Annotated in this window: 98 protein-coding genes, 2 tRNA genes and 1 riboswitch (1 of these 101 running past the window's edge); of the genes, 65 read left to right on the forward strand and 35 right to left on the reverse strand. The window is 59.2% G+C overall.

All coding sequences use genetic code 11. The features are described 5' to 3' along the window. From HMPREF0326_RS11360 to HMPREF0326_RS11365, 3 genes are all read left to right on the forward strand, one after another. Positions 1-1,126 (forward strand): DnaA ATPase domain-containing protein (locus HMPREF0326_RS11360; protein ID WP_020990542.1); only part of this gene is annotated, 1,126 nt, incomplete at its 5' end. 185 nt (positions 1,127-1,311) lie between these two features. Next, a complete protein-coding gene (locus HMPREF0326_RS16870) occupies positions 1,312-1,491 on the forward strand; it encodes a hypothetical protein (RefSeq protein ID WP_147568315.1) in 180 nt (59 codons plus the stop codon). Between the two features lie 48 nt (positions 1,492-1,539). Next, the gene (locus HMPREF0326_RS11365) at positions 1,540-3,639 is read left to right on the forward strand and encodes a sensor domain-containing protein (protein ID WP_008685158.1); all 2,100 of its coding nucleotides are present in this window, start codon (positions 1,540-1,542) and stop codon (positions 3,637-3,639) included. A 165-nt stretch (positions 3,640-3,804) separates the two neighbouring features. Here HMPREF0326_RS11365 and HMPREF0326_RS11370 read toward each other — a convergent pair whose 3' ends face one another. Beyond that, entirely contained in the window at positions 3,805-5,868 is a 2,064-nt protein-coding gene (locus HMPREF0326_RS11370) for an elongation factor G (protein ID WP_008685157.1), read from the reverse strand. 675 nt (positions 5,869-6,543) lie between these two features. On the opposite strand from HMPREF0326_RS11370, the gene HMPREF0326_RS11380 reads away from it, so the two are divergent. Next, complete coding sequence (locus tag HMPREF0326_RS11380; RefSeq protein WP_147568316.1) at positions 6,544-7,053, forward strand: translation initiation factor IF-2; 510 nt, start codon at positions 6,544-6,546, stop codon at positions 7,051-7,053. 234 nt (positions 7,054-7,287) lie between these two features. Here HMPREF0326_RS11380 and HMPREF0326_RS11385 read toward each other — a convergent pair whose 3' ends face one another. After that, positions 7,288-8,514, reverse strand: coding sequence for an NAD(P)-dependent oxidoreductase (locus tag HMPREF0326_RS11385; RefSeq protein WP_008685155.1), 1,227 nt, complete (start codon positions 8,512-8,514; stop codon positions 7,288-7,290). Between the two features lie 224 nt (positions 8,515-8,738). Beyond that, on the reverse strand, positions 8,739-9,161 hold the full coding sequence (locus tag HMPREF0326_RS11390) for an acyl-CoA thioesterase (protein ID WP_035073551.1): 423 nt from the start codon (positions 9,159-9,161) through the stop codon (positions 8,739-8,741). Between HMPREF0326_RS11390 and HMPREF0326_RS11395 the strand changes: the two genes are divergently transcribed. The 3 genes from HMPREF0326_RS11395 (at position 9,156) to HMPREF0326_RS11405 (ending at position 12,733) form a co-directional block, all read left to right on the forward strand. Further along, positions 9,156-10,337, forward strand: a complete 1,182-nt coding sequence (locus HMPREF0326_RS11395; RefSeq protein ID WP_232224946.1) for an MltA domain-containing protein — start codon at positions 9,156-9,158, stop codon at positions 10,335-10,337. The genes HMPREF0326_RS11390 and HMPREF0326_RS11395 overlap by 6 nt on opposite strands. 52 nt (positions 10,338-10,389) lie before the next feature. Then, on the forward strand, positions 10,390-11,937 hold the full coding sequence (locus HMPREF0326_RS11400; protein WP_008685152.1) for a helicase HerA-like domain-containing protein: 1,548 nt from the start codon (positions 10,390-10,392) through the stop codon (positions 11,935-11,937). Positions 11,938-12,058: 121 nt separating this feature from the next. Beyond that, a complete protein-coding gene (locus HMPREF0326_RS11405; RefSeq protein WP_020990544.1) occupies positions 12,059-12,733 on the forward strand; it encodes a TetR/AcrR family transcriptional regulator in 675 nt (224 codons plus the stop codon). Here the strand turns inward: HMPREF0326_RS11405 and HMPREF0326_RS11410 are convergent. After that, positions 12,701-14,209, reverse strand: coding sequence for a DHA2 family efflux MFS transporter permease subunit (locus HMPREF0326_RS11410; protein WP_008685150.1), 1,509 nt, complete (start codon positions 14,207-14,209; stop codon positions 12,701-12,703). The genes HMPREF0326_RS11405 and HMPREF0326_RS11410 overlap by 33 nt on opposite strands. Further along, positions 14,206-15,450, reverse strand: coding sequence for an HlyD family secretion protein (locus HMPREF0326_RS11415; RefSeq protein ID WP_008685149.1), 1,245 nt, complete (start codon positions 15,448-15,450; stop codon positions 14,206-14,208). The genes HMPREF0326_RS11410 and HMPREF0326_RS11415 overlap by 4 nt, the downstream gene beginning before the upstream one ends. Before the next feature lie 780 nt (positions 15,451-16,230). Between HMPREF0326_RS11415 and HMPREF0326_RS16195 the strand changes: the two genes are divergently transcribed. The 17 genes from HMPREF0326_RS16195 (at position 16,231) to HMPREF0326_RS11490 (ending at position 36,627) form a co-directional block, all read left to right on the forward strand. Further along, the gene (locus HMPREF0326_RS16195; RefSeq protein ID WP_008685147.1) at positions 16,231-17,067 is read left to right on the forward strand and encodes a glycosyltransferase family 2 protein; all 837 of its coding nucleotides are present in this window, start codon (positions 16,231-16,233) and stop codon (positions 17,065-17,067) included. After that, positions 17,064-18,278 carry a glycosyltransferase family 4 protein gene (locus HMPREF0326_RS11430; protein WP_008685146.1) on the forward strand — a complete coding sequence of 405 codons (1,215 nt, stop codon included), beginning with the start codon at positions 17,064-17,066 and terminating at the stop codon, positions 18,276-18,278. The genes HMPREF0326_RS16195 and HMPREF0326_RS11430 overlap by 4 nt, the downstream gene beginning before the upstream one ends. 10 nt (positions 18,279-18,288) lie before the next feature. Next, on the forward strand, positions 18,289-19,410 hold the full coding sequence (locus HMPREF0326_RS11435) for a nucleotidyltransferase family protein (RefSeq protein ID WP_020990546.1): 1,122 nt from the start codon (positions 18,289-18,291) through the stop codon (positions 19,408-19,410). Then, positions 19,400-20,515 (forward strand): hypothetical protein, encoded by a 1,116-nt coding sequence (locus tag HMPREF0326_RS11440; RefSeq protein ID WP_020990547.1) that lies wholly within the window; start codon positions 19,400-19,402, stop codon positions 20,513-20,515. The genes HMPREF0326_RS11435 and HMPREF0326_RS11440 overlap by 11 nt, the downstream gene beginning before the upstream one ends. 43 nt (positions 20,516-20,558) lie before the next feature. Further along, positions 20,559-21,032, forward strand: coding sequence for a PqqD family protein (locus HMPREF0326_RS11445; RefSeq protein WP_008685143.1), 474 nt, complete (start codon positions 20,559-20,561; stop codon positions 21,030-21,032). Positions 21,033-21,135: 103 nt separating this feature from the next. Then, complete coding sequence (locus HMPREF0326_RS16200; RefSeq protein WP_020990548.1) at positions 21,136-23,343, forward strand: glycosyltransferase; 2,208 nt, start codon at positions 21,136-21,138, stop codon at positions 23,341-23,343. After that, positions 23,343-25,139 carry an asparagine synthase (glutamine-hydrolyzing) gene (gene asnB / locus HMPREF0326_RS16205; protein ID WP_008685141.1) on the forward strand — a complete coding sequence of 599 codons (1,797 nt, stop codon included), beginning with the start codon at positions 23,343-23,345 and terminating at the stop codon, positions 25,137-25,139. The genes HMPREF0326_RS16200 and asnB overlap by 1 nt, the downstream gene beginning before the upstream one ends. A gap of 1 nt (position 25,140) precedes the next feature. After that, on the forward strand, positions 25,141-25,929 hold the full coding sequence (locus tag HMPREF0326_RS16210) for a class I SAM-dependent methyltransferase (protein WP_008685140.1): 789 nt from the start codon (positions 25,141-25,143) through the stop codon (positions 25,927-25,929). 180 nt (positions 25,930-26,109) lie between these two features. Beyond that, positions 26,110-27,381, forward strand: coding sequence for a glycosyltransferase (locus HMPREF0326_RS16215; RefSeq protein WP_084493637.1), 1,272 nt, complete (start codon positions 26,110-26,112; stop codon positions 27,379-27,381). Positions 27,382-27,411: 30 nt separating this feature from the next. Continuing rightward, on the forward strand, positions 27,412-29,202 hold the full coding sequence (locus tag HMPREF0326_RS16220; RefSeq protein WP_008685138.1) for a B12-binding domain-containing radical SAM protein: 1,791 nt from the start codon (positions 27,412-27,414) through the stop codon (positions 29,200-29,202). A gap of 41 nt (positions 29,203-29,243) precedes the next feature. Then, entirely contained in the window at positions 29,244-29,990 is a 747-nt protein-coding gene (locus HMPREF0326_RS16225) for a glycosyltransferase (protein ID WP_008685137.1), read from the forward strand. Next, positions 29,990-30,976: a glycosyltransferase family 2 protein gene (locus HMPREF0326_RS15605; RefSeq protein WP_020990550.1), complete on the forward strand. Its 987-nt coding sequence runs from the start codon at positions 29,990-29,992 to the stop codon at positions 30,974-30,976. Before HMPREF0326_RS16225 ends, HMPREF0326_RS15605 begins: the two co-directional genes overlap by 1 nt. Further along, positions 30,976-31,959 (forward strand): radical SAM protein, encoded by a 984-nt coding sequence (locus tag HMPREF0326_RS11470; protein ID WP_008685135.1) that lies wholly within the window; start codon positions 30,976-30,978, stop codon positions 31,957-31,959. The genes HMPREF0326_RS15605 and HMPREF0326_RS11470 overlap by 1 nt, the downstream gene beginning before the upstream one ends. Next, positions 31,959-32,651 carry a glycosyltransferase family 2 protein gene (locus HMPREF0326_RS15610; RefSeq protein ID WP_008685134.1) on the forward strand — a complete coding sequence of 231 codons (693 nt, stop codon included), beginning with the start codon at positions 31,959-31,961 and terminating at the stop codon, positions 32,649-32,651. Before HMPREF0326_RS11470 ends, HMPREF0326_RS15610 begins: the two co-directional genes overlap by 1 nt. Continuing rightward, on the forward strand, positions 32,644-33,639 hold the full coding sequence (locus HMPREF0326_RS11480) for a radical SAM protein (protein WP_008685133.1): 996 nt from the start codon (positions 32,644-32,646) through the stop codon (positions 33,637-33,639). The genes HMPREF0326_RS15610 and HMPREF0326_RS11480 overlap by 8 nt, the downstream gene beginning before the upstream one ends. Before the next feature lie 12 nt (positions 33,640-33,651). Beyond that, positions 33,652-34,773 (forward strand): aldo/keto reductase, encoded by a 1,122-nt coding sequence (locus tag HMPREF0326_RS11485; protein ID WP_020990551.1) that lies wholly within the window; start codon positions 33,652-33,654, stop codon positions 34,771-34,773. 21 nt (positions 34,774-34,794) lie between these two features. Next, positions 34,795-36,627: an ATP-binding cassette domain-containing protein gene (locus HMPREF0326_RS11490; RefSeq protein WP_008685131.1), complete on the forward strand. Its 1,833-nt coding sequence runs from the start codon at positions 34,795-34,797 to the stop codon at positions 36,625-36,627. 86 nt (positions 36,628-36,713) lie between these two features. Here the strand turns inward: HMPREF0326_RS11490 and HMPREF0326_RS11495 are convergent, their stop codons facing one another. From HMPREF0326_RS11495 to HMPREF0326_RS11510, 4 genes are read right to left on the reverse strand one after another with little or no spacing between them, the layout of a single operon-like run. Then, entirely contained in the window at positions 36,714-38,096 is a 1,383-nt protein-coding gene (locus tag HMPREF0326_RS11495) for an aminopeptidase (RefSeq protein ID WP_008685130.1), read from the reverse strand. A 2-nt stretch (positions 38,097-38,098) separates the two neighbouring features. Next, positions 38,099-39,529, reverse strand: coding sequence for an L-seryl-tRNA(Sec) selenium transferase (gene selA / locus HMPREF0326_RS11500; protein ID WP_008685129.1), 1,431 nt, complete (start codon positions 39,527-39,529; stop codon positions 38,099-38,101). Further along, positions 39,526-40,812 carry a bifunctional folylpolyglutamate synthase/dihydrofolate synthase gene (locus HMPREF0326_RS11505; RefSeq protein WP_020990552.1) on the reverse strand — a complete coding sequence of 429 codons (1,287 nt, stop codon included), beginning with the start codon at positions 40,810-40,812 and terminating at the stop codon, positions 39,526-39,528. The genes selA and HMPREF0326_RS11505 overlap by 4 nt, the downstream gene beginning before the upstream one ends. Before the next feature lie 32 nt (positions 40,813-40,844). Further along, on the reverse strand, positions 40,845-42,269 hold the full coding sequence (locus HMPREF0326_RS11510; RefSeq protein ID WP_020990553.1) for an amino acid permease: 1,425 nt from the start codon (positions 42,267-42,269) through the stop codon (positions 40,845-40,847). A 157-nt stretch (positions 42,270-42,426) separates the two neighbouring features. Between HMPREF0326_RS11510 and HMPREF0326_RS11515 the strand changes: the two genes are divergently transcribed. The 3 genes from HMPREF0326_RS11515 to HMPREF0326_RS11525 all read left to right on the forward strand — a co-directional run bounded on the left by HMPREF0326_RS11515 (position 42,427) and on the right by HMPREF0326_RS11525 (position 44,614). Then, positions 42,427-42,503, forward strand: a tRNA-Arg gene (locus tag HMPREF0326_RS11515). Positions 42,504-43,149: 646 nt separating this feature from the next. Further along, entirely contained in the window at positions 43,150-43,341 is a 192-nt protein-coding gene (locus HMPREF0326_RS16230) for a sunset domain-containing protein (protein ID WP_223300013.1), read from the forward strand. Positions 43,342-43,597: 256 nt separating this feature from the next. Further along, positions 43,598-44,614 carry an alpha-hydroxy-acid oxidizing protein gene (locus HMPREF0326_RS11525; RefSeq protein ID WP_008685125.1) on the forward strand — a complete coding sequence of 339 codons (1,017 nt, stop codon included), beginning with the start codon at positions 43,598-43,600 and terminating at the stop codon, positions 44,612-44,614. Positions 44,615-44,703: 89 nt separating this feature from the next. Here HMPREF0326_RS11525 and HMPREF0326_RS11530 read toward each other — a convergent pair whose 3' ends face one another. From HMPREF0326_RS11530 to HMPREF0326_RS17225, 3 genes are all read right to left on the reverse strand, one after another. Beyond that, positions 44,704-45,816 (reverse strand): pyridoxal-phosphate-dependent aminotransferase family protein, encoded by a 1,113-nt coding sequence (locus tag HMPREF0326_RS11530; protein ID WP_008685124.1) that lies wholly within the window; start codon positions 45,814-45,816, stop codon positions 44,704-44,706. A 515-nt stretch (positions 45,817-46,331) separates the two neighbouring features. Next, complete coding sequence (locus tag HMPREF0326_RS11535) at positions 46,332-47,762, reverse strand: histidine-type phosphatase (RefSeq protein ID WP_009302211.1); 1,431 nt, start codon at positions 47,760-47,762, stop codon at positions 46,332-46,334. A gap of 129 nt (positions 47,763-47,891) precedes the next feature. After that, positions 47,892-48,092, reverse strand: coding sequence for a hypothetical protein (locus HMPREF0326_RS17225; RefSeq protein WP_008685122.1), 201 nt, complete (start codon positions 48,090-48,092; stop codon positions 47,892-47,894). 468 nt (positions 48,093-48,560) lie between these two features. Here HMPREF0326_RS17225 and HMPREF0326_RS11545 point away from each other — a divergent pair, with 468 nt between their 5' ends. The 11 genes from HMPREF0326_RS11545 to HMPREF0326_RS16240 all read left to right on the forward strand — a co-directional run bounded on the left by HMPREF0326_RS11545 (position 48,561) and on the right by HMPREF0326_RS16240 (position 61,795). Further along, positions 48,561-50,828, forward strand: a complete 2,268-nt coding sequence (locus HMPREF0326_RS11545) for a bifunctional diguanylate cyclase/phosphodiesterase (RefSeq protein ID WP_008685121.1) — start codon at positions 48,561-48,563, stop codon at positions 50,826-50,828. Between the two features lie 259 nt (positions 50,829-51,087). Then, positions 51,088-51,636, forward strand: a complete 549-nt coding sequence (locus HMPREF0326_RS11550) for an N-acetyltransferase (protein WP_008685120.1) — start codon at positions 51,088-51,090, stop codon at positions 51,634-51,636. Between the two features lie 113 nt (positions 51,637-51,749). Beyond that, on the forward strand, positions 51,750-52,772 hold the full coding sequence (gene argF / locus HMPREF0326_RS11555; protein WP_008685119.1) for an ornithine carbamoyltransferase: 1,023 nt from the start codon (positions 51,750-51,752) through the stop codon (positions 52,770-52,772). A 93-nt stretch (positions 52,773-52,865) separates the two neighbouring features. Beyond that, on the forward strand, positions 52,866-55,175 hold the full coding sequence (locus tag HMPREF0326_RS11560) for a PAS domain-containing hybrid sensor histidine kinase/response regulator (protein ID WP_035073566.1): 2,310 nt from the start codon (positions 52,866-52,868) through the stop codon (positions 55,173-55,175). Positions 55,176-55,853: 678 nt separating this feature from the next. Continuing rightward, positions 55,854-57,806 (forward strand): NADH-quinone oxidoreductase subunit 5 family protein, encoded by a 1,953-nt coding sequence (locus tag HMPREF0326_RS11565; protein ID WP_009302214.1) that lies wholly within the window; start codon positions 55,854-55,856, stop codon positions 57,804-57,806. Next, positions 57,806-58,657, forward strand: a complete 852-nt coding sequence (locus HMPREF0326_RS11570; RefSeq protein WP_009302215.1) for a respiratory chain complex I subunit 1 family protein — start codon at positions 57,806-57,808, stop codon at positions 58,655-58,657. The genes HMPREF0326_RS11565 and HMPREF0326_RS11570 overlap by 1 nt, the downstream gene beginning before the upstream one ends. A gap of 12 nt (positions 58,658-58,669) precedes the next feature. Further along, positions 58,670-59,233: an NADH-quinone oxidoreductase subunit B family protein gene (locus HMPREF0326_RS11575; RefSeq protein ID WP_008685115.1), complete on the forward strand. Its 564-nt coding sequence runs from the start codon at positions 58,670-58,672 to the stop codon at positions 59,231-59,233. Positions 59,234-59,254: 21 nt separating this feature from the next. Further along, complete coding sequence (locus HMPREF0326_RS11580; protein ID WP_008685114.1) at positions 59,255-59,743, forward strand: NADH-quinone oxidoreductase subunit C; 489 nt, start codon at positions 59,255-59,257, stop codon at positions 59,741-59,743. Then, positions 59,740-60,822 carry a hydrogenase large subunit gene (locus HMPREF0326_RS11585; protein ID WP_008685113.1) on the forward strand — a complete coding sequence of 361 codons (1,083 nt, stop codon included), beginning with the start codon at positions 59,740-59,742 and terminating at the stop codon, positions 60,820-60,822. The genes HMPREF0326_RS11580 and HMPREF0326_RS11585 overlap by 4 nt, the downstream gene beginning before the upstream one ends. A 3-nt stretch (positions 60,823-60,825) precedes the next feature. Further along, the gene (locus tag HMPREF0326_RS11590; RefSeq protein WP_008685112.1) at positions 60,826-61,245 is read left to right on the forward strand and encodes a 4Fe-4S binding protein; all 420 of its coding nucleotides are present in this window, start codon (positions 60,826-60,828) and stop codon (positions 61,243-61,245) included. 301 nt (positions 61,246-61,546) lie between these two features. Beyond that, the gene (locus tag HMPREF0326_RS16240) at positions 61,547-61,795 is read left to right on the forward strand and encodes a helix-turn-helix domain-containing protein (RefSeq protein WP_008685110.1); all 249 of its coding nucleotides are present in this window, start codon (positions 61,547-61,549) and stop codon (positions 61,793-61,795) included. 117 nt (positions 61,796-61,912) lie between these two features. Here the strand turns inward: HMPREF0326_RS16240 and HMPREF0326_RS11595 are convergent, their stop codons facing one another. Continuing rightward, positions 61,913-62,503, reverse strand: a complete 591-nt coding sequence (locus HMPREF0326_RS11595; RefSeq protein ID WP_009302218.1) for a lysozyme inhibitor LprI family protein — start codon at positions 62,501-62,503, stop codon at positions 61,913-61,915. Positions 62,504-62,712: 209 nt separating this feature from the next. Further along, a complete protein-coding gene (locus HMPREF0326_RS11600) occupies positions 62,713-63,405 on the reverse strand; it encodes a LexA family transcriptional regulator (RefSeq protein ID WP_008685108.1) in 693 nt (230 codons plus the stop codon). Positions 63,406-63,835: 430 nt separating this feature from the next. On the opposite strand from HMPREF0326_RS11600, the gene HMPREF0326_RS11605 reads away from it, so the two are divergent. Beyond that, positions 63,836-64,069, forward strand: a complete 234-nt coding sequence (locus tag HMPREF0326_RS11605) for a molecular chaperone DnaJ (protein WP_008685107.1) — start codon at positions 63,836-63,838, stop codon at positions 64,067-64,069. Between the two features lie 10 nt (positions 64,070-64,079). Continuing rightward, a complete protein-coding gene (locus HMPREF0326_RS11610; RefSeq protein ID WP_008685106.1) occupies positions 64,080-64,502 on the forward strand; it encodes an FCD domain-containing protein in 423 nt (140 codons plus the stop codon). 77 nt (positions 64,503-64,579) lie between these two features. Here the strand turns inward: HMPREF0326_RS11610 and HMPREF0326_RS11615 are convergent, their stop codons facing one another. Beyond that, the gene (locus tag HMPREF0326_RS11615; protein ID WP_008685105.1) at positions 64,580-65,599 is read right to left on the reverse strand and encodes an FUSC family protein; all 1,020 of its coding nucleotides are present in this window, start codon (positions 65,597-65,599) and stop codon (positions 64,580-64,582) included. A 184-nt stretch (positions 65,600-65,783) separates the two neighbouring features. Here HMPREF0326_RS11615 and HMPREF0326_RS11620 point away from each other — a divergent pair, with 184 nt between their 5' ends. The 7 genes from HMPREF0326_RS11620 to HMPREF0326_RS11645 all read left to right on the forward strand — a co-directional run bounded on the left by HMPREF0326_RS11620 (position 65,784) and on the right by HMPREF0326_RS11645 (position 71,763). After that, positions 65,784-66,266 (forward strand): LexA family protein, encoded by a 483-nt coding sequence (locus HMPREF0326_RS11620; RefSeq protein ID WP_008685104.1) that lies wholly within the window; start codon positions 65,784-65,786, stop codon positions 66,264-66,266. Next, positions 66,247-67,548 carry a Y-family DNA polymerase gene (locus HMPREF0326_RS11625; protein WP_008685103.1) on the forward strand — a complete coding sequence of 434 codons (1,302 nt, stop codon included), beginning with the start codon at positions 66,247-66,249 and terminating at the stop codon, positions 67,546-67,548. Before HMPREF0326_RS11620 ends, HMPREF0326_RS11625 begins: the two co-directional genes overlap by 20 nt. A 110-nt stretch (positions 67,549-67,658) precedes the next feature. Continuing rightward, a complete protein-coding gene (locus HMPREF0326_RS11630; protein WP_020990555.1) occupies positions 67,659-68,426 on the forward strand; it encodes a GntR family transcriptional regulator in 768 nt (255 codons plus the stop codon). A gap of 48 nt (positions 68,427-68,474) precedes the next feature. Continuing rightward, positions 68,475-68,630 (forward strand): hypothetical protein, encoded by a 156-nt coding sequence (locus HMPREF0326_RS16875; RefSeq protein WP_008685101.1) that lies wholly within the window; start codon positions 68,475-68,477, stop codon positions 68,628-68,630. A gap of 92 nt (positions 68,631-68,722) precedes the next feature. Next, positions 68,723-69,979 carry an aconitase X gene (locus HMPREF0326_RS16245; protein ID WP_020990556.1) on the forward strand — a complete coding sequence of 419 codons (1,257 nt, stop codon included), beginning with the start codon at positions 68,723-68,725 and terminating at the stop codon, positions 69,977-69,979. Then, on the forward strand, positions 69,976-70,383 hold the full coding sequence (locus HMPREF0326_RS11640) for an aconitase X swivel domain-containing protein (protein WP_008685099.1): 408 nt from the start codon (positions 69,976-69,978) through the stop codon (positions 70,381-70,383). The genes HMPREF0326_RS16245 and HMPREF0326_RS11640 overlap by 4 nt, the downstream gene beginning before the upstream one ends. A gap of 96 nt (positions 70,384-70,479) precedes the next feature. Continuing rightward, positions 70,480-71,763 (forward strand): SLC13 family permease, encoded by a 1,284-nt coding sequence (locus HMPREF0326_RS11645; RefSeq protein ID WP_008685098.1) that lies wholly within the window; start codon positions 70,480-70,482, stop codon positions 71,761-71,763. Between the two features lie 119 nt (positions 71,764-71,882). Here HMPREF0326_RS11645 and HMPREF0326_RS11650 read toward each other — a convergent pair whose 3' ends face one another. Then, the gene (locus HMPREF0326_RS11650) at positions 71,883-72,755 is read right to left on the reverse strand and encodes an Lcl C-terminal domain-containing protein (protein ID WP_232224947.1); all 873 of its coding nucleotides are present in this window, start codon (positions 72,753-72,755) and stop codon (positions 71,883-71,885) included. Positions 72,756-73,369: 614 nt separating this feature from the next. Between HMPREF0326_RS11650 and trpS the strand changes: the two genes are divergently transcribed. Next, entirely contained in the window at positions 73,370-74,503 is a 1,134-nt protein-coding gene (gene trpS / locus HMPREF0326_RS11655; protein WP_008685096.1) for a tryptophan--tRNA ligase, read from the forward strand. Positions 74,504-74,883: 380 nt separating this feature from the next. Here the strand turns inward: trpS and HMPREF0326_RS11660 are convergent. The 4 genes from HMPREF0326_RS11660 to HMPREF0326_RS11675 all read right to left on the reverse strand — a co-directional run bounded on the left by HMPREF0326_RS11660 (position 74,884) and on the right by HMPREF0326_RS11675 (position 79,480). After that, a tRNA-Asn gene (locus tag HMPREF0326_RS11660) sits at positions 74,884-74,959 on the reverse strand. 92 nt (positions 74,960-75,051) lie between these two features. Further along, entirely contained in the window at positions 75,052-75,663 is a 612-nt protein-coding gene (locus HMPREF0326_RS11665) for an epoxyqueuosine reductase QueH (RefSeq protein ID WP_009302228.1), read from the reverse strand. Between the two features lie 172 nt (positions 75,664-75,835). Further along, entirely contained in the window at positions 75,836-78,187 is a 2,352-nt protein-coding gene (locus HMPREF0326_RS17435) for an Rne/Rng family ribonuclease (RefSeq protein WP_232224948.1), read from the reverse strand. A 603-nt stretch (positions 78,188-78,790) separates the two neighbouring features. Continuing rightward, complete coding sequence (locus tag HMPREF0326_RS11675) at positions 78,791-79,480, reverse strand: metallophosphoesterase (RefSeq protein WP_008685093.1); 690 nt, start codon at positions 79,478-79,480, stop codon at positions 78,791-78,793. 72 nt (positions 79,481-79,552) lie between these two features. On the opposite strand from HMPREF0326_RS11675, the gene HMPREF0326_RS11680 reads away from it, so the two are divergent. The 7 genes from HMPREF0326_RS11680 to HMPREF0326_RS11710 all read left to right on the forward strand — a co-directional run bounded on the left by HMPREF0326_RS11680 (position 79,553) and on the right by HMPREF0326_RS11710 (position 86,989). Next, positions 79,553-80,182: a 5-formyltetrahydrofolate cyclo-ligase gene (locus tag HMPREF0326_RS11680; RefSeq protein WP_008685092.1), complete on the forward strand. Its 630-nt coding sequence runs from the start codon at positions 79,553-79,555 to the stop codon at positions 80,180-80,182. Next, positions 80,173-80,937, forward strand: coding sequence for a polyphenol oxidase family protein (locus tag HMPREF0326_RS11685; RefSeq protein ID WP_008685091.1), 765 nt, complete (start codon positions 80,173-80,175; stop codon positions 80,935-80,937). Before HMPREF0326_RS11680 ends, HMPREF0326_RS11685 begins: the two co-directional genes overlap by 10 nt. Positions 80,938-81,560: 623 nt before the next feature. Beyond that, positions 81,561-81,753: riboswitch (cobalamin riboswitch) on the forward strand. Between the two features lie 144 nt (positions 81,754-81,897). Continuing rightward, on the forward strand, positions 81,898-82,983 hold the full coding sequence (locus HMPREF0326_RS11690; RefSeq protein ID WP_035073669.1) for a FecCD family ABC transporter permease: 1,086 nt from the start codon (positions 81,898-81,900) through the stop codon (positions 82,981-82,983). 53 nt (positions 82,984-83,036) lie between these two features. Next, positions 83,037-83,897 carry an ABC transporter ATP-binding protein gene (locus HMPREF0326_RS11695; protein WP_020990561.1) on the forward strand — a complete coding sequence of 287 codons (861 nt, stop codon included), beginning with the start codon at positions 83,037-83,039 and terminating at the stop codon, positions 83,895-83,897. Then, positions 83,836-84,696 carry an ABC transporter substrate-binding protein gene (locus HMPREF0326_RS11700; protein ID WP_020990562.1) on the forward strand — a complete coding sequence of 287 codons (861 nt, stop codon included), beginning with the start codon at positions 83,836-83,838 and terminating at the stop codon, positions 84,694-84,696. Before HMPREF0326_RS11695 ends, HMPREF0326_RS11700 begins: the two co-directional genes overlap by 62 nt. A gap of 174 nt (positions 84,697-84,870) precedes the next feature. After that, positions 84,871-85,599 carry a precorrin-2 C(20)-methyltransferase gene (gene cobI, locus HMPREF0326_RS11705; protein WP_008685085.1) on the forward strand — a complete coding sequence of 243 codons (729 nt, stop codon included), beginning with the start codon at positions 84,871-84,873 and terminating at the stop codon, positions 85,597-85,599. Between the two features lie 61 nt (positions 85,600-85,660). Further along, on the forward strand, positions 85,661-86,989 hold the full coding sequence (locus HMPREF0326_RS11710; RefSeq protein ID WP_008685084.1) for a GGDEF domain-containing protein: 1,329 nt from the start codon (positions 85,661-85,663) through the stop codon (positions 86,987-86,989). Positions 86,990-87,100: 111 nt separating this feature from the next. Here the strand turns inward: HMPREF0326_RS11710 and hypE are convergent, their stop codons facing one another. From hypE to nadC, 11 genes are all read right to left on the reverse strand, one after another. Further along, positions 87,101-88,108 (reverse strand): hydrogenase expression/formation protein HypE, encoded by a 1,008-nt coding sequence (gene hypE / locus HMPREF0326_RS11715; RefSeq protein WP_008685083.1) that lies wholly within the window; start codon positions 88,106-88,108, stop codon positions 87,101-87,103. A 3-nt stretch (positions 88,109-88,111) separates the two neighbouring features. Then, on the reverse strand, positions 88,112-89,203 hold the full coding sequence (gene hypD / locus HMPREF0326_RS11720) for a hydrogenase formation protein HypD (protein ID WP_008685082.1): 1,092 nt from the start codon (positions 89,201-89,203) through the stop codon (positions 88,112-88,114). Between the two features lie 297 nt (positions 89,204-89,500). Beyond that, a complete protein-coding gene (gene argC / locus HMPREF0326_RS11725; protein ID WP_008685080.1) occupies positions 89,501-90,556 on the reverse strand; it encodes an N-acetyl-gamma-glutamyl-phosphate reductase in 1,056 nt (351 codons plus the stop codon). Positions 90,557-90,739: 183 nt separating this feature from the next. Continuing rightward, positions 90,740-91,072, reverse strand: a complete 333-nt coding sequence (locus HMPREF0326_RS11730) for a DUF1844 domain-containing protein (RefSeq protein WP_008685079.1) — start codon at positions 91,070-91,072, stop codon at positions 90,740-90,742. 122 nt (positions 91,073-91,194) lie between these two features. Beyond that, positions 91,195-92,385, reverse strand: coding sequence for a pyridoxal-phosphate-dependent aminotransferase family protein (locus HMPREF0326_RS11735; RefSeq protein WP_008685078.1), 1,191 nt, complete (start codon positions 92,383-92,385; stop codon positions 91,195-91,197). 18 nt (positions 92,386-92,403) lie between these two features. After that, positions 92,404-93,594 carry a class I SAM-dependent rRNA methyltransferase gene (locus HMPREF0326_RS11740; protein WP_008685077.1) on the reverse strand — a complete coding sequence of 397 codons (1,191 nt, stop codon included), beginning with the start codon at positions 93,592-93,594 and terminating at the stop codon, positions 92,404-92,406. Positions 93,595-93,606: 12 nt separating this feature from the next. Further along, positions 93,607-95,127 (reverse strand): hypothetical protein, encoded by a 1,521-nt coding sequence (locus HMPREF0326_RS11745; protein WP_008685076.1) that lies wholly within the window; start codon positions 95,125-95,127, stop codon positions 93,607-93,609. 6 nt (positions 95,128-95,133) lie between these two features. Continuing rightward, positions 95,134-96,729, reverse strand: a complete 1,596-nt coding sequence (locus HMPREF0326_RS11750) for a hypothetical protein (RefSeq protein ID WP_020990563.1) — start codon at positions 96,727-96,729, stop codon at positions 95,134-95,136. Positions 96,730-96,747: 18 nt separating this feature from the next. Continuing rightward, positions 96,748-98,352, reverse strand: a complete 1,605-nt coding sequence (gene nadB, locus HMPREF0326_RS11755; RefSeq protein WP_008685074.1) for an L-aspartate oxidase — start codon at positions 98,350-98,352, stop codon at positions 96,748-96,750. Between the two features lie 10 nt (positions 98,353-98,362). Continuing rightward, positions 98,363-99,409, reverse strand: coding sequence for a quinolinate synthase NadA (gene nadA, locus HMPREF0326_RS11760; protein ID WP_008685073.1), 1,047 nt, complete (start codon positions 99,407-99,409; stop codon positions 98,363-98,365). A 76-nt stretch (positions 99,410-99,485) separates the two neighbouring features. Then, positions 99,486-100,358 carry a carboxylating nicotinate-nucleotide diphosphorylase gene (gene nadC / locus HMPREF0326_RS11765; RefSeq protein ID WP_008685072.1) on the reverse strand — a complete coding sequence of 291 codons (873 nt, stop codon included), beginning with the start codon at positions 100,356-100,358 and terminating at the stop codon, positions 99,486-99,488. Between the two features lie 348 nt (positions 100,359-100,706). Here nadC and mgtE point away from each other — a divergent pair, with 348 nt between their 5' ends. The 9 genes from mgtE (at position 100,707) to HMPREF0326_RS11810 (ending at position 110,659) form a co-directional block, all read left to right on the forward strand. Next, positions 100,707-102,101: a magnesium transporter gene (mgtE, locus tag HMPREF0326_RS11770; RefSeq protein ID WP_009302243.1), complete on the forward strand. Its 1,395-nt coding sequence runs from the start codon at positions 100,707-100,709 to the stop codon at positions 102,099-102,101. A 540-nt stretch (positions 102,102-102,641) separates the two neighbouring features. Beyond that, the gene (locus HMPREF0326_RS11775; RefSeq protein WP_008685070.1) at positions 102,642-103,322 is read left to right on the forward strand and encodes a response regulator; all 681 of its coding nucleotides are present in this window, start codon (positions 102,642-102,644) and stop codon (positions 103,320-103,322) included. A 151-nt stretch (positions 103,323-103,473) separates the two neighbouring features. After that, on the forward strand, positions 103,474-104,556 hold the full coding sequence (locus HMPREF0326_RS11780) for a sulfite exporter TauE/SafE family protein (RefSeq protein WP_020990564.1): 1,083 nt from the start codon (positions 103,474-103,476) through the stop codon (positions 104,554-104,556). Positions 104,557-104,583: 27 nt separating this feature from the next. Then, positions 104,584-105,015: a hypothetical protein gene (locus HMPREF0326_RS11785; protein WP_008685068.1), complete on the forward strand. Its 432-nt coding sequence runs from the start codon at positions 104,584-104,586 to the stop codon at positions 105,013-105,015. Positions 105,016-105,186: 171 nt separating this feature from the next. Beyond that, on the forward strand, positions 105,187-106,929 hold the full coding sequence (locus HMPREF0326_RS11790) for a sensor histidine kinase (protein ID WP_009302246.1): 1,743 nt from the start codon (positions 105,187-105,189) through the stop codon (positions 106,927-106,929). 1 nt (position 106,930) lies between these two features. Continuing rightward, the gene (locus HMPREF0326_RS11795) at positions 106,931-107,335 is read left to right on the forward strand and encodes a response regulator (RefSeq protein ID WP_008685066.1); all 405 of its coding nucleotides are present in this window, start codon (positions 106,931-106,933) and stop codon (positions 107,333-107,335) included. Further along, positions 107,332-107,988, forward strand: a complete 657-nt coding sequence (locus tag HMPREF0326_RS11800; protein WP_008685064.1) for a hypothetical protein — start codon at positions 107,332-107,334, stop codon at positions 107,986-107,988. The genes HMPREF0326_RS11795 and HMPREF0326_RS11800 overlap by 4 nt, the downstream gene beginning before the upstream one ends. A 711-nt stretch (positions 107,989-108,699) precedes the next feature. Further along, on the forward strand, positions 108,700-109,170 hold the full coding sequence (locus HMPREF0326_RS11805) for a response regulator (RefSeq protein ID WP_008685063.1): 471 nt from the start codon (positions 108,700-108,702) through the stop codon (positions 109,168-109,170). A gap of 307 nt (positions 109,171-109,477) precedes the next feature. Then, positions 109,478-110,659, forward strand: a complete 1,182-nt coding sequence (locus HMPREF0326_RS11810) for a hybrid sensor histidine kinase/response regulator (RefSeq protein ID WP_009302248.1) — start codon at positions 109,478-109,480, stop codon at positions 110,657-110,659. A 199-nt stretch (positions 110,660-110,858) separates the two neighbouring features. Here the strand turns inward: HMPREF0326_RS11810 and HMPREF0326_RS11815 are convergent, their stop codons facing one another. Together HMPREF0326_RS11815 and HMPREF0326_RS11820 are read right to left on the reverse strand one after the other, a co-directional pair. Further along, positions 110,859-111,254: a PaaI family thioesterase gene (locus HMPREF0326_RS11815; RefSeq protein WP_008685060.1), complete on the reverse strand. Its 396-nt coding sequence runs from the start codon at positions 111,252-111,254 to the stop codon at positions 110,859-110,861. A 99-nt stretch (positions 111,255-111,353) separates the two neighbouring features. Further along, positions 111,354-112,319 (reverse strand): Tim44 domain-containing protein, encoded by a 966-nt coding sequence (locus HMPREF0326_RS11820; RefSeq protein ID WP_009302250.1) that lies wholly within the window; start codon positions 112,317-112,319, stop codon positions 111,354-111,356. A gap of 557 nt (positions 112,320-112,876) precedes the next feature. On the opposite strand from HMPREF0326_RS11820, the gene HMPREF0326_RS11825 reads away from it, so the two are divergent. Continuing rightward, positions 112,877-113,548: an NAD(P)H-dependent oxidoreductase gene (locus tag HMPREF0326_RS11825; protein ID WP_008685058.1), complete on the forward strand. Its 672-nt coding sequence runs from the start codon at positions 112,877-112,879 to the stop codon at positions 113,546-113,548. Positions 113,549-113,641: 93 nt separating this feature from the next. On the opposite strand, the gene HMPREF0326_RS11830 is transcribed toward HMPREF0326_RS11825, so the two are convergent. Together HMPREF0326_RS11830 and HMPREF0326_RS11835 are read right to left on the reverse strand one after the other, a co-directional pair. Beyond that, a complete protein-coding gene (locus HMPREF0326_RS11830; protein WP_020990565.1) occupies positions 113,642-114,829 on the reverse strand; it encodes a DUF4198 domain-containing protein in 1,188 nt (395 codons plus the stop codon). Positions 114,830-115,196: 367 nt separating this feature from the next. Next, positions 115,197-115,343, reverse strand: the end of a protein-coding gene (locus tag HMPREF0326_RS11835; protein ID WP_020990566.1) for a ComF family protein. 657 nt of this gene lie beyond the right edge of the window; only the last 147 of its 804 coding nucleotides appear in the window; its start codon lies beyond the right edge, outside the window — the gene reads right to left on this strand; it ends in the stop codon at positions 115,197-115,199.

Below are 115,343 nucleotides of genomic sequence, written 5' to 3' on the forward strand. Positions count from 1 at the left end.
CCCGGAGGCGGCCTCCACAGCGGATCTCGCCGCGCGGGTTCTGCCGCGGCGGCAGGCCAGCCTGCCCATGCCCGCCGTTGCGCCCGCGTTCCGGCGGGAAGCGGCCTGGCGCTATCGTTTCGAGGATTTCGTGGTGGGGCCCAGCAACAGCGTGGCCGTGGCCGCCGCGCAGGACGTCTGCCGCAGCGGCGGCGACGTGCGGACGCTGTTTGTGAACTCCGCCTCGGGCCTCGGCAAGACGCATCTGGCCCAGGCCGTGGGCCAGAGCCTCAGCCGGAACAGCAGCGGCGCGCGCGTGGCCTATCTTACGGCTGAGGAATTCGCCTCGCGCTTTGTGGCCGCCTTGCGCAGCCATGACGTGGAGGCTTTTAAAGGCCGTCTGAGGGAACTGGACGTCCTTCTGCTGGAAGACGTGCATTTTTTCCAGGGCAAGGAGAAAATGCAGGATATGGCCTTGGCCGTGGTTAAAAACCTGCAGGCCAGGGGAGGCCGGGTCATTTTCACCTCCTCGTTTTCGCCGCGCGAGCTCCAGCGCGTGGACAGCCAGCTTGTCTCGCATTTCTGCTCCGGCATTCTGACCAATATGGGACGCCCCGACGAGGAGATGCGCCGCCATATCCTCACCCGCAAGGCCAGGAGCTTTCAGGTACTTTTGCCCGATTCGGTCTGCGATCTGCTGGCGAGCCGCCTGCGCGGCGATGTGCGCCAGATGGAATCCTGCCTGAACAGCCTTATTTTCAAGGCCCGCCTGCTCAATTGCGGCCTGAATCTGGATCTGGCCCTGGAAGTGCTCAACCAGTACGCCGGAGTGGAGTGCGGGCCGGATCTGCCCACCATCATCCGCCTGGTTTGCGAAAGCTACGGCCTGGAAGAACGCCAGCTCTGTTCCCGCTCGCGCCGCCGGGAATGCGTGCTGGGCCGCAACACCGTCTACTATCTGGCGCGCAAGCATACCGAGCTCTCCCTGGAGGAAATCGGCGGAACCTTCAATCGCCGCCATTCCACGGTCATCAAGGGCATTACCTCCGTGGAGCGCGAACTCTCCAAGGAATCGAGCCTGGGCCGCCAGATCGCCAGGGCCGTGGATCTCATTGAGCGCAACGCGGGCCTGGGCGCGGCCCAATAGCGCCTCTCTCTCTCTCTCTCTCTCTCTCTCTCTCTCTCTTGCATAACTACTTATATTTTGTCGTAATATTTTTGATTTTTCTTGACATTCAGACATATTGCGGCGTTTAATTTCGTTGTTATCATAACATGATGAAATGTCGTCTTTTTTTGAGAAAAGACAAGTATCGTTTGGCAGAAAAATATATGCCGGGTGATGTTTGTTTCTTTTTTGTCTTTTTTCGTAAAAAGGAAATTTTTATTGCTCTGAAAGTAAAACAGGGTAAAATAAGTAAAAATATGTGTGAAAAACTACCAATGGCTGAATACGGAAAGCTGTGTCGGCAAAACCGTATCAGCCGCATTGGTATGATTTTTCGCGCATAACTTTCCCTTCGCCCTTGGGGAAGGAGGGCGCATGGGAGCAGGCCCGCCATGGAAAACCAGAAAAAAATCTTCGTTGAAAATTCCGTCAGCCAGAGCAACGAATACAATATGCTGATGAACCTCTCGCGCTTGAGCGTGAGTAAGCATCTGGTGGATGAACATTTTACGCTTGTCTGGGCCAATGCGTATTATTACGAGCTGATCGGCTACCCCAAAGAAGAATACGAACGCCTTTTCGAGAACCGCCCTGACAAATTTTACCAGAACGACCCGGAGAACTGGAAGATTCTGGCCGCAAAAGTGAAGGACGCGATTGCCAAAGGCGGCTACCAGTTTATAGGCCGGATGCGGCACAAAAGCGGCAGGATGATGTGGGTCAGGCTGTCGTCCATCTTCACGGAGGAAATGGTCGACGGTCATCGTGTGTCCTACACGGTAATGGCGGATGTCAGCGAACTGCAGCAGACCCTGCTTGAGCAGAGCATCACCTACAACAATATTCCCGGTTTTATCGCCAAGTTCCGGGTCGTGGAAAACGGCTTCGAGTTCGTGGAGGCCAATGAAAAATTCACGCAACTCTTCGGTCAGTCCGACTATCTTTTGGACAAGCAGGCCCAAAGCAAAAACAGGGCCGTGCTGGCGGAAAACCATGCGGCCATGCGCCGGGGCGAGTCCGTCAACTTCGTGACCCAGGCCAGGGACCGGGACGGCAATAATGCCTGGTTGCAGGTTTCCGGCGAATGCATGGACTGGGAGAATAATAATCCTGTCTATTTATGCGTGTATATTGACATCAGCGAGCTGCTGGAACAGCGGGAGTTGCAGCGGCAGGCCAACCGACAGCTGGAACGTTTGGCTTTTGTGGACCCGGTGACCAGCGGGCGCAACCGCACCAGTTTCGAAATCGACGCGGGCGGCGCTGTGCGCGCCGCCTTGCCCGGTACATATGTGCTGGTCTGGCTGGATATCCAGAAATTCAAGGTGATTAATGACTTTTTCGGCGTTGAAATGGGTGACAGGGTTTTGCGGCATTGCTACGAGACCGTGGAGGCCCATCTTGAGAACGGCGAGTATGTGGCCCGTCTGGCGGCGGACGGTTTCAACCTTCTGCTCCGGACCGCCGGGGAAAAGGAGCTGGAAGCCCGGCTGAACCGCATAGCCGAAGACGCCAACAATTTTGAGCCGTTCCGCGAGCGCAATTACCTGCTTTCTTTCTCCGCCGGTATCTATCCCATTGACGACCCGGTTCTGTCGCTGGTCAAGATCCAGGACAGGGCCAACATCGCCCGCAAAAAGAGCGGCGGCTCGGAAGAGCACTGCCTCTGCACCTGTCTGTTTTACAGTGAGCAGGACCGCTTGCGCTCCCTGCGTGAAAAGGAGATGGAAAACCGGATGCACGATGCCCTGGGGCGGGATGAGTTCGTGGTCTATCTTCAGCCCAAGCAATCCCTGAAAAAAGCCGCCATTGGCGGCGCCGAGGCCCTGGTGCGCTGGCGTGCCCCGGAAGGGCTGATTCCGCCCAATGACTTTATCCCGCTGTTTGAGCAGAACGGCTTTATTGTGGACCTTGATCTCCATGTCTTTGAAAAGGTCTGTGCCATGCTGCGCAAATGGCTGGACAACGGCGTCACGCCGGTGCCGGTTTCAGTGAACATGTCCCGTGTGCATCTGGCGGACCCGCAATTTCTGGAACGCTATGAAACTATCCGCCGCGCCTATGATGTGCCCCCGGAACTGCTGGAGATTGAGCTCACGGAAAGCCTGGTTTTTGAAAATCCGCACCTGCTGGTCCAATTTATTGAGCGGATCCGCGCCCACGGCTACCATTGTTCCATTGACGATTTCGGCAGCGGCTATTCCTCGCTGAATCTTCTCAAGGACATGAACGTCAATGTCCTTAAACTGGACAGGGTCTTTTTCGCCTCGCAGGAGGCGGACAACGCCCGCGAGCGGACCGTGATCGTCTCGGTCATCGACCTGGCCAAGAAGCTCAGCATGGGTACCGTGGCCGAGGGCGTGGAGACGACCCGGCAGGTGGAATTTCTGCAACAGGCTGGCTGCGACATGGTCCAGGGCTATGTTTTTTCCCGGCCCGTGCCCCTGGCGGAATTTGAGCAAATGGCCTTCGGCCGGGAAATCGCCGCCTGAGAACCCCACTGGGGAATCGTGCCGTAATTGGTAAAAGTTTTTGGAGAGACGCGAGAGAGGCCCCTTTTAAAAAAGGGGCCTCTCTCACAAAAATAATCTTCCCAAGAAAAAGACGCCCCGCGCGGGGCGTCTTTTTGTCAGCGTATGTCTTGCGGGCCGCGTGTTTTATTCAGCGGCCTTGGCCGCCTGGTGCTCGGCAATAACTTTTTCAGCCACAGGTTGCGGCGCTTCCTCATAATGGTCGAATTCCATGGTGAAGAAGCCCTGGCCGCCGGTCATGGAGCGCAGGTCCGGCGCGTAGCGCAGCACTTCGCTCATGGGCACATGGGCCTTGATTTCAGTGATGCCCGCCTGGGAGTCCGAGCCCAGCACCTTGCCCCGGCGGGAAGAAAGGTCGCCGATCACGTCGCCCATGCTCTCGTCCGGGATGGACACGGTCAGCAGCACAATGGGTTCCAGCAGCACGGGCTTGAGGCCTTCCATGGCTTTTTTGAAAGCCAGGGAACCGGCCACCTTGAAGGCCATTTCCGAGGAGTCCACAGTGTGGTAGCTGCCGTCGTAGACCTTGACGCGGAAGTCCACCACCTGGCAACCGGCCAGGAAACCGCGCGCCGCCGCTTCCTGAACGCCCTTGTCGATGGCCGGAATGTACTGGCGCGGAATGACGCCGCCCACAATGGCGTCCTCAAAGACATAACCGGAACCGCGCGGCAGGCCTTCCATTTCGATCCAGCAGTCGCCGAACTGGCCGCGCCCGCCGGATTGCTTTTTGTGGCGGCCCTGCACCTGGCATTTGCCGCGCACTGTCTCGCGATAGGGCACTTTGGGCGTCTTGAGCACGATGTCGATCTTGAAGCGGCGCTTGGCCTTTTCCACGGAAAGCTCGATATGCAGCTGGCCCATGCCGGAGAGCAGAATGTCTCCGTTTTCCTCGTCGCGGCCCAGCTTGAGGGTGATGTCCTCGTCCAGCAGGCGCTGGATGGCCGCGTAAACCTTGTCTTCCTCGCCCTTTTCCTTGGGGGCCAGGGCGTAGGTGATCAACTGCGGCGGCAATTCGGGCATGGGCAGGGCAAAGGGCGCTTTTTCGTCGCAGAGGGTGTCGCCGGTGCGCGTGTTTTTGAGTTTTGCCACGGCCACAATGGCGCCTGGTCCCACAGGCTCCTTGCAGGGCGTCTGGTTTTTGCCCACCAGGTAAAGCAGGCTGCCCAGGCGTTCGGTATCCTCGCTGCGCATGTTCTTGAGCGTGGCGTCGCCGTTGATGGTGCCGGAAAGCACCCGCAGAATGGAAAGCTGCCCGGCAAAGGGATCGGCCAGGGTCTTGAACACAAAGCAGGCCACCGGGCCGTCCGGATCAGGCGCGCGTTCGGCCCCGGCTGCGTCCACAAAGGCCGGGCGCTCCAGAGGCGAGGGCAGCAGGGCTTCCACCGCGTCCAGAACAGCTTTGCCGCCCTTGTTTTCCAGGGCGGAGCAGGCCAGCACCGGGGTCAGTTCGCCGCTGAGCACGCCCTTACGCAGGCCAAGTTGCAGATCTTCCAGGGAAAGGCTGCCTTCCTCCAGATATTTTTCCATCAACACTTCATCGCTTTCCGCGATGTTTTCCACGGTCACGTCGCGCAGCAGGCTCACGTCGTCCGTGAGGTCGGCGGGAATTTCAGCCTCGCTGCTGCCGCCGTTTTCGGTGAACATCCGGGCTTTTCCGGTCAACACGTCCACCACGCCCACAAAGGCTTCGCCCTGGCGGATGGGCACCTGCAAGGCCACGGGTTTGACGCCCAGAGCGGCCAGACCGTCAAAGGCCATGTGGAAGTCGGCCCGGTCACGGTCCAGCTTGTTGATGATGATCATGGCGGGCAGATTTTCCGCGCGGACCATGCTCCAGAATTTTTTGCTCAAGGGGCGCACGCCGTCCACGGCGTCCAGTACGAACAGCACGCTGTCCACGCCCTTGAGCAGGCATTCCATATCGCCGGTAAAGTTGCCGTCGCCGGGGATGTCCAGCAGGAAATGGCGGTTCTTGTTCCAGAGGTAGGCAGCGCAGGCGGGCTGCACCGAACCGCGGCGGCGCACTTCCTCGGGTTCGTAGTCCAGACTGGTGGTGCCGTCTTCAATGGCGCCCATACGGGTGACGGCCCCGGCGTTGAACAGCAGCATTTCGGCCAGCGAAGTTTTGCCGCAGCCGCCGGTGCCGACGAGAGCGAAAGTGCGTTGCATTTCCAGAGGGGTTGGCATGGTTTTCTCCCTTAGTAAGCGATATGGCGGCGCGAAACGAGGGCGCGCAAGCCGGGTGAACGAAACCAGGGAAGGCCCGCGCGCGGGCCGCGCGCGTCAATCAGGATAAACGATACAGTCTTGCCGGAAAAAAGGGAAGAGCCCCGCCCTTGGCCGCCAGGGCAGACGCATCTAAAAAAACGCGGCCAGTGTATTTCTAATTTAATTATTTAAAATAGTTAATACACGCTACGGAGTTGGGTAAAGCCACCTTTGCTCCGCCGGAGCGAAGCGTAGGCGGATGGCTGGTGCCGGGAGAATCCTAAAAACTAAGATTTTTCGGCGCTGGCAAGGAAAATGGTGCTTTTTGCGCGGAAACCGACCGGAAGGCGGCCCAAAGGGCCGTGCCCGTTGGCGAGCCGGGCGAGCCTTACGGGCATCGAGAGCAGAGCTGTACTCAAGTACATGAGCAGCAAAAAGCGCCAGATGACGCCGCCAGCGCCAAAAAGGCTGGTTTTGACGGATAATCTCGTCAAACAAGAGGTCAGCAAAAGCTGAAATTAGATGCGTCTGCCCTGCCTTGGCCGCGGAGCCCGTTGTGCAGTGGCGGCGCATGGAGCGGGAGATGCGGGACGGTATGCGTCGCGCTTGACAGAGGCCTGCGCAATGGTGAAATTACCCGTAAAAGCGGAGGCCATGTCGATGATTCTGGAATGGGCCGCCGCCGGGGCGGTAATCCTGGCGGGCCTGATTTTCTGCGTGCGCATCATGCGGCGCGGCATCACCACCCTGGACGAGGACCGGGTCCAGTATCTGGAGCGCATCCATGCCGAAGAGCGGCAACTGGATGAGGACAGGAAAAATATTTCCCTGGACGAGCATCTTCATGTACTGCACGCGGCGGTCGCGGATTTGTTGCGCCTGGCGGGCAATCCGCCCGGTCACGCGCTGACGGGGCATGGTTCGACCCTGGTGCTGCGCACCCCGGAGGGCGAGTGGCGCATTGAGCTGATCATGCGCGAACGTACCCTGCGCCGTACCCACAAGGTGCTGCACGGGCGCAGCCGCTGGCTGCTGAGCGGCTTCGGCCGCAATGAGCATTTTGAAGACCTGGCGGGCCTGATGTGCAACCTCAACGCCTATCTGCACGGCGACAAGCTGGTGCCGCCCGAGCCCGCGCATCTGGCGCGCCGCCTCAGCCAGTAATAATGAAAACGCCGCCTTGTCCTGACCGGACAAGGCGGCGTTTTCGCAACATGTTAATAAGGGCTGAGCCTGGAGCGTTTCAAAGGTAATCCGCGATAGAGCATTTCAACATTGAAATGCTCTATCGCCGAACACGGTGAGGCGCGCCGCGAAGAGGCGTGGATTCTGGCGAAAAACATGGTTTTCGCCAGAATGCCGACTTTGAAATTTGTAAAATTTCAAAGTTAATCTGCTCTAAGAACGCGGCAGACTCCGCATATACCGGTCCATGGCGTCGGCCACGGTTTTGGAGCAGTGCACGGCCTCCACCACGGTTTTGGCGCCCCGCACCACGTCGCCCGAGGCGAAGATGCCCGGATGGGTGGTGGCCCCCCGCGCATCTGTTTTCACCAGGCCGCGTTCGTTGATCTCTATGCCCGTGGACGTGGACACGATTTTGTCCTTGGGGCCCTGGCCGATGGCGATGACCACGGAATCCGAGGGCTCCAGAAAATCCTCGCCTTCCACTTCGCCGGCATGGCCTTCCGCGTCGTAGTCCAGGCGGCGGAATATCGCACCTTCCGGACGGATTTCCACGGGCCGCACGCAATTGTGAAAGTCCACGCCGTCCACCCCGGCGTACTCCACCTCGCGCGGGCTGGCGGCCAGCACGGGTTTGCGGGCGTAAATGGTGACCTTGCGCGCGCCGTGCCGCAGAATGGTGCGGGCCGCGTCAATGGCCGCGTTGCCCGCGCCGATCACGCTGACCGTTTCGCCCAGATTGTAGACCGCCGGATTGCAGAGATAGTCGATGGCAAAATGGACGTTCCCCAGGCTTTCACCCTTGATGCCCAGGCTGTTGGGCCGCCAGACACCCGTGCCGATGAACACGGCGCTGTAGCCGTCCCGGAACAGGTCGTCCATGCGCAGCGCGCCGCCGATGGTCGTATTGGGGCGGATGCGCACGCCCAGTTCCAGCAGGCGCTGCTGATAACGGTCCAGGATGCTCTTGGGCAGGCGGAAGGCGGGAATGCCGTAGCGCAGGACGCCGCCGATGCGGTCGTGGGATTCGAAAATGGTCACGGCATAGCCGCGCTGGGCCAGAATGATGGCAATGGTCAGTCCGGCCGGGCCCGAGCCGATGATGGCGGCGGCCAAGCCGTTCTGGGGCGGCCGGGGCGGATGGTGGGCGGCCAGGAAGCGCTCGGAGATATAGTTCTCGATGCTGCTGATATGCACGGGGCTGCCCTTCTTGCCCAGGATGCAATGCCCCTCGCACTGTTTTTCGTGGTCGCAGACCAGGGAACAGACAATGGAAAGGGGATTGTTGTCAAAGAGCATCTGCCCGGCTTCGTCGATATTCCCGTTCAGAAACTGCTCGATCATCACCGGAATATTGGTGTTGATGGGACAACCCGCGCGGCAGAGCGGCTTTTTGCAGTGCAGGCAGCGCCGGGCTTCGTTGATGACATGCAGCGCCATGGATTCTCCTTATATATGAGGTCCCAGGGGGCGTCGCCCCCTGAGACCAGGCTCAAGCCCTCATTAGAGCGCCTGCAGCAAAGCAGTCTTTTCCGTACAGCGGCGTTGCCAAGGAAAAATTGACCTCGCAGTATGTAGATACAGCTTCACCCAATTTTCCCTTGGCGCCTTGCTGTCCGAAAAAATTCAGCTTTTCGCGGGCAGCGGGTTAATGAGGGCTGACGCTAGCCTTTTTCAGGCGCGCACAACTGCCGGAACCAGTCCGGCACGGGCACGGGCCGCCCCTGGGGATTGACCAGGGCGTGCTGGGTCATGCCCTCGGCCAGCAGGCGCGTCTTGTCCTCGTTCCATATCTCATATACAAAACGCAGTGAGGCCCGGCCCCATTCGCTGATGCCCGCGCGCACCTGCACAAGATCGTCGTAATGCGCCGGCGCGCGGTAGCGGCACTGGGCCTCGCGCACGGGCAGAATGATGCCTTTTTTTTCCACGTCCGCGTAGCTCATGCCGCACTGGCGGATATAGGCGCTGCGGGCGCGTTCGAACAAATGCAGATATTCGGCGTAATACAAGACTCCCATGGTGTCCGTTTCTCCGTAGGACACACGATGGGGCAACCATACCGCGGGGGTGGGGAAATCATGCACGGGCAAGCTCCTTGTTTCGGCGCGGGCTGTACGCGGCGCGCGTCCGTAAGGGCCGGGGGCGCGTCGCGTCCGGCCTTGATTGTGGTTTTGCTGGCGAGTCTTGTGCTCTCCGCCTGCGCCGGCAAGAAACCGCAGTCCGAAGATCTGCCGCCGTTGGGGCCGCCGGTGGCCGTGCAGGAAAGCCCGGAATTTTTCGTCGCCAATCTGGCCCCCCGCAACCAGGATCTGACCAGTTGGAAGGACATGGCCCCTACCGTGCGCAAGTCTCTGCGCTATGTCAACAGCAAGCCGCAGGGCGCGGCGGCCGTCAAGCGGCCGGGCCTGACCGTGACCTGGGGGGATCTTTCCCGCAGCCTGACCCGTTTGCGCGAACTGCTGCCGCGCCTGGATGCGGAGCCGGACCTGCTGCTGGCCAATTTTCGCTGGGTGGAAGTGCCGGGCGGCATCAATTATTCCGGCTACTATGAGCCGCAGGTGCGGGCCAGCCGTACGCGCAAGCCCGGCTATACCCAGGCCGTCTACGGCCTGCCGCCGGACCTGAAGCGGGTGCGGGCCAAACGCGGCCGCTATCACGACCGCCGCGCCATTGAGGAAAAACAGGTGCTGGCCAACCGGGGCCTGGAACTGGCCTGGGCCGCGGACCCGGTGGACGTCTTTTTTTTGGAAATCCAGGGGTCGGGGCGCCTGATTTTTGACGACGGCACCCAGGCCTATGTCAACTACGCCGGGCAGAACGGCCACAAATACAAAAGCTCGGGCCGGATCATGCGCGAGAAGGGCCTGCTCAAGCGCGGCGATATTTTTGAACAGCGCGAGTGGTTCAGGAACAATCCCGGGCGGGTGCGCGAAATCCTCAATGAAAATCCCAGCTACGTCTTTTTCAAGTTCGGCGGCAGGGGGCCCACCGGGGCCATGGGCCATGAGGTGGACGACTGGCTTTCCCTGGCCACGGACCGTTCCTATATTCCCCTGGGCTCCCTTGTGGCCTACGGGGTCAATGCCCCGGACGAGCGGCGCGGCAGCGTGCCCCTGCGCGGCATCGGTTTTGCCCAGGATGTGGGCGGGGCCATCAAGCGCAAGCGTATCGACATTTTCTGCGGCGGCGATGCGCGGGCCAACTACGTGGCCAGCCATCTGGACGCCAAGGGCCCGGCCTGGGTGCTGCTGGCCCGCTGACCGCGTATCTAGAGCAGTTCATTAGTGTTAACTGCTCCAAAGGAGATCAGCCGTGCTCGACAATGACCATCAGGCGCTCATGGCCCGCGCCGGGGAAAGGGATATCTGCATCCTGCCCGCCATGGGCAACCGCCACGGCTTGATCACCGGGGCCACGGGCACGGGCAAGACCGTGACCCTGCAAAGCCTGGCCGAAACCTTCAGCGCCCTGGGCGTGCCGGTCTTTCTGGCCGACGTCAAGGGCGACCTCTCGGGTCTGGCCAAGGCAGGCGCGCCCACGGGAAAAGCGGCCGAGCGCATTGCCCGACTGGGCCTTGCGGCGCGCGGTTATCTCAACCAGGCGTTCCCGGCCTGCTTCTGGGACGTGTTCGGCAAAAGCGGCCACCCTCTGCGCGCCACGGTGAGCGAAATGGGGCCCTTGCTGCTCTCCCGCCTGCTCAACCTCAACGAGGTGCAGAGCGGGGTGCTCCATCTGGTCTTCCGCATTGCCGACGACGCGGGTCTGCTGCTTCTGGACATGAAGGATCTGCGCAGCATGGTGCAGCATGTGGGCGATGAGCGCGATCAATACAGGACAGCCTACGGGCAGATTTCCACGGCCAGCGTGGGAGCCATCCAGCGCGGCCTGCTGCGTATGGAGGAAGAGGGCGGGGACCGCTTTTTCGGCGAACCGGCCCTGGACATCATGGATCTGCTCCAGACCGACAGCCGGGGCCGGGGCGTGGTCAACATCCTGGCCGCCGACGCGCTGATGAACGCGCCGCGTCTTTATTCCAGCGTATTGCTCTGGCTGTTGTCCGAGCTGTTTGAACGCCTGCCCGAAGTGGGCGATACTGACAAGCCGCGTCTGGTCTTCTTTTTCGACGAGGCCCATTTGCTCTTTGACGGAGCGCCGCCCGTGCTGCTGCAAAAGATCGAGCAGGTGACGCGTTTGATTCGCTCGCGCGGGGTGGGGGTCTATTTTGTGAGCCAGAACCCGGCGGACATGCCGGACAGCGTGCTGGGCCAGCTCGGCAATCGCGTGCAGCACGCCCTGCGGGCCTTCACCCCCGGAGAACAGAAGGCCGTGCGCGCCGCGGCCCGGGCTTTCCGGCCCAATCCGGCTTTCAATACCGAGGATGTCATCGGCCAGCTGGCCGTGGGCGAGGCTCTGGTGTCTTTTCTGGACGCCGACGGCGCGCCCCGGATAGTGGAGCGGGCGCTGATCGTGCCGCCGCAGAGCCAGGTGGGGCCCATCACGCCCGAAGAGCGCGCCGTGGTCATGCGGAATTCGCTGGTGGCGGGAGCGTACGAGCGGGCCGTGGACCGCGAGTCGGCCTATGAAATCCTGACCGCGCGCGCCGCCCGCCGACAGGAGGCCGCGGACGATGAGGCCCGGCGCAAGGCCGAAGCCCTGGCTGAAAAGGAACGCCTGCGGCAGGAGGCCGCGGCCCGGCGCGAAGAGACGCGCGCCCGGAGAAGCGGCGGCGGTGAGGGTTTGGGGGATATTCTGGGCTCAGTAGCCAAACAGACGACCCGTACCATCGGCACCACCGTGGGCCGGGAGATCGGGCGCACGGTGGTCCGGGGATTGCTGGGCGGCCTGTTCGGCAAGCGCTGAGAAAGAGCGCGGCAATGTTGTCATGCTCTCAGAGCACGCGCGGCACGGCGCATGGCACAAGGCGTGTTCCTTTGAAAAAGTGGAACCTTTCAAAGGCAATCTGTTCCGGAAGGAAAAGAACATGAACGACCCCGAAGACCCGCGGGTTCCGGTTCCCGCTCCGTCCGAATGCCGCCGGGAAAAATGCGCCGCGCGGCGGGCCGCCATCCTGGACGCGGCTCTGGAAGAGTTCAGCCGCCAGGGCTTCGCCGCGGCCCGCATGGAAGACATCGCCCGGCGGGCGCGGGTTTCCAAGGGCAGCCTCTACCTTTACTTTCCCACTAAAAAAGCCCTCTTTCAGGGGGTCATCGAAGAGGGCTTCCGGCCTTTTTTCGAGCACAAGCAGGCTCTCTTGCGGGATACTTCCCTGAGCCCGCGCGACAAGCTGCTGCGGATGTACGCGCCCCTGATCACGGGCGGTCCCGACTCGCCCCTGCGGCGTTGCGTGCGTCTGGCATTCAGCGAGGGTCTGCATGATCCGGAGCTGATGGGCGGTTTTTACGAGAGTTTTCTCGCTCCCAATACAGCCCGCTTGCGCGAGGAATTTTTGCCCGCGGCCCGCGCGCCCAATGTGCACGCCGCCCTGGACCGCTTTCCCCTGCTGTTGATGGCGCCCTTGCTTTTCGGGGTGCTCCGCGACGATCTTTTTGCCAGCGCCGTGCCCCAGGATTTGCTGGGCCTGTTCAGCGCGCATCTGGATATTCTTTTTCCCGATGCTCCCGTCTCATCCCCTTCGGGCCAGCCAGACCAGGCCTGAAAGCAGCACAAAAAGCACGCCGCCCAGCCAGAACAGTTCATCAAAACTCAGGATGAATCCCTGCCGGGTGATTTCATTGGCGATCCAGGCCCTGGCCTGGGAGCCGGTCATGCCGAGCTGTTCCAGGGCGCGCAGGACCGTGTCCCAGACCGGGTTGTAGTCGTTGATGCCCTCTGTCAGCCGGGCATGGTGCAGGGCTTCGCGCCGCTCCCACATGGTCGTGACCAGGGATGAGCCGATGGAACCGGCCAATACCCGCACGCAGTTGGACAGGCTGGAGGCGGCGGCCAGATCGCTGTTGGGCAGGCCGGAAAGGATGATGGTCGTGAGCGGCATGAAAAAGAGGGCCACGCCGATGCCCAGGATCAACTGGGGCAGGGCCACGGAAAAGAAATCCATGCCCGGCGTGGAACCGGCGCGCCAGAAAAAGCAGCCCGCAAAGACCAGAAAGCTCAGGCAGGCCATCAGGCGCATGTCCAGACGGCGGGCCTGCTTGCCCAGAATGGGCGAGATGATCAGCGGAAACACGCCCACCGGGGCCAGGGAAAAACCGGCCCACATGGCCGTGTAGGACAGGCGCGCCTGGAGCATCAAAGGCAGCAGCACCACGGAGGCGAAGTAGAGCAGAAAGCCCAGGCTGATGCAGATGGTTCCCACCGTGAAATTGCGGTGCCGGAACAGGGAAAGGTTGACCACCGGATGTTTTTCCGTGAGCTCCCAGGCGATGAAAAAGGCGATGCCCACCACGGCCGCGACGCCCAGCGTCACGATATAGCCCGAGGCGAACCAGTCGTTATCCTTGCCCTCGTCAAGCATGAGCTGCAGGCAGCCGATGCCCACGACCAGCAGCACCAGGCCGACCACGTCGATGGGCGCTTTGCCGGTGGGAGTTTCCCGCCCGTGCAGGGGCGCGCGCAGAAGCAGCAGGCCCAGGGCGCCCACAGGCACATTGACGAAGAAAATCCAGCCCCAGTGGTAATTGTCGCAGATCCAGCCGCCCAGGATGGGCCCCAGAATGGGAGCCAGCACCACCACCATGGCCCAGAGCGAGAGGGCCAGGCCGCGTTTTTCCGGGGGATAGCAGGCCAGCAGCAGGCTTTGGGAAAGCGGCAGAATGGGCCCGGCCGAGACGCCCTGCACCAGACGGAAAAAAATCAGCATGCCGAGGCTGCTGGAAATGCCGCACAAGAAGGAAGAAAGCACGAACAGCGCGCTGGCGGCAAAGTAAAGCCGCACCTCGCCCAACCGCCGGGCCAGCCAGCCGGTGAGCGGGATGGCCACGGCGTTGGCCACGCCGAAAAAGGTGATCACCCAGGTGCCCTGGGAGACGGCCACGCCCAGATTGCCCGCGATGGTCGAAAGAGCCACGTTGGCAATGGTCGAATCCAGCACGGTCATGGCCGTGAGCACGGCAATGCCCACGGTGGCCGTCACCAGCGGGCCGCCGCGCAGCGGCGTGAGCGCGATCTCGCTCATAGTCCGGCCTGGTGCGAAGAGGCGGACGCGGCCTGGATATTGGCCGCGATGATCGCGTTGATACGCTCATCCACCGCCGCGAAATCCACGGGCGGGGTCTGGGCGGCCAGGCTGGCCGGGGGTTCGGGCCGGGGAGCGGTGAGCAGCATGGGGCCGTCCTGATTCTTGGTAGCGACCTCCACAGTGACGGAAAGGCCCACCAGCAAAGGGTGCTCCCGCAGCTCATCTTCCCGGAGAGCGATGCGCACCGGCACGCGCTGGACCACCTTGATCCAGTTGCCCGTGGCGTTCTGGGGCGGCAACAGCGAAAAAACGCTGCCCGTGCCCGCCGCGAAACCCTGGACCGTGCCGTGATAGGTCACGGAACCGCCGTACATGTCGGCCGTGATCAGGGCGGGCTGGCCGATGCGCATGCGCTTGAGCTGGCTTTCCTTGAAATTGGCGTCCACCCAGAGACTGTCCAGCGGCACCACGGCCAGCAGGGCCTTGCCGGGCGTGACGTACTCGCCCACCTGCACGGCGCGTCGGGCCACCTGGCCGCGCACCGGGCTGCGCACGGTAGCGCGCTGCAAATCCAGCCAGCGCTCGCGCACGGCCGAGGCCGCTTCCCTGACGGCGGGCTGTTCGGCCACCGGCGTGTCCAGCAGCACGGCGGTCAGGGCGTTGCGCTGGGCTTCGGCCACGGACAGGGCGTGACGGGCCGTGGCCACGTCTTCGATACTGTGGATGAATTCCTCCTTGCGCACGGCCTTGTCCTTGATCAGTTGCTGGCGCCGCTCCAGGTTGCCCTGTTGGCGCTGCAGGTCGATTTTGCGCATGGCGATGTTGGCTTCGCTCTGGCGCAATTCGGCTTCGAGCTTGCAGGTTTCGCGCACGGCCGAGGCCAGGCTGACCAGGGCGTGCTCATAAGCCAGGCGGGCGTCCACCGGATCAATGGGCACCAGGGCCTGTCCGGCTTCCACCCGGTCCGTGTCGTCGGCCAGCACCGCCGTGACCCGGCCCGCCACCTGGGGCATGACCGTGACTGTATTGCCCGAAACATAGGCGTCGTCCGTGTTTTCCTCGTAGCGTAGCACCAAGGCCCACCAGATGCCCCAGGTCACGCCCGCGGCCAGAAAAAAGCCCGTGAGCAGGAGCAGAATGCGCGCCCGGCGGCCGGCCCGCAGTGTATCGAAATCCGGCAGACGGCGTTGCTGCTGCGCTTGCGTTTGTGTTTCCGGCTGATTTTGCGCGTCGTCCATAAGGCTCCCTTTTTTCATATTTCTCTGAACAGAACTGACCGGTCAGTACTATAACCGGAGAAAACGGCTGTCAATGTGGCCGCAACTGTCACGAAAGCTCTGAACGACATGCCTGTCCGGAAAATACACCGGGATTCGTCAAGGAATCCTTGTTGCCTATGTGGTTTCTGCGCAAAGGCACGCTAAAAAAATTTAAAACTACCATTATGGGGGGACTTCGCACTGTGGGGATACGGAAAATTTTTGCTCGCCATCCTGATTCCGGACAGAATTTTTGAAATTCTACAACTATCCATTGGAAGAAAGGTTTTTGTCACGGGAATGGCGCGAGTGGAGAATCATACAAGAAACTTATTATGCATGTGCGCCATGGATGACCTGTTTATTATGTGCATCAACGTGTTCTATAGATTTGTGCCGAAGATGAGGGTTGACAATATCAACAAAAAAAAATATTTTTTAAGAAATTAATAAATTGGCAGTCAGTCAATTTTTCGATTCTGCATGACGATAGGTAGTCATGTGGAATTACGTGCATACGATAAGGAAAAATTCTAAATGCTCTCTCTCTCTCTCTCTCTCTCTCTCTCTCTCTCTCTCTCTCTCTCTCTCTAGCCAACATAAATTTTTTAGCAGTATACTGCTGAGCGCCCGTACTGATTATTGTCAGTGCGGGCGCTTCTATGTTTTGGCGTCTCCACATTGAACTATGGACGTTATGCTTTTTAATTTTGGAAATTATTCCACGTTATATAAAAAATATATCAAAGAGAATAATTTATGTTTTCCATTATAGTGATTTCAATAAATAGAATTTATCTTGTTGAGAGATTGTTTTTGAGTTTGTGCCGACAGATATATAAAAACTTTGAAATCGTTTTTATTCATGGCCCATCAATTAACAAGAATGATGTTGATGTGTTATGTGATTTGTTTTCAAATCTGACTATCAGGACTTTTCAATCTCAAGATAATTGTCTCTCCAGATCAAGAAATTTGGCCTTATCAAAGATACGTGGCGATTTTTTTGCTATTCCGGATGATGATTGTGTGTACGAGCCGGACACACTCGAAATGGCGAGGAAACTTTTTGAAAAATATCCCCTTATATCTGCGATAATGGGGGAGCACATAGGGCTTGATGAGGGTTGCGAAAGAAAAGACACCGTTCCAGTCCTTTTGACTCGCTATGCAATTTTTAACAATTGTCCAAGCTATATTCAATTTTACAGGTCCAGTATACTGCCTAATGTTGGCTTTTTTGACGAGAATCTTGGCGTTGGCAGCCATACGCCGTATCAGTCTGGAGAGGAGACAGATTTTGCGTTGCGAACAATGCAGGCAGGCTTTGCCATAGCGCGTGCACAGTCTGTTCTGGTTCATCATCCTTATGAAAATTTACAAAATCCCTCTCTAAGACGAAAAGTGCATGCGTATGCCGCAGGGAGAATGTATCTTTTACGTAAGCATCATTTTTCATTTATCTTTATGATTGTAAATGTCTTCTATCCACTTGTAATATTGCCATATGAATGTCTTAAAGAATGCATCTATATGATAAAATATAGAATTGGGATGTTTTTTTATAGATTGATAAATATTATAGGGACAAAGTGAATATTGCCATTGTGACTCGTGAAGTGTCCGAGCTGACGAAAAACGGCGGGATAGGTACGGCGATGCGCTATCTCTGCGAATACCTCACGCTTTGTGGAAAACATAAAATTGCTATTTATTATACAGGTCGTCCAGATATTGCGATGACGTTGTTTTCAAGAAAGATGCAAAAACGTGGTATTAATTTTTATCCTATTATATCCTGGTTCGGTTTGTTGTTGCGTGATCAGGTGAAGAGAGCATGGCGAACGTATGAACTGTTATCTAAAACAGAGCATGATATCTATCTTTTTCATGATTTTATGGCAGACAGTTTTTATTGTATGCAATCTAAAATGCAAGGAATATCTTTTACAGAACGTCCTCTGGGCATAATCACTCATGGGCCGTCTCTTTGGGTGGATGAAGGGAACAGGTATATGGCTGAAAATGGAAAAAGAAGACACCTTTATGAGATGGAGCAGGCCTGTTGCGAACAGGCGGACTTTCTTGTCAGCCCAAGTCGCTATCTTCTGGACTGGATGCGCGAGCGCGGGTGGCGTTTGCCAGAGCGTTCCTTCTGTATTCCCAATTTTACATCCATGCCCGGCAGCCTGCCGTCCTGGTCCGCCAGGAAGCTACCCCGGCTGGATTGCGACTCTCTTCGGGAGATTGTTTTCTTCGGTCGTTTGGAAACGCGCAAGGGAATACGGATTTTTTGTGACGCGCTCCTATCCCTGCCGGTTGGGTTGCTGAGCGGGCGATGTATTACCTTTTTGGGAAAAGAAGCGGATTTTCGCGTTCGGGATATCCGAGACACATTGGCCCCGTTGGAACAGTGCGGCATCAAAATCGTTTTTTTGACGAACTACAACACGCTGGAAGCGCGCCGTTATCTGTGTGGCAACGGTATCCTGGCGATTATGCCCTCCTTGCGGGAGAATTCGCCTTGCACCGTCAGCGAATGTCTTGAGCATCGTGTCCCCTTTCTCGCCTCTTCCGTTGGAGGAGGTAAAGAGCTTGTCCACGAGGAAGACAGGGCTTTCGCCATATTTGATCCTCGCCCTTCCTGTCTCGCGGAGCGCCTGCGAGACATTCTGGGAGGGCAGGGCATTATTGCGGCTCGGGCTTCGCAAGCATCGGATGCCCTGTTGCAGCAATGGCAAAACATCTTGCAGCGCTTTGCGCCTTCTGTGGCCAATGGGTGGACTTCAAAATTTTTCAGATCCTGAGGAGAGAAGTGTGGCTTGCACACCTGTATTGCGGCATCTTGTAAACAAATTGTATGGCAAATATGTCCATAAGGATGACCGAGAGCTTCTTAACTTTGTATTTGCAAAAAAACCGACACAAGAACTTTTGGATAATTGCTTGTCTGTGTGCGATATTGAAGCATTAGGGGCTGGAAAGTGCATTTTGCTTTCATATTTGATTCACGATAAGCCTGAACTTAAGATTTCAAAATATGCTGGACCGCGTATTACTGGGCTCATTACGTATTATCGCTTTGCCAACATGAAGACATTGTCTCATTTTTCGCGGATAGGCAAGGCGTACAATGCGGCGGGTATTCCCATGTTGCTGTTCAAGGGCGGGGCCATGAAGGTTTTGCGCCCGGAGCTGCCGCGCCCCATGGGAGATGTGGACATCCTTATCCCCGCTGATCGCATTGAGGAAGCGACCCGCATCGGTGAGGGGCTTGGCTATCTGCATTATAAGGAAGAGTCCAATCATGCCGTGGATTTTCACACGGAAACGGAAAGCGCCGTTGATGTGCATCATTCCATTTTTGATCCGGGCAAGGATTTGAAGCAGTTCCACGACGGCCTGTTCGCGCGTGCAACACCGCGTCGTGCTTTTGGCGTGGATTTTCTGTTGCCGTGCCATGAGGATCTCTGCTTTCTTGTCATGGCTAACCTCACCAAAAATTTACGTGAGCATACATCTCTCGGCAATTTGTATTATGCTCTGTGTGATTGCCGGTACCTTCAGAAAAAACCTTCCTTTGATTGGGGACTTGTCTGGAGAGATGCCGTCGCCTGTGGGCGGGAGCTTGAGATACGTTTTGCCGCCGAATTCATGAATGCCATCGTCGCGGACACCATTCCCGATCTGGACAGGCATTTCCCCGCCAGCTCCGCCATGGAAGCCTTTTGCAATCAAGTCATCTTTGATGAAGACCATTATTTGCCGCGCCAGAAGCAATGCCAGGCCATCCGGGTGGTGGAGCTCAAGAACAACCCCTGGAAGTTCGGCTCATTCATTGCGAAGTTTCTGCTGATGAAAAAGCTGCGCAATTGGTCCGCCTTTGTGCGTTGGTACTTAAAGCGCAAGGAAGTGCAGGGGGGTGTGCATGCACATTGATAATCCTACAGCGGCGCAACTTGAAAAAATTTTTGCCGCGCTGGATCAACGCGCGTCGCGCAACGGTGGCCCCGTCTTTGTCAAATACCTTGTGCTCGGTTCGTGCGTCGTCCGTCTGCTCAACTATTCCGCGGCATTCACGCCTCATGTGGAGACGCAACTAGCATATATTTTGAGGGACGATGCGCCTCGTTATGACGCTACTCTTGTTGTCTGGCAGGAAAATGCTTTCAAGCAACTCGCGCGTTATGCGATCACCTGCGATAAAAGTTCATTGGCATACCGCCAACTTCGCCTGAGCAGGCTGCGCGGTGGCAGTGAGGGCGATATGGACAATGCGGTCATCATGCATGAAAGCGCTCACCATCGACAGCCGGTGGTAGACATCAGTGCGGGAAACAGGCTTCTTTCCGCATGGAACCCGCCAACGGGCACCTATTATTATGCCGTGGATAACCTGGAGCCCGAAGAGTTCATCAAGCGTGGCCATTTGTTTGTTCATGCACTGGCCCGCATCCTCAAAAGTCCCACAAGTAATCTGGCACACGGGGCCGTGATAGGGTCCAATGGTGTAGGAGTATTGCTCTGTGGCATGGGCTATCGCGGCAAATCGACTTTCTCGGTCAACGCCCTGTTGCACGGCTTTGAGTACGTTTCGGACGACTATCTCATTCTTGAAAAGGATGAAACGGCTCTGCGCGCTTGGCCCATCTATTCCATTATAACCCTCTCGCCGACTATTTATCAAAAAATGGCGTCTCGGCTCGATGCCAAGTTCGTTTCCAATAATGGGCGGAAAGACAAGTACGTCTTTAATATTGCCAAGTATCATGATCGGTTTGTTTGTGCTTATCCCATAAAGCTTTGCATGTTTCCACGATTCGTAAAATTTGCGGAGCCCAGTATCGAGCTTGGTAGTAAAGATATGGCGATGAATGAACTCGTCTATTCCACAGTTATGCAGACAGGAGAAACGCAGGATATGCGACTGATCGCTAAATTATGCTCTTTTGTGGAGGAACTGCCGTTTTACCGCATCAATCTTACGCAAGATATCGACAAAAATACACAATGTCTCAAAATGTTTTTGGAGCGGCTCGGGTAACCATTCAAATTTTAAAAACGTCATTTCAGGAGGAAAATCCCCAATGTCTACGTTTGTGTTGAATGAAGAAAAAATGTTCAGTGATATTGCTGATGGTGTAGCTATCATCATTAATTCTGAGACCGGCGTTTATTATGGCATGAACAGTTTCGGAACAGCCGTGTTCGAAAACATTCTTACCGGTGTTTCCATTGAAGATATTCTGGCCGCCGCCAAGAATATGCCCGGCGCGCCCGATGACATGGACGCCCGCATGCAGACTTTTGTTAATGAACTCAAGGGATTTGAAATTGTGCTGGAAGGAATAACGGGGGGCGGCGTGATTAATCTGGATGCCGCTGTCGCGCAGGCAGACGATTTTACTTTGACCGTACAGGAGTATAGCGACGCGCAGGAACTGCTGTTGGCCGACCCTATCCATGAAGTGAAAAACGACACTGGCTGGCAGCCTGATAAGTCTGCGCTGGAAACGGATGAGGAAGTTGTCAAGTCAAAGCTCAAAAAAGCAGAACAATAGTCTGTTATAAGCTCTTCGGAGTGACTTGCCATCCATAATTTTTGATAATTCGGAAAAGTCAGTTCGAAGAGCTTGTTTCAATATAGTTTATCTAGGAAAAATTATGCTTCGTATTTCCGTTATTGTCCCTGTTTATAATACTTGCTCGTATCTTAGCAAGTGTTTGGAGAGTCTTTTCAGCCAGACTCTGTGTGATATTGAAATCATATGTGTAGACGATGGTTCAACGGACGGGTCCTCCGATGTTTTGCGTGATTTTGCTCAGAAAGATTCTCGTCTGAAAGTGCTCAAGCATGAGCGCAATAAAGGAGCCGCCGCAGCACGTAATACAGGTTTAGCCGTTGCAAGGGGAGAATATCTCGGTTTTGTGGATTCTGATGACTATGTCTCTAATGACTATTTTGAAAAACTGTACATAGTCGCTAAGGAAAATACCGCAGATATAGCTAAAGCAAGATATTTTTATGAAAAAAAAGATGATATTCAAAAAGAAGACAAATATAATATATCTATAGAAGAGAATAAATATAATTTTTCTATAAATTTTACGACTGCAATCTATAGACACTCAATTATAAAAAATAATAAAATAAGATTTCCAGATGGAATTACAAATTATGAAGATGTTGTCTTTCTTATTATGTGCGTTTGTTGTGCAAATAAAATAAAAACGATAGATTCTGTATATTACCATTATATAAAAAGGACTTGCTCATCTACTAGCAAAGATTACAAAAAAATATTTGATATGACACTACAGGCTTGCTTTGAGATAGTTTTCATCCTCAATAAAACCAAGATTCCTTATAATAATTATAATAAATTATTTAGGCAATGTATAAATGTATTATTATCAATTTCAGTAACGCCGTCAGATATTTCTGAAAATTCTGCGTATAAAGTAATCAAACTTTTGGAAAACTACAAATTTTTACCGCAAAAAATAAAAAAAAGTAAACTTCCATATACAAAACGGTCAGTAGTTGAGATTTTTTGGGACATAAGACGAATATCAGCAGCTCCATTTTTCCCCAAAAATGATCAAAAATTTATTTATACTTTGTATAAAATGTCACATTTTATTTCCATTTGTCTTTTTATAAGTACACTTGCGCCGGGTGGTGCCGAACGCCAGATTGTAACTTTGGCAAAAGCTTTAGCGCGGAAAGGTGTTGTCGTATATTTAGTTTATTATGAGTCAAAAGGGAATTGTGGACATTATTTAGGTATGTTGAAAAATACGTATGTTATACATTTTTCATATGCATTAAATAACACTGTTGTATCCGGAAGTTCTTTTTGCAGAAAATATCAAGATCTATATCATGAAATTCGCGCAATGGGACTTCCTCCATTGTCGATATTGGCATTAACTGGAGCTTTGACATTCATTTCTCCAGATATCTTGCATTGCTATCTTGATGGAAATAATATTTTGGGTGGAAGTGTGGGGATTTTGGGGAAAGTTCCTGGTATTGTACTTTCTTTTCGAAGCGTTGACCCTGCTACTGCTCAAGAAGTTTATACAGATATGGCATTAAAATATTATACATTTTTGCTTCGATATAATAATGTCGCTCTTGAAGCTAATTCAAATTGCGGCGCATATAGTTATGCGCATTGGCTACGCATTGACCTTGATCGTATTGTTGTCAATCCTAATGGCATTGATTCAAGCCTTTTAAATAGAGAAAAATTTTCCTCTCGACAGATTGCACGGCGTTCTCTTGGAATTGATGAATCGATACCCATAGTTTTATTTCTCGGCCGATATCATGCTTGTAAATGCCCGGATGTTTTGCTCTCTGTAGCAGATGAATTGCGGAAAAAAATTCCTTCTGTTCTTTTTTTGGTGGCTGGTGATGGTATGCAACATGACGCAGAGATCGGATTTTTACTTCAACAATATAAGCTTACTGATAATATTCGGCTTCTTGGGCCCCGAAAAGATGTTTTAAATTTGCTTATTGCAGCCGATGTATTGCTGATGACATCAAAGATTGAAGGTTTCCCAAATGTTGTAATGGAAGCGATGTCAGCAGGGCGACCGGTAGTTGCGACAAGAGTCGGCGCTATTCCTGAGCTTGTTCGCGAAGGAAAAGATGGTTTTTTGCATAACGTGGGTGATGTTGTTGGTTTATGCGAAAGTCTTCAATTCTTGTTGTCCGATTCAAAAACTCGAAATCGCATGGGACAAAATGCTAAACAAAGAATTTTAGAAGATTTTACATCTGATAGATTGGCTCAGCGCGCGCTGTTGCAATATTCTTCTCTTCTGGGGCAATGCCAAGATGAAAAGGAGCAAGTATAATGTGCGGCATTTGTGGTTTTTTTTCATGTGGCACAGCTGTTTTGAACCTTGGAGCGGCCCAACAAATTCTTGAAAATATGACGACGTGCCTTTCGCATCGCGGACCTGATGGTCATGGAGAATGGTTGGATGCTGATGCAGGTATAGCGCTCGGCCATAGACGACTTTCCATACGGGATATTTCGCCTGCAGGTGCCCAGCCTATGCATTCCCATTGTGGACGCTATGTGCTGACTTACAATGGTGAAATTTACAATAGCGAAGAGTTACGCCATTATATTCTTAAGGTAAAGGAGCAGTCGCCTTGCTGGCAGGGACATTCCGACACAGAAGTTTTTTTGGAAGCGTGTGCAACTCTGGGGATTCACCGAACATTGGAATTATGTATTGGAATGTTCTCCTTTGCTCTCTGGGATAAAAAAGAACATAGGCTTATTTTGGGTCGTGATAGATTTGGAGTCAAGCCCTTATACTGGACAGTACAAAACAATACTCTACTTTTTGCTTCTGAAGTGAAATCCTTACGCCGCTATCCTTATTTCAATCCCGAAATTGATAGAAATAGGCTGGCCGCTTTTTTCCGTTGTAACTATTTACCCGATCCGCTGACTATCTTTGCAGATGTCCACAAATTACGTCCTGGGTATGTGCTCATTGCCAATGGCATGGGGGCTCCTCGCGAAGAACCATGGTGGAGTGCGCGGGAAGTGGCCTTGGCGGGCATTGCAAATCGTATTGACTGTCACAAGGAAGCGTTGGACGAACTGCATCACTTGGTTCAGGACGCCGTCAGCAGGCGTATGGTTGCCGATGTCGCGATAGGAGCATTCTTGTCTGGCGGCGTGGATTCGTCACTTGTCGTCGCTGTGATGCAGGAAGCTGCCTCGCGCCCAATCAATACCTATAGTATCGGCTTTGAGGAGGTTGACTACAACGAGGCTCCCTACGCAAAGGCTATTGCCGCCGTTTTGGGAACTCAACACACGGAACTTTATATTACCTCAAAGGATGCTGCGGAGCTGATTCCCCAATTGCCGCAAATATACGATGATCTTTTTGCGGATTCGTCTCAGATCCCCACGTACTTCCTGTCTCGGTTGGCGCGCAGGGATGTGATGGTGGCGCTGTCCGGCGATGGCGGCGACGAATTTTTTGCTGGCTATGCGCAACATAGTCTCAAAATTCCTTTTTATCGTAATTTGCCTACTAGCCGGTCTCACTTATATCAGCGAATGCATTTGGGACGCTGGAGGGGCATGGATGTCGTTCCTGGGGGCAGGGTCCCCTCTTCCTACTTTGTACAAGGTATAGATGACGACATGTTTCTTGATGACGGCGAATTGGCCCAGTTTATTGATACCGTTCACTATCTACCTGGCGATATTTTGCACAAGGTGGACCGCGCTTCCATGGCTGTTTCGTTGGAGGTGAGACCGCCTTTGTTGGATCATCGTATCTACGCGCTGGCGTGGCGCATGCCCCCCCATTTACGGCGAGCTTGTGGCAAAGCGAAGTGGCCGTTACGGCATCTACTGAACCACTATGTCTCGCCGGAGCTGACGGAAAGGCCCAAGCAAGGTTTTGCCCTTCCTTTGCTCTCTTGGGTTCGTGGTCCATTGCGAGACTGGGCGGAGTCACTGCTGGATCCTGCACGTCTGCGCCGTGAGGCCTGGTTGTCTCCTGAGGTTGTGGCGCTCATGTGGAAGGAGGCGCTAGAAGGGCGACAAAATATGGAACAAATCTGGGCCGTCTTGATGTTTCAGTCTTGGTTAGAAATGTTTATTAAGGAGAAATGAAGTGGACTATCGTGAGCAGCATCAACGCGGAAAAAATGCAGTGAAGGCAATTCGATATATTAAATATATATTAAAAACATGTAAAAAACATGGAAAAGATGTAACGAGGGATATGAAGATCCTTGATTTTGGATGTGGGTCCGGAGATGCTGCTTATTTTCTTGTGAAAATGGGTTACAATGCATATGGTTATGACTTATATTATAATTTGTCTGACTGCTCTAAAAAATATTCAGAACGTTTTTTATTTTATGATAATGATAGAAATCAGACAGGTTTAGTAAACTATGCAGTTGACCTTGGTAATTTTTGTTTGCCCTATGATGACTGTAGTTTTGATATTGTTATAACTTCTCAAGTTTTTGAACATATTTTCAATCATGAAAAAGTCATAAGGGAATTTAGACGCGTTATGCGTGACGATGGAATTTCTATAAATACCTTTCCACCTAAATATGTCCTAATTGATGCGCATATAAAAATATTGTGGGGACAAATTATAAAGTTTCGGCCATATTATTTTTTGTGTGCATTATTGGGAATAAGGAATGAATTTCAAAAAGGAAAGTCTATTATGTGTGTCACAAATAGCAATTATCATTATGCTCGAACAGGTTTGAATTATATTTCAACAAAAGAATTTCGTCGAATTGCATCACAATATTTTTCATATATTTCTATAGAAACAAAGCAATTTAATGATATATTAATGAAGTTGAGAAAATATTCTTTTGTTAAATTTTTTTTGGAAAATTGTTCAAGAAATATCACTGCTGTGCTGAAGCCGTAGTTTTTTTCTATAGATTAAGAAATGTGGTGCAATTTTTTACTACTGATTTAGGTTTGTACAAATATTATATTGCAAATTAAAAATTAATAATAAGCTATATCCATATGCTTAAATATTGCTTTTTAGAGGGCAATAGGCGTAATTCTTTCGAATTGGCTGTAAATATCCATTGGGGTAATTATGAATATTGCATTATTTATTCCATTTCTTTGTATGGGAAAAGGTGGAGCAGAACGCAGCGGTATTAAGCTTGCACATGAGATGAAAAATAGAGGACACGAATGTACTCTTTTTTGTACAGGAAATAGGCTCGGAATGCCTGCATATCCGCTTCCGGAAAATATTAAATGGTATGATTTGCAATTGAAAGATTCCAAGTCAATTTATGATGCACAACAATTGTTGACAAATCTTCATATTGATGTCTTTTGTTGTTTTAATTCAACACGCATAGGATTATGGATTCCTATCCTATGCAAGTCAGCAAATATTCCGCTACTTTGGGCTGAACGTACTGCTCCTCAAGCTGTGGAGAAATATCTTTGGAATCGGAAAGAACGTTTGGCATGTATGGCTGCAGCTGATGGAATTGTCCTCCAGTGCTCAAGCTATGCGGCTTCTTTGCCCGATTTTTTTCATAAAAAAATTTTTATAATTCCCAATCCGGCACCAGAGCCACACCTCATTGATTGGGCTAAAAAAAATTCTCAGCGTAAAATTATTCTTGCCGTAGCGCGACTGCAAACAATGAAGCAGTTGGTGACGTTAATTAAAGCTTTTGCGTTTTTGCAGCATGAATTTACAGATTGGGACTGCTACATATGCGGAGATGGTCCACTTAAGAAAGACTATCAGTCGTTAATTGATGTACTTGGATTAACTGCACGAGTACGGCTTATAGGGGCTGTTGACAATATTGGTGACTACTATGCTGCAGCGCAGGTTTTTTGTCTTCCATCTTCATTTGAAGGTTTTCCAAATGCATTGATTGAAGCGCAAAGCTATGGGGTCCCTGCTGTTGGCTTTGCTGATTGCGCCGGGGTAAATGAAATCATCAGACATGGCGAAAATGGGATGTTGGTCGCCCGGAGAGGAGCCAAGCCGTTGGCTGATACTCTTCGTATTCTTTTGCGAGATGAAACACTTCGCCGTCAAATGGGACTAAAAGCTCAGGTGATGCTTTCAAGATATGAAGAAAAATTTATATTTAAAAGTTGGGAAAATACTTTTTACATAATTAAAAAATATCGTAGTTCGACAATTCTTGCAAATATAGAAAAGATCCAAGACGATACAATCAAGAATGATCTCCGTGAGATTTTAAAGTATCCTCCATCTTCTTCTAAAGCAAAAAATTCAAAAATAGCGAATATTATTTTCGCTGAACTTCGCGAAAAACGACAACTTGCCGAAGAGATAGGCAATTTCAAGAAATACCAGGTTAGAGATTAAGGGGATCTCTAACAGTACAAGGAGGAGGGAATGCTTGAAAAAAAAACGGCGTTGTCACTTGAACATGCGGTAAATATATGCAAGCAGCATGCCGTGGGAACTGCCTTGCATAGTGATATTGTTTTTTTCTCTTTACCCTATTGGGATATTTATACTCCGTTCAGCGCTGTTCCATGTCTTGTTGGGGTATTGCAAGAAAAAGGCTGGAAAGCTCAGCAGATCGATATCGGCATTCTTTATTTTCATGAGCTGTTTATCAAACGTCGGCGTTTGGCTTGGGCGTTGATTAAATCGAAATTCTTTTATCATGAGAAGGTTGAGCCTTTCGAATCGAGTGGTGTTCATTCTTATGAGGAATATCTGGAGTCCATTGACTGGCTGAGTAAGGACAAAATGGATCTTGCAGCCTTGCGCGTTGCTTATCCAACTCTCAATGATTTTCAACGCGGAGTGCTTAGTGCATTTTATGGTGCGCTGTGGATTAACAAGCGCAAACGCCCCAATCGTCTTCATCTTCGCCTGCCCCAACTTCTTGAAGATTACGATTTTACGCCATTTTTTAATGTTATTTCCCGTTTCAATCTTTTTCCGATTTTGAATAACTTGCCTCATGTTGTCGGTATTTCTATAACCTCTCTTGATCAGCTTGCGGCGAGTTGCCTTTGGGCAATTTTTTTAAAAAAACTGCGTCCTGATATTGCACTGATAGCAGGCGGCAGTTGTACTATCATTTTGCGCAACTGTAATCGGCAAGCATGGGAACAATTTTTTGAATTTTTTGATTACGTGTGTACAGGGGAAGGTGAAACATGCACAGCAATGCTTGTTAACCATGTATATAATGGGTTATATAAGTTAGATGAAATTCCAAATCTCGCATATCGTGTGGGTGGCGCAGTGATCTGTACGGCAGAGGCCGTAGAAAATGTTGAGGCATTACCTCCTCCCAGCTATATCGGAATCGATCAATCGCTATATCTAACACCGGAGCCTATGCTTTCTTATCAAACTTCGCGAGGCTGTTTTTGGGGGAAGTGCGCATTTTGTGATTTCGATAAAAAATGGAGATCCAACTTTCGACAAAAATCCATCAAGAAAGTTAACGCCGATTTGAAATTTCTACATGCTACCTATGCCGTTGATAATTTTACCTTTGTCGATGAGGCTATTGAGCCCCAATTTTTTTCTCGCTGGATTCTTGAGCTGGAGAAAGAAGCATTTTCTCAGCATATTCATTGGCTCGCTTATATGAAAGTATCACCTCATTATTCTGATGAATTGATTGCCCGGGCGAAGAGGTGTGGTCTCACAATGGTGATGCTTGGGGTGGAGACTTTCAATCAACGATTGCTGCGCTTTATCCGCAAGGGAATTTTAGCAAAAAATTCTGTTCAGAATTTGAATTGTTTTCATGCCAATGGCGTCAAAACGCACGCTTGGCTGATGGGATTGCTCCCATCACAAACAAAAGAAGAATTGATTGCTGATTTTGCAACAATAAAAAAGTGTATTGATGATATTGATAATGTATATATGGGATCATTCATATTATTTCCGAGTACAGATATGTTTTTACAACCTCATAAGTTTAATATACTACAAATTTCAGAAGCAAAAGATATTCACTATGATGGTTATACATTTTCTTCAACACATAATGGGCAAGAAATTGATATTGAAAAATTGAAAAAATATCTTAATGAAACAATTCGTCCCTTCATTTCTAAGAAAAAATTTATTACAAACAGATATGATAGATTTTTTGATGACAAATTTTTTGCTGAAAAAAATACTGTTTTGAAACAGCAAGGTAAGAAATAAAAATGCTATTTAGCTAAAAATATCAATAGGGATGGTGAAAAATGTCATTTCCCCTTATTTCTGTTATGATACCGACTTTTAATCGTGAAAAATACATCAAACAGGCAATTGATTCTGTTATTGTCCAAGATTATCGCCCGTTAGAAATTATTGTTGTTGACGACGGCTCAACCGATATGACTGCTGAAACTGTAGAACAATATGATCCTAATATAGTCAAATATTTTTACAAAAAAAATTATGGTATGGATGATGCCTCTGCGCGGAATCTTTGTGTTCAGAAAGCTTCAGGAGAATTTTTGGCTTGGCTTGATAGTGATGACTATTATTTGTCGGGAAAACTTAGCGCTCAGATGGAGTACTTACAGCAACATCCTGAATGTGAAATTGTTTTTACAGAGGTGGAAGATTTTTTTGATGATGACAATATGAAAAAAGAGATGGACCCTAATATTTATACCAAAATTTTTTTTGGAGGGACAAAAGTTTTTCATACAACAATGCTTGCAAGGCGTGAAATGATCTTGAGAGTAGGGCCGCGTGTGGAAAATCTACGTGCTTATGGTGATCATGAATGGTTATATAGAATATATTTTATACACAATGTTGATATTTCACATTGTTTGAATAGAGTTTATGTCCGGCGTCGGATGCATAAAAATAGTGTTGCATATACAAGAAGAAATCCAGAAACATTAGCTGCTGTCACACAACTTACTGATAAATATATGCGTGAAAAAATCAGGCGTGACTTGCTTGCCGCACGGAAAAAGCAAAGCAAACAGTGATGCCCACTCTCTCTATCATCATCCCTGTCTTCAACACGCAAAAAAACCTTCCAGCCTGTCTTGACAGTATTTTGGCGCAGGGATTGGAAGATATGGAAGTTTTGTGCGTGGACGACGGTAGTCCGGACGATTCTCTGTCCGTGCTGCGCCGTTACGCGCAAGCCGACCCGCGCGTGCATGTTTTGCGGCATGAGCGCAACAGGGGCGTTTCCGCAGCCCGCAATACCGGTATGCAGACCGCTGCCGGCGAGTATACTGCCTTTGTGGACAGCGATGACACCTTGGCTCCGGATTTTTGCGAGCGTCTACTTGCGGCAGCGCACCGAGAAGGAGCCGATATTGCCAAGGGCAATTATGCGTACTTGGGGTATTCCGGCATCAATTACAGTATAAATGCCCGTATCCGTGAACATAAAACGAACTTCTATATTCAGTTTTGTTCGGCTATCTATAGAACCGCCCTGTTGCGGGAAAGTGGCATCAGATTCCCGGAACAGCTGCATGTGTCAGAAGACATTGTCTTCGCCTTCAGCGTGGCCTTGCGCGCCCGACGGATCGCCATTGATGACATGGCTCATATTAATGTCAATACCCGTCGAGGATCAGCCAGCTTTGCTGCTCCCAGTTATGCCGATATCATTTCCCATTACCGGGCCTTGGGTATGATCACGCAACTGGCCACACAAAACGTGGTTTCCGCTGCCAGTTTCAATTATGTGCTGGCCTCGCTGTTCGTCCTTTTTGTCCATATTGCCGTCCGTAACAGAAGGGCATCCGTACGGCGTTTTATTGAAGCCAAAAACAGACAGCTATTCAAGCTTGTTCGAACCTGCCCAAAGTTCGATGCTGGCATTTTTGCCGGGGCTCTGGAGGATGCGGATAAACATTTGCTTGCCTGTCTTGAAAATAACGAGCTTTCGCAATTTTTTGCCGCCCTTGATAAACTGCGGGCCCAGCGCTGCAGAATGCTACGGAGCCGCCCCTGATGAAGCACGCACCTGGTACTGTTTCGCCCATGGGGGGCTTACGCAACGCCTGCCATGCGGAGCCTCCCGCCTGTACGCTTTTTATGACCTCGCGCTGTAATCTGGCCTGCGCGTGGTGCCGCCGCGCCAAAATCGGCGTGCGACAAACGCCGCCCATGAGTCTGGAAGTGGTTCGCGCTTTGTTGGGGCAATACCCTGGCATTGCCGTCTTCGCCATGGCAGGGCAGGGTGAGCCCACACTGGCCCCGGAATTTTCGGACATCGTGCGTTCGCTGGCCGAAGCGGGCAAGGGTATCATTCTGGATACTAATGGCGTTAACTCTGGAAAAGTGGGCGAACTGGACGGTTGTTTTTCGCGTATCAGCGTAAGCCTCTATGGACACGACCGGAATTCCTTTAATGCCTACACCGGTGTTGACGGCTTTGAAAGTGTCATGCGCTCATGGGGCGTCTACCGGCGGGTCTGCCGCCAGGTCTGCATTTCCTATATTGTTGACAGGGACAAGCTCGATGACTTGCGGAAGGTACTTGATCTCTGTGATACGCTGGAGCCGTCCCGTCTGCTGTTGTATAACCCGCTTTGCTATGATGCCAGTGACAAAGTGCAAATGGCGAAGATCATTACCGCCCAGGATACAGAGATTATCTCAACCATCGCGGAACTGGCCGAAGGCCGGAGGTACCCCATCGACCTGCCCCCTTATCCCGACTATATGACGCCCTGTAATTCCTGTCGCTCTTATTGCGCGGTCATCAATGTGGACGGCAATGGAGATATAGGCGGCTGTCTGCGCAAGGTGGTGCCGGACGGCTCATGCGGTAATGTGTTCCATGACGCGGACTGCTTCAATACAGCGGCCATGCTGCGGCTACGACGCAGACAAATGGTGGGTTACCCGCCGCATTCCGAGTGTGCCAACTGCTTCGGCAACTGGGGCTATGGCGACTACCATTCCCTAAGCTGGAAAAAGGACTTTTCATAATGCCACAAACCGATCCCAGTGTCCTGATTTCCATTGTCATGCCGGTCTGGAACGGTGCGGCCTATCTGCAAGAAACCTTGGACAGCGTCTGGCGGCAGGGGGTGTCGGCGGAGATCATTGTTGTGGACGACGGTTCCACGGACAATTCCCGCGAAATTGCGGCATCCATGGGCTGTACGGTGATCCCGATGACGCATAGCGGCATTGCCAGAGCTTGTAATACCGGTATCGTCCATGCCGTCGGTACGTACCTCATGATGCTGGATCAGGACGACGTACTTTGTGAGGGAGCGCTGGCGACCATGTTGCATGCTTTGGAAGGGGAGGTTGGCCTGCTGGCCGTGGCGGCCAGGGCGCAAGATTTCATTTCACCCGATCTCGATGAACGCGCCCGCGCTGCAATTGTGCCGCGTTCCTTGCCGTACTTTGGCCTTATGACCGGGGCCGTGCTCATGCACTGTAGAGTACCGGAGCTCGTGGGCACTTTTAATGAAAATTATCGTGCCGGTCAGGCGGTTGATTACCTCCTGCGCATGGAGAAATACGGCATTATCTGCAAAAAATTGGAGATGATTTCCGTCATGCGGAGGCTTCACGCTACCAATACGAGCAGAATCATGAAAAACAGGCAGTTCAGCGATTATGGCGCTATTCTGCGCGCCCGGCTGGCGGGAGATAAAAAACATGCGTGAGCTTCAGGAGCGTTACTGCGTCGAAGACAGCTTTTTTCATCGATATTTCGTGCGCAACGCGGAAAATCGTTTTGTCAATGATTTGAAAAAATTCATGCTATGGCATGAAGGGCATTTTCTTGATCCCCGCAAAAAGCTCGACTATGTACGGCGTTTTCTGGTGGACGAGCTGGAAGATTTTTACAGTAAAAGCCGATTCTGCCTGCCTCAAATCGGCTTTTCATTGACCACGCGCTGCACGCTGCATTGTCAGGACTGTATCGCCCTGTCGCCTCTGTTCGAGAATCCCGAACTGCATAAAAATTTTACTCACATGGACCTCGGCTTCAGCGATTTTAAGCGGGAACTCGATGCCGTTACCGCCGGGGTGGACGGCATCAAGCGTCTTTTTCTGCACGGCGGTGAGCCTCTGCTGAACAGAGCTTTGCCGGAGATCGTCGACTACAGCGCCGCCTGCGGCAAGATTGAGCTTGTGGAGCTTATCACCAATGGCACCATTGTCCCTTCCGAGCCCCTGTTGGACGCCATTGAACGGCATAAGGACAAGGTCTATCTGGCCATCAACAATTATGGCGTGAACCCGGCCTTAAAGACTCGGCTGCATTACGAGGAAACTATTGCCCGCCTGAATGAACGCGGGATCAGGCATCCGCTTTATTCGGAATTGTCGTGGTATCGGCAGCATCCCCTTGAGGACCAAGGCTACACATCCGAACAGACCCGCAAGATGTTCGCAAACTGCTGGTGCAAGCACAGCCTGCAGATTCTCAACGGCGTACTAGCCATTTGTCCGCGCGCCTCCATTGGAGAGTTGCTGGGATTAGTGCCTACTCCCGAGGGAGACGTCATTCGCCTACGTGAGAACATCGCTGGTGATACGCGGCAACGCCTGGTGGATTTTTATAAGAAAGATTCCTTCGTGGCTTGCGGCTACTGCGCGCCGCAGTCGGAGGTTATTTCGCCGGCTATGCAGTCCGGCGACAAATAAATGGGGTCAGGCATGGAGAAAAGATATATTGCCCGATTTGGCACTAACGTCTCTCTGCTCGGCTTCGGGGCCATGCGTCTACCCTTACTGCCCGGAAGCGCGTCCGCCATTGACCAGGCCCTCACCGAAGCAATGGTTGATCGTGCCCTGGCAGATGGCGTGAATTATTTTGATACGGCATTTACTTATCACAAGGGTATCAGCGAGTTGCTTCTGGGCAGAATTTTGAACAAGTATCCTCGTAAGAGCTATTTTTTGGCGGACAAGCTGCCTTTATGGACGCTGAAATCGCGCGATGAAGCGGAGCATATATTCAAATCACAGCTCAAGAAGTGCCGCGTGGACTATTTCGATTTCTATCTGTTGCACGGATTGAATGCCTCTTTGTACGCGCGGGCGGAGCAGATCGGCATCTATGACTGGCTACGTGAGAAAAAAGAACAGGGGCTGGTACAGCATATAGGTTTTTCCTTCCATGACTCCCCTGAGGTCTTTCGGCAGATTCTGGATGAGCATGCCTGGGACTTTGCCCAAATTCAGCTTAACTACGTTGACTGGGAAGCGTGTAACGCCAAGCGGCTTTATGCGTTGTTGGAAGAGCGCGGCTTGCCTGCCGTCATCATGGAGCCTGTGCGCGGCGGTTCGCTGGCTAATTTACCCGCTGAAGCCGACACTCTGCTCAAGGCCGCGTCCGGGGCCAGCCCGGCCTCATGGGCCATTCGTTACGCGGCCTCGCTGCCCAACGTCATGGTGGTACTCAGCGGCATGAGCGCCATGGCGCATGTGGAAGACAACCTAGCGACCATGAAACGCTTTCGTCCCTTGTCGGATGATGAGCGAGCCATTTTGCAAAAGGCGGCAGCTATCTATCGCGCCTCAGGCGACATCCCTTGCACCGGTTGCGGCTATTGCTCGCCCTGTCCGCATGGGGTAGACATCCCGGGCGTGTTTGCCGCCTATAATCATCGCAAGCGCGGCGATTTCGCTCTTGTGTATCGCGCCATCCCTCCCACCGCACAGGCGACGGCCTGCGAGTGTTGCGGCCATTGTCTCAAGCATTGTCCGCAGCATATTGACATCCCGGCCAGGCTGCATGACGTGGTAGGCTTTATTGACGGAAAACACCCAGCCTGATTGATCGGATTAACGAGGATCATGTTGCCATCGCTTTTTTCAAAATTCTTTGCCGACTTTGTGCGGATATTCAAGGCGTTGCCGAAATGCCTGCAACGCACCACGCGGCGTGTATTTGCCTGTGTGGTGCTGCAGGCCGTACTGGAAATCGGCTCCATTGCCGCCATCTCCTTTCTTGCTGTCAGCATCACGGCGCCGGAACGGATTCTCACTCATCCCGCCGCCGCGAAGCTTTTGAGCCACTTCCCCCAGTTACAAGGGCTTACTGCGGATCCGCGCCAGTTCGCCCTGCTTATCGCAGTGCTGGCGGCGGGTCTGATTGCAGCCAAAAATGCTATTTCAGCTTTCGTTAACTACAAAACTAACCAATTGGGCGAACGCATCTCTCTGTTTGCCGGTAAAACAGTTTTTCAGCATTTTTTATATAGTCCCTATATTCAGCATCTGGCAGGCGACAGCAGCGCCATGTTTCAAGCCCTGTCATGGCGCGACCAATTGGGGCGCATGGTCATACATCTCATGGCGGTATACAGTTACGCCGCCATTGCGCTTGCAATGGCATTGGCTCTTGTTATTGCCACGCCAGGTATCATCCTTTTGGTTATGGCTGTCATAATCGGCCTTGCCGTAGCCATATACAGACGCCTCAGAGGATCGATGGATCAGGCGGGATTGGAGGCCGCCGAATGGGCACGGGAACAAAACAAGGTGACCATGAACGCCATGCACGGCGTACGCGAAATGCTCATATATCGTCAGCAAGACGTTTTTTTCAAAAATTTTGAAAAGGCCTGTAAAGAAGGCATACCATACAGAACTTTTTTGAGTATTGCTCCTTCCGCGCCGACATGGATACTGGAAACAGCCGGTTTTCTGTCTATTGTTGTGACGCTCTGGATTATGCTGACCTTTTTAGACAGTTCCATGGTGCATATCACAGCTGTGCTGACCATGATCATGCTGATAGCCTGGCGCGTGCTGCCATTGCTCAACCGCTCCCTTGGCGCTTTGGTGGTTGTACGCGGAACACGCCATGCCGCTCTCGACTGCCTGGACAAAGTGGAAGAAGCTCTGCAGCATCCTGTGTCCTCATTGCCGGACCCTTCTCCTACCTTCGTATTGCGACGCAGCATCTCGTTTGAGCATGTTTTTTTCCGTTATCCCACGGCTGAGGCTGATTGCCTGAGTGACATTTCGTTCTCTATTACATGCGGGAGTAAAATCGGCATTATCGGCCAGTCCGGTGCTGGAAAAAGTTCCATTGCTTCCATTCTGAGTGGATTGATCGAGCCAGCGGAGGGGGAAATGCTTGTGGACGGCAGGACTATGTCGCCTGCCGATCGGGCCGCTTACTGTATACGTGTAGGCTATGTCCCGCAGAACCCCTACATTCTTCCGGGAACATTGGCGGAAAACGTGGCCTTCAGCCAATGGGGCAAGCCGTGGGATGAAGAGAAGGTTCTGCGAGCCTGCCGCATGGCCGAACTGGATATCGTGGAGCAGCGTGGCATCAACTTCACATTGGGACAAGGAGGCGGTGGCCTGTCCGGAGGACAGGCGCAACGACTGTCCATTGCCCGCGCCTTGTACGCGGAACCATCTGTGCTCATTCTTGATGAAGCCACAAGCGCACTGGATGGCGGCGTGGAATCCGCCATTATGAATACCATTTTTTCTCTTCCCCAGAGCATTACAACCATTACCATCGCGCATAGGCTGACAACAGTGGAGCGGTGCGACACCTTGATCTGGATTGATGGGGGAAAGATACAGCGTATCGGATCACCGAAAAAAATTCTTGTGGATTATAAGAAATCTCTGGAGCAACGGGCCTTATTGCAGCATGAATTATAAATTGGGTGATGCGATGTATTGAGTAAAAAACCGGCCACCCGCCGCATGACGGGTGGCCGGTTCAACAACCCTGGGCCGGAAAAGACTCAGGCTTCCAGAAAGGTCCTGTAGGCTTCCAAAGTGGCGTGGAGATCCGCGCAACTGGCCAGTTCAAAGGGGCTGTGCATGGAGAGCACGGCCGGGCCCAGGTCGATGACCCGCATGCCGTAGGCCGCCAGGAAGAGGGCCACTGTGCCGCCGCCCCCCAGATCCACCTTGCCCAGTTCGGCGGCCTGCCAGGGAATGCCCTTGGCATTATACAGGCCGCGCAGTTCGCCGAAAAATTCGGCGTCCGCCTCGCTGGCCCCGTATTTGCCGCGCGAACCCGTGAACTTGGAGAAGCAGGGGCCGTAGCCCAGCTGGGCCGCGTTCTGCTTTTCGTGCACTTCCTGAAAATCCGGGTCCAGAGCGGCCTGCACGTCGGCGGAAAGGGCCCGGCTGTGCAGCAGCACGTGCGAGGCGGGCGTGCCCGGAGCCCAGGCCCGGGCCAGATCTTCCACGCAGTATTGGAAAAAGCGCGAAGCCGCGCCCGTGGCGCCGTCCGAGCCGATTTCCTCTTTGTCCCAGAAGATCACGGCCATGTTCCGCGCGCCGCTTTCGGCCGACAGCAGGGCTTCCAGTGCCGTGAACACGCAGATGCGGTCATCCTGCCCATAGCCGCCCACCAGGGCCTTGTCAAAGCCCACGAAGCGCGCCGGTCCGGCGGGCACGGCCTGGAGTTCGGCGGTGATCAGGTCTTCTTCATTGATGCCGTATTTTTTGTGCAGAATCTCCAGCAGCTGTTCCTTGACCGGCTCCTTGGGCGCGTCCCTGTCTTTTCCTTTTTTCACGGCCTTGGGGCTGTGGGCCAGAATAATATTCAGCTTTTCGGCCTCAAAGGCCTCGCTGATGGTCTGGCTGCTCTGTTTCTGGGCCAGATGCGGCAGCAGGTCCGCGATGCAGAATACCGGCTCGCCCGGCTTTTCGCCGATGCTCACCGCAAGGCTTTCGCCGTTTTCGCGAATGACCACCCCATGCAGGGCCAGGGGCCGCGCCAGCCACTGATACTTGCGGATGCCGCCGTAATAGTGGGTCTTGGCCTGGGCCACGCCGGGCTGTTCAATGAGCGGGCGTTGCTTAAAGTCCAGACGCGGGGTGTCCGCGTGGGCCGCGATGAGCGCCAGACCTTTTTCCAGCGGTTCGGAGCCGCGCCGGGCCGCGAACAGGGCCTTGCCGCGCAGGGGACGCAGCACGCGCTCCTTGCTGAAATCCTCGCTGTAACCGGCCTGGCTGAGGCGCTCGCGCGCATAGTCCACGGTTTCGCGTTCGGTCTTGCAGCGGGTCAGAAAGTCGATGTAACGGGCGGCCAGGGCTTCCATGCTTTTGCGCTGTTTGGCATCGGCGTAGGTGTCCCAGGCGCTTTGCGGTTTGTAGGCAAGTGTTTTTTCCATGATTATATTCCTTGTCGGTTATGATTGCTTTCCGCCGCCTGCAGCGCCATGCGCAGTGCGCGCAGCAGCAGTGGGTATTCCTTGTTTTCCAGGGTGCGCGGGTCCAGGCAGAAGTGGTCGTCCTCCAGACGGCCCAGCAGGGGCGGGTCGGTAGCCAGCAGGGCGTTTTTCAGGGCCGTGGCGCTGATCCGCGCGGGTTTGAGGCAGACCAGGCTGGTGGGCAGGTCGTATTGGGGAAAGGCCCCGCCGCCCACGCGCGAGACATCCGGGCGCACGCTTACGGCACAGTCCCCGCCCAAGGCTTTGCGCAGGCGGGCGGCCAGGGCGCGGGCGCGTCGGGCCAGGTCCTCGGGCCGCAGGCAGATGCGGCGCAGGGTGGGGATGCGCTCGCGGGCCTTGTCCGGGGCCAGGTAGAGGCGCAAGGTGGCTTCCAGGGCGGCCAGGCAGAGCTTGTCGCAGCGCAGGGCGCGGGTCAGGGGATTGCTCTTGAGCCTGTCCACCAGCCCTTTGCGCCCGGCGATGATCCCGGCCTGGGGGCCGCCCAGCACCTTGTCTCCGGAAAAGGTCACCAGGTCCGCGCCGCCCGCCAGCACCGAGGGCACGGTGGGCTCGTTGGGCAGGCCGTAGGGCGAAAAATCCATGAAGCTGCCGCTGCCCAGATCCTCAAACAGCGGCAGGCCGCGCTCGTGCGCCAGGGCCGCCAGCTCCGGCAGGGGCACAGAGGACTGGAAGCCCACGATGCGGTAATTGGACGTGTGCACGCGCAGCAGGGCGCGGGTGTTTTCGTTGATGGCCGCCGCATAGTCGCGCAGATGGGTGCGGTTGGTGGCCCCCACTTCGCGCAGATGCGCTCCGCTTTTTTCCATGACCTCCGGAATGCGGAAGCTGCCGCCGATCTCCACCAGCTCGCCGCGCGAGACGATCACCTCGCCGTCCTTGCAGAAGCCGTCCAGCATCAGCAGCACGGCGGCGGCGTTGTTGTTGACCACCAGCGCGGCCTCGGCCCCGCTCAGGCGACAGATAAGCTCTTCCACCAGTTCGTAGCGGCTGCCGCGCCCGCCGGTGCGCAGGTTGAGCTCCAGATTGCAGTAGCCATCGGCGGCCACGGCCACGGCCTGCCGCGCCTCTTCGGCCAGCACGGAGCGGCCCAGATTGGTATGCACCACCACGCCCGTGGCGTTGAGCACGGGCCTGAGCCGGGGCCGCAATCCAACGCGGATGTGCGCCAGCAGGGCGGGCAGTTGGGCCTCCAGGTTCAATTGGGCGGCCTCACGGCAGCGCCCGGCGCGGATGTCCTCCCGCCGGGCGTCCCAGAACCGCGTGGCCAATTCGCGCAGCAGAGCGCGCGGAGCCTCTTCCAGATCAGGATCGGCGGCCATCAGGGCGTCCAGACAGAGATCCGTGGCCGGGATGGCGCGAAAAAGCTCGTTCATGGCAGGGCCTTTGGCGGTACAGCCGCCAGCAAATGGGGAAAGAGCGCGAAAAATTCGGCCAGCAGGTAGAGAGAGCCGGTCAGCAGCACCGGCCGCTCAGGGTCTGCGCTTTCAAGGCGGCGCGCGGCTGCCAGTGCGTCGGGCAGGGCGCGCGGGCCTTCAAAAACCGTGGCCGTGGCCGGGGGCAGGCCATCGCAGGCCCTGGCCACCTCGCGCGGGTCGGCGGCGCGCGGATTATCCAGGGCCGGGATGAACAGCGGGGCCGCGCCCAGCCAATGCTTGAGCATCAGGGCCGAGGTGTGCCAGTCCTTGTCCCCAAGGCAGGAGAAGACCGCTCCGGCGGGCCGGATGCCCGCCTCATCCAGCGCCCGCAGCAGGGCGCGCATGCCGTGGGGATTGTGCGCGCCGTCCAGCAGCAGGGGGGGGGAGTCCTTTGTGCCGGGCACGGATTGGAGGCGGCCCGGTAGAAAGGCATGGGCCAGACCGTGCGCCTGCGCCGTAGTGTTGTCGGCATTTTTGTCCAGCAGCGGGGCCAGATGCCGCCAGGCCGCGAGGGCCAGCCCGGCGTTGACCATCTGGTGCGGTCCGGCCAGCCCAAGGCCGGGCGCGGAAGCGGCGGGCAGGGGCGCGGCCTGGAACAGCATGGCCTTGTGGGCGCGCGCGGCTTCTTCAAGGCAACGCGCCGCCTCGGGAAATTGCGGGGCTGTGCAGACCGGGGCCGGGCCACGCACGGCAGCGGCCTTGTCCGTTGCGATGGCCGTGAGAGTGGGCCCCAGCACGTCCCTGTGATCCAGGGCGACGGGCGCGTAGCAAAGCAGGTCGGCGGGCACGGCGGTAGTGGCGTCGTGCCGTCCCCCCAGGCCCGCTTCCAGCACGGTCACGTCCACCTTTTCCTCCCGAAAGAGCAGCAGGGCCAGGATGGTAAGAAATTCAAAATAGGTCAGATCCGGAGCCACGGCCATGATCTCGTTGGCGTGCGCGGTCCAGCTTTCGGCGGGCCAGGGACGTCCGTCCACGCGGATGCGTTCCTCGGGCGAGACAAAGTGCGGCGAAGTGTACAGACCGGTTTTGCAGCCGTGGGCCATGCAAAGCGAGGCCAGAAAGGCCGCTGTGGAACCCTTGCCGTTGGTGCCCAGAATCTGGACCACCCTGAAAGGGGGCCGGGTCAGATCCAGGGCCTCTAGGGCGCGGTGCATGCGGTTCAGGCTCAGATCCATATGGAAGAGGCCCAGGCCGTCAAGATGGGCCAGCACTTCCCGAACATTTTGAAATGACGTGCGCATGGCCGTCACATTACCTGAAAGCGGCCCGTCTGTCAGCGGGGCCGGGCCTCGGCGTCCCGCGCAGCATCCCGGCGCTTTTCGCGCGTTTTTTTCAGCCGGAAGCCCGTATACAACACACCCAGCCAGAGGGGCAGCAGCAGGGCCGCCGGGCGGGTGTCGTCCAGTTGGGTCATCAGTGCCAGCACCAGCGCCAGGAAGGCCAGACAGGCATAATTCAGCCAGGGGCAGCCCGGCGCGCGGAACCCGCCGTCGCCACTGGAGGCGCGCGCGTCGCGGATGCGGCGGAAGCGGAGATGGGTGAGGGCGATCATGCCCCAGGTCAGCAGGGCGGCGGCAGTGGCGATGGAGACCACATAGAGAAAGACCTTGCCGGGGAAAAGCCAGTTGAGCAGCACAATGATTGCCGTGCAGAGCGAGGAAAACAGCGTGCCCCGGTAGGGCGCGCCGTGGCGGTTGAGTTTGGCGAAAAAGGCCGGGGCGTTGCCCTGCAGGGCCAGACTGTAGAGCATGCGCGCATTGCTGTAAGCGCCGCTGTTGTATACCGACACGGCGGCGGACAGCACCACAAGGTTGAGAATTCCGGCCGCCGCCGGAATGCCCAGGCCGGAAAAGATCAGCACAAAGGGACTGCCGTCCATGCCCACCTTGTTCCAGGGATAGATGATCATCATGACCGCCAGCGCGCCGATGTAGAACAGCAGAATGCGGCGCAGCACCAGACGAATGGCTTTGGGCAGGCTTTTCTTCGGATTGTCGGCCTCCCCGGCGGTGACCGCGATGAGTTCCGTGCCGCCGAAGGAAAACATGACCAGCACCAGGGAGAGCAGCATGCCCCATACGCCGTGCGGGAAAAAACCGCCGTGCCGCCAGAGATTGGCAAAGCCCGGCGCGTCCGCTCCACCGGGGCCCCCGCCCGCGTTCAGCACGATCAGCGCCACGCCCAGGCCGATCATGCCGAGAACCGCCGCCACCTTGATCAGGGCGAACCAGAATTCCAGCTCGCCATAGAGTTTTACCTGAATCAGGTTGACGGCGGTAACCCCGGCCAGCACCAGAAAGGCCGCGAGCCACTGCGGGAAATCCGGCAGCCAGTAGTTGACGTAGATGCCCACTACCGAGAGCTCGGTCATGCTCACGGCCACATAGAGAAACCAGTAATTCCAGCCGGAGAGGAAGCCGGGGAATTCGCCCCAATACGTGTAGGCGAAGTGGCTGAATGCGCCGCTCACGGGCTCGGTCACGGCCATTTCGCCCATCATGCGCATGATCAGCCAGATCACGGCTCCGCCCAGCAGATAGGCCAGCAGCACGGACGGCCCGGCCAGGGAAATGGAGGCGGCGGAACCGTAGAACAGACCAGTGCCGATGGCCCCGCCCAGCGCGATCATCTGGATATGCCGGTTTTTCAGCCCGCGTTGCAGTTTCCGGCCGGACTCCCGCTTCTGATCCTGCTCCACGCCGCCCTCCTTGCCGTCAAGCGCTGTTTTATGGCCTAACGTGCCGGGACTGTACAGACAATCGGCGCGTGGAACAAGCCGCGCCCGCGTCTTGACGCGGCGGACCGCCGCCCCTATAGTGGACCCGAAAACAACGGCATGGCCGTTGTTTTGTCCTGCGCTCATAGCTCAGATGGATAGAGCAGGAGCCTTCTAAGCTCTTGGTCGGGGGTTCGATTCCTCCTGGGCGCGCCAAGTTATCACAGCAGGTTACATCTATTTCGGATGTATCCTGCTTTTTCTTTTGGTGCCCATCTGGTGCCCGCTGTGAGCCGTCACGTAAAATGAGAATTTCCGTCACGCAACTTGAGAACGTGCCGAAGCGTTTTTGACGCATTGGCACGTTCATTGCGTATTGATTATTCGGCCTCAAGAAGCCTTTGCGCGCTGAGTTTCGCATAATCCGACAGTTCACGCCGATACGCTTCCGGCCTGTCAGCATGGCCGCGTGGGCCGTGGTTCCACATACGGCTTTTAGGCGCTTTCCGGGGCCTCTTTCGTTCTCAAGTTGCGTGACAAAACGGCCTGAAAATGGCCTTCCGCTCTCAAACCTTTGTGACGGCGCTTCCGGGGCCTCGGAACAGCGGCAGGCCCGCGTCAGTCAAGGAAAAGTCAAACATCCGCCAAGCCGGATCGGCCTTCCTCTTCATTCCCATCTTGGCTGACCCCTTGCAACTCTTCAACGGAGTGTATCATGATATGGCGCACTCCGCTTTTATTATTGCCGACCATTGAAATACTTGCTATGCATTAGTAAATATTTTATTATACGGATTACAACACTATGTTTGTGGGGAAAATTATGCAGAGCCTGCGCCGCTTGGTCTGCGTATGGGCGGTCATGTGCGTGCTGTTGTCCGGCCTTGCCGTGGCTGCCGTTGCCGCCGGGCCGTATCACGGCAATGTACAGAGCCGGATTTACCATAACAGTTCCTGTCGTTACTACTTCTGTAAACGGTGCACGGCGGTGTTTGCGACAGCCCAGGCCGCGCGGGCTGCCGGATACCGGCCCTGCAGAGTTTGCGGCGGCTGATTGGGCGGATTTTCCAGCAAGCCCCGGCGTTCCGAACGATGCGGCAGTGAACCGCGTCTGTGGTCGTGGGCTTTTCTTCTCCGTGAAACCGTTCCGGCGGCGTTGACAACAGGAGCGCCTTCAAGCAACCTGCCTGAATGGCAAAGAAAATCCCATGCCGCGCGCAAGCGGGCATGCCGGATCACGGCAGCGGCCGGAGTCAGTCCCCCGGGCCCGGACCGCTTCACTCGCACCGCAACCCTGGAGGAAAGTCCGCATGGATATGAAAACTCTGCGCCGACAGGCGCGAGAACGCATGAACGGGGCCTGCCGCGTCTGTCCCCAATGCGACGGCAAGGCCTGTGCCGGTGAACTGCCGGGCATGGGCGGCATCCGCACCGGCGCTTCGTTCCGCGCCAATGTAAGCGCCCTGGAAAAAATCTGTCTGAAAATGCGGCTGATTCATGAGGTGCGCGCTCCGGAAACCGCCTGCGAGGTATTGGGGCTCTCCTTGAGCATGCCGGTGCTGATTGCTCCGCTGGCGGGCACGACCTTCAATATGGGCAATGGGCTGCCCGAGGAGCGCTTTGCCCAGGTGGTCACGGAAGGAGCCCGTTCCGCCGGGACCATTTCCTGTACCGGCGACGGCACGTCCGAAGTGTTCGGCAGCGGGCTGAATGCCGTTCAGGCTGCCGAAGGCTGGGGTATCCCTGTTATCAAACCCTGGGCCGGAGAGGCCTTTTTCGAGCGCCTGGAGCGTGCGGCCCAGGCCGGTTGCCGCGTGGTGGGCATGGACATCGACACCGCCGCCATCACCGCCCTGGCCAAGAGCAAGCGCCCGGTATCGCCCAAAAGCCGCGCGGAACTGAGCGCCATTGTGGAAAAGGCCCATGCCCTGGGCTTGAAATTTCTGCTCAAGGGCGTGCTCAGCGTTGAAGACGCCCTGGCCGCCGAGGAATGCGGCTGCGACGCCATCGTGGTTTCCAATCACGGCGGCCGCGCCTTTGAGGCCGTGCCGGGCACGGCCGCCGCGTTGCCCGCCATCGCCCAAAGCGTGCGCCGGATGACAGTGCTTGTTGACGGCGGCGTGCGCGCCGGAGCGGATGTGCTCAAGATGCTGGCCCTGGGTGCGGCGGCCGTGCTGATCGGACGCCCTGCAATCATCGCGGCCATGGGCGGCGAGGAGGAGGGAGTCCGGATGTTGCTGACCCGGATGCAGCGCCAGCTTGAGGAAAGCATGCTGCTCACGGGCTGCGCCTCGGTTCGGGAGGCCGGGCCGCATCTGCTGGCCTGAGCTAAGAAAGCCCTCAACAGAGAAAAAGGAAGGCGGCGGCATCGTCACGATGCCGCCGCCGTTTTATGTACAGCCGAAAAACGGATGTGTTACTTGTTGATGCAGGCCTTGATGGCGTTGATCAGGCGGTCGATAGGTTCCTCGCGCGCCCCCTCGCCCATGACGCCCACGCGGATGACCTTGCCGGCCAGATCGCCGAGGCCGCCGGCCACTTCGATCTTGTGCTCCTTGCGCAGGCAGGCGCGCAGGGTATTGGCGTCCACACCGGCGGGCGGCAGGAAGAGGTTGATCTGCGGGGCCCCGCCTTCCTTGACGTAGGGCGTGAAGCCGAGCTTGGCCAAGCCGTCGGTCAGGCGCTGATGCATGGCCACATGGCGCGCGAAGGAGGCGTCCAGGCCTTCGGTCAGCAGGTTGTCCAGGGCCTGATGCATGGCATAGTACATGTTGATGGGCGCGGTGTGGTGATAGACGCGGGGCGAACCTTCCCAGTACTTGCGGATCAGGGAAACGTCCATGTACCAGTTGGGCACCTTGGTCTTGCGTTTGGCAATGGTTTCCATGGCCGCGTCGGAGAAGGAAGCGGGAGCCAGTCCGGGAGGCACGGAGAGGCATTTCTGCGAGCCGCTGTAGAAGGCGTCGATGCCCCATTCGTCCACGCGCATGTCCACGCCGCCCAGACCGGCCACGCTGTCCACCAGATAGAGGGTGTCGCTGTTCTTGACCAGTTCGCCGATGGCGGCGATGGGGTTGTTGATGCCGGTGGAGGTCTCGGCATGCACGGCGGCCAGAATCTTGTAATGCTTCTTGTCCAGCCGGGCCTTGACGGCGGCCGGGTCAATGGGCCGGCCCCAGGGGCACTCCACCACGTCCACCTGCGCGCCCAGGCGCGTAGCCACTTCCACCATACGCGAGCAGAACACGCCGTTGTTGACGATCAGCACGTCGTCGCCACGTTCCACCAGGTTGACGAAGGTGGCTTCCATGCCGGCGGAACCGGTGCCGGAAATGGGGAAGGTCACGGCATTCTTGGTTTTGCACACGGCGCGCAGCTGATCCTGCATGGCGTCCATGACTTTGATGCAGTCGGGATCAAGATGACCCAGCGTGGGGATGCTCATGGCCTTGAGCACATTGGGGGCGACCGGGCTGGGGCCGGGGGCCATCAGCAGAACGTGATCCAATTCTCCGAAAACTGTGGTCATTTCAAGCTCCTGGTTTATGGGTGGCGTGTACCGGATGTTCAAAATCCCCATCCAAATACTGTAGCAATACTTATAGAGGCGCAATAAAAATTCTATAACGCTGTATGGAGCCAAAGAAAACCACGGAACAGCATCAAACCGTGTCCAGCGCGCGGATAGGTGGCGCGCTGTGCCCTTCCGGCGTATTCAGAAACGCGTTTCGGGCTCTGGCCGGATTTTGTTTCGATCCTGCGTTGCAGTGTCCGGCCGACGTGACCCGGGGCATTACTTTGTTGGCGTTGACATTCATTGAATGCACAATCTGGAACTATCTGCCTGTAACAACCGGAATTTTTGTTTTACTGTGATTTTTTTCACATTTGTCTGGATAAAAACAGCGCGGGCAACACTGTGATGCGCAAAGTACCCTATGGCAAAAACAAGCACTTGTCCAGTCCGGGAAAAAGCAGGCCCGATTCAGACTACAGTCGCTTCATGTCCGAAAGGACGGCACAAACGGCGTCCTTTCAGCGGAATCATTCCGCAGCGTCCCTGACCAGATGCAGCCGGGGAACCTGCTGCGGGGCCAGCGGCGCGCCTGCGGTTTTGTCGCGTACCAAGCGCGTGAAGTCGCTGAGTTCAAAGCGGGCTTCGCCCACCACGGGCGGCGCGCTGACCCGTGCGGCCACCGGCGCATGTCGGCGCGGATCGGCCGACGCTTCCGGTTCGTTCTGAGCGGCGCTCCGAGCGTCCGGAGACCGGGCAGGACTGACCGCGTCCTTCCGCAACGCCGGAGCGGCGGCAAGGGGCGAGTATTCTCCGTCAAAAGGCGCGTGCAACGCCTCCAGCGGCTGGGCGTAAAACCGCACCCGCACTTCCCGCTTGTCCCCCCGGCCCCAGAGTTCCAGAAACAAGACGCCCGCCGGGGGAATGTCATTGGGGGGATAGCTTTCGGCCTGCCAGTTGACGCCCAGAAGGCCGCCCAAATTGGCAATATTGGTGTCGTGCCCCACAAACACCACCAGGGAGGCCGCGTTGAGGCGCTGGTCATAATGCGCGCCCGTCAGGGCGGCGGTCATTTCCGTGAGCAGGGACGAGCCGCGCGCCCAGGCCACCAGGGGCGTGCGGTTGACCACGTCGAAAATGCGGCTGTGCACGGGCAGCACCTGGCTCAAGGTCTTGCCGTCCACCTGGCCCCAACCGGCGTCGCTGCCGGGCCATTGCCCGTACTCCAGCAGAAAGATCTCCGCCAGGCTGGAGGCAATGCCCAGGCCCCCGACAAGGGCCACACTACGGCCTTCCGGCGAGACGCTCACAGCATTGGGGAGATCGGAAAGACGGCATTGCGGCGACAGGCCGAAACGGCTGCACAGCTCGGGCGAAGGCGGCGCGCTCAGCTGGTCGATGAGGGCCAGTGGACCGGCGAAATCCTCCTGCAGCTGCTCCAGGCCGCCGTCAGTCGTATTCAGAACGTCCGTGGCCGTGGCTGCGGGATCAAAGGCGAACAGGCCGGCCTTGACCGGATGGAAAAGGGGATCGGGCCCGGCGTCGGCCACGGCATAGCCCTGCGCGCAGTCCGGACCCAGGCCGTCAAGCAGCGCCCGTGCCGTGGCCCTGGTGCGCTGGTCCGTGTCGGCGCGCACGAAAACCGCGCCCGGTGGAGGGCAGAGCGCATCCGGCAGCAGGCCGTGATTGAGCAGCACGCCGCGCAGATCCGCCCACATAGCGGTGACCAGCCGCGCCCCGCGCGGCGTCAGGTGTCCGCGCTCCACCGGCCAGTGCGGCCAGAGGCGGGCGCTCCAGACGGACAGGGTTTTCATGTCCTGGGTGGGCGAACGCACGCCGTGCCTGGACAGGGCTACTATTTTGAGCAGCCGGGAGTCGCCGTCCGCAACGGCTTCGGCTGCCGGAGAACTGAAAAAAAAGGCGCAGGCCAAGGTGAAAAAAAAGAGATGCAGGGCGCGCATGCCGTTCCTCCTTACCGCGACTGCTGCACGCAGCATAGCCGTAAAGCACACGGGCGGCAACGGCATTTTGGCTGCCTTTGGAAAAGGCGGCCAGGGCAGACGCATCTAATTCCAGGCTTTGCAGGCCTTTTATTTGCCGTGATGATCCGTCAAAACCAGCCTTTTGTGTGCTGGCGGCGTCATCTGGCGCTTTTTGCTGCTCATGTACTTGAGTACGCTCTGCTCTCGATGCCCGTAAGGCTCGCCCGGCTCGCCAACGGGCACGGCCCTTTGGGCCGCCTTTTGGTCGGTTTCCGCGCAAAAAGCGCCATTTTCCTTGCCGGCACGCAAAAATCTTGCTTCAGCCGTTGCGACGAAGGAGCTTTAGCCGTAGGCGAACTTGTGAGCCGTACGGAGAAAGACAGCAACGCTAGCTACGGATGAAGACAGCAATTGGTTACGCAAAATTATATCCAAGGAAATCGCTGTCGCTATCCGTAGCAGTGCTGTCCTTATCTGTACGCCGCCCTGCGGCTACTGCTAAGGCAACACGGCTTCGCCGTGAACGGCTCAAGCAAGCCGCTGACGCGGCAACGGCCAGCGCATTTTTTAGGATTCTCCCGGCACCAGCCATCCGCCTGCGCTTCGCTCCGGCGGAGTAAAGGTAGCTTCGCCTCTTTTTGTTCGTTCCCCGATCTATCGGGGAATAAAGGCTTTTTAGATGCGTCTGCCCTGAAAAGGCGGCCCTGTGGGCTTGAGATGTTCATGGAAAAAAGCTACGCTAATTGTTTAGAAAACGTATTTTTCGGGTGAGAAGCAGTGCTCAGCAGTTCCGAACAAATCAAACGCACCTACGCGATGGGTTTTCTGATCGGCGGAATTTTCCTCGTCTGCGGTCTGATTCTGTTGCGTCAGGTCAGTTTGCAGAATGAGCGGGAAAATGCGCTGTATCTGTATGATACCGTCAATCAGCTGCGCACCCTGTTTCAGCGCCAGATCGCGTTGGATTTCCAGACGTTGCGAGGCGTGGCCGTCAGCATCGGCCATGTGCCGGAAAAAGAAGTCCTTCCCGTCCTGAAGGAAGTCAACGACAATAACGCCTTTTTGCGCATGGGCTTGGCCAAGCCCGACGGCAGTGTGGACCTTGTGGACATCAGCGGGGACCTGCACCGGAATGTGAATCTGGCCGGCGAGCCTTTTTTCCAGAAGGCCCTCGCGGGCGAGGCCGCGCTTTCCGGGGTGCGCCGGAATCCCCTCGGCCCCGGCGCGGTGGTCTACTGCGCGGTGCCCGTACATGGTGAAAACGGGGTCAGCGGCGTGCTTGTGGCCGTCAATGCGGCGGATATCTTTCTGAATATTCTCGGCATTTCCCTGTTCGACAATCAGGGCGTGTCGTCGCTTGTTGACGGGAACGGCGCGTATGTTCTGAGGGCCTCTTCCGGCGGGGCCGTGATCGGCGGCCGGGAAGGGGATATTTTTCGCCTCGGCTCCCTGGAAGACACCAAGCGGGAACAGGTGCTGGAAAATTTGCGGGACCACCGGCGCGGCGTCTTTTTCTACATTGCGGACGGCAAGAAGTATTTCGCCGCGTACGAACCTCTGGACGCCAACAACTGGTTTTTGTTCTGCACCGTGCCCGCGGCGGCCCTGACGCTGGCCCCCAACGCGCTGCTGTTCAGCATCTGCGTGATCATCGGCCTGGCCCTGCTGCTTTCCTTCTTCCTGCTCTGGCGCGTCCGCGTCATCAGCAACAGATATCGCGGCGAGCTTGAGCGCCTGGCCTTTGTGGACCCCCTGACCGGGGTGCGTAACGCCAATCGGCTCAAAATGGACGCCTCATCCCTGGTGCGGCACAATCCGGATCAGGTTTTCGCCATCTGGTACGCGGACATCAAGAATTTCAAGTTTTACAACGAGATGTTCGGCTATGAGATGGGCGACAGGGAGCTGGTGCGCATCGCCGGATTGCTGGCGGCCTGCGACGGCCCCTTGTCCCTCTGCTGCCGGGTCTCAGCGGACAAGTTCGCGGGCATCCGGCCCATGAGCGACCGGGAGGAGTTCTCCCAGGAATTCCAGCGTCTCTGCAAACGCATTGAAAACGATGCGGCCCGGCTTTCACGCGCCTTCCCCCTGGTGCTGCATGTGGGCGTCTACGGCACGGATACGGCCGGAAGCGGAGAGCTCTCTTTCATGGACATGCTCAACCGCGCCAATATCGCCCTGCGCGTGGCCAAGGAAGGACGTTCCGACACGTGTGTGTTCTACTCCGAGGACATGCGCGGCCTGGTCCTGCGCCAGCTGGATATTGAGAGCCGGATGGAGAACGCCCTGCGCGGGAGTCAGTTCAAGCTCTATTTCCAACCCAAGGTGGACATCCAGAACGGCAATTGCGTCCACGGCGCGGAAGTGCTGGCGCGTTGGCTTGACGGCGACCGTCTGGTGCCGCCGTGCGACTTCATTCCGCTCTTCGAGCGCAACGGCTTCATCGTCCAGCTTGATCGTTATATGTTCTCCCAGGCCTGCGCCTGGCTGCAGCAGCGTATCAGAAGCGGCAAGGAGCCGCTGAACATCGCGGTGAATGTTTCGCGCCTGAGCATCATGCAGGACGATTTCCTCCAGTATTACAGTAACATCAAAGAGCGCTACGCTATTCCCGACGACCTGCTGGAGCTGGAGTGCACGGAATCCCTGGCCCTGTTCGACGAACGCTTCCGGGAGCTGGTGCTGGAATTGCAGAAACGCGGCTTCCGTTGCTCTCTGGATGATTTCGGCGCGGGTTTTTCCTCGCTCAATGTGCTTAAGGAACTGCCCATTGACGTGCTCAAGCTGGATATGCTGTTTTTGCGCAAAAGCCAGGATCTCAAGCGCGAGCGCATCGTGGTTTCCAATGTCATTGCCATGGCGCAGCAACTGAGCATCCGTACCGTGGCCGAAGGGGTGGAGAGCGCCGAACAGGTGGAATTTTTGCGGGCCAAAGGCTGCAACCTGGTGCAGGGCTATGTCTTTGCCCGGCCCATGCCCGAAGCGGACTTCGAAGCCCTGCTGGACAGCCTGGGCGACCGGGCCATGCCCTTGGCTCAGAACTAGGCTCAGCCCTTATTAAAACGCCGTCCGCGAAAAGCTGAATTTTTTCGGACAGCAAGGCGCAAAGAAGAAACTGGACGAAGCTGTATTGAACATACCGCGAGGTCAATTTCTTTTTTGCAACGCCGCTGTACGGAAAAAGGCGGCTTTGCAGCAGGCGCTCTAATGAGGGCTGTGCCTAAGTACGCGGCGAACAACACGGGCCGCGCCGCCACGGCCGTGCCGTGCGGCGGGCCGCAAACAGCGACAGGTAACAACAGTAATGCCTATAGCCATTCCGCGCTTTGACGCCGGGGATACCGTCATTGTCCCCGACGTGCGCATCAGCGACGCGTCCGCGCTGGAAATCCGTTGCGCCCGGGTGGGAGACGTGCACGGCATGTCGGCCCTGATCAACCAGTATGCCTCCTCCAACGTCATGTTGGCGCGGGGGCCGCAATATCTGTACCAGCATATCCAGGACTATATGGTGGCAACGGCCCCGGCGTCGGACGACGGGCGGGAAACCGTGGTGGCCTGCGGTTCCCTGCACGTGCTCTGGGAGGATCTGGCGGAAATCCGCTCCATTGCCGTGCATCAGGCCTGCCAGAACCAGGGCCTGGGCAGGCGGCTGGTGGACGCGCTGGTGGAGCGCTGCCGCCGTCTGGGCATTCCCAGGGTCTTTGTGTTCACCCTGGCCGAATCTTTCTTCAGCAATTGCGGCTTCCAGGAATTTCAACGGGAAAGCCTGCCCCCTGTGGTCTGGGTGGAGTGCAGCAAGTGCCCGAAATTTTACCGATGTGACGAAATCGGCATGATCCGCACGCTTTGACGGTCACGGGCGCCCGGCGCGCCGGGGACGCTTTGTTCGCATGCCGCCGGGGGCTCTGCCCCCGCTTTCGTTTTTCACCCTAATTCCCATGCCCGTATGGGCCGGAGCAGAGCATGAACAGACTGGAGCAGAGGGATTTTCTGAAGGAAATCGACTTCACCCCGGAAGATCTGACCTATCTTCTGAATCTGGCGGCTGAACTCAAAGCGGCCAAAAAGGCCCGCCGCGAGCCCAAATTCATGCGGGACAAAAACATCGTGATCCTTTTTGAAAAGGATTCCACGCGTACCCGCTGCTCCTTTGAGGTGGCCGCCCATGATCAGGGCGCGCACGTCACCTATCTGGGGCCGTCCGGCTCGCAGATGGGCAAAAAGGAATCTCTGGCCGACACGGCCCGCGTGCTGTCACGTTTTTTTGACGGCATCGAATACCGGGGCTATGAGCAGAGCCGCGTGGAAGCTCTGGCCGAATACGCCTCCGTGCCGGTCTGGAACGGCCTGACCAATGAATGGCACCCCACCCAGTTGCTGGCCGACATGCTGACCATGCGCGAATGCTGCCCCAAGCCCCTTACCCGGCAGAGCCTGGCATATCTGGGCGACGCCCGTTACAATATGGGCAATTCCCTGATGATCGGCTCGGCCATGCTGGGCGTGGATTTCCGTTCTGTGGCCCCCAAGGGGCTCTGGACCTCGGACGAGGTTTTTGAAATGGCGCAGCATATCGCCCGGAGCACCGGGGCCAGAATCACGCGTACCGAAAGCGTGGAAGAGGGCGTCAAAGGCTGCGATTTCCTTTATACCGACGTCTGGGTCTCCATGGGGGAGCCCGACGAGGTCTGGAAAGAGCGCATCAAGCTGCTCATCCCCTACCGCGTGGACATGGCCGTCATGGACAAGACGGGCAATCCGGACTGCAAATTTCTGCATTGCCTGCCGGCTTTCCACAATCGCGAGACCACGGTGGGCGAGGACATCTACCGGCGTTTCGGCATTGAATGCATGGAAGTGGACGACGCCGTTTTTGAATCCCCCCGTAATCTGGCCTTTGAAGAGGCGGAAAACCGGATGCATACCATCAAGGCCGTGATGGTGGCCACGCTGGCTGAAGAGCCGTTGTCCTTCGAGAAAGAATAAGGCCGGGCGCGAGCCCGGCGCGGCGGCGAGGCGATCTTGCCACCTGAAACAAAGTGTTGCGTGGTGTATGGTACTGGAGCAACGGGGTATGGGATGGATCTGAGCTGGATGCTGGAAGAGTATGACGGCATAGTCTATGTCAGCGACATGGACAGCCATGAGCTGCTCTATATGAATAAGGCCGGTTGCGAGCTCTTTCATGTGGATGAAAATGCGCTGTCCCGTCGTCCGCTCTGCTATGAGGTTCTGCAGGGCCGGGATGCGCCCTGCCCCTTTTGTACCAACACGTATCTGAATGAATCCGGTTTTTATGAGTGGGAATTTTACAATCCGTGCCTCCAGCGAACCTTCCTGTTGAAAGACAGGAAGGTCCGTTGGAACGGTCGGAACGCCCGCATCGAGTTCGCCACGGATGTCTCCGGCTACCGGCGGACCATTGCCGGCCATGAGCGCGAGCGGGATTCGATTCTGCAAAGTCTGCCCGGCGGCATTGTCAGGGTGGATGCCAGGGACGGGCGGACGGTTCTCTGGCATGGGGCCCGTTTTCTGGAAATGATCGGTTATACGGCTGAAGAATTCGCGCAGGAACTGCACAGCCGGTGTCTGTACGTGCATCCGGACGATCTGGCCAGGATCGCGGCGTTGATGGGCAGGCTGCAGGAAAGCGGCGGGACGGATATTACGGAAATACGCATCGTGACACGCGGAGGCGAGGTGCGCACCCTGACCACAACCTTTAGCTATCAGGACGCGGCTTCCAGCCCGGACGGCATTCCTTCCTTTTACAGCGTGGGCATCGACATCACGGAGATCAGGGCCCGCCAGGAGCTCCAGCAGAAAGCCCTGGAAGATGCCTGCCGCGCCGCCCGAGCGGCCGACCGGGCCAAGACGGACTTTCTTTCCCAGATGTCCCATGACATCCGCACGCCCCTGAACGCCATTCTCGGCATGGCCGATATCGCCGGAACCCGGCTGGACGATCCGCGCGGTGCCGGAGAATGTTTGAAAAAAATTCAGGCCTCCGGCAGGCACTTGCTCAACCTGATCAATGAAGTGCTGGACATGTCCAAGATCGAGAGCGGCCAGATGCGCCTTGCGGCGGAGGATATGGAGCTGGCCGAACTTGTGCGCAACGTGCTGGATGTCTGCGGCTCCCTGTTGAAGGAGAAAGGGCATGTTCTTACAGTGCGGGCAAATGTTGCGCATGAACGGGTACGTGGGGACTCCGGCCGCCTGCAGCAACTGTTCACCAATCTGTTGTCCAATGCCGCGAAATATACACCGGCGGGCGGCAGCATTGCCTTCAGCATCGACGAGCTTCCTTCGCTCAATACCGACGTGGGCCTGTTTGAATGCGTCATCGCGGACAACGGCATCGGCATGTCCGAGGATTTCGTCAAACATCTTTTCGAGCCCTTCAAAAGGGCGGACGATCCCCGCATCTGCAAAATACAGGGCACGGGCCTGGGCCTGGTCATCAGCCGAAGCATTGTGCGCCTGATGGGCGGCGGCATCAAGGTGGAAAGCAGGCCGGAAGAAGGCAGCCGCTTCATTGTCTCGTTGCCGTTGCGCCTGGCAGAGGAGAATGCCGCGGCGGCCGGGACGGCCTGTGAACAGGCCGTGCTGGTGCTGGTCGGGGATCAGGAGGAAAATCTGCGCGCCTGCCGCCTGCTGGAGGATCTGGGCCTGCGGGCCATGCCCGCTCACAGCGCCGTTGAAGCCCGCGAGCAAATCAGCGCCGCGCGGACACGCTCTGAGCATGTTGCCGCCGCGCTTCTGGACCAATGCCTGGCGGACGGGGACGAGGCGGCCTCGCCCCAAGCTCTCCGCGCGCTTTGCGGGGAACAGCCGTTGCGCGTCATCCTTGTCCGTGAGGCCCTGTACACGGACGGCGATTCCCTGCGTGACGGCGTGGACGCTTTCCTCGACAGGCCGTTGTTCCGTTCCACACTGCGCCGCACTCTCCTGCCCGGCGACGCGGAGCTGCCCGAAAGCACGCTGTCAGCGCCGAATGTGGACCTGGCGGACAAGCGCATCCTGCTGGCGGAAGATAACGAGATCAATCGGGAAATCGTGGTCGGCCTGCTTGAAATGAAGGGAGCCTCGGTGGATGCGGCTGAGGACGGCCGGCGTGCGCTGGAGATGTTCTGCGCTTCGGCGCCGGACACCTATGATCTGATTTTGATGGACATTCAGATGCCCCGGCTCAATGGCTATGAGGCCGCCGCGGCCATCCGCGCCCGGGACCGGGCCGACGCGCGCCGGGTTCCCATTCTCGCCCTGACGGCCGACGCTTTTCCGGAAGACGCGCTGCTGGCCCGGAGATACGGCATGAATGAGCACATTTCCAAACCCGTGGCCGCGGAGCAGCTCTACCAGGCCGTGAGGCGCTGGCTTCTCTAGAGGGGGGCGCCATGCGTGTCTCTTCTGTCAGCTCTGCGTTGAAATTTGCCCTTTATTCCGGTTGAGTACCGGAAGAGTACACTTCCTCCGCGCGTCAATCGTCATGCGAGGAATGAGCATTACGGATGCTTCAAGCGTTGTGACGCAGGAGCTTTATCCGTGCAGCTCCTTTGTCGCCTGCGGCTAAGGCAAGGCCTTCGGTCAACGGCTGCCGCAAAGGCAGCAGCGCCAACAGGCTCTTTCTCCTTGATATAATACGAAAATCCATCTCGGGGTGCACCCTCTTTGCCAATAATGGGAACGGGGGCCGTCCGGCAACAGCTTTCGTTCTGACCGTAAGGATTGTGAAGAGGCGCGCCCAGCTTGAGCTGGGCGCGCCTCGGCGTGTTGACGTTGTCTACGCGACCAAAAATCAGGAACAGGTCGTGGCCGCGCCCACCCCCTGTCGGTTCCATCAGCCCGGAAAGTGTCCTCATGGGGAGAATGTGATTTTCATCTCAAATTCATCGCTTGCTCAATGAACAAAAGTCCGGAAGCAGCATTGACGCAACTCGTCTGCACTGATAGGAATAAAAAAGTTATTCGCTTTATGACGTGTAAGGAGGACACATTTTTCCCTTTTGTGTTACGATGCGTTATCGGTGAAGTTTTTCACAACTCACGTCCGGTGAGGTGGATATGCTCGATATTCTTGTTTTTTGCTGTGTGGTCTTGCCGTTTATCATCGGCATAGTGTTGTACTATGTCCGCAGCGGCGCAATCCGAAAACTGCTGGTGCCCGCGGCCGTGACCGTCATGGCGCTTGCGGCGGTGGGGCTGGGAGCCCATGGCGCGTTCCATCTGGAGGCGCATGAACTCTTCGGCCTGCCCCTGGACAATGTGCTGACCCTGCTCGACTTCATCCTGCTGCTCTACATTCTGGCCCTGGGCTGGAAGTTGGGCAGCCGCCTGGTCATGGGCATGACCGCCCTGCAGCTGGTAGGCCTGATCTACCTCAAGGCCGTGCTCATGGACCACGGCGCGCCGGTTACCGCCTTCGCGCCCGACGGCCTGTCCCTGATCATGGTGATCATCATCTCCGTGGTGGGCGGGCTGATCACCATTTACGGCCTGGGTTACATGGATATCCACGAAGAGCATCTGCATCTGCGCACCTCGCGGCAGCCGCGCTTTTTCGCCATCATTTTCTGCTTCCTGGGGGCCATGAACGGTCTGGTGCTCTGCAACAACCTCTCCTGGATGTTCTTTTTCTGGGAGATGACCACGCTCTGTTCCTTCTGGCTCATCGGTCACGACCGCACCAAGGAGGCCGAGGCCAACGCCTACCGGGCCTTGTGGATGAACGTGCTGGGCGGCCTGGCCTTTGTGTCGGCCATGCTTTTCATTCAGAAGAGCCTGGGCACGCTTTCCACGGAACTGGTGCTGCAGAAGATGGTGGCTCTGGACGTGAAGAGCACGGCCATGCTGCTGCCCTTTGCCTTCCTCTGCCTGGCGGCCTTCACCAAGTCGGCCCAGGTGCCCTTTGAGAGCTGGTTGTGCGGGGCCATGGTCGCGCCCACGCCGGTGTCGGCCCTGCTGCACTCGGCCACCATGGTCAAGGCGGGCACCTATCTGCTGCTGCGTATGGCTCCGGCCTTCGCCGGCACCACCATGTCCACCATCGTGGCCCTGTTCGGGGCGTTCACCTTTGTGGGTACCTGCATGCTGGCGGTCAGCCAGAGCAACGCCAAGAAAATCCTGGCCTATTCCACCATATCCAATCTGGGCCTGATCATCGCCTGCGTGGGCATCAACACCCCGGCCTCCATGGTCGCGGCCACCATGATCATCATTTACCATTCGGTGTCCAAGGGCCTGTTGTTCATGTGCGTGGGCGCCATTGAGCAGCGCATCGGCTCGCGCGACATCGAGGACATGCGCGGCCTGTACAGCGTCATGCCGCGCACGGCCATCATCACGGCCATCGGCATTTTTACCATGATGTTGCCGCCCTTCGGCATGCTCATCGGCAAGTGGATGGCCATTGAGGCCATTGCCAGGGCCACCCAGGCCATGACCCCGATCATTTTCTTCATCGCCTTGGGCTCGGCCTTCACTGTGCTGTTCTGGGCGCGCTGGGCCGGCATCCTGGTTTCCTCAGCCAACCTGCACGAGCACCCTGCCAAGGGCAATCCGCGCGCGTCGGTCTTTTTCGCCCTTTGCGCGCTCTGCGGCCTGGCGCTGCTCTTTTCCTTCATCTCGCCCCTGGTGCTGAAGACCTTCGTGGCTCCCTCGGTCACCGGCCTGTACGCCCGCCTTAACCTCCAGGGCTTCATTCCCGGCGCGGGCATTACCGGCGCGGAAGGCATGGCCTGGCTCTATCTGCTCTTCATTTTGCTGGCAGGTGGCGCATGGCTGGCCTGGCGGGCGGCCAAGAAGGTGCCTGAAGACGCGCACAGCCTGCCGTACTTCTCCGGTCTGGCGGAGGAACGCAACGGCGAAGTGGGCTTCAGGGGGCCCATGAACGTCTTTGAACCGGCCCGCGCCGCCAACTACTATCTGGCCCAGTACGTGGGCGAGGGCAAGATTACCCGCGCCATCGACATTATTTCCACGGCCTTTCTGATCGTCTTGGTAGGAGGTCTGCTGTGATGCTCACCATCTTCGGCGCCATCGGCGGATTGATACTGGCCCCCTTTGCGGGCGGCCTGCTCAGCGGGGTGGACCGCCGCATCACGGCGCGTCTGCAGTCGCGCCAGGGACCGCCGCTGCTCCAGCCCTTTTACGACGTGCTCAAACTGTTCGGCAAACAAGCCAGGGTGACCAACGCCTGGCTGGTGTTCAGCGCCTACATCTATCTGCTTTCCTCGGCGCTGGCCCTGTTCATCTTCTTTATGGGCGGGGATCTGCTGCTGCTCTTTTTTGTGCTCACCGTGGGCGCGGTCTTTCAGGTGGTGGGCGCCATCTGCGTGCCCTCGCCCTACAGCCAGGTGGGCGCGCAGCGCGAACTGCTGCTGATGCTGGCCTACGAACCCATTCTGATCATGGTCTTCGTGGGCTTTGCCATGTGCACGGGTTCGTTCATGCTTTCGGATGTCTTCAAGCTGGATTCGCCCCTGCTGCTGAAAATGCCCCTGCTGTTCCTGGCGCTGGGGTATGCCCTGACCATCAAGCTGCGCAAATCGCCCTTTGACCTTTCCGCCGGTCACCACGGCCATCAGGAACTGGTGCGCGGCGTGCAGACTGAATACTCCGGTCCCTTCCTGGCCCTGATTGAAATCGGCCACTGGCTGGACCTGGTGCTGATTCTCGGGCTCTGCGCCGTGTTCTGGCACACCAGCGTCATCGGCATGGCCATCCTGGTGGCCGCCTCGCTGTTTACGGAAATCCTCATCGACAACATTACCGCCCGCCTGACCTGGCAGTGGATGGTGCAGAAGCAATCGCTGCTGGTGGGCATGGGGCTCGCGCTGGTGAACCTTTTGTGGCTCTACGTGGCCTAAGGAGGCCGGACTATGGGATTCCTCGATGCAATGATCAAACGGAGCCGACTCAAGTCGCCGTGGATCATCCATTTTGACTGCGGCTCCTGCAACGGCTGCGATATCGAAGTGCTGGCCTGCCTGACGCCCATGTACGACGTGGAGCGTTTCGGCGTGGTCAATACCGGCAACCCCAAGCACGCCGACGTGCTGCTGGTCACCGGCACGGTCAACCACCGCAACCGGCATGTGCTCAGGCAGATCTACGACCAGATGCCCGAACCCAAGGCCGTGGTTTCCATCGGCGCGTGCAATCTCTCCGGCGGGGTCTTCAAGGACAGCTACAACATCCTCAACGGCGCGTACAACGTGATTCCCGTGGATGTTTTTGTGCCCGGCTGCCCGCCCAAGCCCGAGGCCATCATCGACGGAGTGGTCACGGCCCTGGACGTGCTCAAGGCCAAGATGGGCCTGGGCCCCGCGCCCGAGCCCATGCTGATGCCCGGCGACGCCGACGACGGAACGCCTGCCGGTGCCGTGGGAGACAACGGCGGACAAGAGCCGGATACTGCGGCGCACATGAACAACGCGGGTTGAGCCCGGTAAAGGACAAAAGCCATGTTTTTCGAAGCCACGCCCGTCACGCCTGAAACGCTGCTCACCGAGGTGCGGCGTCTGGCGGACGCCAAATACCGTTTTGTGACCATGTCGCAGACCGTGCTCGACGAGCATACCCTGCGCCTTTACTATCACTTTGACGAAAATCTGACCATGACGGATCTGCGCCGTAACTCCGAGCTCTGCCACTGGTCGCCCAGCGACGCCAAGGGTATGCGCCACCTGCGTATGGATGTGGACAAGGACCAGCTCATTCCCAGCATCTCCTCGGTCTATTTCTGCGCGGTGCTCATTGAAAACGAGACCCAGGATCAGTTCGGGGTGCGCTTTGAGGGCCTGCCTCTGGACTACGAGGGCGGCATGTATCTGGAAGGCGAAGTCACGCGCGGTCCTTACTTCACCATGACCACGGTGAAGCGCCCGGCCGGGGCCAAAACGCCCGCGCCCGCCCCTGAGGGCGGCGAAGCCGCCAAAGGAGAGCAAGCATGAGCAACCGCACCACCGTCATTCCCTTCGGGCCGCAGCATCCGGTGCTGCCGGAGCCGCTGCACATCAAATTCGTGGTGGAGGACGAAACCGTGGTGCAGGCCGTGCCGCAGCTCGGTTTTGTGCACCGCGGCCTGGAAAGTTTGGTCCGCAACAAGGATTTCAATCAGATGGTCTTTGTGGTGGAGCGCATCTGCGGCATCTGCTCCTGCATCCACGCCAACTGTTACTGCAATGCCATTGAGGACATGCTGGGCGTCACGGCCCCGCCGCGCGCCCAGTTCCTGCGGGTGGTCTGGTCCGAGCTGCACCGTATCCATTCCCATCTGCTCTGGCTGGGTCTGTTCGCGGACGCCTTCGGTTTTGAAAGCGTATTCCAGCAGTTCTGGCGCATCCGCGAGCATGTCATGGACATCTGCGAAGCCACGGCGGGCAATCGCGTGATCCTGTCGGTCAATGTGGTGGGCGGCGTGCGTCGCGACCTCAGTCCGGACCAGATCCGCTGGATGCTGGAGCAGCTCGACGCGTTGGAGCAGGGCATGCGTGAGCTGACCAGCACCATGCTCAACGATTACACCGTGCAGGAACGCACGCGCGGCATCGGCCTGCTGAGCAAGGACGACGCTCGCCTGCTGGGCGCGGCCGGGCCCACCCTGCGCGGCAGCGGCTGGGAAATCGACGAGCGCATGCACGGCTACGCGGCCTACAACGACCTCAACTTCATCCCCGTGGTGGAGCAGGACGGCGACTGCTATGCCCGTTCCAAGGTGCGCTTTTACGAAGTGCTGCACTCCATCGACCTGATCCGCGAAGCCCTGAACCGTCTGCCCGACAGCGAGCTGACCGTCAAGCTGCCCGGCAACCCGGACGGCGAATCCATCTTCCGGGTGGAGCAGCCGCGCGGTGAGCTCTTCTACTACGTGCGGGCCAACGGCACCAAGATGCTGGAGCGCATGCGCGTGCGCACGCCCACCTTTGCCAACATCCCGGCCCTGCTGCACATGCTGCCCGGCTGCAAACTGCCCGACGTGCCGGTGATCGTGCTGAGCATTGACCCGTGCATTTCCTGCACAGAGAGGTAGCCCATGTATATGCTCAAAAACGTACTGCGCAATTTGTCCGGCAAGCCCGCCACGCGGCTGTACCCGCTGGAGGAGCGCGAGCCCTTCCCGGCCTACCGGGGCGTCATCCACAATGACGTGCAGGCCTGCATTTTCTGCTCCACCTGCGCCCGGGTCTGCCCCACCGGCGCGATTACTGTGGATGCCAAGGCCGGGCGCTGGGAATATGACCCCTTCCTCTGTGTGTACTGCTCGGCCTGCGTGGAAAAATGCCCCACCAAATGCCTGAAGCAGGAGTCCATCCACCGCAAGCCCTCGGTGCGCAAGTTCCACGTGCTGCGCACCGGCACGCCGCGCGTCAAAAAGGCCAGGGCCGATGCGGCCAAAGCCCGGACGGACACTGTGCCCGCGGCGGCGGCCAAGACGGAGGAGGGGACTGATTAGCGAAGCTTCTTTTTCGTTACCAGAAGGAAATAAAAATGCGGACTCGCAAGAGGGTCCGCATTTTTATTTTTTCCTGGTATTCCAGACGCCTGAGTAAATACACTGCCCGTTGTGGTCGGCTCAGGGTAAAACAAGTGGACTTAACCATTGCAAAACAATTTCTGAAAGCTATGCAACTGATCTCTGATGCATCAAATTGATTTCCCCTATGACGAAAACTTATTTCGGATATTTAAGTATCCGATTCCGTATGGATACATTTGTATCTGAAGGAAGCCAAGATTTTCGTGTACCTTGAAGCATGAAACGTTATCCAAATTTGGCGGAAGCTATAGCTAATACGCTTGAATCATTAAGAAATGAAAAGGAGATGAGCAAATCATCTTTGGCGGATTTTGCGAACATCGAAAGATGCTATCTGAGAGACATAGAAAAGGGGAATAGAAAGCCGACTGTAAACACAATATTTTGTCTGTGCGAGGCTCTGCAAGCAGATCCGATCGACTTTTCCAAGAGGGTGGTTGGAGAGATTGAGCGGCTAAGAAAATAAAAAGGCCCCTCAATATCTATTGAGAGGCTATAATCTTATTTTTTGGAGCCTGTTAAATAGGAGATTGCCCTCCTGGCCGCCGGAGGCGTCACCGAACCCGGAGAGCGCCGGACCGCTTTACTGCGAAGTGGCGCTGTTCAGCATATCGTCCAGCCAGCGAGACATGCGCGCGGTCTGCTCCAGATACCAGAGTGAGGAAATCACCGTGGCAAGAGTGCCGCCGTCGGGATCGTACATGGCGGAGGAGCCGTTTTTGCGCAGATTTTCCCAGGCTTCAAGCGCGTCATTGAGAGCCTTGGCCCGTTCTTCGGAGAGAATCGGAACAAGGCGGGCGCGCTGTTCGGCCATATGTTTCTCCAGGCGTTCCACCTCGGCGTTCATGCAGTCCTGCATGGGCACGGTGATGCCCGCCGCCGCATCCATGCAGACACGGAAGTCCCGGCTGAGCAGGCGGTCCACTTCGGCGGCGTTTTCCGCGTCACCCGCGACATCCTGCCCGGCATCCGGGGCGGCGTCATCGGAAGGCTCCACGGCGTCCGGCGCGGCGGGAATAGTCGCGCGCGGACTTTCGGCGGCCGTTGTCGCCGGAGGCGATTGCGCGGAACCGGCGGCTGCCGCCGACGCTGACCCGGCAAGCGCCGGGAGCAATGCAACTACAGCCAGCAGCAGGAGAGCCTGAAGGGCGGATGCCGCACAATGTTTCAGCATGGACAACTCCTTTGCGCGCGGCCGCGGCCGCAATTTTTGCTGACATTCAGCCTAGCCGAGACAAGGAACGGGCGCAAGTGATGCCGGATTTCGATAACGGCGCGGTTCGACCCGACTCCGCGCCGGGCATGGTTTCCGGCTTCAGCCATGACGGTCGGGCGGGGTCGGCGGAAATCAGTCAGCGCCCGGCGCGAGACAGCGCCCTCGGGTCAGCGGTATTCACGGCCGGACCAGAGCACGCGGCCGATAACCCGGAACTGATCCGCGCAGTCGCCGCGCAGATCCAGGCTCAGAGGCGGATAGGCCGGATTGACGCTGTGCAGGATGATCTTGCCGGGCAGTTTGTCGATGCGCTTGATGTAGATGGCGTCTTCAAAACCTACGGCATAGAGACGGCCCGGGCTGATTTCCGTCTGGCCCCGGTCCAGCAATACCAGATCGTTATCGAAGATTTCCGGCACCATGCTGTCGCCGGACACCCGCATCAGGACCATGCGCCGGGGATTGCCCTTGCGGCGCAGAAAGTCGCTGCGGAAGGCATAGCCGCCCTCGTTGCTGTTACTGCTGACTTCCAGACTGCCGGTACCGGCGGACAAACGGGCCTCGGCCAGCGGCACGGTGATCAGCTCGGTGTCGCAATCTTCCTGCATGCTGGGCAGTTCGCCTTCCGCTGCTTCGGGCAGGCGCATGGGACCGCTGCCGAAAAAAAGCCAGTGGGCGTTGACGCCTGTTTGCGCGGCGCAGGTCTGAATCCAGGCCGGGGGCACTTCACCGCGTTTGCGCGCGCCGCTGACGGATTGGGGCGTGATGCCCAGGGCGCGGGCCAATTCAGCTTCGCTGGCGGCGTCAAGAGCCCGCATCAGCCGGGCCAGAGTCTGGGAAAAGGAGATTGTATCGGACATGGCAAACCTCGTCATCCTGCGGCAGAACGGGACTGCGCAAAAAGTTGCGCTTGTTCTTTTTATATTAATGTAGGTAAATTTTAGATTGAAGACTATCAATTTTTATTATGGCTGGCAAGGCCTTTACTTCATTAAAAATTGATTCAATGCCTGTCGGCCGCACGCCGGATCAGGTGTGTCTAATTTTTCAAATTAGACACATAAAATCCGTAGGGTTTTGCGGCGGCGTAGCCGCAGGGAGCCGGCGAAAGTTGGGAGCATGACTCTGCTCGAAATTTTTGCAATCAGACAGTAGGGAACAGACGGGGGCGGGGCCATTGACCGGGCGGCATCCCTCGGGTTATCCAGGCCCACGTGGTGGAGATGACGGTCGGCACGGACCGTATCCGCGCGTCTTTTTACAACCTTTTTCCCATGATGAGGAGCCGCCATGCAACTCTGTGAAAAATGCGACGGCACCGGCAGAATTTCCTGCGGAGCCTGTTGGAACGGCCAGCGCAAGCCTGTGTGTCCCGAATGCACCGGCAAGGGCGTGATCCGGACGGAGTACGGCGATCTGCCCTGTCCCCGCTGCCGGGGCAACGGCAAGGTCACGCCCGTGAGTTGCCCGCACTGCGGCAACAGCACCCCCTGTCCGGTCTGCAAGGGCAGCGGCGCGGTGTAAGCTCACCCCCTTGCATTTCAAACAAAAGGCCCCGGAACGCCTTGCGCGTTTCGGAGCCTTTTGCCTCAAGCCTCGGCAGATAGAGCAAAGTGACTTTGAAAAGTTACTTTGCTCTGGCCGTTTCCGGGGTCTGCCCTGCGGGAGAGGGTGCCCGGATCCTTGTATTGAAATATGTACTCACGAGATTTTTTTCGAGGTCTCGCCCAATATTTTCGCCAGGCGCATCCTGACGCCCATCAAAAATCGGCTCTGGGACTTCCCGCGCAAGAATTTCGTGCCGGACTGGTATCTGGCGGCCGTGGCCGAGCACGGCCTGATCGTGGATGCCATTGAAACCCGGTCGTGGGAAAAACTCATGCACGCGATCAAGGAACTGCACTGGGATTTCAGCTACAACGAGCGTCATATCCGCAAGGTCTACAATCTAAAATAGAGCAATTCACGGACCATAACGCCGAAAGGCCCCCTGAACTTCGCGTTCAGGGGGCCTTTCCGTCATATGCCGTGAAATTATGCCGCCTGTCCCGCCGGGGGGTCTCCCCGGTGGCGCAGTCTGCGGATCAGCCGAAGCGTGAGGTTGGAGAGCAGCACGCAGGCGCAGGCGATGACCGTGTCAATGAGCCGCCAGCGCAGCAAGGGCATGTCCCCGCCCATCTGGAACATGGAAATGTCGATGAGCAGCAGCACCGCGCAGGTGATGGCAAAGCTGAACAGCACGTAATGGCCCTTGGCATAGGGCATGCCAAAGGCCGCCAGCCCTATGGCCACGGCGATATGCAGGGGGGCGGTCACAGTGTAGAGGATCACGGCGGAAACCAGCACGCCCGCCAGAGTGCCCAGGGTTCGCGCCCAGATCCGGAACAGCTCCGTGGCGCCGTCGCTGTGCATGACGAAGAGCACGGTCAGGCCCACCCAGGCCGGGTCGCTGAAGGAGAAATATCGCGCCGCCAGGGTGGAGAACAGCACCGTCACGGGCACGGCCACGCCGAACAGGCGGCCGTTGGTGGCCCCGTGCAGAAAGGCTTTGAACTCCTCCAGCGGGGTGGTGGCGTCGTCGGCTTCAAAGAGCATGCTCACCAGGCTGAGGCAGATGCCCAGCGCAATGCCGCCGAGAAAAGCCAGGGCCATGGGCAGGGTGGCGGAAAAGCCGAAAGAGGTCAGCAATACGGAAGACGCCACGTATTTGACCATCAGGCCCAGATAGGCCTGATCCGGTCTGGGCAGGGCCGCCAGCCAGCTGAGCAGGAAAAGCAGAACCAGCACAAGGTCGTGTCGGCCTTGCAGGGCAATGCCCAGGGCGGCGGCCAGCACCACCAGCAGGCCCCCGATGCTGATGCCCACCACGCGGGCCAGGGCTCCGTGCCGGGGCGCGATGAGCAAGGCGAACATGGCGCCGAACGAGGCGGCGGAGACCAGGGAAAAAGCCTGAAATGCCACTCCCAGGACCACGGGCGTGGTCAGGGCCACAGCGAAAAGCAGGCCGTTGCCCACCTTGGCGGCATTTTTTTTGAACCGGGACGTGAAACTCATATATCCTCCGGCTGCGGGCGGTTCGCCGTCCGCAACGTCTCGTCTGGTTTGAAGCGATGCTCTGAAAGATGTGGCATCAAAGCGGATTCGCCCTGGTCCAGACCTACAATGCCGGGGATACGCCCGTCAATGCGGCGCGGGCCGATGCTGAAGGTCGCTGCGGCCCGGCTGGGCAGTTGCCAGCATGGGCTTCTGCCGCTATCAAGAGGGCATGGATACGCCGCTCTTTTCTCCCGCTCTTGAACTGCTGGGCGCGTCGGCCCCGGTGCGCCCAGGCGGGCGCGAGGGCCTGCCGCTGTATCTTTCGCCCGTGGAGGCGGGTTTTCCCTCTCCGGCCGAGGACGATCTGGACCGCAAGCTCGACCTGCATGAATATCTGGTACGTAATGAGGCGGCCACCTTTTTTCTGCGCGCGCACGGTGATTCCATGCTGGGCGCGGGCATCCACGACGGGGATCTGCTTATTGTGGACCGCTCGGTGGAGGCCGGGCACAGGCGGGTGGTCATTGCCGCCCTGGACGGCGAGCTGACCGTCAAACGCCTGCTGCGACGCGCCGGGCGGGTGCTGCTGGCCCCGGAAAATCCGTGCTTCTCACCCATCGATATCACGGAACGCGAATATGTGCACATCTGGGGCGTGGTAACCCATGTCATCCATAAATTGTAAAAAACCGCTCTGGGCCTTGGTGGACTGCAACAACTTCTACGCCTCCTGCGAGAAGCTGTTCCGGCCGGATCTGGCGGACCGGCCGGTTGTGGTGCTTTCCAACAACGACGGCTGCATCGTCTCCCGTTCCGCCGAGGCCAAGGCCCTGGGCATTCCCATGGGCGCGCCGGAATTCAAGATCCGCCCGCTGCTCAAGGAACTGGACGTGGCGGTTTTTTCCTCCAACTACGCCCTGTACGGGGATATTTCCACGCGTATTCTCGCCATTCTGGAGCAGCACTGTCCGGTGGTGGAGCCATACTCCATTGACGAGGCCTTTCTTCGTCTGGATGCGCCCCTGCGGGCCAATCTGCCCCAATTCAGCCGAGCCCTGCGGGCGACCATTTTGCGCTGGACCGGCATCAGCGTGTCCATCGGCCTGGCGGAAACGCGCACCCTGGCCAAGGTGGCCAACCATGTCGCCAAAAATAGGACCGCCTATGACGGTGTTTTTTCCCTGGTCAGGCCGGAGGCGGACATCGACGCCGTGCTGGCCGGGACGCCTGTGGATGAGGTCTGGGGCGTGGGGCGCGGACAGGCCAAGCGGCTTCGGGCCGAGGGCGTGCGCACAGCCCTGGATCTGAAACGGGCCGGAGATCTCTGGCTGCGCAAGCGGCTCACCGTGGCGGGCTGGCGCACGGCCCTGGAACTGCGCGGTCTGCCCTGCATCGGGGAGGGCAATGCGCCCGCGCCCCGCAAGGCCCTGATGTCCTCGCGCTCCTTTGCGAACAAAGTCCGTGAACGCGCCATGCTGGCCCAGGCTTTGTCCTGCTTTGCCGCGCGCGCCGGGGCGCGCCTGCGCCGGGAGGGCCTTGTGGCCGGGGGCATGGCCGTGCATATCCGCACTTCCCGCCATGAAAGCGCGCGGTTTTACGATCAGACGGTCCAGCTGCGCTTTCCCGCGCCCACGGCGGACAGCCTGAGCCTGATCAACGCCGCCATGAGCGGCCTGGAGCGCATCTACCGCCCCGGCTTCGGCTACGCCAAGGCCGGGGTCATGCTCTTTGACCTGGAGGCCGAAGACCGCCTTCAGGGCAGCCTGCTGGTGCCGGAAAACGCGGAGCGCCGACAACGGCGGGAACGCCTGATGGCGTCCCTGGACGCCATCAACCGGCGTTTCGGCAGGGATGCCGTGGCCTTCGGAGCGCAGGGCCTGGGCGAGGCCCCCTGGCATATGCGCCGGGAGCACTGTTCTCCCCGTTTGACCACAGACTGGAAGGAATTGCCCCTGGCACGCTGCTGAGGCGGCATCCGGTGAACGCAAAATATTTTTTGCCGGGCTTGACAGGGCCGCACGGCGCGGGTATCAGGGAATAAATGTTCCTTATTGTATGCGGGTGAGAGGTGATAAATATGTCATGCAGCAAGCTTCCCGCCATGGAAAGTCTGGAACGCGAAAGCGTCCGGTCCCTGTATGAGCAGGCTGCGGACCGGTTACGCGCCCATTTCATGGGCATGCGCCCAGGGGAGCGCGTTCCCACCGAGGCCGAGCTGACCCGCATTTTTCAGGTGGGACGTTCCACCATCCGCAAGGCCTTGCAACGCCTGGTGGAAGAGGGCCTGCTGGTGCGCAGCCCCGGCAAGGGGACGTTTATCGCGCGTGCCGTGCCGTGCATCATTCACTCCATTGACCGCGTTTCCGCCTTTATGGACACCTTCCGCCGCAACGGAGAGGATGTGCGGACGCAGATGATCGACTTCGGCTGGCTGGGCAGGGAGGTGCCCCTGCCGGAAAAGTTGCGCGACTGGCCCCGGCCCGTCCTGCGTTTCGACCGCCTCTACGTCTCGCGGGGCATTCCGCACGCCGTGGCGCGGGTCTGCCTGCCGTACACCATCGGCAACCACATCAGTTCGGCGGACGTGGAGTCCACGCCGGTGTACAGGATGCTGCGGGAAAAATTCGCGCAGGAACCGATGGGCTCGGAATTTCTGGTCAGTTGCGAGCAGCCGCCCAAAAATATCAGCGACCTGCTGGAAGTTTCCCCCAGTACGTCCCTGCTGGTACTGGAACGCATCACCAGGGACGCGTCGGGCAATCCCCTGGAATACACCACCCATTTCCTGCGCCCGGACATTTATCGCCTCAGTGTGCATCTGGGCGAGGAGGGGGCTGGTGTCTGAAAAATTAGATACACAAAACCCGTAGGGTGTTGCGGCGGCGTAGCCGCCATGAAGCAGCGAAAAATTTTTACAAACAGGCTTTCAAAGCCGCCGGGAACCCTCTTTTCCCTTGCCGCGCAGGCGGTTGGTCTGGGCGAAGCATTGGGCCAAATTTTTTTAGAGCAAAATGTATGCTATTGTATGCTTATAAAAGAAAATAAATAAAAGCCGCCGCGTCCTCCGGAAGGGCGCGTGCGTTCCAGGCCAATATCGGTGCGGTCATCCGGCCGCGCCGTCAACTCCTGAAGGAGGCAGACATGGATACCGGGACAATGCATTTGACGGATGAGGAAAAAGGCATGTTGCGCGGTGAGCGGGGGGAGGCCGTCAAAGAGGCGCTGGCCTATCAGATTGCGGTGGGAAATTTTTTCGAGGCCGAAAAATTCGTGCCCGTCGCCAATGCACACGTCATGGCGGACATTGAGCTGATCGGCGACGGCGGACTGGAGTTTTTACGGCGTCTGAAGGCCTTGGGCGCAAGTTGCGTGGTGGGCACAACCACCAATGCGCGCTGCATGGACATGCAATGTGCCGCCAGCCTGGGACAGGACAGCGAAGAAATGGACAAGGAGGAGGAAATCATGCGCCTGCTGGAAGAGCTGCGCATGATTCGCATTGATTCCTGCATCAACTACCAGACCTACTACCAGCCGACCCTGGGAGAACATCTGGCCTGGGGCGATACGGGCACGGTCATTGCCGCCAATTCCATTTTTGGCGCGCGCACCAATTTCGAATCCGGCAATGCAAGTCTTTCGGCGGCCATCACCGGGCGCACGCCCGCCTATGGTTTTCACCTGGACGCCTGCCGACGCGGCACTATTGAGGTACGCCTGGAAGCCGAAATGCGGGATGTGGCGGACTGGGGGGCGTTGGGCAAGCTGGTGGGCCACCCCCATCAGGACTACTTCGCCGTGCCGGTTTTCGAAGGCGTGCGGCGGCGTCCCTCGCCGGACGATCTCAAGCATCTGGGCTGCGCCTTGGCGAGCTACGGTTCCATGGCCATGTACCATATGGTCGGCGTCACGCCTGAGGCCCGCAGCCGTGAAGAAGCCTTCGGCGGCCGGGAGCCGCAAAAGAGCATGACCGTCACCCCTGAGGATCTGGACAAGGTGTACCAAAACTATGCCTATCTGGACGGTGCGGAAAATGTGGTCGTTTTCTCCGGTCCGCAACTTTCCATCTTTGAAATGCGCCGTCTGGCGGAGCTTTTCCAGGGGCGCCGGGTGGCCAAAGGCATGCACGTATTTGTGACCACCAACAACAGCGTCATGTCCAACGCCCGGCGGCTGGGCTATGCGCGGATTCTGGAAGAGGCGGGCGTACAACTGATGGAAGGCGTCTGTTTTTATCTGCTCCAGAATCTCTCCGGCATCAGAAAGATGAACGGCTGGATCAATCTGATTTCCAATTCCGGCAAGATCGTCAACACCATTACGGCCCACCGTTTCAATACCGTGCTGCGCCATACCGCGCAGTGCGTGGATATTGCCTGCACAGGAGAACTGCAATGAGCGAAATCATCATCGTCACGCGCGCCATGGGTCAGACCGTCAGCGGGCAGGTTGTCGTGTTCAGGGAGGGGTTCAGCCCGCGTTATGATCTGGACCGCACCAGCGGCGTCATTTCCCGGCGGGGACACAGCGCGGAAGGGCAATCCATCAAGGATAAAATCCTGGTCATCCCCACGGCCAAGGGCGGCGTGGCCGGGGGCTGGGCTTTTCGCGACCTGGTCTGCAAGGGCTTCGCGCCCCGTGCGTTCGTTTTCGGCAAGCTTAATCCCGTCATGGTCCAGGGAGCGGTGTTCGCGGGCATCCCCATTACCGAAGGCTGGCGGCCGGACGCCCTGACGATGCTGCGCACGGGCGACATGGTCCGCATTGACCCGGAGCATCTGCGCATCGAAAAACTGTCCTGACCGCAGCCGTCGGAAAAGCGGCTTCAGGAACGGCGGGAAGCCGGGATTACCCCGGTTTTTCGCCGGAATCCGAACCCCGACCAAGGAGAACTCGGCATGACAACACTGCAGATACTCGCCCTGGTCTGGCTGGCGCTGGTGTTCGCCGTCAGCCTGTGGCAGCATATCAACCTCGGTCTGATCATGATCCCCGCCGCCTTTGTGCTGGCCGAGATCGCCGGTGTGCCGGTCAAGAGCCTGTACGCGGGCTTTCCCACCAAACTGGTGCTTCTGGTGCTCGGCGTGGCCTTTTTATGGAACCATGTGCAGGAAAGCGGGCTGGCGGACATCTTTGTTACAGCCATGGTACGGGCGGCGCGCGGCAGGGCCTTTCTGCTGCCCTGGGTCATGGCTTTTCTCACGGCGGTGATCTGCGCCGTGGGCGCGCTGCCCGCCGCCGCGCTGGCCATCACCATACCGGTAGCCATGGAAATAGCCCGGCGCGAAAACATCCGGGCCGCCCTGATGGGTACCGTGGTTATTCAGGGCGCTTGCGTGGGCGGCTTTTCGCCCTTCAATCCCTGGGGCAACCTGGTGGCCATGCAGGCGGCCCAAAACGGCATTGCCTTTGACAGCGTTTTTTTCTTTCTGTGCCAAGGCGCATTGGCCTTGGCCGTGGGCCTGGTGGGCTTTTTCTGCTTCGGCGGCCTGAAGCTGTTGCGACAGAAAGGACAAAACGGGCAAGTCGAGCCAGCCGTGAAGGCCGGGGCGGATGTGCTTCCGACTTCCGCCCGCGCTGTGGACAAGGCCCTGACGCGCTCCGGGCTGACAGCCTATCAATGGTGTTCTTTGGCGGCCGTGCTCTGTTTCATCACGCTGGTGCTGCGGCGTTTTGACGTGGGCCTGACGGCCTTTGCCGCGGGTATGACGTTGCAGATCATTTTCCGTACCAACGGCAAGCAGGCCATTGCCAAACTGCCGTGGGGCATTGCCCTGATGATCGGCGGCGTGCTGTTGTACGTGGGCCTGTTGGAGAAAATGGGCGTGTTGCACGCCATCGGATCGGCGCTGTCAGGCATGGAAAATCCCTCTCTGGTCCGTTACGGCATCAGTCTGCTGGGGACCATCATCGCCAATTTTGAATCCTCGTCCGTGGCCGTGCTGGGCCTGGTGATACCGGTGGCCATCAAGTCCATGGGCAGCGCTGTCCAGGCCATAGCCGCGAATATGCAACTGGCTTTGCTTTCCGGCAGCATCGCGGTCATGGCGGCCAGCCCCTTTCATATCGGCGGAGCGTTGATCCTGGCCGAAACCGAAACGGCGGACCGTACTTTCAAGGACTTGCTGCTTTGGGTGGTCTGTCTGGCACTGGTTTTGCCTTTCCTGGCATTCCTGCTCTGAGGCGTGAGGAATAACGGCGGAGGGTACGGGGGCCGGCGCGCCCGGCCTTATTTCCGCCGACCAATGAAAAAGACCCGTTCAGGAGGCGGGTCTTTTTCATTGGTCGGCGGTTGAAGTTCTCAGCTTGTGCCGCGCACCGGCCAGAGATGAAAACCGGTGTCAGGCTTGAAGCCCACGCCCACCATGCCGTCGCGGCTGTAAAGCGCCCAGGCGTAACGGGCTTCATAGACGCTGGTGGTGGACGACCAGTACACGTCGCGCACGTTTGTAAAAGGATGCCCTTCGGGCAGGGCCGGGGAGTCGGCCTGAAGGTCCACCAGGCTTTCCAGTTCCCTGATATTGGGCATGCGCCAGTCCGTGGCCCTGTCCAGAGCCGCGCTGTTGAGTCCGTCCACAGCGGCCAGGGCTTCTTCCCAAGGCAGGGGGCGGCCCAGAGGATCGGCATTCCGGCTCCAGATCAAACCTGTAAGTTGATCCCGCACCGAGTCGCCATCTAGTGCAAAACGCTCCCCGGGCGAAAAGAGCGGCGCGGCATCTTCTGTTTTCGGCAGGCAGACCGGCCACGCCAGGGCGGCTTCGTCCTTGCGGACGCGGGTCACCCGGCCGCCGCCCAGATGAATGTGCCAGGCCTGTTCCGGCAGGCGGTGGCAGGTATCGGCGGTCCAGTAGTAGCCGGAAAAGACGTTGGTAAAGGGATGCCCCTCGGGCAGGGCAGGATTGATATGTTGATGGCTGAGCAGGGAAAAGAGCAGCCGCCGGGGCGGCAACTGCCAGTCGGCGCAGCCATGGGCTTTACGGGCGGCCATATCCGCCGCCAGCGCGTGGGCTTCCTCCCAGTTGAGCGGAAAGTCGGCGGGATTGGCGTTGCGGGCCCAGAGCGCGCCGCTCAGGCTGTCCCGCACCAGATCGCCCTGAATCTGAAAGCGGCCGGCGGCGGGCGGGAGATGTTTGGGCCGCGCGGCGTCTTGTTCGGAACCCGGGCCGGAGCCCATACAGTCTATGCGTTTTCCGGCAGTGTCATAGCAATGGATTTGATCGGTTTCCAAGAGTAGGGGATACATGATTTTCCTTGATACAAAAGCGTTGCCCTGATGGTAACGCAAAGCGGAACAATGAAAAAGGGCCATGCCGTGACCGGGCGGATTTTTAGAGCATTTCATGCGTGAGCTGCTCTAAAAATCCGCCCGGCATGCGTTCTGCCGTGTTCGCTTCCGTTGGATATTATCCCGCAAGGACTTTTCCGGGTTCAGCCTCTGTGACATCCGGTTGAAGGCGGCGCGGTATTCGTGGAGGACGGTCGCCGTGCGGCTACGACGTAGTTTGTTTCCGGGATGTCATAGCGTTCTGGCTTGCTGCAATATTCCCGTAAGTAAGGGATATGAATCACAGTCGATTAGTATGTCAGTATGGACGGCATCCACGAATTGGGATAGAATATAAAGGATGTGGTTAGCGAAAAATTCGAGCCTCGCGTCTGATTTGAAAAATTAGACCCACAAAACCCTACAGGTTTTGCGGCCGCGCAGTTGCCGTGAGTCAGCGAAAATTGAGAGCATGACTATGCCGAAATTTTTGCAGTCAGGCACTCGTTGGTTCGAGGTATGCTGTGCGTCAACCCGGTATCAGGAAACGAGAGGATATACAGATGGGCAAGATTATATTGACTGGCGACCGCCCCACGGGACGACTTCACATAGGGCATTACGTGGGCTCTTTAAAGCGCAGGGTGGAGCTCCAGAATTCAGGGGAATTTGACGAAATTTATATCATGATTGCTGATGCCCAGGCCCTGACGGACAATGCGGACAATCCGGAAAAGGTACGCCAGAACATCATCGAAGTGGCTCTGGATTATCTGGCTTGCGGGCTGGACCCGGAAAAATCCGTTCTGTTCATCCAGTCGCAAGTGCCCGAACTTTGCGAAATGGCTTTTTACTACATGGACCTGGTAACAGTCTCCAGGCTTCAACGTAATCCGACAGTGAAGTCTGAAATCCAGCTGCGCAATTTTGAAACGAGCCTCCCGGTCGGTTTCTTCACTTATCCCATCAGCCAGGCGGCGGATATTACCGCTTTCAAGGCAACAACCGTGCCCGTGGGCGAAGATCAGGCGCCCATGATTGAGCAGACCAAGGAGATCGTGCACAAATTCAATGCGGTGTACGGCGAGACGCTTGTGGAGCCGACCATTCTTCTACCGGACAACGAGGCCTGCCTTCGCCTGCCGGGTACCGACGGCAAGGCCAAGATGAGCAAATCCCTCGGAAACTGTATTTATCTGTCTGATTCCGAAGAGGACGTGAAGAAGAAGATTATGTCCATGTTCACTGATCCCACTCACCTGAGAATGGAGGACCCGGGACAGGTGGAAGGCAACCCGGTCTTCATTTACCTGGATGCCTGTTGCGGGGATGAGCATTTCGAGAAATATCTGCCCGAGTATAAAAATCTGGGAGAATTAAAAGCCCATTACGCCCGTGGCGGCCTGGGCGATGTGAAGGTAAAGCGCTTCCTGAACAGTGTGCTTCAGGAAATACTTGGCCCCATCCGTGAACGCCGTAAGGAGATTTCCAAAGATATCCCCGCAGTATACCGGATATTGGAAGAGGGCAGCCGCAAGGCCCGAAAGAAGGCGGCGGAAACCTTGGCCGCCATGAAGCGAGCCATGAAGATTAACTATTTTGAGGACAAAGAGCTGATCGCTGATCAGGCGGAGCGCTTCAGAAGCCGGATGGACTAATGTCTCATTTGAAAAATTAGATATATAAAATCTGTAGGATGTTGCGGCGGCGCAGTCGCCGTGAGTCAGCGAAAAGCACGTTTTTTCGCTGACGATCCTGCGAAAATTGAGAGCAGAACTATGCTCGAAATTTTTGCAATCAGATACTGATTTTTATCAGCTTATGACGGGTCCGGGAGGCGTGTCAGGGTGAATGCGGGTCTTTCCGCCGTCCCCGGCATTCCTCCCGACGTTATTTGTCAGCGGTTGCGGTCGTGGCCGGGTCTGGCCCGTTCGTTTCAATCCTGATGATGTCGCCTGTTTTGCTTTTCCAGCAGATCAACTTTGCAATGTTCCAGAAAAATGAAAAAACCCTTGATTTCTCAAGGGCTTATCATTTTTGGCTCCCCGAGACGGACTTGAACCGCCAACCTAGTGATTAACAGTCACCCGCTCTGCCAATTGAGCTATCGGGGATCGCTGAAGGCAAAAAACTTTTTACGGAAAAGCGCCCGCGAGGTCAAGCGAAAATATAGGTTTCTGTAAAAATCTATGTGATTTTGTAAAAATCAATGCTTGGCCGCCTCTTTTTTACAGCGCTCAAGTTTTTTCCGGTAGCGGTCCGCCTCGCTGTACACGCAGCCGCAGTAGGGCTGGCGGTACAACCCCCAGCCCTTGGAGCGGTCGATGCCTGCCTGCCAGTCCGTGCGGAAGTCGCGGTAGACGAAGCCGGGGCCGCTTGGCGCGGCCAGGCGGCGGCCCGCCGCCGCAATGATCTCGTGCGGCTGGTAACGGGAGTAGAGCAGGCTGGTGCTGACCCAGGAGAAACCCAGAGAGGCGGCCTTGGCGAACGCCGCTTCCACGCGGCTTTCGCAGCAATAGGCGCAACGCGCGGGGGCTTCGTCCCGTCCGGCCACGGCGCGCAACCATGCCGCGATGTCCCAAGTCTCGTCCGCGTACAGGATATCCACGCCCAGACGCGCCGCGCACTCTCCGGCGGCTTCGCGGCGGCGCAGATATTCGGCCAGAGGCTGGACATTGGGATTCATGAACCAGGCCGTGACCGCAAAGCCTTCGTCCAGCAGGCGGGTGATGGGCATGATGGCGCACGGCCCGCAGCAGACGTGCAGCAGCAGGCTCTTGTCCCCACGCTTCGGCTCCAGAGCAAAGTAATTTTTCAAAGTTACTTTGCTCCGGCGGCTGCAAAAGCGGACGCCCACGGCGGAAGCCAGGGCGGGACCGCGTTCCCGCCGCGCGTCAGCCGTTGCCGCCGGCGGCTTACGGATGACGACAGCAACGATAGGCTGAAGGCAGCGTCAACGTTGAGAATGCCATTCTCAACGTTAATCCGCTCTAGGTACGGATCGCTATTTCCAGGCATTTCCCGAAGTCCTGCTCCATTTCGCGCAGGCTGTCGCGCTTGTGGTTGAGCAGATAGAGGCCCAGTTCCCGCGTGGCTTCAAAGGTGCACTTTTCGCCGTTGGTGGCGCGCAGCATGCGGCGCAGCTCGCGCAGTCCCTGCAGCGCCTGCCATTCCAGGTTACGGCGCTGACCCGTGCCGCCGCAGGCCGGGCAGGGCTCCATGGTGATAGCGAGGGCTGAAGAGCCCATGCGCTGGCGCACCAGCTCCAACAGGCCGAAGGAACTCATGCGGGCCACGTCGTGGCGGGCGCGGTCGTTTTTCATGGCCTGTCGCAGGGTTTTCTCCACGTCCAGAATGTGCTTTTTGTCGCGCATTTCAATAAAGTCGATGACCACCTGGCCACCCACGTCGCGCAGCTTGAGCTGGCGGGCGATGGTTTCGGCGGCCTCCATATTTGTTTTGAAGGCCATGGCCTCAAAATTGCCCTTGCCGGAAATTTTGCCCGAGTTGATGTCGACGGCCATGAGCGCCTCGGTCTGGTCAAAGACCAACCGGCCGCCCGAGGGCAGAAGCACTTCGCGGGAATAGATCTGGTCCAGTTGGCGGCGCAGATTGAAACGTTCCCACATGGATTGGCGGATATCGCCGTGCAGGCGCACCAGATCTTTCTTGCGCGGGAAAAGCAGGCTGACGGTATCACGGATGCCCTGGGCCACTTCCTCGTTGTCCACCCAGATTTCGCAGACGTCGTCGGTGAGGTAGTCGCGCACCGCGCGTTCGGAGAGGCCGGGCTCCTGATGGATCAGGGCCGGGGCCGATATTTCCGTGGCTTTTTTGCGGATGTCGCGCCAGAGGCGCTTCAGATACTGCAGATCGTTCTTCAGGGTGGTCTTGGTGGTGCCGGCGCTCACCGTGCGCACGATGACGCCCAGACCCTGGCCGGGGTCGATGCCGTTCATCATCTCGCGCAGGCGGGCGCGTTCCTCGTCATTTTCCACCTTGCGCGAAACGCCGATCTGCTCCTGCCCGGGCGTGAGCACCAGAAAACGCCCGGCCAGCGAGAGCCAGGTGGTCAGAAACGCGCCCTTGTTGCCTGTGGGCTCCTTGACCACCTGCACCAGCACTTCCTGACCGGCCTTGAGCACCTTCTGGATGGGCGGGAACTTCTTGCCTTTGGCCGGTTCGTGATGGGCCAGCCAGTATTCGGGATGGATCTCGTCGATCTGCAAAAAGCCGTTCTTGCCCGCGCCGTAGCTCACAAAAGCGGCCTGGAGATTGGTGTCGATGTTGTGGATGACGCCCTTGTAAATATTGCCCTTGATTTTGCGCTGGTGGAGCATGTCCAGGTAGTATTCCAGCAGGCAGCCTTCCTCGGCCAGAGCCACTTCCACCTGTTCGCCGGGCAACACGCTGATGAACATCCGCTTTTTGCCCGTGGCCGCGCCGGTTTTGGCCTTGGCCGCCGTGGCGCGCGCTGTGGGTTTTTTGTTGTCCTCGGCCTCGGCGTTCTGGACGCTCTTGCCCTTCTTGCCGCGCCCCTTGGGGGCGGACACGCCGCCTTCGGCAACGGGAACTTCGGCAGCGGCGTCAACCTCGTCAAAAGCTTCGTCGTCGGCGTCCCCCGTGCGTTCCACAGCCGCGTCGTCCATGTTGTCGTCCGCTGCGGCATCATCCTCGCTCATCTCGCCCGTGGCGGTCTGGCGATTTTTGCGGTTGCGCCCGCGACCGCCGCGCCGTCCGCGCCGACTTTTGCGCCGGGGAGCGTCAGCGTTGCCGTCGTCCTCGTTTCCGGGGGCGGCTTCTTCGGCATCCACAGAGGCCTCGACCTGTTCCACCCCTTTCGGCGGGAGACTCTCGGGCCGGGAAATTTCTTTGGGAGCCTTGGCCGTTGTGGCGCCAGCCGTGGGGGCGGTCTGTCGGCTTTCAGTCTGAGACGATGGCGTGTCGGTTTCGGCAGGGGCGGCGGCAACAGTGGATGTTGGGGATGTCAGGGCTTTTTTCGCCCGGCTGCCGCGCGTCGTGTTGTTGCGCCCGCGCTTGGGAGCGGCCTTGGCCGCCTTCTCGGGCGTTTCCGCGGGATTCTCCCCGGTTGCCGGGGCTTGCGGTGGGGCCGCCGCCTGCATTGCCTCTGCACCGGTTTCAGCACTGCCGGTTTTGGCCGTGGCGCTGCGGCGGCCTTTGCCCGTGCGCTGGGCCGGAGCACGTTTGGGCTTGGCCGGGCTGTCCTCGCCGCCTTCAGGGGCTTGGGCCGGGCTTTTTGCAGTCGTGCGCCTGCCGCCCCGCGCCTTGGGGGCGGCTGCGGCGTCGGCATTTTCCGTGGTCTTGCCGTCAGCCGTCGGCACGTCGGGCTCTTTTGGGGGCTGAGCGCGTGCTGTTTTGGCGGCCGGTTTTTTAGTGCTGCGGGAAGAAGTACGGCGTTTGGGAGCGGGGGCTTCGCTGGAAACGGCGGAGTCTGCCGATGCGGGGGAAACAGGGGAAGCAACAGTGGAACGGTCCTGGCTTGCGCCATCCGTAGCCGGAGACGCGGCCACGGGAAAATCCTGGTCAGTAGTCATGAAAATCCTTCTGGCGGCAATCTGAAAAACAGCGCCGCGAAAAAATTTGTGAGCCCGGCCTGTCGAACGCCGCGTGGAGCACTGCGGCAGCAGCGCCGTTACAGGCGCGCAATTGCCGCGGACATGCCGGACCTTATTTTAATAGAGCCGTTTCAAAGTGAAATTGCTCTGCTGGCTGCGAAGGCAGCCGCCCGCCACAAGGCATAAGCGCGACTTATTTGCGCTGTGATGTACCGGAGCGGGCGTCTTCAAAACTTTGAAATTGTGACATCTCAGAGTTAATCTGCTCTATAATACGTCTTTTGTGAAAATATGCAAGAAGGGCCGCCCGGCCTTCGCTTCCAGCCTCTTTCAGAACAGGGCGGGGAGGAAGGAGCCGGGCGCGAAGTGTCAGCAGTTTTCCAACACTCGCAGTTCCGCGGACAGCCGCCCCGAGTTGGAGCGCAACAGCACGTAGCCGCCCTGGGCCAGCGCGCCGGGGTTGACCACCACGGTGCGGCCCACGCGGTCCACGGCTCTGGCTTCATGGATATGGCCGCAGAGGCAGATGTCGGGCTGGGCTTCTTCCAGAAATTCACGCACCGCCGTGGAGCCCACATGAACGTCGCCGGGAATCACGTCGCAGGCCGTATCCTTGGGCGGATTATGGGAAACCAGCACCGTATGCGGATAGCGCCGGGCGCGCTGCCAGCAGGCGTCCAGCCATGCCGCGAACGTGGATTCGGGAAATTCGCTGGGCGTGCCGAAGGGCGTGAACGTGGAGGCCCCCACGCCGAAAATGGCGGTGTCCGGCGTCAGTTCGCGGGTGACGGTATGCAGGTTCCAGCCCTGCTCGCTCAGCCATGCATCCACTTCCGGCCGGTCCATGTTGCCGATCTGGGCCCAGACCGGCAGGTCGTGGGCGCGCAGAACCTCCATGACCAGTTCGGCCTGCTTGACGCCGCCGGTGATGGTCAGGTCGCCGGTGACGATGATCCCGTCGGCCTGGGCCAGTTCCGGAATCCGATGGAAACAGGCGGGGTCGTCGTGGATGTCGCCCACGGCTATCCAGAGGTAATCCTGCGTATCGGCGCTTGGCATGGCGTCCTATCCTTTGTTATAAAAATGGTGTCGCAATCCTGCCATAACTCGCCACGGATGGAAAGAGCCGCCATGCTTCCCACATCTCCCGAATCCCCCATGTCCGAGGAACCCGTCGCGGCGCGCAAGGCCGCCCTGCGGGAGCATATCCGCAAGCTGCGCAGCCGCCAGCCGCCGGGTTTGGCGCGGGCGCGCAGTCTGGAGGCCCAGCAACGGCTGATTGAGGCCGCCTGCTGGCGCAATGCGCATTCCGTGGCGCTGTATGTGGCCCTCAAGGGCGAATTGTCCACCGACAAGCTGCTGGACGCCGCCTGGAAGAGCGGGCGCACGGTCTGGCTGCCGCGCGTGCGGCCCGGCGAAGCGGGGATCATGGACTTCGTGGTCTGCACGGGGCCGGAACAATTGCGGACCGGCCCTTTCGGCCTGCGCGAGCCCGAGGACGGGCTGCCGGGCTTCGGGCCGGAAGGGGCGGGCAAGGCCTTTAAGCCGGATCTGCTGGTACTGCCTGGCTTGGCCTTTGACCTGCACGGCGGCCGCCTGGGCTTCGGCGGAGGGTATTATGACCGTTTTCTGGACAGCGAACTGGCCTGCCCGCGCGTGGGCCTGTGCTTCGCCTTCCAGGTTGCCAAAAATCTGCCCCTGGAACAGTGGGATCAACGCGTGCAATATCTCTGCACGGAAGAGCAGTTTCTGTGTCTGTAAGCTACATTCCTTTTCAGTTTCCCGGTCTTGAGAATGTCCGTTGCGCCTTTCAGGTCCGAGCCGCCATCCCCGGCGGGGTGTACCGCAACGGCTATGACGGCGGCAATATTTCCTTCAGCACCGAGGACGACCCGGATATTGTAACGGGCAACCGCCGCGACCTGCTGGCGGCCTTGCAGCCGCACGGTCTCACGGCTTGGGCGGAGCTCAATCAGGTGCACGGCGACGTGCTGCTCTTCGAGCCGGAAGCCGTGGCCTGCGAAACCCGGCCCACGGCGGACGGCGACGGCATGGCCGTGTCCCGGCCCGGCCTGGGCCTGCTGATCAAGACCGCGGACTGCCAGCCCATTCTGCTGGCGCACAAGGGCGGTCGATACGTGGCTGCCCTGCACGCGGGCTGGCGGGGCAACCGTTGCGATTTCCCGGGTACGGGCGTGGCCCGCTTCTGCGCGCGCTATGATCTCAAACCCTGCGACCTGCTGGCCGTGCGCGGACCCAGCCTGGGGCCGGGACGGGCGGAGTTCGTCAACTTCGAGCGGGAATGGAGCGACGACTTCCGGCCCTGGTTCGACCCGGCAACGCGGACCATGGATCTCTGGGGCCTGACCCGCCGGCAGTTGCAACAAGCCGGTCTGCCGGAGCGCCAAATCTACGGCCTGGATCTTTGCACGGCTTCCAACAACGGACAGTTCTTCTCTTACCGGCGTGAAAAAAGGTCCGGCCGTCAGGCCAGCCTGATCTGGATCACGGCCTGAGGCTGATCCGTCGCGCGTCTACCTTGGCAAGCGTATAAAAGTTCATTTAATTTATACGGCTGGTTCAATGTATTGGTATTTATCATATACTCTTTCCCAAGAGTTGGGCGAAGCCACCTTTGCTCCGCCGGAGCGAAGCGCAGGCGGATGGCTGGTGCCGGGAGAATTCTAAAAAATATGCGCTAGCCGTTGCCGCGTCAGCGGCTTGCTTGAGCCGTTCACGGCGAAGCCGTATTATGGATCAAGACAGCACCGCTACGGATAGCGACAGCGATTTCCTTGGATACAATTTTGCGTAACCAATTGCTGTCTTCATCCGTAGCTTCCTTCGTCGCAACGGCTGAAGCAAGATTTTTGCGCGCTGGCAAGGAAAATGGAGCTTTTTGCGCGGAAACCGACCGGAAGGCGGCCCAAAGGGCCGTGCCCGTTGGCGAGCCGGGCGAGCCTTACGGGCATCAAGAGCAGGGCTGTACTTCAAGTACGTGAGCGGCAAAAAACGCCGGATGACGCCGCCAACGTCGAACAGGCTGGTTTTGACGGATAATCCCGGCAAATAAGATGCCTTAAAAGCTGGAGTCAGATGTATCTGTCCGGCCGCATTGACAGGGCCGCGCGCCGCGCCTAATGTGCCCTCTGACAACGGTAGCCGGACCGGCGGAGCAACGCGGAACGGCTTGAAAAGGGAATCCCGTGTAAAACGGGAGCGGACCCGCCGCCGTGAGATCCGCAAACCGCGCCCCATTTTGTGCCACTGGAAACGGGAAGGCCGGGGCAAGGGGATCAAGCCGGAAGACCTGCCGTGCCCATTTTCGCGCTCCTGGTGCAGCTTAACTTTGAAAAAGTGCATTGCTCTGGCGTGAGATGTTCTCCGGCAACGGGTTTTTGCCGGTCAGGCAGAGGAAATACGGGCCTCTTCCAGTTATGGAAGAGGCTTTTTTTGTCCGCATAGCCCCATATGATATGCACATAGATGCCCTTTCCCGGCCGCCCCGGACGCGGTCCCTTTGCCTTGCCCTGGCCGGGCTGGCGGCGCTCTGGCTATGCTCCCTGCCGCTGGCCTGCCTGCCGGGGCCGTTCCCGCTGGGCGTGAATGAGGTTTTCCGCGCGCTGGCCGCGAGCCTGGGCCTGGCCGCCGCTCCGGTGGACGCCTCTCAACTCCTGGTAGTGGGGCAGATCCGTCTGGCGCGGGTCTGCCTGGCGGCACTTTGCGGCGGCGCGCTGGCCGTGGCCGGCGTGGCCCTGCAAGGCGTACTGCGCAATCCCCTGGCCGACCCTTTCACCCTTGGCATTTCCGCCGGTGCGGCCTGCGGTGCCAGCATGGCTATCGCCCTGGGCGGCGTCGGCGGCGGGTTCGGCCTGTGGCTGGGGCGGATTCTGGGCCATGCGGCGGGAGTGACCCAGGCCGGGTTGGTGGCTCCCGCCGCTCTGGCCGGGGCCCTGCTGGCCCTGTGCGGCGCGCTCTGGCTGGGCCGGGGCAAGGGGGATTTCAGCCGCGAAAGCGTGATTCTGGCGGGTATTGCCGTGGCCGCCTTTCTGGGGGCCCTGGTGGCCCTGGTCAAGGCTCTCAATGAGGAATCCGTGACCAGCATCGTGTTCTGGATTCTGGGCTCGCTCCAAGGCCGGGGCTGGGACAGTCTGCCCCTGCTGCTGGCGACCCTTATTCCCGGTCTGCTGGCCGTGGGTCTGGGCTGGCGGGCCTTGGACGTGCTTTCGCTGGGCGACGAGCAGGCCGCGCAACTGGGTCTTAATGTGGGCCGGGCGCGCTTCTGGCTGTTGGCCGGGGCCAGCTGCATGACCGCCGGTTGCGTGGCCGTGGCCGGAGTGATCGGCTTTGTGGGCCTGGTAGTGCCGCATGTGCTGCGCCTTTTGCTGGGACAGGGGCACGGCCCTTTGCTGGTCGGGGCCTTTTTCGGCGGCGGCGTGCTGCTGGTCTGGGCTGACGTCCTGGCCCGCAGCGTGCTGGGCGGCGGCCAGGAATTGCCCGTGGGCGTGGTCACGGCCCTGTTGGGCGGGCCGTTTTTCGCCCTTCTGGTGCGGCGGCGCTGATGTCCGGCGCACGATCAATGGACAGGCCGCTGAGCAGAGCAGTGGAAGGGCCGATGCTGGACGTGCGCGATCTCACGGCGGGCTATGCCGGGCGGCCCGTGCTGCGCGGCGTGAGCCTGGCGGCGCGCGGCGGCGAAAGCGTAGCCCTGCTGGGACCCAACGGCAGCGGCAAAACCACCTTGCTGCGTTGCATTTCCGGCGTGCTGCGGCCCCAGGGCGGCGGCATACGTTTGGCGGACAGGCCGCTGGATGGCCTGCGTCCGCGCGAACGCGCCCGGCTGGCGGCCGTGGTGCCGCAACGCGCGGAATGCCCGTCCGGCCTGAGTGTGCGTCAGATGGTCCTGCTGGGGCGCTATCCCTACCTCTCCTGGCTGGGCGGCTACGGACGGCGGGACTACGCCGCCGTCGGACAGGCCCTGGCCGCCACCGGAGCCGCCGCTCTGGCCGCGCGTCGCGTGGGGGAGCTTTCCGGCGGGGAACTGCAGCGGGTGCTGCTGGCGCGGGCTCTGGCCCAGGAGAGCCCGCTGCTCCTGCTGGACGAGCTGGCCGCCGGTCTGGATCTGGCCCGCATGGTGGAACTTTTTGATCTGCTGGAGCGCCGTCGGGCCGCCGGGGCCTGCGTGCTCATGGCCATGCACGACTGCAATCTGGCCGCCTTGTATGCAACCAGGCTCATGGGCCTGAAAAACGGCCGGGTACTCTTTGACGGCCCCGTGTCCGAGGTCTTCACCGAGGAGAGACTCAGTGTTCTGTACGATATTCCCATCCGGGTTTTTTCGCATCCGCGCTGGGGCCTGCCCCAGGCGCTGCTGGGGCGCGCTTCCGGGCCGTGGAGCAACGGCGCCGTCAATTTTGCTGCTGGTTCTGCTGCTGACGGGCCTGAATCCGGCCCCGGTTCAGGCGGCTCCCATTGAGGTGGTTGACGACACGGGCGTCACGCTGACTCTGGATAAACCGGCCGAGCGGATCATCGCCCTGTACGGCGCCTACAACGAGCTGCTGCTGGCCTTGGACGCGCGCGACCTGCTGGTGGCGCGCACCGTGGCCGACGCCCATCTGCCGGAGCTGGCCGGTCTGCCCGCCATAGGCACCCATATGCGGCCCAATGCGGAACTGATCGTGGCTCAGAAGCCGGATCTGGTGCTTCAGCTCGCCGGACGGCGCGAGGCGCTGTTGCAGACCGAAGCCCTGCGTAAACTGGGCATCAATGTGCTGACGTTTGAGATGGATTCTTTTGACAAGATGTTCGATGTGCTGGAAAAGCTGGGGCGTCTCACGGGACGCGAGCAAAAGGCCGCCGGGCTGATCCGGGACTGGCGGGCGCGCCTGGCAACGCTGCGGGCGCGCCATGCCGGGGAAAAGCCGGTGCGCGTTTTCTATGAAGTGCGTTATCCCAATCTGCTGGCCGCCGGGCAAGGCAGCATCGTCAATGAGATCATTGCCGTGGCCGGGGGCGAAAACGTGGTCGCGGACGACAAGAAGCTGGTGCGCTTCAACGAGGAGGCTTTGATCCTGGCTGACCCGGACGCCTACCTGATCCAGAAGGGTCCCATGAATCCCGATCCGCAGCCTCTGTCCGAGCGCGCCCATTACCGGGATTTGCGCGCCGTGCGCACGGGACGGGTACTTGTGGTGGATGAGGACCGTTTCGCCCGGCCCGGCCCCCGCGCCGTGGAGGCGGCGGAGGAGTTGGAGCGCTGGCTCCATCCTTAGGCATGATGTTCTTTTGCCCGCTGGACGTTGTCGAACAACGCTTTTTATTCCGCTCATGGACCAGAAGAGTCCACTGCGCTGCATAAAAAGCTTGTTCTCCTCGCCGGCGGGCAAAATTCCTGTCGTGCCGGGCGGAATATTACACCTGATAACCAACGAGCAAGCGAGCAAGATATGACCGGAACTTTGTACGGACTGGGCGTGGGCCCCGGCGCGCCGGATCTGCTGACTCTGCGGGCCGTGAACGTCCTGCGCACGGTGGACGTGATCCTGGCGGCGGCCTCGCCGCGTAACGACTATTCCGCCGCCCTGGACACAGCCCGGCCCCATCTGCGCGCGGACGCGCGCCTGCTGCGCCTGGAATTTCCCATGACCCGCGACGCCGGGATTCTGCGCGCGGCCTGGCTCAAAGCCGCCGAAGCCGCCCGTGATGTATTGGAAGGTGGGGAAAACGCGGCCTTCCTGACCATCGGCGATCCGCTGGTGTACAGCACCTTCGGTTATCTGCTGCGCACCCTGCGGGAAGTCGCGCCCCATCTGCCGGTGGCGATCGTGCCCGGCATTACCTCCTTTCAGGCCGCGGCCGCACGCACGGGCACGGTGCTCTGCGAAGGCGGCGAGAAGCTGCGCATTCTGCCCGGCATCAACGGGCGGGACGACCTGGCCGCGGAACTGGACAATGCGGACACAGCGGTGATCCTCAAGGCCTACCGCAACTTCCCGGCCATCCGCGAAGCCTTGCAAAGCACGGGCCGTGACGCGGACTGCCTGCTCGCCAGCCACGTGGAACAGCCTGAGGAACATATCCGGCGCGGCGTGGCCGCAGTGGACAGCACGCCGCCCTATATGTCATTGATTGTAAGCCGGAAGTCGAAAACCGGCGGGGAGGAAGGCACGCGCTGACGGCGGACGTGTTTTTGTTGCCGCGTTCTCAAACGGCTGCCGGATCACCGGGGGAAGTGCGATGGTCGATATCCTGCGGACGATAGTGCAGCACGATTATGAATTCGTCATGGTCGTGGACCTGTCCACCGGCCGCTATGTGAAATACGTGGGCAGCGACGCCTACGCGCATATTCCGGAGCAGGGCGATCATGCCGTCCAGGTGCGCAGCGTGGCCGAGCGCTTTGTGCTGCCCGAGGACAGGGAAGAGTATCTGGAGAAGATGTCGCTGCCTGTCATTGCCGCCATGCTGGAGAGCCGGAAAAAGCCCAGTTTTACCTACCGGCGGCGCAAACTTTCCGGCGAAATCGCCTGGCTCAAGGCCAATTTCATCTATGCCTCCGAAGAAAAGCGCAGCGTCATTATCGCCTATTACGACGATACCGAAGAGGTTGTTGCGCGCCTGAACGAGCGCAAGAAGATCGAGTTGCAGGACGAGGGCATCCGCTTCATGGCCCAGAACCTGTGCGAGGATTTTCTCATCGCGGATCTGGAAAGCGGCGCATGCAGCATGGTGACCCCGGACACCGGCAATATGGTCGCCAAGGGAACCTTCAAGGAGCAGGTCGACTGGTTCGCGGAGAATATCGTGGCTCCGGAAGAGCGCGAGGCTTATCTGCACTACTTCAACCTTGCCAATCTGGTGCCGCACATCCGCAAAAACAACGGTTTCTGCACCATGAACTGCACGGTGATCTACAAGGACGGCCGCCACAATTTCGTCGTCGCCACTACTCTGATCCGTGACTCCATTGAGCCGGAAAAGGAATATCTTTTCGCCTACGCGCAGGATATTACGCGCCTGAAGCAGATGGAGTACAAGAATAAGGAACTCTTTCTTCAGAGTCGCCTTGACCCCGTGACCGGCCTGTGCAATCGCGTGGCCACGGAACAGGATATTGACGAATATCTGCATTCCTCGCAACGCGGGGAAGAGGGTCTGCTTCTGATTCTGGACGTCGATTTTTTCAAGAGCTTCAACGACAATTACGGACACGCGGTGGGCGACGAGGTGCTGGCCTTTATGGCCGAAGCCATGTGGACCGCTTTTCGCAAAGAGGACATCCTCTGCCGCTGGGGCGGCGACGAATTTTTGATCTTTATAAAAGAATTCGGCTCACTGCGGGCGGTGACCGAGCGGATTGTCCGCCTGCGACGGCAGATGAAGGGTTTTTCTTCCGGGGGCAGGGCCTTGCCGGTCAGTCTGAGCGTCGGCGGGGCAGTGGCCGGACAGGCGACGCACGGCCTGGACGAGCTGTTTCAGAAGGCTGACATGGCTTTGTACGATGTAAAGCACGAGGGTCGCGACGGGCTTGTTATTCTGGGCGAGGACGGCGAGCGGTTGGTTTAGGAAAGCGCTGATTAATGACCTTTCGCCTCTGCCTGCGCCAGGCTCGCCCCACCCTTCGTACGGGGCGAGCCTGGCGCAGGCAGAGGCGAAAGGACAATTTAGAAACAGCTCCTAGCAGATGCGCGGCAACTGCGCCCCTTCCAGCATCCCCAACAGCCGCTGGCCGCCGATGCGCGTGCGCAGCAGCACCTGCCCGGCCTTGTCCTCGCTCACGCTGCCGATGCGCGCGGCTTCGGCCCCGTAAGGCGAGGCGCGCATGGCCGCCAGAGCGGCTTCGGCCCTGTCTTCGGGCAGAATGCAGATGCACTTGCCCTCATTGGCCAGATAGAGCGGGTCCAGGCCCAGGAAGGAGCAGCCGCTTTTAACGGACTCATGCACCGGAATGCGCTCTTCTTCCAGGTTGATGCAGACCTGGGACTGTTCGGCGATTTCATTCAGAGTGGTGGCCAGGCCGCCGCGTGTGGGGTCGCGCAGCACATGCACTTCACCGGCGGCGGCAATGACGTCCTCAATCATTCGATTCAGGGGCGCGGAATCCGAAGCGACATCCGTGAGAAAGGAGAGATTTTCGCGGCTGCCCATGACGGTCAGGCCATGGTCGCCCAGCGCGCCGCTGATCAGCACTGCGTCGCCGGGGCGGGCGCTGTGCCCGGAGGGGGCCGGGTCAATGAAAATTTCGCCCACGCCCGTGGTGTTGATGAAGATTTTATCGCAGGCCCCGCGCGGCACCACTTTGGTGTCGCCGGTGACGATCTGCACATCGGCGGTGCGGGCCGCCTGGCCCATGTCCGCGACCACGCGCTCCAAGGTGTCCAGGGGCAGGCCTTCCTCCAGGATGAAGGCGCAGCTCAGATAGCGGGGCCGCGCGCCGAGCATGGACACGTCGTTGACCGTGCCGTGCACGGCCAGACTGCCGATGCTGCCGCCCGGAAAAAAGAGCGGCGTCACGGTGTAGGAATCCGTGCTCATGGCCAGGGGGCCGCGCAGGCCGTCCAGCAGGGCCGCGTCATCCAGGCGTTCCAACAGAGGGTTGGCGAAATGGCGCAGAAAACACTGCGCCACCAGGCGTTGTGAGGCCCGGCCGCCACTGCCCGCATCCAGCAAGAGACAATCGTCCATCAATCAATGCTCCGAATATTTGAAGTAGGCCGCGCAACTGCCCTCGGTGGAAACCATGCAGGGTCCCACGGGCGTGGCCGGAGTGCATTTTTTGCCGAACAGCGGGCAGGCGGGGGGGGCAATGCGCCCCTTGAGCACGTCGCCGCAGCGGCAGCCGGGCAAGGACGCCACCTCGGGCAGGCGCAGGTCCAGGCGGGCCATGGCGTCGAGATCCGCGTATTCGGGCCGCAGGGCCAGGCCGCTTTGAGGGATGCGGCCCAAGCCGCGCCAGAGCGCGTCGGCGGGCTGGAAAAACTGCTCCAGCAGGGCGCGCGCCTTGGGATTGCCCGTGTCGTCCACAGCGCGGGGATAGGCGTTGACCACGGCCGGGGCCTTGTCCCGCAGTTGTTCGGCCATGAGGCAGAGGGCCAGGAGGATGTCCGCCGGTTCAAAACCGCCCACCACGCCCGGCACATGGTATTCCGAGGCCAGAAAGCCGTAGGGCTGCAAACCCAGAATGGTGGAGACGTGGCCGGGCAGCAGAAAGGCCTCCACCGCGCAGGAGGCGTCGTCCAGCAGGGCGCGCAGGGCCGGGGGCACCAGTTTGTGCAGGGAAAGCACGCAGAAGTTTTCGATTTTGCGCCGGCGGGCCGTGAGCAGGGTGGCCGCCACCGTGGGCGCGGTGGTCTCAAAGCCGATGCCCAGAAAAACCACTGTGTCGTTGGGATTGGCCGTGGCCAGAGTCAGGGCGTCCAGGGGCGAGTAGACGATTTCCACGCGCGCGCCCTGGGCCTGGGCATGCTTGAGGCTGCGCCCGCCGGGCCCCGGCACGCGCAGCAGATCGCCAAAGGTGGCCACAATGACCCTGTCCCGTCCGGCCAGGTCCAGGAAGGCCGCCACTTCCGCGTCGTGCGTCACGCAGACCGGACAGCCCGGCCCGGAAAGGTGGGTGACCGAGGCGGGCAGCAGGGAGCGCAGGCCGCTCTGGAAAATGGCTACCGTATGCGTGCCGCAGACCTCCATGAAACGCATGGAGCGCCCGTCCAGGGCGCGTTCCAGGCGCTGCAGGAGTCCGCGGCAGAGTTGGGGATCCTGAAAGGCGGTGTTCAGTTGCATGGCAGTTCCCGGTCTGATGGCTGATGGGGGTGAGTATCATATAACATTTAAATATTATACGGTATTCACCGCCGGGCGCGAGCCCGGCGCGGCGGCGTAACCACCGTAACTCAGCGAAAAATAACATTTTTCGCCGATAACCTTGCGAAAATTGAGAGCATAACTATGCTCGAAATTTTTGCAATCAGACACCAGTGTCGCGTCAAGCGACACTGGTCGCAACCCCGTAAGGGGATGCGCCGCAGCCGATCCTCACGCCCGTTATGACAGTTCGGGCGTGACATGACACTCGGCGCGTCAGGCCAGGGGCGCGAGACGTTCCAGGCCGGTATCCACGGGCAGGCCGCACATCAGGTTGGCGTTGGCCAGGGCCTGTCCCGAAGCGCCGCGGCAGAGGTTGTCGATGGCCGCCAGGATGATCAGGCGGTTGGTGCGCGGGTCCACCACCAGACCGAGATCGCAGAACATGCTGCCGCGCACGTAGCGGGTTTCGGGCAGACGGCCCTTGGGCAGCACGCGGACCCAGGGGCTGCGCTCCCAGGTGCGGCAGAAGGCTTCATGCACGCTGTCCAGATTGGCGGCGGGATCCTTGAGCTTGGTATAGATGGTGGAGAGGATTCCCCGGTTCATGGGCAGCAGATGCGTATTGAAGGACAGGCGTACTTCCTGTCCGGCCAGCAGGGAAACTTCCTGCTCGATTTCCGGGGTGTGGCGATGGCGGGGCAGGCCGTAGGCGCGGAAGTTGTCCGACACTTCGCAGAACAGGGTGGGCACGGCGGCCTTACGGCCCGCGCCGGTGGCTCCGGACTTGGAATCCACCACAATGTCCCCGGTTTCGATGAGGTCGTTTTTGAGGGCCGCGTATAGGCCAAGAATCACCGAGGTGGGATAGCAGCCCGGGTTGGCCGTGAGGTTGGTCTGGGCGATGTCCGCGGCGTAGAGTTCCGGCAGGCCGTAGACGGCCCAGCGCAAAAGCTCCTTGCTGTGGTGCTCGTTCTTGTACCAGCGCTCGTATACCCCGGCGTCATGGATGCGGAAGTCAGCCGAAAGATCCACCACCTTGACCCCGGCCTCCAGCAGGGGAGCGGCCATATCCATGGCCGTGCCCGCAGGAACGGCCAGGAAGACCAGATCGCAATGCTGGGCCGCTTCCCTGGGCTCGAAAATGCTGATGATCACGTCCGCGCCCGGCATATGTTCCAGGAAGGGATAAAATTCGCCCAGGCGTTTGCCCGCCTCGGCCCTGGAACAGGCCATGGTCAGGCGCATGGAGGGATGCCCGGCCAGCAGCCGCGCCAGTTCCATGCCCGCATAGCCGGTAATGCCCACAAGCCCCACATTGATTGTCTTCATGCCGCGTGTCCTTTACAGGGAATCCTGGAACGGTTGTGATTGCCGATGAACAGACAGGCGTACCCCTCGGACGCCGGGCCCATCCGCGTGTTGCCGTCTTCAGCCGCCGTCCGCGCCGCAACAATCAAAGCGCGGCGAACCGCGTTTGTGCCCCGGCTTCAGCCCGATATTTTCAATGCATCACTACTTTTGGGCGGAGGCTTCCGCCATCTTTTTTTCACAGTCCGGGCCGCACTTGATCACGAATTTCATGCGCAGTTCGTACAGAATGCTTTCCAGCAACCGGCGTTCCTGCTCTTCAAGACAGCGCTCGGTCTTCTGGCGCAGCATTTCCAGCACGTCGATATTGTGCCGGGCCAGCGCCAGATCCTGCTCCATCCGGCCTGTTTCGGGATCGGGCACTTCACCCAGCTGCACCAAGGCCGAAGAGGCCAGGGAAAGAATGAAAGTGGAAAAGGTCACCTCGGGCAGAGGACCGTCCTTGGAGCTATGGCAGCCGCAATCGTTTTGGTTCATGTCAACCTCATGCTGATGTTTGCATTGGGGCCGTAACCCGCCATCCGGTCCCGTATTTCCCATACATAAGGTTTTTTCCGGTCCGGGCAAGGGCACGCCGCGCATTGTTCATCAGCACTGCCCTAACTGTGCACCAGAACTCTGGGCAGGAACTCGCCCGGTTTGTCCTCCAGGGCCGCGCGGTAGGCGGCCATGCCCTGTTCCAGATAGTCGCGCGCGCCGGAGAAACCGCCCGCTTCCATCAGGCCCCGGTCCAGAGCGTACAGCCCGGCCAGCACGTCGGCCCAGTCCACCCAGCCCATATGCCCGATGCGCACAATGCGGCCCTTGAGCTGATCCTGCCCGCCCGCCATGCAGACGCCGTGCTTTTCCAGGGCCAGGCGCAGCACTTCCGTGCCGTCCACGCCCTCGGGCAGCAGCACGCTGGTGATGCCCCAGGCGAAATGTTCCGGCGCGAAGAGATCCAGACCCATGGCCGTGACGCCCGCGCGGGTCAGCATGGTCAATGCCCACTGCTTGGCATACACGGCTTCCAGGCCGTTTTCCAGCAGCATGTCCAGGCTTTCATCCAGGCCCACGATCAGATTCACCGCCGAGGTGAACAGGGTCTGGCCTTTTGCCACATATTCCCGCTCCTTGAGCAGGTTGAAGTAGAAACAGCCGGGCGTCACGCCTGCGGCTTTTTCCCAGGCCCGCTCCGAGAGGGCCAGCAGGGCCAGGCCCGGCGGCAGCATCAGGCCTTTCTGCGAGCCGGTGAGCAGGCAGTCCAGGCCCCATTCGTCCAGAGGGCAGGGAGAAAGGCCCACAGCGGAAATTCCGTCCACCACCAGCAGAACGTCGCGTTGGCGGGTGATCCGGGCCACCTCCCGCACCGGGTGCAGCACGCCGGTGGAGGTTTCGGAAAGCTGGATCAGCACGCCTGTAATGGCGGGATCGGCGGCCAGGGCTTCCTCCACCTGCTCGGGGCGTACGGCCCGGCCCCAGGGCACTTCCAGGGTGACGACCTCCAGGCCGCGCGAAACGGCGATGGCTTTCCAGCGCTGGCCGAATTTGCCCGCCTCCACCACCAGCACCTTCTCACCGGGATTGAACAGGCCGTACACGGCGGCGGTCATGGCTCCCGTGCCGGAGCAGGAAAGGGGCAGCACCGTGCCTTGGGTGCCGAAAAGAACGCGCAGCTTTTCCTGCACCCGGCCCATGATCGCTTTGAATTCGCTTTTGCGGTGGTGGATCATGTCCCGGGCCAGGGTCAGTCGTACGCGCTCCGGCAGGGGCGTGGGACCGGGAGTGAGCAGGCGTACTTTATTGAGCATGGGAAACTCCGTGATGGTTTAGCCCACCTGGGCGATGAAGCATTTGAGATACGCTGTTTCGGGCATGGCGGCATGCACCGGATGATCCGGCCCCTGGCCGCCCGCGTAGACCAGCCGGGCGTGCAGCCTGCGCCGGGACGCGGCCTGGGCCACGCAGCCGCGCAGGGCCTCGGCGGCGAGATGGTGCGAGCAGGAAGAGCTTGCCAGCACGCCGCCCGGCGTCAGCAGGCGCATGGCCAGGACGTTGATCTTGCGATAAGCCGCCAGACCCTGGGCCGCGTCTTTGCGGCGTTTGATGAAGGCGGGCGGGTCCAGGCTGATCAGGGAAAAGCGGCGGCCTTCCTCGTACAGCTCGTTGAGCTGGTGAAAAGCGTCGCCGCAGATGGTTTCCACCGCGCCTTTGCCCGCCAGGGCCGGAGCATTGACCGCCGCGTTTTCGCGGGCCAGAGCCAGTGCCTGGGGCGAGGCGTCCAGAAATGCCACGGATGCCGCCCCGGCAGCGGCGGCCGTTACGCCGAAGCCGCCCGCATAGCAGAAAATGTCCAGTACGTCCGCGCCGTCCGCGTAGCGCGCCAGCTCTCGCCGGTTGGCGCGCTGATCGTAAAACCAGCCGGTTTTCTGGCCCGTGGCGCAGGGCGCGAAAAAGCGGCAGCCGTTTTCCGGCACTTCCAGACGTCCAGGCAGGTCGCCACGACTCTGGGCCTCGCGGGAAAGGCCCTCCAGGCCGCGCGCGGCAAGGTCGTTGTCGAAAAGCAGGGACGCGGGCGCGAGCAGTTCGTCCAGGCATTGGACGATGAACTCCTTGCGGCTCTCCATGCCCGCGGTGCTGATTTGCAGGGTGCAGTGCTCGCCGTAGCGGTCGATGACCAGACCGGGCAGGAAATCACCCTCGCCGTGGCAGAGCCGGTACCAGGGTTCCGGAAAGAGCCGCTGGCGCAGAATCAGGGCACGGCTCAGGCGCTCATGCAGCAGGGTCTTGTCCAGAGGCGTGTCGGCCCGGTGCGCGTGCAGGCGCGCGCAGATCAGCGAGGCCGGGTTCAGGCAGGCGCTGCCCAGAGGCGCGCCGCGCGCGTCGCAGAGCGTGGCTTCCTCGCCGGGCGCAAAATCCGTGAGCGGGCTTTTCTGCGTATCCACTTCATTGCTGAACACCCAGAGATGCCCGGCGCGGATGCGGCGGTCCTCATTCTTTTTGAGCCAGATTTTACGCATGCGTCAATGTGGTTAAGGTTGCGGGCTTTGCCCGGCGTTGATGCGCGCCGCCTGTTGTTCCAGGCTTTCCGCGCCCGGCTGTGCCTCGGCACGGAACAATGCGCCGGGGTTTCCGGCCGCCAGCGCGCCCAGCACTTCCGTCAAACTGTAGAGCCTGCCCGGCGTGCTGCTGATTTCAAGGCTGCCGGGCCGATTTGCAAAGGTTTCCAAGGCTGCGGCAAGCGCCTTGTTTTCCGACGTGGTTTGGACGCAAAAACTGTTGACGGCGGCGGTGAACACGGCGGCGGCCGCCCGCCCGTCCGGGGGCAGCATGAGGGCCAGTCGGCCCATGAGCCCGTGATCTTCAAAACGCAGTTTAAGATCGCCGTAAGTCTGGCTGAACAGGGCCTGCTGCTGGTCCATGCCCTCAGTATTGCCGGAGATCAGCAGGCTGTAGCGCAGATCACCCACATTCGCGGCCTTGACCATGCCCTTTTCCAGAATGCTGTCCTGACCCTGCTCCTCGACTGAAATGTCGGCGTCCAGTCGTATGGTGTCCAGACCGGGCAGGGCAAGGCCGTAGCCTTGCAGAACCGCGGGCAGGGACAGGCCGGAAAGATTGATCCGGTAGCGGGCAGGCCGGTTGGAGAGCCATTCGAAACTGCCTGTCTTGAGTTCGGCTCTGTCCTCCGGCAAAGGCATGGTCAGGCCGTTAAGGCGCAATTCGCGGAACAGGGGGTCGTCCGCGGCGAGCATTTCCTGAAACAGGGCCTGCATGTTCCGCTGATCCGGAGGCGCGCCGAGCAATCGCGAGAGACGCCGCAGCAGGGCTTCCTCGGGCAGCACGATGCCGCTCTGGCTCAGGCTTTCCAGGATCAGTCCGTCCTGCCCGTCGATGCGCAGCCGCAGGTCCGTGAGGGCCGCTTCCTCCATATGGCGGCCGCGCCAGTTGCGCAGGCCGGCTTCCTTGATGCTTATATACAGCGGCTGGTTCACGGTGGGGATATCCACGCTGATGAAGGAAGCACGGATGTCGTCCGCGCCCATGCGGTAGGTGAGCCCCGGAGAGTCGGGCAGCTTCGCGCCTTCGGCCAGCTCCCGCAGCAGGGCGCTGTCCGCATAGAGGGCGTCGACTTCTTCCCGCTGCATGACGACCTTGCCCAGAGACGTGCGCGCGCTGACATTGAGCAGGAGCAGGCCTTCGGCCACGGTCGTCATGCCCTGTTCAGGCAGAACCGCGCCGCGCAAAGGCGTGCAGGCCAGCATGGCCCGCAGGGGCAGGCGCAGGGAAATTTCCGCGGCCTGATAGGTGACCGGGCCCTGCGGTTGAACCATGCGCAGTTCCAGACCGCGCAGCAGCAGCTTGCGGGTCAAGGGCGAAAAGTCGAGGACTTCGACGCTGGACTGAACCGGGCTGCCGTCAAAAGAGGTCAGCCCGGCCAGTGCTTGCCGCGCCTGATTCTCCACCTGCGGCCGCAGCCACAACTGCGCGGCCAGCACAAGAAGCAGTGCCGCGAGCAGCAGCGGAGCGAGGATAAGGACGGTTTTCTTCATGTCGCGCTATTTTGCCTTGGCCGCGGTCGCGTCCAGGCCGCTGATCTGCTGTTCCAGGCTTTCCTTGCCCGGTTGAGCCGTAACGCTGAGCAGAGCGCCGGGATCCTTGCCGCCCAGTTTGGCGAGCAGCTCGAAAACACGGAAGGTCTTGCCGGGCCTGCTTTGCACTTCCAGCACGCCGGGGCGGGAGGCGAAGGTTTCCAGGGCGTTGCGGACGGCCGCATTTTCCGGAGTATCGCCGGGGCAGAGCTCGGCGATGGCCGCCTTGAGCGCCGGGGTGGCCCCCTGGGCCGAGGGAATAACGTTTCTGACCAGATAGGCCGTGAGCCCCTGGTCCGTATATTTCAGGTTGACGTCCTTGTACGAGCTGAGGAACAGCGCCTGCGGACCGGCCAATGGCGAGCCCGCGGACATGATGAAATCATAGTCCAGCGAGCCCAGGTGTTGGGCGCTGAGCAGACCCTTGTGGCGTCCGCCGTCATTCCCGGACGTAAAGCCCAGCTTTGCATCCAGAACCAGAGCGGGCAGACCGGGAAAGGCCAGATCGCTTTCGCGCTCCAGCAAAGGCGTGGGCAGGGAAAGAGCGTCCACGCTGAGGCCGTACTGCAAAGGCGTGTTGGATTGCCAGTTCAGGGCTATTTTTTTAAAGGTCAGGGCCTGACCATCCAGAGGAAAATGCAGGTCAGAGAAGCTGATTTCCCGCAGCAAAGGCTCGCCGGTGGTAAAGATGCGCAGCAGCAGAGCCTGCAAGGCATTTTCGTCGGGTTTCGTCTGGGAAAGCAGGGTCAGCAATTCCTGCATGGCCGCTTCTTCCGGCAGGGTGAACTGCTTTTCCGTGATGTTGCCCAGGCGCATAAGTTCCCGGTCTTTTTCCTTGAGAACAATGCCGTCCGCAACGGCTTCTTCTATGGTGCGGCCTTCCCAGTTGCGGATGCGCATGGCGTCGCAACTGAAATCCATCTTGATGCCCTGTTCGGGGACCGCCATCTCGGAAGTCATGGCCGAAGCCCGCATTTCTCCGATACCTATGCGATAGAGGGCGTTCAGCATATTCGAGGGCTTCCGCTGTTCCAGCAGTTCCCGGATCAGGCCGCTTTCCATGCGGATATCGCTTGCTTCCTGATCCCGCACGACGCTTCGCGCGCTGACGGTGCCCTGATTGAGGGAATAGACGAAGTTGGAAATGCGCATCTCCTCGCCCACGGCCATCATGCCCGTTTCGGGCAGAATCATGTCGCGCAGGGGCGTGAACAGCAGAAGCGCCCGCCAGGGCAAACGATAGGAGGCTTCCTCCAGCGTATAGTTCAGGGCCGCGCTCCGGGGCTGCTGTTCGACGCCCGCCTCAAAAGCGGGCAGGTCCATTGTGCCGCGCAGTTCCAGACCGCGCAGGATCAGGCGCCGGGAAAAGGGCGAGAATTCGACGCTTTTTACTTTCGGCGGCTCAAAGCGCAGAAGCTCCGAAAACGCCAGGGCTTCCGGCAGAGCGGCCAGTTCCAGGCGGGCCTGCTCCTCCAGCTTCGGGCCCAGCCAGAATTGCAGGGCCGCGAACCCGGCCAGAACCAGCACCGCCAGGACGAGAATCACGCGGATGAGACTTTTCATGCTTGTTTTTCCTTCGGCTCAGTCCACCCGGTGGTGGCAGCCCAGACTTACAGGGTTGCGCATGGCCGCCTGGGTAATGACATAGGCCGTCTGCGAGCCGTGGAAAAGATCCACCAGGCGTCGGGAAATGCGGGTGCGTTTGTAGAAATCATGGATATGGCGCACAAGGTCGCGCATATCCTCAAAGGCCCGGCGCAGGCGCGCGTCGGTGCGCGAAATGCCCACGTAGTTCCACATGGTGTTGCGGATGTTGGCCCAGTCCTGGGCCACCAGGGCCGGATCGTCGTGGCGTTCGTCGCCTTCGTGCTGCCAGTCCGGAATGGCGGCGGCCAGACCCGTGGGCATGCCGCCGCTTGCGGCGCGGCGCGCCAGATCCTTCCCGCAGCTCACCCCCCAGACCAGGGCTTCCAGCAATGAGGTGCTGGCCAGGCGGTTGGCCCCGTGCAGGCCGGTGCAGGCGCATTCGCCGATGGCGTACAGGCCGCGCATGGAGGTGCGGCCCCGCGTGTCGGTGAGCACGCCGCCGCAGAAATAATGCGCGGCGGGCACCACCGGGATGGGTTCCTTGCGAATGTCCAGCCCGGCCTCCCGGCACTGCTCGAACACTGTGGGGAAACGGGTGGGCAGGTCCTGCTTGACGCCGCTCACGTCCAGGAACAGGCAGGGCGCGCCGCTGTGCAGCATTTCCTCCATCATGGCCTGGGCCACCACGTCGCGCGGGGCCAGATCGCCGCGTTTGTCGTGGCGGAGCATGAAGGCCCGGCCTTTTTCGTCCAGCAGGCGCGCGCCTTCGCCGCGCATGGCTTCGGTGATCAGGGGGCGGCGGTTGCTGCGCTCCTCATAGAGGGCCGTGGGATGGAACTGCATGAATTCCAGATTCGCCAGATCCACGCCCGCGCGGAAGGCCATGGACACGCCCGTGCCCACGCAGCCCGGCGCATTGGTGGAGTGCAGAAAGACCTGGCCCACGCCCCCGGTGGCCAGCACCGTCCAGTCGGCCAGAATGGTTTCCGGTTCGCCGCTTTCCTCATTGAGGACATAGGCCCCCAGGCAGCGGTTGTCCACTTCGTAGCGGAACTGCGCGTTTTTGGCGTGATGGTGGCTGGTCAGCAGGTCGATGGCCGCGCGCCGGTGCAGGCAGGTGATGCGCGGATGGGCCAGCACCTGGGCCGTGAGCCCGTCCATGAGCGCCCGGCCCGAGTAGTCGGCCCGGTGCAGGATGCGCGGGGCCGAGTGCCCGCCCTCGCGGGTCAGGTTGAAACTGCCGTCCGGATTGCGGTCAAACCGCACGCCCGCGCGTTTGATCAGCACTTCGTCCACGCAGAGCGGGCCTTGTTGGCAGAGCCAGCGCACGGCCTTGCGGTAATTGTAGTTGTGCCCGGCCACCAGGATGTCTTTTTCCAGGGCGCGGGCGTCATCGTCGTCGGCGGGATTGTCGGGCCGGGGCGCCGCGCGATAGATGATTCCCCCCTGCGCCAGCTCCGAATTGCCGTCGGCCAGATTATCTCCGGCGTTGAGCAGCAGCACGTCACAACCGGCGTCGGCCAGGGTCAGGGCGGCGGTGCAGCCGGCCACGCCCGAGCCGATGATCAGGATGGGCACATGGCGGCGGGTGGGAGTCACAGCTCTGTCCTCATTGACCGCAAACCTCCAGCATGCGGGTTAAGGAGCGGCGGGCGGGACCGCACAGCGCGGCCTCCACGGTGAGAGGCTCGGCCGTTCCGTGGGCAATGGCGGTGAGTGTAGCCAAAAGTTTCGCTTCCGTCACCTTGGCCATGTCCGGACAAATGGCCCGGCCCAGGGAAAGAACACGGCAGCGCCCTTTGTGGCGGGCGGCCAGCCGGTCCACCAGATTGTTTTCCGTGCCGATGACCAGGGTGGAGCCGGGCGCTTCTTCAGCCAGGCGCGCGGCTTCCTTGATCAGAAAGGAGGTGGAGCCGGCGGCGTCGCAACGCTCGATGAGTTCCGGGCGGCATTCGGGGTGGGCCACCACCCGGCAGCCCGGATGGGCCGCGCGCGCGGCAGCCGCCTGTTCGGGCTTGAGTCGGGCGTGGATGGCACAACAGCCGGGCCAGAGCAGCAGGGGACGCTCCAGGGGCTGGCTTTCGGGATTGATCAGGCCGTGGCCGTTAAGGCGCAGGATATGCTGCCGGTCCGGCGCAAGCCCCAGTTTTTTGGCCATGTTGCGGCCCAGATGCTTGTCCGGCAGAAAGAGCACGCCGTCGCCCTGGTCCAGGGCCCAGCGCAGCATGGTTTCCGCATTGGCCGAAGTGCAGACCGCGCCGCCGTATTCTCCCACCACGGCCTTGAGACCCAAGGTGGTGTTGACGTAGGCCAGGGGCACGATGCGGCGGCCCGTGGCGGTCAGTTGTTCCAGAACGCGGCGGGCCAGGCCCGCCGGGGTCATCAGGGACATCATGCAGTCCGCGCCGGGTTCGGGCAGATGCACGGCCTGGCCCGGCTTGGCGAGCAGGGCCGCGGATTCGCCCATGAAAAAGACTCCGCAGAAGACAATGTGCTCCGCATCCACGCCGGGCACGCGGCGGGCCAACTCCAGGGAGTCGCCGGTGACGTCGCAGTGGGCCACCACCGCGTCGTTCTGATAATGATGGCCCATGATGCAGAGCCTGTCGCCCAGTTGTTCCTTAAGCGCCGCCACGGCGGCGGTGATGTCGTTCATGGTATGATCCGTTATTAGGGGAATATGTGTCGGCGTCGCGCCGGTTGGGAACGATTCCTTGTTGTCCGGGACCCTTTCAGGCCGGAATCAGGGTCATGCTGAAGTCCGCGGCCACGGCCGAGTGGGTGAGGCGACCCACGGAAATGAAATCCGGGCGGCGCGGCCCGGTCAGGGCGATGGCGCGGATGGTCTCCAGGCGCACGCCGCCGCTGACTTCGGCTTCAATGTCCGGCGGCACCAGGGCCAGGGCTTGGCTCAGCCGCGGGGCTTCCATATTGTCCATCATGATCCGCTCGGCCCCGGCCGCCACGGCCTCGCGCACATGCTCCAGAGTCCGGCATTCCACCTCCACGGGCGGGCAGGGCCGGTAGCGGGCGCGCAATCTGGCTACGGCTGCGGTGATGGAACCGGCCGCGTCGATGTGGTTATCTTTGAGCATAAGCATTTCCGCGAGATTTTTGCGGTGGTTCACGCCGCCGCCCGCCTGTACCGCGTATTTTTCGGGCCAGCGCAGGCCGGGCGTGGTTTTGCGCGTATCCAGCAGGCGCACGCCCGTGCCATCCAGTTCGCGCACGTAGCGGGCCGTGAGGTTGGCGATGCCCGAGAGATGGGTGATGAAATTGAGGATGACCCGTTCCGCCTTGAGCATGGCTACGGCCGGAGCCGTGATGCGGGCCACCTCGGTCATGGACGGCACGTGCGAGCCTTCCCTTGCCGAAGCCTGCCAGCGAAAGGGGACGTCCAGGGCCTTGAACACCGCGCCGATAACGGGCAGGCCTACCACCAGAGTGTCCTCTTTGGCGCGGATGGCGGCGTGCATCCGCGCTTCCGGCGGGAAGAGCCCCAAGGCCGTCAGCTCCGGCCCGTCCTCAACCAGGGCCAGATCAATGCATTCTTGCAGCAGCCGTTCCCCTTCGGGAGAAAAAAAAGCGGCCCAGGGCGTGAACATTGCGCTTGTCCCCACTTCATGCGCGTGCTAAACGAAAAGCGCCCGCGCGCGTCCGCCGCGCCTGCGCCGGAACCGGGCACGCGGCATGAAGGCGTGCGGAACCGTGGCGCGCCGAACGGGCGCACAGCCGGTCCGGGGGCTCTGAAGTAGATAGAATGCCCTGTGGCGCGCGTCAAGTTGCGGGCCGCATTGGGAGCTTTTTCACATACGCGCGAAGCCGTAGCGCGGTCCCGGACCCGTCTCCTGTCCGGCACGGCCGCGTCACACAGTCGCGGTAGTCTTGCGCCGCCTTCATCCGGCGGCGTGCCGTCATGTTTCATTGTTCCGTATCCTGCAAAAGGCTTGCTCATGGCTGACGATCGTAACGACGAAATCCGCCCCTCCCGTGTCGTGGATGAAAGCCCGGACGCGTCGGAGAGCGGCGACGCGCACGGCATCAGCATGCCCGAGATCTGCCGGGAGGTGGGCGACGAGGCCGAGTTCGTCCATCCGGCGGACATGGCCGATCATCTGGAAAATCTGAGCCTGGAAAAGCAGGTCTGCGCCCTGCGCCACATGACCACGGAGGATGCCGCCGAGGCCCTGGCCGAGCTGGACGGCAACGTGGCCGTGGACGTGCTGGAAAATCTGGACGCCGACGTGGCCGCCCAGATCATCGCCGAAATGGCGCCGGACGACGCCGCCGACGTGCTGGACGAACTGGATGAGGAGCACCGCGACGTCCTGCTGGAAAAGCTGACCAAGGAAGATTCCGAGGAATTGCGCAATCTGCTCAATTTCGACCCGGATTCCGCGGCCGGCGCCATGAACACCGAGTTGATCCTGCTGGAGAAGGCTCTTACGGTGGATGAGGCGATTGCCCACATCCGGCGCGAGATGGAGGACGACAAGGAGAGCCCCTATTACGGCTATGTGGTGGACGAAAAGGACGTGCTGGTGGGCGTGCTTTCCCTGCGCGACCTGATGCTGGCCCGCCCCGGCACCATCGTGGGCGACGCCGCGGCCGGGCAGAGCGTTATCAGCGTGACCTACGACACGGACAAACGCGAAGTCGCCAGCCTGCTTTCACACTACAATTTTCTGGCCATGCCCGTGGTGGATTACGAGGGACATATCATGGGCGTGGTCACCTATGACGACATCATGGACATCATGCACGAGGAGGCCAGCGCCGACATGCTCGGCATGGTGGGCGCGGACCCCGAGGAAAGCGTGGACACGCCCTGGACGGAAAGCGTCCGCAAGCGCCTGCCCTGGCTGATGGTCAATCTGTTCAATTCCGCGCTTTCGGCCTCGGTGGTCTACATGTTCGAGGGCACCATCGCCCAGATGGCCGTGCTGGCCGTGCTCATGCCCATGGTCGCCAACCAGGCGGGCAATACCGGCCAGCAGGCTCTGGCCGTGATGATCCGCCAGTTGGCGACAGACCGTTTTGACCAGAAAAAAGCCTGGATGGCCGTGCTGCGCGAGGGCAAGATCGGCATCGTCACTGGCTTGTTCATGGCTGTCACCGCCTTTCTGGGGGCCTGGTGGTTCACGGGCAACCACCTGGTGGGCGCGGTCATGGGCGGCGCGCTGCTCTGCGACATGATTCTGGGCGCGGTGGCCGGGGGGTCCATTCCGCTGATTTTCCGCGCCGTGGGCCGTGATCCGGCCCAGGCTTCCAGCATCTTCCTGACGACCATTACCGACGGCGCGGGCTTCTTTATTTTTCTTGGCCTGGCGACGCTGTTCATTTTCTGAAATTCCGCGCCGTCGGTGGCGCTGACGCAGTCAGCAGCCCGGAAAATGCGCACAGGCGGAGCTTTGCTTCGCCGACAAGCAAGTATTTTCCGTGTGTTCAACGCCCAAGTGGCGTTGCATCCGGCTTGTCGGCGCGGGCTTCTTTATTTTTCTTGGCCTGGCGACGCTGTTCATTTTCTGAAATTCCGCGCCGTCGGTGGCGCTGACGCAGTCAGCAGCCCGGAAAATGCGCACAGGCGGAGCTTTGCTTCGCCGACAAGCAAGTATTTTCCGTGTGTTCAACGCCCAAGTGGCGTTGCATCCGGCTTATCGGCGCGGGCTTCTTTATTTTTCTTGGCCTGGCGACGCTGTTCATTTTCTGAAATTCCGCGCCGCCGGCAACTCTTGACCGTTCAGGGCGAATTTTTTGCTTCTGAATGGCGTCAGGCTCTGGTCCCGCGCGGTTGCCCTGGGGCCTCCCTGCTCCACGGCAGACAAGACAGCCCAAATAGGCTATGATGATCTTGTTCCGGGTGGAAAAAGGGGAGGCAAGCAAGCGATATGGGCGAGAGCTCCGGACGTGAGATCTGCCGCATTCTGCTGGTGGACGATCACAAGCTGCTCATGGAAGGCGTGCGCAGCCTGCTCGCCCCGCACGCCCATCTGCGTGTGGCGGGCATGGCCCTGAGCGGCGGCGAGGCTGTGGCTCTGGCCGCCTCCCTTGCGCCGCAGATCGTGATCATGGACCTGGGCATGCCGGGTATGAACGGCGTGGACGCCAGCCGCGCCGTGCTCCAGGTGCAGCCGCAGGCGCGGATTCTGATCTATACCGGCCATGAGGACCAGCGCTTCCTGCCCGAGCTTATCGACCTCGGCATTATGGGCCATGTGCGCAAGTCCGAACCGCCGGGCGTGCTGCTCAAAGCCATTGAAAGCCTGCGCCGGGGCGAAACCTTTCTGACCTGCCCGGACCCCGGCGGCTGTCTGGCGGAATTGCTGCGCCGCCGCCGTGATGCCGCGGAACACGGCGGCAGCGGAGATCTCAGTGCGCTTTCCCCGCGCGAGAAAGAGATTTTCCGTCTTCTGGCCGACGGCAAAAGCGTCAAAAGCATTGCCCAGGATCTCTGCATCAGTCCCAAAACCGTGGAAACCCATAAGTACAACCTGCTCACCAAACTGCAGGCCGGTTCCGTGGGCGACCTCGTCAAAATCGCCATCCGGCACGGTCTGGTACGGATTTGAACCCGCGCGGACTGTGTTGGGGTGGGGAAAGCCCTGAGGCGGATGCGCAGAAATCAGGATTCTCCCGATGGTCCGCTTACGTCGGGCACGGTAGAGTCGCGCCATTCCGAACATCCACGTGTGCCTCGGCGCATGCCGCAAGGGGGAAACAATGGCGCGTATTTTCCGCAGAAATCCGGATAAGGACAAAACTCTTTTCTGGCCGTGGCTCTTGCCGCTGCTCGTCTGTCTGACTCTGATCGGGCCGTGCGCGGCTCTGGCCGTGGACGCGGCTTCCGCACCGGGAACACAGGCCGTCGCGGCGGATACGGGCGCGACCCTGCACGCGGCCCCCACTCCTGCCACGCCGCCCGCCTCCCAGGCGCCGGCGGTGGCCGCCGCGCCGCTGGACAACCATCCCTGGTGGTTCTGGCCCCTGGCCCTGCTGGGCTTCTGTTTCATTCTGGGGATCATCGCGGTCATGGCGGGCGTGGGCGGCGGCGTGCTGTTCGTGCCGCTGGTCAGTGGCTTTTTCCCTTTCCATCTGGACTTTGTGCGCGGCGCAGGCCTGCTGGTGGCCCTGGCCGGAGCCCTGGCCGCCGGGCCGGGCCTGCTGCGGCGTAACTTCGCCAATCTGCGCCTGGCCCTGCCCGTGGCGCTGATCGCTTCGGCCTGCGCCATTGTGGGCGCCATGCTGGGGCTGGCCCTGCCCACCAACATAGTGCAGACCTGCCTCGGCGCGGTTATTCTGGGCATCGCCGTGCTGCTGCTGGTGTCCAAAAACTCCGTGCGCCCGGTGGTCACCAAACAGGACGCCGTGGGGCTGGCACTGGGCATGAACGGCGTCTTTCTGGAGCCCAGTACCGGCGAAGTGGTGGAATGGAAGACTCACCGCACCTTCCTGGGCCTGCTTTTCTTCATCGCCATCGGCATCATGGCCGGCATGTTCGGCCTGGGCGCCGGCTGGGCCAACGTGCCCGTGCTCAACCTGCTCATGGGCGTGCCGCTCAAGGTCAGCGTGGGAACCTCCAAGTTCCTGCTTTCCATCACGGACACCTCGGCGGCCTGGGTTTATCTGAACCAGGGTTGCGTCATTCCGCTCATGGCCATCCCTTCCATCGTGGGCCTGATGCTCGGCTCGGTGGTGGGCGTGCGCCTGCTGGCCAAGGCCAAGCCCAAGTTCATCCGCTATATGGTGATCATCGTGCTTTTCTTCTCCGGAGCCAAGGCGCTCATGAAGGGCCTCGGCTGGTAGCCGGGCAGGACGCACAGGAGACGACTTATGAATACCGTGGATCTGAAAAAAGAAATCAAGGCCTCGCCCGCGCAATTGCGCTATGCCGACACCCTGTTTTACGGCGCGCTCATCGGTTTTGTGCTTATGCTCATTACCTACGCCCTCTATGTGCTGGGCGTGCTTGAACCCCAGGTGCCCCTGACCGAACTGCCCCGCCTCTGGACCGGCAGCGCGGCCGACTACCGCGCCGCCGGGCACATCCCGCAGGGTTGGGGCTGGCTTGCCTTGGTGGGCAAGGGCGATATATGCAATTTCCTGGGCATCGTGTTTCTGGCGGCCCTGACCATCATCTGCTTTTTGCAGCTGGCCTGGAGCCTGATCCGGCGCAAGCAATGGCTGATGACGACCATCGCCCTGCTGGAAGTGCTGGTGTTGAGTCTGGCGGCTTCGGGGATTCTCGTCGCCGGCGGCCATTAAAAAGCGTCTTTTGTCCCCTGGCGGCGTCAAACGGCGTTTTTTACTTGGCCATGGACGAAAAGAGTCCACTCCCGTCGTAAAAAACTTGTTTTCCTTGCCAGGGGACAAAATCCGTCTTTTTAATGTGGGTTCATGCGGAAGCGTATGAGCCGGAAAATGCTGGAGGGGCCTATGTTTGCCGCGATCAAAAAATACTTCGGCCAGTTGCTGGAAGTGCCCGAGGCCGTGTCCCCGGCGCGCTACCGCTCGCTCCGGCGGCTGATGACCGTGTTGATGGTGGCGGTTTCCGTGGCTCCTCTGCTGATCATGTCCGGGTTCAGCCACGTCCAGTACATGAAGACCCTGGAGCGGGAAATGGAAAGCCCGCTCTACGCCCTGGCGCGCAAGTCCCAGGCCTCTCTGGAGCTCTTTCTGGGCGAACGGGCCTCAACCGTGAGCCTGATCGCCCATGCCTACAGCTTCAAGGATCTGGCCGACGAAAAGACGCTGAACCGCATTTTCTGGGCCCTCAAGAGCGAATTCAAGGGCTTTGTGGACATGGGCCTGGTGGATGTGGAAGGCCGTCAGGTGGACTATGTGGGGCCCTACAAGCTCAAGGGCGCGGATTACGCGGGGCAGCCCTGGCTGCGCGAGGCCGAGATCAAGGGCCGTTACATCAGCAACGCTTTCCTTGGCCTGCGTGGTTTTCCGCACATGGTCATCGCCGTGCACCGCCTGGAGGAAAACGGCGGTTCCTGGACCCTGCGCGTGACCATCGACACCTCCCGCCTGGAGCAGCTGGTGTCCGCCGTGGGGCCGGAACAGGACACGGACGTCTTTCTCTGCGACAGCGCGGGCGTCCTGCAGACCAGTTCCCGCCTGTACGGCAAGGCTCTGGACAAACTGCCCTTTCAACTGCCCCCGGCCAGCCACGAGACCCTGGTGCGGCGCATGACCGACGACAAGGGGCACACCCTGCTGGTGGCCTCCACCATGCTGGCGGGCACGGATCTGATGCTGCTGGCCGTGAAGCCCAGTCTGGAGGCTTTCCGGCCCTGGACCACATTGCGCACCGAGCTTCTGCTGGTGCTCTGCGGCGGCATCGCGATCATTGTATTGGTTTCGCATCTGCTGATGAAGCACCTGGTGGGCCGTCTCCAGGCCAGCGACGAGCGGCGGGTGGCTGTTTTCGCCCAGATGGAGCATAATCAGAAACTTTCCTCCATCGGCAGGCTGGCCGCCGGGGTTGCCCACGAGGTCAACAATCCCCTGGCCGTGATTTACGAAAAAGCCGGTCTGGCTCTGGATTTCCTGCGCATGAGCAAGGATTGCGCGAGCTATGAAAAGCACCGGGAGCGGATCCTCGCGCTTCTGGAGAGCATTGAAGGCACGGTGGAGCGGGCGCGCGGCATCACTCACCGTTTGCTGGGTTTCTCGCGCCGCATGGAGGCCAACCGCCAGTCCCTGCGCCTGGCGGAAGTCATCACCGAAAGTTCTGAATTTCTGGAACGTGAGGCCAAGAACCGGGGCGTGCAGCTCTGCCTGGACCTGCCCGGCGACCTGCCGGAAATCGTGTCGGACCGTGGCCAGTTACAGCAGATTTTCCTGAACATCCTGGGCAACGCCCTGGATGCCGTCAGCGACGTGGAGCAGGGCGGCCGCATCGAAGTGAGTTGTTCCTGTCCGGACAAGGCCAGCGTGGCCGTGAGCGTCAAGGATAACGGCAAGGGCATGCCGCCGGACGTGCTCAAGCATATTTTCGAGCCCTTCTATTCCACCAAGAAGGACAAGGGCACGGGCCTCGGCATGTTCATCACGTACGGCATCGTGCGCCGTCTGGGCGGAGACATTGTTGTGGAAAGCGAAGAGGGGCGAGGCAGCCTGGTGCGCATAACCCTGCCGCTGACGCCGCCTGAAGGCGCTGTGGAGGTCTGAAATGGCGTTGCGTATTCTTTTGGCTGACGACGAAAAGGAATTTGTGGAAACCCTGGCCGAACGCCTTACGCTGCGGGGCCATGCGACGCGCGTGGTCTACGACGGGCCGTCGGCTCTGGCGGCGGTGGAGGATGAAGTGCCGGACGTGGCCGTGCTGGACTTGCTCATGCCCGGCCTGCCCGGCGACGAAACCCTGCGCCGGATCAAGGCCGCGCATCCGGAGCTGCCGGTCATTCTGCTCACCGGGCACGACGCCGTGGACGACACGGGCGTGGCCCCGGCGGCCCAGGCCTTTGCCTGCCTGACCAAGCCCCTGAGCTTCGCCGTTTTTCAGGAAACGCTGGAGGCCGCGGCCCAGAGCGCGCGTTCCGGCGGTGTACCGTCGTCGCAGGGAGGCCGATCATGAACGACAGCCAGTGCATGGCCCGTCTGCTGGCCTCGGGCGTCCATGATATGCGCAACGTCCTGGCCGTGATCCGCGAGTCCGCGGGGCTGGCGCAGGATATGGCCGCCCTGGCCGGAGCGGCCCTGCCCAGGGGTGAGCGCCTCCTGGCGGCCTTGACTGAAGTGCAGAGCCAGATTCTGCAGGGCGCGGCTCTGGCCGAGGGCATGGAATTCATGGCCCAGGCCGGGGGCGCGGAAAATGAAAACGCGGGTCCCTGCGACTTGGCCCGGGTCTGCCGGATTTTCTGCCGCATGGCCGCGCGTCAGGCCAGAGCCGCCCAGATGCGTCTGGTCAGCGGCGAGAACGAGGAGCCGGTCTGGGCTCCGGTGCCCCCGCTGGAGGTCTTGCGCTCCCTGCTGGAGATTTTTGACCTCTGCGCCTCTGTGGGCGGACAGGTGACGCTCAAATTTACCGCCGGCAGGCAGCAAAAGGCCGAGGGTGTCATCATTGAAGTCGTGGAAGGGGCCAATGCCGATCTGGCCTTGTCGGCCCTGACCGGCAGCCCTCTGCTCAATGGCCTCAGGCCCGGCTGGCAGGCCGTGCTGATGCCTTGGCGCGACGCCGGGGGACGCTTTTTCCTTTCCCTCGCGGCGCGTGATTCCGAAAGCAATTAGTGTCTAATTTGAAAAATTAGACACACAAAACCCGTTAGGGTTTTGCGGCGGCGTAGCCGCCGTGAGTCAGCGAAAACCACGCTTTTTCGCTGACGATCCTGCGAAAATTGAGAGCATAACTATGCTCGAAACTTTTGCAATCAGGCACCAGTGCCGCGTCAAGCGACACTGGGCGCAACCCCGTAAGGGAATGTGCGCCGCAGCCGATCCTCACGCCCGTTACGACAGTTCGGGTGTGATATGACACTAGAGCATTTCAACGTTGAAATGCTCTAACGCCGAACACGGTGAGGCGCGCCGCGAAGACCGACCCGACGGGCGGCCCGCAGGGCCGTGCCTGTAGCCCAAAGGGCGTACAGGCATTGGGAGCAACGCGGCGTGGATTCCGGAAAAGCGATCGAAGGCAGCCCGAAGGGCTGTCCCCGTTGGCGACAACGGAGCCATACGGGGATCGACAGCAGCGATAACAGCGCTTTTTGCCGGAATGCCCCCTTTGAAACGCAAAGCGTTTCAAAGGTAATCTGTTCTAGAGAAGGCTAACTTTAAGATTGTACAATCTTAAAGTTTTGAGGACGCCCGTTTCAGCATTTAACAGCGCAAGTAAATTGCGCTTATGCCTCGCGGCGGGCGGCTGCTTCCGCAGCGGCCAGAGCAATTTCAAAGTGAAATTGCTCTAACGGATACCGGCCAGGCCGGACCAAGGAGTGGTTCATGACCAAGGAAGACATCAAAATTTTGCTGGTGGACGATGAGAAGCAGTTTGTGGACACCCTGGCCGAGCGCCTGGCCATGCGCGGCTTTGAGGCCCGCGTGGCTTATGACGGCCCGGAGGCGCTCAAGGCTGTGGAACTGCCCACGGACGTCATCGTGCTTGACCTGCGCATGCCCGGCATGGACGGCTTTGAGGTGCTGCGCAACGTCAAAAAGAGCAATCCCCAGGTGCAGGTGATCATTCTCACCGGCCACGGCGGCGACGCCGAAGAGCAGACCGCCTACCGCATGGGCGCGTACAATTTTCTCAGAAAACCCATGGATATCGAGGAGTTACTCAGCAGCATCCGCATGGCCTACCGCGACAAGCTGGAAAACGCCATGGTGGCGGTTTCCATGGCCGAGGGCGGCGATTTTGAGGCGGCCCGCGATGTGCTCAATGAAAAGGATCTTTTGGCCGAGCACAAGTAGTCCGGAGCGCCTCGCCCTTTTAGAGCAATTCTCGTTTGAACTGTGCAACATTTCAAACGCAACATGCTGTAGAGCGTTTTGATATTGAAAATATCTCTACGCGCTGTGCGGATTTTCCGAGAAATCCGCACAGCGAAACGCCGGCCGTGACGCGGTTTGCCGCGCTTACGAAAAGTGACGGCAGCGCTGGTATCGCAATGCGGGCTTGTTTTGCCGTCAAGCGATAACTTCAGGCGCAACATGCTCTAAGAACGGGCGAATCCGCCCTGCTACGGGTTCAGGCGTATTCTGCTCTGAGGTATGGCCCATGCGCGTACTGCTGGTGGATGATGAAGCGGCTTTTGTCCGGCCCCTGGCCGAACGCCTGGATCTGCGCGGCATAGAGGCCGGGGTGGCTCTCGATGCGGAGGCCGCCCTGGTTATGGTGGCGGAGGGCGAGTGGGATCTTGTCTTTCTGGATGTGGGCCTGCCGGGCATGGACGGCGTGGCTTTGCTCAAGCTCCTGCGTGAGCGCCATCCCGACTTGGACGTGGTCATGCTTTCCGGCGCGGCGGATATGGGCAAGGCCGTGCAGGCCATGCGGCGCGGCGCGCGGAACTGGCTGTCCAAGCCGGTGTCCGTGGACGGCATTCTGGCGGAATGCGCCAAGGCGCGGGAGCGTGCCACGGCCCGCCGTCAGGCGGCCCGCCTGGCCGAGGCGGCCCGCCTGCGCAGCCTCGGGCGGGTGGCCGAAGGCGTGGCCCACGAGGTTAACAATCCGCTGAATATCATGGTTCAGGCCGCCGGGCTGATCAAGGACAGCCTGGGCGAACCGGAGGCCGCCGCCCTGCCGGATCTGGAGGACATGCGCACGGCCGTGGAGACCATCCGCGTGCAGAGCCTGCGGGTGCGCGAGATCACCCGCAAGCTGCTCATGGTGGGGCACGGCATGGACGCGCGCATTCAGCCGCTGGATGTGCCCGCCGTGCTCGACAGGGTGCTGGAGCTGACCCGTTCGCGCCTGGACGGTGCGGGTGTGCGCTGTGAACTGGATTTTCCGCCCCAAACGCGCACGGAACGTCCTTTGGGCTCGGCGCTGGAACTGCAGCAGATCTGCCTGCACCTGGTGGAGAACGCTCTGGACGCCATGCCCGAGGGCGGCCTGTTGCGTATTTCGGCCCGCGTGCTCCGCGAGGATCAGGGCAAAAGCGCGGAACAGGGCGGGAGTGCGGCGCGGACCGGGGAAGAACGGGGCTGGTATGAATTGCGGGTGGCCGACAGCGGGCCCGGCATTGCTGCGGACGTGTTGCCGCACATTTTCGAGCCCTTTTTCAGCACCCGCGAGAGCCGTTTCGGACAATATGCCGGTCTGGGCCTCACCGTGGCGCGATCCCTGGCGCACGGGCACGGCTGCGAGCTGATTGCCGCCAACGGCAAAGACGGCGGCGCGGTCTTCAGCCTTCGCTTGCCGCTGGGTCTGGAAACCGAGATTCCTGTCGCCGTGGCTTGAGCCCTGCGCGCGGCGCAAACCCCGCGTACGCGGGGTTTGTCATCAGGCTGGAACGGCGTTCCGGAATTCTGTTCCCGGAACGCCGTTCTTGTTGTGTTGCAGGTCGCGCGGGCCCGAACCGCGTTTAGAGCATTTTCTAGTGTTAAATACTCCAGGAGCTGTGCTGGAAAGGCAAAACTCCCCAATTCAGAAACAGCCCCTAGCGGGGCAGCGGCACGTCGGTCAGAAAACCGGCGGCCATGGTTCTGGCGATCAGCGCGCCCGAGCCGTCAAAAACCTGCACGTCATAGCTCTGCACATGCTGGCCGTCGCGCACCACGCGGGCTTCCGCCGTGAGCGGGCCGGTTTTGCCGGGCCGCAGAAATTCAATGGTGGTGCTCAGGCTGACCACGCCGGTTTCCCGACCGGCATTGGCCGCCGCGCCGAAAGCCACATCGGCCAGGGAAAAGATGGCCCCGCCGTGAGCCACGCCCATGCCGTTCTTGTGATTCTCGGTCAGGGGCATGCTCACCTTGGCGTAATCCCGGCTGGCGCTTTCAATGGTCATTTGCAGATGACGCATCAGTTTATCGTGCTTGGCCACATAGTTTTCCATAGTTTTTCTCCAATGAGTTCCAAAAAAGCGGGCCGAAAGCTCTTGCTTCCGGCCCGCGCCTTATGCATTCGGGGTGTGGGCGGAATGGCGCTTGGGCGCTCAGTCCACCTGCTGGATGCCGTCCAGCTTCCAGGAGCCGCCCGCGATCGGGCGCACAAAGTGCCAGACCTCGCGCACAGAGGACGGGGCCTGCTGATCCGGGCTTTCGCGCATCAACACGTCAAAGAAGACTTGGGCGCGCTGTTCGTCGCCGTCGTTTTCCACGCCCAGCAACTGCGCGTTGACCAAAAGTACTTCCGTGGTGCTGGGGGTGGGCTCGGCCTCCAGCTGCTCGCGCACGGCGTCCAGCACGGCAGGCGTGGCGAATTGGGCGATGTCGTCCAAATCGCGTTTGTCCCACGAGTTTTGCAGACGGCTGTAGGCCATTTTGGCTCCGCGCAGGAATTCGTCAACGTCAAACCCCTGGGGTACATCCACGCTAGGCGCGGCGTCAAAGGCCTGCGCCTGGCCCGCTCCGCCCTGAGGCGCGTTGCGCAGGACGTCCCAACCGGCCGCCGCGTTGTCGCGGCGCATGCCCTGGGATGATGCGCTGTCCTCACGCAAATCGCCGTGCAAGCCGCCCATGGTCGAAGCGCCCTGCGCGCCGGCCCCTGCGGGCGCGGGCGCCTGACGGTTGCGGAAGCGGGCAAAGAGCTTGAGTCCGAGGAAGACCAGCAGGCCGATAATGATGATGTCCATGAAGCCGCCGCCTCCGAAACCGTTGCCCGAGAGCAGGGAGCCGATCAGCGTGCCTGCCAGCAGGCCGCCGAACAGGCCGCCCATGCCGCCGAACAGGCCGGGACGTTGCGCGGCGGTCTGACCGGCCTGGGCCTGGTTCATGGGCTGGCGTTGCGCGTTGGGCGTCTGCTGGCGCATGGTCGGCGCGGGCGCCGGGCTGCTCATGAAGGGCTTGCCGCCGAAGGATCGACCGCCGCCCATGCGCGCGGCGTCGACCGGTTCAGGCAGGGTGAGAACAAAAGCGGAAAGAAGCAGAAATATTCCGGTCAGAATGGCACTTGCTTTCATGCAAAACTCCCATGGCGGGGGTGGTTAAAGACTGGCGCGGCTTCACATCTCTACGCGCATCATGTATACTATATGGATTTGTGGGGAAAAGGCAAGGCCGCCACACCGGGGAGACAGGGCAGACGCATCTAATTTCAGCTTTTGCTGACCTCTTGTTTGACGAGATTATCCGTCAAAACCAGCCTTTTTGGCGCTGGCGGCGTCATCTGGCGCTTTTTGCTGCTCATGTACTTGAGTACATTCCGCGCAAAAAGCACCATTTTCCTTGCCAGCGCCGAAAAATCTTAGTTTTTAGGATTCTCCCGGCACCAGCCATCCGCCTACGCTTCGCTCCGGCGGAGCAAAGGTGGCTTTACCCAACTCCGTAGCGTGTATTAACTGTTTTAAATAATTAAATTAGAAATACACTGGCCGCGTTTTTTTAGATGCGTCTGCCCTGACCGGGGAGAATTTTCCTCTTTGCAGCGCCTCCCGGCCGCGCTACAACGGAATCAGACCGGTATGGACGCCGTTACGGCATCCACCCGGCTCAATGACGATAGCAAGGAGTATTCCCCATGTCCCATATGACAGATATGCTTATGAAGGCTTGGCACTTCCGCCACGCCTGCAAGGAATTCGACCCGAAAAAGAAAATCAGCGACGCGGACTTTCATACTATTCTGGAAGGCGGCCGCCTGTCGCCCAGCTCTTTCGGTTTTGAGCCCTGGCAGTTTCTGGTGGTCCAGAATCACGGCCTGCGCGAGAAAATCCGCGCCGTGAGCTGGGGCGCGCAGCGCCAGCTGCCCACGGCCAGCCACTTTGTGGTCATCATGGCCCGCAAGCCCGCCGAACTGGATCCCGATTCCCCGTATATTCAGGACACCATCATGCGCGATACCCAGCATCTCTCCGAGGATATTTCCGGCCCGCGCACGGAAAAATATCGGGAATTTCTGGACAAGGACTTTGCCCTGACGGGCAATGAACGGGCCGGTTTCGAATGGGCCGCCCGCCAGTGCTATATCGCCCTCGGCAACATGATGACCGCCGCCGCGCTGCTGGGCGTGGATTCGTGCCCCATTGAGGGCTTCCACAAGGCGGACCTGGAAGATGTGCTGGCGCGTGAGGACCTGCTGGACACGGCCCGCTGGGGTGTGGCCTGCATGGTGGCCTTCGGCTACCGCGTCCGGGAGCCCCGGGCCAAAACCCGTCAGCCGGAAGAGGCCGTGGTGCGTTGGGTGCAATAATGCCGCTTGCGGCTGTTGTAATGAGCTGAAACAAGGAGAGCCGGACTTCTGTCCGGCTCTCGGTTTTTTCGGGCGTGGCCGGATAAATATATGCTAATGCTTGCGGGGCTCGGCGGACGCGCCGTCCACATAAAGCCAGAGCAGCGCGCCCAGCTCCAGTGGCTTGGACTGTCCGTCCGGCCCTTTGAGCGGGTCACCGGCGGCAACGGCCGCGCAGCACCACCAACCGGGCTGATTGAGAACAAAGGCGAACTGCCCGTTCTTGTCGGTACGGGCCGCCAGTTCTTCCTGCCAGGGCGTAGGCGCGCTTTGCTTGTCCGTATTGATGCGGGACATACGCACCGGCGCGTTGTCCAGGGGCTTGCCGTTGAACAGCACGCGGCCGGAAAAGAGAGCCGGGGCCGTCAGGCCGAAGGGACGGGTCAGGGGCTGGATTTCAAAGTGCTGGCCCACGGGCAGTTCCCAGCCGCGTTCCACGCCGTACACGGGCAGGGTGGTCTTGACGTAATGCTGCACAAAGCGGTCGCGGGCGGCATCCCACCAGGGGCGGGCCTCAATGACGAACTGATAGAGACCCGGGCGGCTCAGAGCCACATTGGCGCCCCAGGCCTTCTGGTCCAGATAGCGGATTTCCTCCACATCGCCCAGCAGGTCGTGCCGTTCGGGCTGGAGGACGCCGTCCTTGGCGGGCGTGTTGTCGTCGTAGCGCAGCACCGCGAAGAGCTGCGGCATGTCCATGGGCAGGCCCTCGTGCCGGAAGGGGCGCATCATGCTGATGAGCACGTCCACTTCCTCGGAGATGGGCGGCGCCTGGGGAGGTTCGGGCTTGGCTGCTTCGCCGGAAACAGCGGCGTCCTGCCCATTGGTTTCCGTCGTAGCGGCGGCAGCGGGCGCCGCCGGAGAGCGCCCGTCGGCCTGTTGGCTCGCCGTGGTCTCATTGTTTTGCGGCTTTGGAGCCGGAGCGGTCTCTGCTGCGGGACTGGGCGGAGTCTGGGCGATTTTCTGCTCCGTAGTATTTTTTTTCTGTTCTTCCTTGCCCTTGGCCAGGGAAGTCTCTTTTTCGGTCTTGTCCATTTTGTCCGCCCTGGCCGTTTTATCCGATTTATCCGGGGTGTCCGGCTTGGCCGGAGCTTCAATGCTGGGCTGGCTCGGCACCAGCAACGTCACCTGGGCGGCTGCGGGATGGGCGATTGTGAGACAGCACAGCGGCACAAGCAGCCACAGGCAGGCCGGAAGCGGCCAAAAAAATACGCGGGGCGTGAAGAAAAAGGCGCGTGACATGGGATCTCCCGGCGGCATCAGAAGGGCATTGTAGGGCCGCGTTTGCATCTTCACGCGGCAAGGGTGAAAGCGTTGAGCTTGTCAACGCGACCAGAACTCAGAAATGGGCTGCGGCGTCCCGAGAAAGGTGTTCCGCGGAACTGCCCGTTGCCGTGTGAAACACGGCTTTCAGGCACTGAAAGCAACTATTGCCGCGCCCGGTTTAGCTTAGCAAAAGGGTGGGGCGTTGTCATGCGCGCTGTGGGGTCGCAAGCCGCATTTTAGAACGTTTTAATATTGAAAATCCGCACCGCGAAATTATCGCAAGCCGGATTTACTGCGCCGTTAAGCGATAATTTCAAGCGCAAACTGCTCTTAGAGACAGCCACTAGTCCCGCCGGGGCGTCCGGGCCACGAAAAGCACGCGTGTCTCCCGTGCCCCGGCCGCGCGCAGGGCCCGGCAGGACTCGGCCAGGGTGCTGCCCGTGGTCATCACGTCGTCAATGAGCCAGAGGCACAGGCTCGCGGCATCGGG

It is taken from the genome of Desulfovibrio sp. 3_1_syn3, from assembly GCF_000145315.2.
Classification (GTDB): Bacteria; Desulfobacterota; Desulfovibrionia; order Desulfovibrionales; family Desulfovibrionaceae; genus Desulfovibrio; species Desulfovibrio fairfieldensis.

Coding starts and splice junctions, on each gene's coding strand:
- HMPREF0326_RS16870 (WP_147568315.1), top strand. CDS start 1,312: ATGCCGGGTGATGTTTGTTTCTTTTTTGTCTTTTTTCGTAAAAAGGAA.
- HMPREF0326_RS11365 (WP_008685158.1), top strand. CDS start 1,540: ATGGAAAACCAGAAAAAAATCTTCGTTGAAAATTCCGTCAGCCAGAGC.
- HMPREF0326_RS11370 (WP_008685157.1), bottom strand. CDS start 5,868: ATGCCAACCCCTCTGGAAATGCAACGCACTTTCGCTCTCGTCGGCACC.
- HMPREF0326_RS11380 (WP_147568316.1), top strand. CDS start 6,544: ATGTCGATGATTCTGGAATGGGCCGCCGCCGGGGCGGTAATCCTGGCG.
- HMPREF0326_RS11385 (WP_008685155.1), bottom strand. CDS start 8,514: ATGGCGCTGCATGTCATCAACGAAGCCCGGCGCTGCCTGCACTGCAAA.
- HMPREF0326_RS11395 (WP_232224946.1), top strand. CDS start 9,156: ATGCACGGGCAAGCTCCTTGTTTCGGCGCGGGCTGTACGCGGCGCGCG.
- HMPREF0326_RS11405 (WP_020990544.1), top strand. CDS start 12,059: ATGAACGACCCCGAAGACCCGCGGGTTCCGGTTCCCGCTCCGTCCGAA.
- HMPREF0326_RS11410 (WP_008685150.1), bottom strand. CDS start 14,209: ATGAGCGAGATCGCGCTCACGCCGCTGCGCGGCGGCCCGCTGGTGACG.
- HMPREF0326_RS11415 (WP_008685149.1), bottom strand. CDS start 15,450: ATGGACGACGCGCAAAATCAGCCGGAAACACAAACGCAAGCGCAGCAG.
- HMPREF0326_RS16195 (WP_008685147.1), top strand. CDS start 16,231: ATGTTTTCCATTATAGTGATTTCAATAAATAGAATTTATCTTGTTGAG.
- HMPREF0326_RS11440 (WP_020990547.1), top strand. CDS start 19,400: ATGCACATTGATAATCCTACAGCGGCGCAACTTGAAAAAATTTTTGCC.
- HMPREF0326_RS11445 (WP_008685143.1), top strand. CDS start 20,559: ATGTCTACGTTTGTGTTGAATGAAGAAAAAATGTTCAGTGATATTGCT.
- HMPREF0326_RS16200 (WP_020990548.1), top strand. CDS start 21,136: ATGCTTCGTATTTCCGTTATTGTCCCTGTTTATAATACTTGCTCGTAT.
- asnB (WP_008685141.1), top strand. CDS start 23,343: ATGTGCGGCATTTGTGGTTTTTTTTCATGTGGCACAGCTGTTTTGAAC.
- HMPREF0326_RS16215 (WP_084493637.1), top strand. CDS start 26,110: ATGAATATTGCATTATTTATTCCATTTCTTTGTATGGGAAAAGGTGGA.
- HMPREF0326_RS16220 (WP_008685138.1), top strand. CDS start 27,412: ATGCTTGAAAAAAAAACGGCGTTGTCACTTGAACATGCGGTAAATATA.
- HMPREF0326_RS16225 (WP_008685137.1), top strand. CDS start 29,244: ATGTCATTTCCCCTTATTTCTGTTATGATACCGACTTTTAATCGTGAA.
- HMPREF0326_RS15605 (WP_020990550.1), top strand. CDS start 29,990: ATGCCCACTCTCTCTATCATCATCCCTGTCTTCAACACGCAAAAAAAC.
- HMPREF0326_RS11470 (WP_008685135.1), top strand. CDS start 30,976: ATGAAGCACGCACCTGGTACTGTTTCGCCCATGGGGGGCTTACGCAAC.
- HMPREF0326_RS15610 (WP_008685134.1), top strand. CDS start 31,959: ATGCCACAAACCGATCCCAGTGTCCTGATTTCCATTGTCATGCCGGTC.
- HMPREF0326_RS11480 (WP_008685133.1), top strand. CDS start 32,644: ATGCGTGAGCTTCAGGAGCGTTACTGCGTCGAAGACAGCTTTTTTCAT.
- HMPREF0326_RS11485 (WP_020990551.1), top strand. CDS start 33,652: ATGGAGAAAAGATATATTGCCCGATTTGGCACTAACGTCTCTCTGCTC.
- HMPREF0326_RS11490 (WP_008685131.1), top strand. CDS start 34,795: ATGTTGCCATCGCTTTTTTCAAAATTCTTTGCCGACTTTGTGCGGATA.
- HMPREF0326_RS11495 (WP_008685130.1), bottom strand. CDS start 38,096: ATGGAAAAAACACTTGCCTACAAACCGCAAAGCGCCTGGGACACCTAC.
- selA (WP_008685129.1), bottom strand. CDS start 39,529: ATGAACGAGCTTTTTCGCGCCATCCCGGCCACGGATCTCTGTCTGGAC.
- HMPREF0326_RS11505 (WP_020990552.1), bottom strand. CDS start 40,812: ATGCGCACGTCATTTCAAAATGTTCGGGAAGTGCTGGCCCATCTTGAC.
- HMPREF0326_RS16230 (WP_223300013.1), top strand. CDS start 43,150: ATGTGCGTGCTGTTGTCCGGCCTTGCCGTGGCTGCCGTTGCCGCCGGG.
- HMPREF0326_RS11525 (WP_008685125.1), top strand. CDS start 43,598: ATGGATATGAAAACTCTGCGCCGACAGGCGCGAGAACGCATGAACGGG.
- HMPREF0326_RS11530 (WP_008685124.1), bottom strand. CDS start 45,816: ATGACCACAGTTTTCGGAGAATTGGATCACGTTCTGCTGATGGCCCCC.
- HMPREF0326_RS11535 (WP_009302211.1), bottom strand. CDS start 47,762: ATGCGCGCCCTGCATCTCTTTTTTTTCACCTTGGCCTGCGCCTTTTTT.
- HMPREF0326_RS11550 (WP_008685120.1), top strand. CDS start 51,088: ATGCCTATAGCCATTCCGCGCTTTGACGCCGGGGATACCGTCATTGTC.
- argF (WP_008685119.1), top strand. CDS start 51,750: ATGAACAGACTGGAGCAGAGGGATTTTCTGAAGGAAATCGACTTCACC.
- HMPREF0326_RS11560 (WP_035073566.1), top strand. CDS start 52,866: ATGGATCTGAGCTGGATGCTGGAAGAGTATGACGGCATAGTCTATGTC.
- HMPREF0326_RS11565 (WP_009302214.1), top strand. CDS start 55,854: ATGCTCGATATTCTTGTTTTTTGCTGTGTGGTCTTGCCGTTTATCATC.
- HMPREF0326_RS11570 (WP_009302215.1), top strand. CDS start 57,806: ATGCTCACCATCTTCGGCGCCATCGGCGGATTGATACTGGCCCCCTTT.
- HMPREF0326_RS11575 (WP_008685115.1), top strand. CDS start 58,670: ATGGGATTCCTCGATGCAATGATCAAACGGAGCCGACTCAAGTCGCCG.
- HMPREF0326_RS11580 (WP_008685114.1), top strand. CDS start 59,255: ATGTTTTTCGAAGCCACGCCCGTCACGCCTGAAACGCTGCTCACCGAG.
- HMPREF0326_RS11585 (WP_008685113.1), top strand. CDS start 59,740: ATGAGCAACCGCACCACCGTCATTCCCTTCGGGCCGCAGCATCCGGTG.
- HMPREF0326_RS11590 (WP_008685112.1), top strand. CDS start 60,826: ATGTATATGCTCAAAAACGTACTGCGCAATTTGTCCGGCAAGCCCGCC.
- HMPREF0326_RS16240 (WP_008685110.1), top strand. CDS start 61,547: ATGAAACGTTATCCAAATTTGGCGGAAGCTATAGCTAATACGCTTGAA.
- HMPREF0326_RS11595 (WP_009302218.1), bottom strand. CDS start 62,503: ATGCTGAAACATTGTGCGGCATCCGCCCTTCAGGCTCTCCTGCTGCTG.
- HMPREF0326_RS11600 (WP_008685108.1), bottom strand. CDS start 63,405: ATGTCCGATACAATCTCCTTTTCCCAGACTCTGGCCCGGCTGATGCGG.
- HMPREF0326_RS11605 (WP_008685107.1), top strand. CDS start 63,836: ATGCAACTCTGTGAAAAATGCGACGGCACCGGCAGAATTTCCTGCGGA.
- HMPREF0326_RS11615 (WP_008685105.1), bottom strand. CDS start 65,599: ATGAGTTTCACGTCCCGGTTCAAAAAAAATGCCGCCAAGGTGGGCAAC.
- HMPREF0326_RS11620 (WP_008685104.1), top strand. CDS start 65,784: ATGGGCTTCTGCCGCTATCAAGAGGGCATGGATACGCCGCTCTTTTCT.
- HMPREF0326_RS11625 (WP_008685103.1), top strand. CDS start 66,247: ATGTCATCCATAAATTGTAAAAAACCGCTCTGGGCCTTGGTGGACTGC.
- HMPREF0326_RS11630 (WP_020990555.1), top strand. CDS start 67,659: ATGTCATGCAGCAAGCTTCCCGCCATGGAAAGTCTGGAACGCGAAAGC.
- HMPREF0326_RS16875 (WP_008685101.1), top strand. CDS start 68,475: ATGAAGCAGCGAAAAATTTTTACAAACAGGCTTTCAAAGCCGCCGGGA.
- HMPREF0326_RS16245 (WP_020990556.1), top strand. CDS start 68,723: ATGGATACCGGGACAATGCATTTGACGGATGAGGAAAAAGGCATGTTG.
- HMPREF0326_RS11640 (WP_008685099.1), top strand. CDS start 69,976: ATGAGCGAAATCATCATCGTCACGCGCGCCATGGGTCAGACCGTCAGC.
- HMPREF0326_RS11645 (WP_008685098.1), top strand. CDS start 70,480: ATGACAACACTGCAGATACTCGCCCTGGTCTGGCTGGCGCTGGTGTTC.
- HMPREF0326_RS11650 (WP_232224947.1), bottom strand. CDS start 72,755: ATGGGCTCCGGCCCGGGTTCCGAACAAGACGCCGCGCGGCCCAAACAT.
- HMPREF0326_RS11675 (WP_008685093.1), bottom strand. CDS start 79,480: ATGCCAAGCGCCGATACGCAGGATTACCTCTGGATAGCCGTGGGCGAC.
- HMPREF0326_RS11680 (WP_008685092.1), top strand. CDS start 79,553: ATGCTTCCCACATCTCCCGAATCCCCCATGTCCGAGGAACCCGTCGCG.
- HMPREF0326_RS11690 (WP_035073669.1), top strand. CDS start 81,898: ATGCACATAGATGCCCTTTCCCGGCCGCCCCGGACGCGGTCCCTTTGC.
- HMPREF0326_RS11695 (WP_020990561.1), top strand. CDS start 83,037: ATGCTGGACGTGCGCGATCTCACGGCGGGCTATGCCGGGCGGCCCGTG.
- cobI (WP_008685085.1), top strand. CDS start 84,871: ATGACCGGAACTTTGTACGGACTGGGCGTGGGCCCCGGCGCGCCGGAT.
- HMPREF0326_RS11710 (WP_008685084.1), top strand. CDS start 85,661: ATGGTCGATATCCTGCGGACGATAGTGCAGCACGATTATGAATTCGTC.
- hypE (WP_008685083.1), bottom strand. CDS start 88,108: ATGGACGATTGTCTCTTGCTGGATGCGGGCAGTGGCGGCCGGGCCTCA.
- hypD (WP_008685082.1), bottom strand. CDS start 89,203: ATGCAACTGAACACCGCCTTTCAGGATCCCCAACTCTGCCGCGGACTC.
- argC (WP_008685080.1), bottom strand. CDS start 90,556: ATGAAGACAATCAATGTGGGGCTTGTGGGCATTACCGGCTATGCGGGC.
- HMPREF0326_RS11730 (WP_008685079.1), bottom strand. CDS start 91,072: ATGAACCAAAACGATTGCGGCTGCCATAGCTCCAAGGACGGTCCTCTG.
- HMPREF0326_RS11735 (WP_008685078.1), bottom strand. CDS start 92,385: ATGCTCAATAAAGTACGCCTGCTCACTCCCGGTCCCACGCCCCTGCCG.
- HMPREF0326_RS11740 (WP_008685077.1), bottom strand. CDS start 93,594: ATGCGTAAAATCTGGCTCAAAAAGAATGAGGACCGCCGCATCCGCGCC.
- HMPREF0326_RS11745 (WP_008685076.1), bottom strand. CDS start 95,127: ATGAAGAAAACCGTCCTTATCCTCGCTCCGCTGCTGCTCGCGGCACTG.
- HMPREF0326_RS11750 (WP_020990563.1), bottom strand. CDS start 96,729: ATGAAAAGTCTCATCCGCGTGATTCTCGTCCTGGCGGTGCTGGTTCTG.
- nadA (WP_008685073.1), bottom strand. CDS start 99,409: ATGAACGACATCACCGCCGCCGTGGCGGCGCTTAAGGAACAACTGGGC.
- nadC (WP_008685072.1), bottom strand. CDS start 100,358: ATGTTCACGCCCTGGGCCGCTTTTTTTTCTCCCGAAGGGGAACGGCTG.
- mgtE (WP_009302243.1), top strand. CDS start 100,707: ATGGCTGACGATCGTAACGACGAAATCCGCCCCTCCCGTGTCGTGGAT.
- HMPREF0326_RS11775 (WP_008685070.1), top strand. CDS start 102,642: ATGGGCGAGAGCTCCGGACGTGAGATCTGCCGCATTCTGCTGGTGGAC.
- HMPREF0326_RS11780 (WP_020990564.1), top strand. CDS start 103,474: ATGGCGCGTATTTTCCGCAGAAATCCGGATAAGGACAAAACTCTTTTC.
- HMPREF0326_RS11785 (WP_008685068.1), top strand. CDS start 104,584: ATGAATACCGTGGATCTGAAAAAAGAAATCAAGGCCTCGCCCGCGCAA.
- HMPREF0326_RS11790 (WP_009302246.1), top strand. CDS start 105,187: ATGTTTGCCGCGATCAAAAAATACTTCGGCCAGTTGCTGGAAGTGCCC.
- HMPREF0326_RS11795 (WP_008685066.1), top strand. CDS start 106,931: ATGGCGTTGCGTATTCTTTTGGCTGACGACGAAAAGGAATTTGTGGAA.
- HMPREF0326_RS11800 (WP_008685064.1), top strand. CDS start 107,332: ATGAACGACAGCCAGTGCATGGCCCGTCTGCTGGCCTCGGGCGTCCAT.
- HMPREF0326_RS11805 (WP_008685063.1), top strand. CDS start 108,700: ATGACCAAGGAAGACATCAAAATTTTGCTGGTGGACGATGAGAAGCAG.
- HMPREF0326_RS11810 (WP_009302248.1), top strand. CDS start 109,478: ATGCGCGTACTGCTGGTGGATGATGAAGCGGCTTTTGTCCGGCCCCTG.
- HMPREF0326_RS11815 (WP_008685060.1), bottom strand. CDS start 111,254: ATGGAAAACTATGTGGCCAAGCACGATAAACTGATGCGTCATCTGCAA.
- HMPREF0326_RS11820 (WP_009302250.1), bottom strand. CDS start 112,319: ATGAAAGCAAGTGCCATTCTGACCGGAATATTTCTGCTTCTTTCCGCT.
- HMPREF0326_RS11825 (WP_008685058.1), top strand. CDS start 112,877: ATGTCCCATATGACAGATATGCTTATGAAGGCTTGGCACTTCCGCCAC.
- HMPREF0326_RS11830 (WP_020990565.1), bottom strand. CDS start 114,829: ATGTCACGCGCCTTTTTCTTCACGCCCCGCGTATTTTTTTGGCCGCTT.